At 55.1% G+C, this 109,879-nt stretch carries 127 protein-coding genes (1 of these 127 cut by a window edge); 80 read left to right on the forward strand and 47 right to left on the reverse strand.

What is annotated here, in order from left to right; all coding sequences use genetic code 11:
* The 29 genes from CJD38_RS15825 to rplQ form a co-directional block, all read left to right on the forward strand.
* A partial coding sequence (locus CJD38_RS15825) for an EF-Tu C-terminal domain-related protein (protein ID WP_206363053.1) occupies positions 1-113 on the forward strand: 113 nt, incomplete at its 5' end.
* Between the two features lie 78 nt (positions 114-191).
* Entirely contained in the window at positions 192-509 is a 318-nt protein-coding gene (gene rpsJ / locus CJD38_RS15830; protein ID WP_107941357.1) for a 30S ribosomal protein S10, read from the forward strand.
* A 12-nt stretch (positions 510-521) separates the two neighbouring features.
* Positions 522-1,157: a 50S ribosomal protein L3 gene (gene rplC / locus CJD38_RS15835; RefSeq protein WP_107941358.1), complete on the forward strand. Its 636-nt coding sequence runs from the start codon at positions 522-524 to the stop codon at positions 1,155-1,157.
* Positions 1,158-1,173: 16 nt separating this feature from the next.
* A complete protein-coding gene (rplD, locus tag CJD38_RS15840; RefSeq protein WP_107941359.1) occupies positions 1,174-1,779 on the forward strand; it encodes a 50S ribosomal protein L4 in 606 nt (201 codons plus the stop codon).
* Complete coding sequence (rplW, locus tag CJD38_RS15845; RefSeq protein WP_107941360.1) at positions 1,776-2,078, forward strand: 50S ribosomal protein L23; 303 nt, start codon at positions 1,776-1,778, stop codon at positions 2,076-2,078. The genes rplD and rplW overlap by 4 nt, the downstream gene beginning before the upstream one ends.
* An 11-nt stretch (positions 2,079-2,089) precedes the next feature.
* A complete protein-coding gene (gene rplB / locus CJD38_RS15850) occupies positions 2,090-2,920 on the forward strand; it encodes a 50S ribosomal protein L2 (protein ID WP_107941361.1) in 831 nt (276 codons plus the stop codon).
* A 12-nt stretch (positions 2,921-2,932) separates the two neighbouring features.
* Positions 2,933-3,229, forward strand: coding sequence for a 30S ribosomal protein S19 (gene rpsS, locus CJD38_RS15855; RefSeq protein WP_107941362.1), 297 nt, complete (start codon positions 2,933-2,935; stop codon positions 3,227-3,229).
* Between the two features lie 10 nt (positions 3,230-3,239).
* Positions 3,240-3,569 carry a 50S ribosomal protein L22 gene (gene rplV / locus CJD38_RS15860; protein ID WP_107941363.1) on the forward strand — a complete coding sequence of 110 codons (330 nt, stop codon included), beginning with the start codon at positions 3,240-3,242 and terminating at the stop codon, positions 3,567-3,569.
* A gap of 12 nt (positions 3,570-3,581) precedes the next feature.
* Positions 3,582-4,274: a 30S ribosomal protein S3 gene (gene rpsC / locus CJD38_RS15865; protein WP_107941364.1), complete on the forward strand. Its 693-nt coding sequence runs from the start codon at positions 3,582-3,584 to the stop codon at positions 4,272-4,274.
* Between the two features lie 16 nt (positions 4,275-4,290).
* On the forward strand, positions 4,291-4,704 hold the full coding sequence (gene rplP / locus CJD38_RS15870; RefSeq protein ID WP_107941365.1) for a 50S ribosomal protein L16: 414 nt from the start codon (positions 4,291-4,293) through the stop codon (positions 4,702-4,704).
* Positions 4,704-4,913, forward strand: a complete 210-nt coding sequence (gene rpmC, locus CJD38_RS15875) for a 50S ribosomal protein L29 (protein ID WP_107941366.1) — start codon at positions 4,704-4,706, stop codon at positions 4,911-4,913. The genes rplP and rpmC overlap by 1 nt, the downstream gene beginning before the upstream one ends.
* Positions 4,910-5,191: a 30S ribosomal protein S17 gene (gene rpsQ, locus CJD38_RS15880; protein ID WP_107941367.1), complete on the forward strand. Its 282-nt coding sequence runs from the start codon at positions 4,910-4,912 to the stop codon at positions 5,189-5,191. The genes rpmC and rpsQ overlap by 4 nt, the downstream gene beginning before the upstream one ends.
* A 15-nt stretch (positions 5,192-5,206) precedes the next feature.
* Positions 5,207-5,572, forward strand: coding sequence for a 50S ribosomal protein L14 (gene rplN / locus CJD38_RS15885; RefSeq protein WP_107941368.1), 366 nt, complete (start codon positions 5,207-5,209; stop codon positions 5,570-5,572).
* Between the two features lie 16 nt (positions 5,573-5,588).
* Positions 5,589-5,915, forward strand: a complete 327-nt coding sequence (gene rplX / locus CJD38_RS15890; protein WP_107941369.1) for a 50S ribosomal protein L24 — start codon at positions 5,589-5,591, stop codon at positions 5,913-5,915.
* An 11-nt stretch (positions 5,916-5,926) separates the two neighbouring features.
* A complete protein-coding gene (gene rplE, locus CJD38_RS15895) occupies positions 5,927-6,463 on the forward strand; it encodes a 50S ribosomal protein L5 (RefSeq protein ID WP_107941370.1) in 537 nt (178 codons plus the stop codon).
* A 12-nt stretch (positions 6,464-6,475) separates the two neighbouring features.
* Positions 6,476-6,781 carry a 30S ribosomal protein S14 gene (gene rpsN, locus CJD38_RS15900; protein WP_107941371.1) on the forward strand — a complete coding sequence of 102 codons (306 nt, stop codon included), beginning with the start codon at positions 6,476-6,478 and terminating at the stop codon, positions 6,779-6,781.
* A gap of 12 nt (positions 6,782-6,793) precedes the next feature.
* Positions 6,794-7,189: a 30S ribosomal protein S8 gene (gene rpsH / locus CJD38_RS15905; protein WP_107941372.1), complete on the forward strand. Its 396-nt coding sequence runs from the start codon at positions 6,794-6,796 to the stop codon at positions 7,187-7,189.
* Between the two features lie 18 nt (positions 7,190-7,207).
* Positions 7,208-7,741 (forward strand): 50S ribosomal protein L6, encoded by a 534-nt coding sequence (gene rplF, locus CJD38_RS15910; RefSeq protein ID WP_107941373.1) that lies wholly within the window; start codon positions 7,208-7,210, stop codon positions 7,739-7,741.
* An 80-nt stretch (positions 7,742-7,821) separates the two neighbouring features.
* Positions 7,822-8,172 (forward strand): 50S ribosomal protein L18, encoded by a 351-nt coding sequence (gene rplR, locus CJD38_RS15915; RefSeq protein ID WP_107941374.1) that lies wholly within the window; start codon positions 7,822-7,824, stop codon positions 8,170-8,172.
* Positions 8,173-8,174: 2 nt separating this feature from the next.
* Positions 8,175-8,690 carry a 30S ribosomal protein S5 gene (gene rpsE, locus CJD38_RS15920; protein WP_107941375.1) on the forward strand — a complete coding sequence of 172 codons (516 nt, stop codon included), beginning with the start codon at positions 8,175-8,177 and terminating at the stop codon, positions 8,688-8,690.
* Positions 8,687-8,872 (forward strand): 50S ribosomal protein L30, encoded by a 186-nt coding sequence (rpmD, locus tag CJD38_RS15925; RefSeq protein WP_107941376.1) that lies wholly within the window; start codon positions 8,687-8,689, stop codon positions 8,870-8,872. Before rpsE ends, rpmD begins: the two co-directional genes overlap by 4 nt.
* A 1-nt stretch (position 8,873) precedes the next feature.
* Positions 8,874-9,308 carry a 50S ribosomal protein L15 gene (gene rplO / locus CJD38_RS15930; protein ID WP_107941377.1) on the forward strand — a complete coding sequence of 145 codons (435 nt, stop codon included), beginning with the start codon at positions 8,874-8,876 and terminating at the stop codon, positions 9,306-9,308.
* The gene (secY, locus tag CJD38_RS15935; RefSeq protein WP_436296048.1) at positions 9,308-10,651 is read left to right on the forward strand and encodes a preprotein translocase subunit SecY; all 1,344 of its coding nucleotides are present in this window, start codon (positions 9,308-9,310) and stop codon (positions 10,649-10,651) included. Before rplO ends, secY begins: the two co-directional genes overlap by 1 nt.
* A 35-nt stretch (positions 10,652-10,686) precedes the next feature.
* On the forward strand, positions 10,687-10,800 hold the full coding sequence (gene rpmJ, locus CJD38_RS15940) for a 50S ribosomal protein L36 (RefSeq protein ID WP_107941379.1): 114 nt from the start codon (positions 10,687-10,689) through the stop codon (positions 10,798-10,800).
* 81 nt (positions 10,801-10,881) lie between these two features.
* A complete protein-coding gene (gene rpsM / locus CJD38_RS15945) occupies positions 10,882-11,244 on the forward strand; it encodes a 30S ribosomal protein S13 (RefSeq protein WP_107941380.1) in 363 nt (120 codons plus the stop codon).
* 6 nt (positions 11,245-11,250) lie between these two features.
* Positions 11,251-11,655, forward strand: coding sequence for a 30S ribosomal protein S11 (rpsK, locus tag CJD38_RS15950; protein WP_107941381.1), 405 nt, complete (start codon positions 11,251-11,253; stop codon positions 11,653-11,655).
* A 14-nt stretch (positions 11,656-11,669) separates the two neighbouring features.
* Positions 11,670-12,290 (forward strand): 30S ribosomal protein S4, encoded by a 621-nt coding sequence (gene rpsD / locus CJD38_RS15955; protein WP_107941382.1) that lies wholly within the window; start codon positions 11,670-11,672, stop codon positions 12,288-12,290.
* 43 nt (positions 12,291-12,333) lie between these two features.
* Complete coding sequence (locus CJD38_RS15960) at positions 12,334-13,314, forward strand: DNA-directed RNA polymerase subunit alpha (RefSeq protein ID WP_107941383.1); 981 nt, start codon at positions 12,334-12,336, stop codon at positions 13,312-13,314.
* 19 nt (positions 13,315-13,333) lie between these two features.
* On the forward strand, positions 13,334-13,723 hold the full coding sequence (gene rplQ / locus CJD38_RS15965; RefSeq protein ID WP_107941384.1) for a 50S ribosomal protein L17: 390 nt from the start codon (positions 13,334-13,336) through the stop codon (positions 13,721-13,723).
* A gap of 138 nt (positions 13,724-13,861) precedes the next feature.
* On the opposite strand, the gene CJD38_RS15970 is transcribed toward rplQ, so the two are convergent.
* Positions 13,862-14,818: an MBL fold metallo-hydrolase gene (locus CJD38_RS15970; protein ID WP_107941385.1), complete on the reverse strand. Its 957-nt coding sequence runs from the start codon at positions 14,816-14,818 to the stop codon at positions 13,862-13,864.
* 15 nt (positions 14,819-14,833) lie between these two features.
* The gene (locus CJD38_RS15975; RefSeq protein WP_107941386.1) at positions 14,834-15,616 is read right to left on the reverse strand and encodes a crotonase/enoyl-CoA hydratase family protein; all 783 of its coding nucleotides are present in this window, start codon (positions 15,614-15,616) and stop codon (positions 14,834-14,836) included.
* Positions 15,617-15,681: 65 nt separating this feature from the next.
* Here CJD38_RS15975 and pmbA point away from each other — a divergent pair, with 65 nt between their 5' ends.
* On the forward strand, positions 15,682-17,028 hold the full coding sequence (pmbA, locus tag CJD38_RS15980; protein ID WP_206363037.1) for a metalloprotease PmbA: 1,347 nt from the start codon (positions 15,682-15,684) through the stop codon (positions 17,026-17,028).
* A gap of 15 nt (positions 17,029-17,043) precedes the next feature.
* Positions 17,044-17,859, forward strand: a complete 816-nt coding sequence (locus CJD38_RS15985; RefSeq protein ID WP_107941387.1) for a PhzF family phenazine biosynthesis protein — start codon at positions 17,044-17,046, stop codon at positions 17,857-17,859.
* Positions 17,860-18,455: 596 nt separating this feature from the next.
* Here the strand turns inward: CJD38_RS15985 and ptsP are convergent.
* From ptsP to CJD38_RS16030, 8 genes are all read right to left on the reverse strand, one after another.
* A complete protein-coding gene (gene ptsP, locus CJD38_RS15995; protein WP_107941389.1) occupies positions 18,456-20,186 on the reverse strand; it encodes a phosphoenolpyruvate--protein phosphotransferase in 1,731 nt (576 codons plus the stop codon).
* Positions 20,187-20,217: 31 nt separating this feature from the next.
* Positions 20,218-20,484 (reverse strand): HPr family phosphocarrier protein, encoded by a 267-nt coding sequence (locus CJD38_RS16000; protein ID WP_107941390.1) that lies wholly within the window; start codon positions 20,482-20,484, stop codon positions 20,218-20,220.
* Between the two features lie 13 nt (positions 20,485-20,497).
* Positions 20,498-20,902 (reverse strand): PTS sugar transporter subunit IIA, encoded by a 405-nt coding sequence (locus CJD38_RS16005; protein WP_107941391.1) that lies wholly within the window; start codon positions 20,900-20,902, stop codon positions 20,498-20,500.
* Entirely contained in the window at positions 20,899-21,792 is an 894-nt protein-coding gene (rapZ, locus tag CJD38_RS16010; RefSeq protein WP_107941392.1) for an RNase adapter RapZ, read from the reverse strand. The genes CJD38_RS16005 and rapZ overlap by 4 nt, the downstream gene beginning before the upstream one ends.
* Before the next feature lie 3 nt (positions 21,793-21,795).
* Positions 21,796-22,368 carry a hypothetical protein gene (locus CJD38_RS16015; protein WP_240783683.1) on the reverse strand — a complete coding sequence of 191 codons (573 nt, stop codon included), beginning with the start codon at positions 22,366-22,368 and terminating at the stop codon, positions 21,796-21,798.
* Positions 22,369-22,534: 166 nt separating this feature from the next.
* Positions 22,535-22,996 carry a PTS sugar transporter subunit IIA gene (locus CJD38_RS16020; RefSeq protein WP_107941393.1) on the reverse strand — a complete coding sequence of 154 codons (462 nt, stop codon included), beginning with the start codon at positions 22,994-22,996 and terminating at the stop codon, positions 22,535-22,537.
* Between the two features lie 90 nt (positions 22,997-23,086).
* Entirely contained in the window at positions 23,087-23,410 is a 324-nt protein-coding gene (gene hpf, locus CJD38_RS16025; RefSeq protein WP_107941394.1) for a ribosome hibernation-promoting factor, HPF/YfiA family, read from the reverse strand.
* A gap of 28 nt (positions 23,411-23,438) precedes the next feature.
* The gene (locus CJD38_RS16030; protein ID WP_107941395.1) at positions 23,439-24,899 is read right to left on the reverse strand and encodes an RNA polymerase factor sigma-54; all 1,461 of its coding nucleotides are present in this window, start codon (positions 24,897-24,899) and stop codon (positions 23,439-23,441) included.
* Between the two features lie 319 nt (positions 24,900-25,218).
* On the opposite strand from CJD38_RS16030, the gene CJD38_RS16035 reads away from it, so the two are divergent.
* Positions 25,219-26,199 (forward strand): hydrolase, encoded by a 981-nt coding sequence (locus CJD38_RS16035; RefSeq protein WP_107941396.1) that lies wholly within the window; start codon positions 25,219-25,221, stop codon positions 26,197-26,199.
* Here the strand turns inward: CJD38_RS16035 and gloA are convergent.
* Together gloA and CJD38_RS16045 are read right to left on the reverse strand one after the other, a co-directional pair.
* On the reverse strand, positions 26,196-26,582 hold the full coding sequence (gloA, locus tag CJD38_RS16040) for a lactoylglutathione lyase (protein WP_107941397.1): 387 nt from the start codon (positions 26,580-26,582) through the stop codon (positions 26,196-26,198). The genes CJD38_RS16035 and gloA overlap by 4 nt on opposite strands.
* Positions 26,583-26,594: 12 nt before the next feature.
* Positions 26,595-27,644 carry a saccharopine dehydrogenase family protein gene (locus CJD38_RS16045; protein ID WP_107941398.1) on the reverse strand — a complete coding sequence of 350 codons (1,050 nt, stop codon included), beginning with the start codon at positions 27,642-27,644 and terminating at the stop codon, positions 26,595-26,597.
* Positions 27,645-27,902: 258 nt separating this feature from the next.
* Here CJD38_RS16045 and CJD38_RS16050 point away from each other — a divergent pair, with 258 nt between their 5' ends.
* The gene (locus tag CJD38_RS16050) at positions 27,903-28,115 is read left to right on the forward strand and encodes a cold-shock protein (protein WP_107941399.1); all 213 of its coding nucleotides are present in this window, start codon (positions 27,903-27,905) and stop codon (positions 28,113-28,115) included.
* Positions 28,116-28,183: 68 nt separating this feature from the next.
* Here the strand turns inward: CJD38_RS16050 and CJD38_RS16055 are convergent, their stop codons facing one another.
* Complete coding sequence (locus tag CJD38_RS16055; RefSeq protein ID WP_107941400.1) at positions 28,184-28,951, reverse strand: SDR family NAD(P)-dependent oxidoreductase; 768 nt, start codon at positions 28,949-28,951, stop codon at positions 28,184-28,186.
* A 110-nt stretch (positions 28,952-29,061) separates the two neighbouring features.
* Between CJD38_RS16055 and CJD38_RS16060 the strand changes: the two genes are divergently transcribed.
* Positions 29,062-29,478 carry a hypothetical protein gene (locus CJD38_RS16060; protein WP_107941401.1) on the forward strand — a complete coding sequence of 139 codons (417 nt, stop codon included), beginning with the start codon at positions 29,062-29,064 and terminating at the stop codon, positions 29,476-29,478.
* 44 nt (positions 29,479-29,522) lie between these two features.
* Here CJD38_RS16060 and CJD38_RS16065 read toward each other — a convergent pair whose 3' ends face one another.
* Complete coding sequence (locus CJD38_RS16065; RefSeq protein ID WP_107941402.1) at positions 29,523-30,002, reverse strand: SET domain-containing protein; 480 nt, start codon at positions 30,000-30,002, stop codon at positions 29,523-29,525.
* 135 nt (positions 30,003-30,137) lie between these two features.
* Here CJD38_RS16065 and CJD38_RS16070 point away from each other — a divergent pair, with 135 nt between their 5' ends.
* On the forward strand, positions 30,138-31,025 hold the full coding sequence (locus CJD38_RS16070; RefSeq protein ID WP_107941403.1) for an alpha/beta fold hydrolase: 888 nt from the start codon (positions 30,138-30,140) through the stop codon (positions 31,023-31,025).
* Positions 31,026-31,121: 96 nt separating this feature from the next.
* Positions 31,122-31,991, forward strand: a complete 870-nt coding sequence (locus CJD38_RS16075) for a DUF4382 domain-containing protein (protein ID WP_107941404.1) — start codon at positions 31,122-31,124, stop codon at positions 31,989-31,991.
* Here the strand turns inward: CJD38_RS16075 and CJD38_RS16080 are convergent.
* Both CJD38_RS16080 and CJD38_RS16085 read right to left on the reverse strand, forming a co-directional pair.
* On the reverse strand, positions 31,988-34,375 hold the full coding sequence (locus CJD38_RS16080) for a DUF1631 family protein (RefSeq protein ID WP_161554267.1): 2,388 nt from the start codon (positions 34,373-34,375) through the stop codon (positions 31,988-31,990). The two genes, CJD38_RS16075 and CJD38_RS16080, sit on opposite strands and share 4 nt — an antisense overlap.
* A gap of 480 nt (positions 34,376-34,855) precedes the next feature.
* Complete coding sequence (locus CJD38_RS16085) at positions 34,856-35,314, reverse strand: flavodoxin family protein (RefSeq protein ID WP_107941406.1); 459 nt, start codon at positions 35,312-35,314, stop codon at positions 34,856-34,858.
* Between the two features lie 173 nt (positions 35,315-35,487).
* On the opposite strand from CJD38_RS16085, the gene CJD38_RS16090 reads away from it, so the two are divergent.
* On the forward strand, positions 35,488-36,024 hold the full coding sequence (locus CJD38_RS16090) for a hypothetical protein (protein WP_107941407.1): 537 nt from the start codon (positions 35,488-35,490) through the stop codon (positions 36,022-36,024).
* 94 nt (positions 36,025-36,118) lie between these two features.
* Positions 36,119-37,312: an MFS transporter gene (locus tag CJD38_RS16095; RefSeq protein WP_107941408.1), complete on the forward strand. Its 1,194-nt coding sequence runs from the start codon at positions 36,119-36,121 to the stop codon at positions 37,310-37,312.
* A 24-nt stretch (positions 37,313-37,336) separates the two neighbouring features.
* Here the strand turns inward: CJD38_RS16095 and CJD38_RS18590 are convergent, their stop codons facing one another.
* The 3 genes from CJD38_RS18590 to CJD38_RS18725 all read right to left on the reverse strand — a co-directional run bounded on the left by CJD38_RS18590 (position 37,337) and on the right by CJD38_RS18725 (position 38,017).
* Entirely contained in the window at positions 37,337-37,687 is a 351-nt protein-coding gene (locus tag CJD38_RS18590) for a hypothetical protein (protein WP_206363038.1), read from the reverse strand.
* Between the two features lie 76 nt (positions 37,688-37,763).
* A complete protein-coding gene (locus CJD38_RS18955) occupies positions 37,764-37,919 on the reverse strand; it encodes a DUF4404 family protein (RefSeq protein WP_366511350.1) in 156 nt (51 codons plus the stop codon).
* Complete coding sequence (locus tag CJD38_RS18725) at positions 37,847-38,017, reverse strand: hypothetical protein (protein WP_240783687.1); 171 nt, start codon at positions 38,015-38,017, stop codon at positions 37,847-37,849. The genes CJD38_RS18955 and CJD38_RS18725 overlap by 73 nt, the downstream gene beginning before the upstream one ends.
* A gap of 126 nt (positions 38,018-38,143) precedes the next feature.
* Here CJD38_RS18725 and CJD38_RS16110 point away from each other — a divergent pair, with 126 nt between their 5' ends.
* Both CJD38_RS16110 and CJD38_RS16115 read left to right on the forward strand, forming a co-directional pair.
* Positions 38,144-39,040, forward strand: a complete 897-nt coding sequence (locus CJD38_RS16110; RefSeq protein WP_206363039.1) for an alpha/beta hydrolase family protein — start codon at positions 38,144-38,146, stop codon at positions 39,038-39,040.
* 102 nt (positions 39,041-39,142) lie between these two features.
* Entirely contained in the window at positions 39,143-40,171 is a 1,029-nt protein-coding gene (locus CJD38_RS16115; protein ID WP_107941411.1) for a hypothetical protein, read from the forward strand.
* A gap of 6 nt (positions 40,172-40,177) precedes the next feature.
* On the opposite strand, the gene CJD38_RS16120 is transcribed toward CJD38_RS16115, so the two are convergent.
* Entirely contained in the window at positions 40,178-40,984 is an 807-nt protein-coding gene (locus tag CJD38_RS16120) for an acyl-CoA thioesterase (protein WP_107941412.1), read from the reverse strand.
* A gap of 182 nt (positions 40,985-41,166) precedes the next feature.
* Complete coding sequence (gene arfB / locus CJD38_RS16125; RefSeq protein ID WP_107941413.1) at positions 41,167-41,580, reverse strand: alternative ribosome rescue aminoacyl-tRNA hydrolase ArfB; 414 nt, start codon at positions 41,578-41,580, stop codon at positions 41,167-41,169.
* 75 nt (positions 41,581-41,655) lie between these two features.
* On the opposite strand from arfB, the gene CJD38_RS16130 reads away from it, so the two are divergent.
* From CJD38_RS16130 to msrA, 3 genes are all read left to right on the forward strand, one after another.
* The gene (locus tag CJD38_RS16130; RefSeq protein ID WP_107941414.1) at positions 41,656-41,865 is read left to right on the forward strand and encodes a SlyX family protein; all 210 of its coding nucleotides are present in this window, start codon (positions 41,656-41,658) and stop codon (positions 41,863-41,865) included.
* Positions 41,866-41,934: 69 nt separating this feature from the next.
* Entirely contained in the window at positions 41,935-42,894 is a 960-nt protein-coding gene (locus CJD38_RS16135; RefSeq protein ID WP_107941415.1) for a beta-ketoacyl-ACP synthase III, read from the forward strand.
* Positions 42,895-42,916: 22 nt separating this feature from the next.
* On the forward strand, positions 42,917-43,543 hold the full coding sequence (gene msrA / locus CJD38_RS16140; RefSeq protein WP_107941416.1) for a peptide-methionine (S)-S-oxide reductase MsrA: 627 nt from the start codon (positions 42,917-42,919) through the stop codon (positions 43,541-43,543).
* On the opposite strand, the gene CJD38_RS16145 is transcribed toward msrA, so the two are convergent.
* The 4 genes from CJD38_RS16145 to CJD38_RS16160 all read right to left on the reverse strand — a co-directional run bounded on the left by CJD38_RS16145 (position 43,540) and on the right by CJD38_RS16160 (position 48,104).
* Complete coding sequence (locus CJD38_RS16145) at positions 43,540-43,821, reverse strand: hypothetical protein (RefSeq protein ID WP_107941417.1); 282 nt, start codon at positions 43,819-43,821, stop codon at positions 43,540-43,542. The genes msrA and CJD38_RS16145 overlap by 4 nt on opposite strands.
* An 81-nt stretch (positions 43,822-43,902) precedes the next feature.
* Positions 43,903-45,267 (reverse strand): DUF1329 domain-containing protein, encoded by a 1,365-nt coding sequence (locus CJD38_RS16150; protein ID WP_107941418.1) that lies wholly within the window; start codon positions 45,265-45,267, stop codon positions 43,903-43,905.
* Between the two features lie 78 nt (positions 45,268-45,345).
* A complete protein-coding gene (locus tag CJD38_RS16155; protein ID WP_107941419.1) occupies positions 45,346-47,193 on the reverse strand; it encodes a DUF1302 domain-containing protein in 1,848 nt (615 codons plus the stop codon).
* 119 nt (positions 47,194-47,312) lie between these two features.
* Entirely contained in the window at positions 47,313-48,104 is a 792-nt protein-coding gene (locus tag CJD38_RS16160; RefSeq protein ID WP_107941420.1) for a TetR/AcrR family transcriptional regulator, read from the reverse strand.
* A 115-nt stretch (positions 48,105-48,219) separates the two neighbouring features.
* Here CJD38_RS16160 and CJD38_RS16165 point away from each other — a divergent pair, with 115 nt between their 5' ends.
* From CJD38_RS16165 to CJD38_RS16200, 8 genes are read left to right on the forward strand one after another with little or no spacing between them, the layout of a single operon-like run.
* Entirely contained in the window at positions 48,220-49,827 is a 1,608-nt protein-coding gene (locus CJD38_RS16165) for a GMC family oxidoreductase (RefSeq protein ID WP_146166006.1), read from the forward strand.
* Entirely contained in the window at positions 49,824-51,410 is a 1,587-nt protein-coding gene (locus CJD38_RS16170) for an aldehyde dehydrogenase family protein (RefSeq protein ID WP_107941422.1), read from the forward strand. Before CJD38_RS16165 ends, CJD38_RS16170 begins: the two co-directional genes overlap by 4 nt.
* Before the next feature lie 4 nt (positions 51,411-51,414).
* Positions 51,415-52,077: a sterol desaturase family protein gene (locus tag CJD38_RS16175; protein ID WP_107941423.1), complete on the forward strand. Its 663-nt coding sequence runs from the start codon at positions 51,415-51,417 to the stop codon at positions 52,075-52,077.
* Positions 52,078-52,103: 26 nt separating this feature from the next.
* A complete protein-coding gene (locus CJD38_RS16180; protein ID WP_107941424.1) occupies positions 52,104-53,129 on the forward strand; it encodes an NAD-dependent epimerase/dehydratase family protein in 1,026 nt (341 codons plus the stop codon).
* Positions 53,130-53,137: 8 nt separating this feature from the next.
* A complete protein-coding gene (locus CJD38_RS16185; RefSeq protein WP_107941425.1) occupies positions 53,138-54,832 on the forward strand; it encodes a cytochrome P450 in 1,695 nt (564 codons plus the stop codon).
* Positions 54,833-54,839: 7 nt separating this feature from the next.
* Positions 54,840-55,868 carry an NAD-dependent epimerase/dehydratase family protein gene (locus CJD38_RS16190; protein WP_107941426.1) on the forward strand — a complete coding sequence of 343 codons (1,029 nt, stop codon included), beginning with the start codon at positions 54,840-54,842 and terminating at the stop codon, positions 55,866-55,868.
* A gap of 34 nt (positions 55,869-55,902) precedes the next feature.
* Positions 55,903-56,541, forward strand: a complete 639-nt coding sequence (locus tag CJD38_RS16195) for a hypothetical protein (RefSeq protein ID WP_107941427.1) — start codon at positions 55,903-55,905, stop codon at positions 56,539-56,541.
* 10 nt (positions 56,542-56,551) lie between these two features.
* On the forward strand, positions 56,552-57,340 hold the full coding sequence (locus CJD38_RS16200; RefSeq protein ID WP_107941428.1) for a hypothetical protein: 789 nt from the start codon (positions 56,552-56,554) through the stop codon (positions 57,338-57,340).
* On the opposite strand, the gene CJD38_RS16205 is transcribed toward CJD38_RS16200, so the two are convergent.
* From CJD38_RS16205 to CJD38_RS16235, 7 genes are all read right to left on the reverse strand, one after another.
* Entirely contained in the window at positions 57,341-57,763 is a 423-nt protein-coding gene (locus tag CJD38_RS16205) for a hypothetical protein (RefSeq protein WP_107941429.1), read from the reverse strand.
* Positions 57,764-57,780: 17 nt separating this feature from the next.
* A complete protein-coding gene (locus CJD38_RS16210; RefSeq protein WP_107941430.1) occupies positions 57,781-58,155 on the reverse strand; it encodes a DUF4345 family protein in 375 nt (124 codons plus the stop codon).
* An 89-nt stretch (positions 58,156-58,244) separates the two neighbouring features.
* Positions 58,245-58,877, reverse strand: coding sequence for a PqiC family protein (locus CJD38_RS16215; RefSeq protein WP_107941431.1), 633 nt, complete (start codon positions 58,875-58,877; stop codon positions 58,245-58,247).
* On the reverse strand, positions 58,874-60,526 hold the full coding sequence (locus CJD38_RS16220) for a PqiB family protein (protein WP_107941432.1): 1,653 nt from the start codon (positions 60,524-60,526) through the stop codon (positions 58,874-58,876). The genes CJD38_RS16215 and CJD38_RS16220 overlap by 4 nt, the downstream gene beginning before the upstream one ends.
* Positions 60,527-60,530: 4 nt before the next feature.
* Positions 60,531-61,190 (reverse strand): paraquat-inducible protein A, encoded by a 660-nt coding sequence (locus CJD38_RS16225; RefSeq protein WP_107941433.1) that lies wholly within the window; start codon positions 61,188-61,190, stop codon positions 60,531-60,533.
* Positions 61,187-61,807 carry a paraquat-inducible protein A gene (locus CJD38_RS16230; RefSeq protein ID WP_240783689.1) on the reverse strand — a complete coding sequence of 207 codons (621 nt, stop codon included), beginning with the start codon at positions 61,805-61,807 and terminating at the stop codon, positions 61,187-61,189. Before CJD38_RS16230 ends, CJD38_RS16225 begins: the two co-directional genes overlap by 4 nt.
* Positions 61,808-61,944: 137 nt before the next feature.
* On the reverse strand, positions 61,945-63,234 hold the full coding sequence (locus CJD38_RS16235; RefSeq protein ID WP_107941435.1) for a cellulase family glycosylhydrolase: 1,290 nt from the start codon (positions 63,232-63,234) through the stop codon (positions 61,945-61,947).
* A gap of 362 nt (positions 63,235-63,596) precedes the next feature.
* Here CJD38_RS16235 and CJD38_RS16240 point away from each other — a divergent pair, with 362 nt between their 5' ends.
* Positions 63,597-63,890, forward strand: coding sequence for a hypothetical protein (locus tag CJD38_RS16240; protein WP_146166007.1), 294 nt, complete (start codon positions 63,597-63,599; stop codon positions 63,888-63,890).
* A gap of 299 nt (positions 63,891-64,189) precedes the next feature.
* Here the strand turns inward: CJD38_RS16240 and CJD38_RS16250 are convergent, their stop codons facing one another.
* Both CJD38_RS16250 and CJD38_RS16255 read right to left on the reverse strand, forming a co-directional pair.
* The gene (locus CJD38_RS16250) at positions 64,190-65,557 is read right to left on the reverse strand and encodes a cytochrome P450 (RefSeq protein WP_107941438.1); all 1,368 of its coding nucleotides are present in this window, start codon (positions 65,555-65,557) and stop codon (positions 64,190-64,192) included.
* Positions 65,558-65,728: 171 nt separating this feature from the next.
* Positions 65,729-67,114 (reverse strand): WS/DGAT/MGAT family O-acyltransferase, encoded by a 1,386-nt coding sequence (locus tag CJD38_RS16255; protein WP_107941439.1) that lies wholly within the window; start codon positions 67,112-67,114, stop codon positions 65,729-65,731.
* Between the two features lie 214 nt (positions 67,115-67,328).
* Between CJD38_RS16255 and CJD38_RS16260 the strand changes: the two genes are divergently transcribed.
* The 6 genes from CJD38_RS16260 to CJD38_RS16285 all read left to right on the forward strand — a co-directional run bounded on the left by CJD38_RS16260 (position 67,329) and on the right by CJD38_RS16285 (position 72,770).
* Positions 67,329-67,826, forward strand: coding sequence for a rhodanese-like domain-containing protein (locus tag CJD38_RS16260; RefSeq protein WP_107941440.1), 498 nt, complete (start codon positions 67,329-67,331; stop codon positions 67,824-67,826).
* A gap of 23 nt (positions 67,827-67,849) precedes the next feature.
* Positions 67,850-68,791, forward strand: coding sequence for a serine O-acetyltransferase EpsC (gene epsC / locus CJD38_RS16265; protein WP_436296049.1), 942 nt, complete (start codon positions 67,850-67,852; stop codon positions 68,789-68,791).
* Complete coding sequence (locus CJD38_RS16270) at positions 68,788-69,015, forward strand: helix-turn-helix domain-containing protein (protein ID WP_206363041.1); 228 nt, start codon at positions 68,788-68,790, stop codon at positions 69,013-69,015. The genes epsC and CJD38_RS16270 overlap by 4 nt, the downstream gene beginning before the upstream one ends.
* A gap of 131 nt (positions 69,016-69,146) precedes the next feature.
* A complete protein-coding gene (locus tag CJD38_RS16275; RefSeq protein WP_107941442.1) occupies positions 69,147-70,073 on the forward strand; it encodes a family 2A encapsulin nanocompartment shell protein in 927 nt (308 codons plus the stop codon).
* Positions 70,048-72,126 (forward strand): family 2A encapsulin nanocompartment cargo protein cysteine desulfurase, encoded by a 2,079-nt coding sequence (locus CJD38_RS16280; RefSeq protein WP_107941443.1) that lies wholly within the window; start codon positions 70,048-70,050, stop codon positions 72,124-72,126. Before CJD38_RS16275 ends, CJD38_RS16280 begins: the two co-directional genes overlap by 26 nt.
* Positions 72,127-72,308: 182 nt before the next feature.
* Positions 72,309-72,770 carry an HIT family protein gene (locus CJD38_RS16285; RefSeq protein ID WP_107941444.1) on the forward strand — a complete coding sequence of 154 codons (462 nt, stop codon included), beginning with the start codon at positions 72,309-72,311 and terminating at the stop codon, positions 72,768-72,770.
* Here the strand turns inward: CJD38_RS16285 and CJD38_RS16290 are convergent.
* Both CJD38_RS16290 and CJD38_RS16295 read right to left on the reverse strand, forming a co-directional pair.
* Positions 72,764-73,096 carry a hypothetical protein gene (locus CJD38_RS16290; protein ID WP_146166008.1) on the reverse strand — a complete coding sequence of 111 codons (333 nt, stop codon included), beginning with the start codon at positions 73,094-73,096 and terminating at the stop codon, positions 72,764-72,766. The genes CJD38_RS16285 and CJD38_RS16290 overlap by 7 nt on opposite strands.
* A 77-nt stretch (positions 73,097-73,173) precedes the next feature.
* On the reverse strand, positions 73,174-73,362 hold the full coding sequence (locus tag CJD38_RS16295) for a DUF4169 family protein (RefSeq protein ID WP_107941446.1): 189 nt from the start codon (positions 73,360-73,362) through the stop codon (positions 73,174-73,176).
* Positions 73,363-73,622: 260 nt separating this feature from the next.
* On the opposite strand from CJD38_RS16295, the gene CJD38_RS16300 reads away from it, so the two are divergent.
* Together CJD38_RS16300 and CJD38_RS16305 are read left to right on the forward strand one after the other, a co-directional pair.
* Positions 73,623-73,838: a cold-shock protein gene (locus CJD38_RS16300; RefSeq protein WP_107941447.1), complete on the forward strand. Its 216-nt coding sequence runs from the start codon at positions 73,623-73,625 to the stop codon at positions 73,836-73,838.
* A gap of 410 nt (positions 73,839-74,248) precedes the next feature.
* A complete protein-coding gene (locus tag CJD38_RS16305; RefSeq protein WP_107941448.1) occupies positions 74,249-74,692 on the forward strand; it encodes a hypothetical protein in 444 nt (147 codons plus the stop codon).
* Positions 74,693-74,750: 58 nt separating this feature from the next.
* Here the strand turns inward: CJD38_RS16305 and CJD38_RS16310 are convergent, their stop codons facing one another.
* Positions 74,751-75,278: a nuclear transport factor 2 family protein gene (locus CJD38_RS16310; RefSeq protein WP_107941449.1), complete on the reverse strand. Its 528-nt coding sequence runs from the start codon at positions 75,276-75,278 to the stop codon at positions 74,751-74,753.
* A 196-nt stretch (positions 75,279-75,474) separates the two neighbouring features.
* Between CJD38_RS16310 and CJD38_RS16315 the strand changes: the two genes are divergently transcribed.
* Positions 75,475-77,400, forward strand: coding sequence for an alkaline phosphatase D family protein (locus tag CJD38_RS16315; protein WP_107941450.1), 1,926 nt, complete (start codon positions 75,475-75,477; stop codon positions 77,398-77,400).
* A 516-nt stretch (positions 77,401-77,916) separates the two neighbouring features.
* Here the strand turns inward: CJD38_RS16315 and CJD38_RS16320 are convergent.
* The 6 genes from CJD38_RS16320 to CJD38_RS16345 all read right to left on the reverse strand — a co-directional run bounded on the left by CJD38_RS16320 (position 77,917) and on the right by CJD38_RS16345 (position 82,132).
* Positions 77,917-78,483: a DUF2946 family protein gene (locus tag CJD38_RS16320; protein ID WP_107941451.1), complete on the reverse strand. Its 567-nt coding sequence runs from the start codon at positions 78,481-78,483 to the stop codon at positions 77,917-77,919.
* A 15-nt stretch (positions 78,484-78,498) separates the two neighbouring features.
* Positions 78,499-79,704: an alpha/beta hydrolase family protein gene (locus CJD38_RS16325; RefSeq protein WP_107941452.1), complete on the reverse strand. Its 1,206-nt coding sequence runs from the start codon at positions 79,702-79,704 to the stop codon at positions 78,499-78,501.
* A 128-nt stretch (positions 79,705-79,832) separates the two neighbouring features.
* The gene (locus CJD38_RS16330) at positions 79,833-80,111 is read right to left on the reverse strand and encodes a peptidylprolyl isomerase (protein WP_107941453.1); all 279 of its coding nucleotides are present in this window, start codon (positions 80,109-80,111) and stop codon (positions 79,833-79,835) included.
* Positions 80,112-80,180: 69 nt separating this feature from the next.
* Positions 80,181-80,495, reverse strand: a complete 315-nt coding sequence (locus tag CJD38_RS16335; protein WP_206363042.1) for a GIY-YIG nuclease family protein — start codon at positions 80,493-80,495, stop codon at positions 80,181-80,183.
* Positions 80,467-81,150 (reverse strand): nitroreductase, encoded by a 684-nt coding sequence (locus CJD38_RS16340; protein WP_107941454.1) that lies wholly within the window; start codon positions 81,148-81,150, stop codon positions 80,467-80,469. Before CJD38_RS16340 ends, CJD38_RS16335 begins: the two co-directional genes overlap by 29 nt.
* A 31-nt stretch (positions 81,151-81,181) precedes the next feature.
* Positions 81,182-82,132: a LysR substrate-binding domain-containing protein gene (locus CJD38_RS16345; RefSeq protein WP_107941455.1), complete on the reverse strand. Its 951-nt coding sequence runs from the start codon at positions 82,130-82,132 to the stop codon at positions 81,182-81,184.
* Between the two features lie 119 nt (positions 82,133-82,251).
* Here CJD38_RS16345 and CJD38_RS16350 point away from each other — a divergent pair, with 119 nt between their 5' ends.
* From CJD38_RS16350 to CJD38_RS16415, 14 genes are all read left to right on the forward strand, one after another.
* Positions 82,252-82,464, forward strand: a complete 213-nt coding sequence (locus CJD38_RS16350; RefSeq protein WP_107941456.1) for a hypothetical protein — start codon at positions 82,252-82,254, stop codon at positions 82,462-82,464.
* A 598-nt stretch (positions 82,465-83,062) separates the two neighbouring features.
* Positions 83,063-84,898: a hydantoinase B/oxoprolinase family protein gene (locus CJD38_RS16355; protein WP_107941457.1), complete on the forward strand. Its 1,836-nt coding sequence runs from the start codon at positions 83,063-83,065 to the stop codon at positions 84,896-84,898.
* Positions 84,895-86,973, forward strand: a complete 2,079-nt coding sequence (locus CJD38_RS16360; RefSeq protein WP_107941458.1) for a hydantoinase/oxoprolinase family protein — start codon at positions 84,895-84,897, stop codon at positions 86,971-86,973. Before CJD38_RS16355 ends, CJD38_RS16360 begins: the two co-directional genes overlap by 4 nt.
* A gap of 169 nt (positions 86,974-87,142) precedes the next feature.
* Entirely contained in the window at positions 87,143-88,309 is a 1,167-nt protein-coding gene (locus CJD38_RS16365) for a CaiB/BaiF CoA transferase family protein (protein ID WP_107941459.1), read from the forward strand.
* Positions 88,306-89,502 carry a CaiB/BaiF CoA transferase family protein gene (locus CJD38_RS16370; RefSeq protein WP_206363043.1) on the forward strand — a complete coding sequence of 399 codons (1,197 nt, stop codon included), beginning with the start codon at positions 88,306-88,308 and terminating at the stop codon, positions 89,500-89,502. The genes CJD38_RS16365 and CJD38_RS16370 overlap by 4 nt, the downstream gene beginning before the upstream one ends.
* A gap of 292 nt (positions 89,503-89,794) precedes the next feature.
* Positions 89,795-90,820 (forward strand): helix-turn-helix domain-containing protein, encoded by a 1,026-nt coding sequence (locus tag CJD38_RS16375; RefSeq protein WP_206363044.1) that lies wholly within the window; start codon positions 89,795-89,797, stop codon positions 90,818-90,820.
* Positions 90,821-90,839: 19 nt separating this feature from the next.
* Positions 90,840-92,159 (forward strand): cytochrome P450, encoded by a 1,320-nt coding sequence (locus CJD38_RS16380; protein WP_206363045.1) that lies wholly within the window; start codon positions 90,840-90,842, stop codon positions 92,157-92,159.
* A gap of 1 nt (position 92,160) precedes the next feature.
* Entirely contained in the window at positions 92,161-93,000 is an 840-nt protein-coding gene (locus CJD38_RS16385) for an SDR family NAD(P)-dependent oxidoreductase (RefSeq protein WP_107941460.1), read from the forward strand.
* A gap of 154 nt (positions 93,001-93,154) precedes the next feature.
* Positions 93,155-93,481 (forward strand): 2Fe-2S iron-sulfur cluster-binding protein, encoded by a 327-nt coding sequence (locus CJD38_RS16390; protein WP_107941461.1) that lies wholly within the window; start codon positions 93,155-93,157, stop codon positions 93,479-93,481.
* A 111-nt stretch (positions 93,482-93,592) separates the two neighbouring features.
* Positions 93,593-95,296, forward strand: coding sequence for an FAD-dependent oxidoreductase (locus CJD38_RS16395; protein WP_107941462.1), 1,704 nt, complete (start codon positions 93,593-93,595; stop codon positions 95,294-95,296).
* Positions 95,297-95,370: 74 nt separating this feature from the next.
* Positions 95,371-95,910 (forward strand): cupin domain-containing protein, encoded by a 540-nt coding sequence (locus CJD38_RS16400; RefSeq protein WP_146166009.1) that lies wholly within the window; start codon positions 95,371-95,373, stop codon positions 95,908-95,910.
* A gap of 2 nt (positions 95,911-95,912) precedes the next feature.
* Positions 95,913-96,716: an enoyl-CoA hydratase/isomerase family protein gene (locus tag CJD38_RS16405; RefSeq protein ID WP_107941464.1), complete on the forward strand. Its 804-nt coding sequence runs from the start codon at positions 95,913-95,915 to the stop codon at positions 96,714-96,716.
* Positions 96,717-96,753: 37 nt separating this feature from the next.
* Complete coding sequence (locus tag CJD38_RS16410; RefSeq protein WP_206363046.1) at positions 96,754-97,074, forward strand: hypothetical protein; 321 nt, start codon at positions 96,754-96,756, stop codon at positions 97,072-97,074.
* Positions 97,074-97,754 (forward strand): START domain-containing protein, encoded by a 681-nt coding sequence (locus CJD38_RS16415; RefSeq protein ID WP_107941465.1) that lies wholly within the window; start codon positions 97,074-97,076, stop codon positions 97,752-97,754. The genes CJD38_RS16410 and CJD38_RS16415 overlap by 1 nt, the downstream gene beginning before the upstream one ends.
* Positions 97,755-97,862: 108 nt before the next feature.
* On the opposite strand, the gene CJD38_RS16420 is transcribed toward CJD38_RS16415, so the two are convergent.
* The 4 genes from CJD38_RS16420 to CJD38_RS16435 form a co-directional block, all read right to left on the reverse strand.
* A complete protein-coding gene (locus CJD38_RS16420) occupies positions 97,863-98,840 on the reverse strand; it encodes an NAD(P)H-dependent flavin oxidoreductase (protein WP_107941466.1) in 978 nt (325 codons plus the stop codon).
* Between the two features lie 143 nt (positions 98,841-98,983).
* Positions 98,984-100,111, reverse strand: a complete 1,128-nt coding sequence (locus CJD38_RS16425) for an acyl-CoA dehydrogenase family protein (RefSeq protein ID WP_107941467.1) — start codon at positions 100,109-100,111, stop codon at positions 98,984-98,986.
* Between the two features lie 12 nt (positions 100,112-100,123).
* Positions 100,124-103,603, reverse strand: a complete 3,480-nt coding sequence (locus CJD38_RS16430; protein WP_107941468.1) for an indolepyruvate ferredoxin oxidoreductase family protein — start codon at positions 103,601-103,603, stop codon at positions 100,124-100,126.
* Positions 103,604-103,748: 145 nt separating this feature from the next.
* Positions 103,749-104,231 (reverse strand): VOC family protein, encoded by a 483-nt coding sequence (locus tag CJD38_RS16435; protein ID WP_107941469.1) that lies wholly within the window; start codon positions 104,229-104,231, stop codon positions 103,749-103,751.
* Positions 104,232-104,421: 190 nt separating this feature from the next.
* Here CJD38_RS16435 and CJD38_RS16440 point away from each other — a divergent pair, with 190 nt between their 5' ends.
* From CJD38_RS16440 to CJD38_RS16460, 5 genes are all read left to right on the forward strand, one after another.
* Positions 104,422-105,702 carry an amidohydrolase family protein gene (locus tag CJD38_RS16440; protein ID WP_107941470.1) on the forward strand — a complete coding sequence of 427 codons (1,281 nt, stop codon included), beginning with the start codon at positions 104,422-104,424 and terminating at the stop codon, positions 105,700-105,702.
* A gap of 124 nt (positions 105,703-105,826) precedes the next feature.
* Positions 105,827-107,233, forward strand: coding sequence for an aromatic ring-hydroxylating oxygenase subunit alpha (locus CJD38_RS16445; RefSeq protein WP_107941471.1), 1,407 nt, complete (start codon positions 105,827-105,829; stop codon positions 107,231-107,233).
* A gap of 6 nt (positions 107,234-107,239) precedes the next feature.
* Positions 107,240-107,572 carry a Rieske (2Fe-2S) protein gene (locus CJD38_RS16450; protein ID WP_206363047.1) on the forward strand — a complete coding sequence of 111 codons (333 nt, stop codon included), beginning with the start codon at positions 107,240-107,242 and terminating at the stop codon, positions 107,570-107,572.
* Positions 107,573-107,778: 206 nt separating this feature from the next.
* A complete protein-coding gene (locus CJD38_RS16455; RefSeq protein WP_107941472.1) occupies positions 107,779-108,972 on the forward strand; it encodes an acyl-CoA dehydrogenase family protein in 1,194 nt (397 codons plus the stop codon).
* On the forward strand, positions 108,969-109,879 hold the 5' portion of the coding sequence (locus CJD38_RS16460; protein ID WP_107941473.1) for an acyl-CoA dehydrogenase family protein. Its footprint extends 145 nt past the window's final position; 911 of the gene's 1,056 nt are visible here — the first part of the coding sequence; it begins with the start codon at positions 108,969-108,971; the stop codon falls past the right edge of the window. The genes CJD38_RS16455 and CJD38_RS16460 overlap by 4 nt, the downstream gene beginning before the upstream one ends.

The following is a 109,879-nucleotide window of genomic DNA, read 5'->3' on the forward strand; positions in this document are numbered from 1 at the left end:
CGGTGGTGGTTGAGCTGATCAACCCTATTGCTATGGAAGAAGGCGTCCGCTTTGCAATCCGCGAAGGTGGCCGCACTGTCGGCGCCGGCGTGGTTACAAAGATTCTCGCCTAAGCCACTTCCCTTACACCACGGGGGCGCGTATAATTCGCGCCCCTTTGTTCCTCCGCTCTTTAAGACCTGAGTAATAGCATGGCCGCGACTAGCCAATCGATTCGCATCCGGCTTAAGGCCTTCGATCACCGCCTGATTGATAAATCAGCGCGTGAGATCGTAGAGACCGCTAAGCGTACTGGTGCCGTTGTCCGTGGACCGATTCCTTTGCCTACCCGCAAGGAACGATTCACGATCCTCGTATCGCCACATGGCGATAAGGATGCTCGTGACCAGTACGAAATTCGTACACACAAGCGTTTGATGCAGATTGTAGACCCTACCGAGAAGACCGTGGACGCTCTGTCCAAGCTCGATCTTCCGGCTGGCGTCGAAGTCCAAATCAAAGTGAACTAAGGGAGATCGCAAATGACCTTAGCAATTATTGGCCGCAAGGCTGGCATGACCCGCGTATTCACCGATGCTGGTGAAGCGATTCCGGTCACTGTCATCGAGTGCACGCCTAACCGCGTAACTCAGGTTAAAACTGTAGAAACCGACGGATACAATGCCGTTCAGGTGGCTGTTGGCGAACAAAAGCCAGGCCGCGTGAACAAGGCTCTGACCGGTCACTACAAGAAGGCTGGCGTTGCCGCTGGCCGTGGTCTCTGGGAAATTCGCCTCAACGGCGAAGAGGGCGGCGATCTGCAGCTCGGCTCAGAAATCAAAGTTGACTCGTTCGATGGCGTCAAAGCAGTTGACGTTACCGGCACGAGCATCGGTAAGGGTTTCGCGGGTGTCATGAAGCGTCACAATTTCCGTGGCGGTCGTGCAACTCACGGTAACTCACTGTCCCACCGTGTACCTGGTTCTATCGGTCAACGTCAGAGCCCGGGCAAGGTTTGGAAAAACAAAAAGATGGCGGGCCACATGGGTAATGAGCGCGTTACTACGCTCAACCTCGTGCTCGTTAAAGTGGACGCGGAACGCAACCTGCTCTTGATCAAGGGTGCTGTCCCTGGCGCGCCTAATGGCGACGTCATCGTCCGCCCTACGGTTAAGTGACCGGGGAAGAACGGCAATGGATATTCAATTACAACTTAGCAGCGCCAAGCTCGCCGTCTCAGACAGCGTCTTCGGTGCCGATTACAACGAAGCCCTGATTCATCAGGTCGTCACGGCATACATGAATGCCGGACGCGCTGGTACCAAGGCTCAGAAAAGCAAAGCCATGGTTCGCGGCGGCGGTAAGAAGCCGTGGAAACAGAAAGGCACGGGTAATGCACGTGCTGGCTCGATCCGCTCGCCTCTGTGGCGTGGTGGTGGTAAGACCTTTGCTGCTGTTCCTCGTGATTTCAGCCAGAAGGTCAACAAGAAAATGTATCGCGGCGCTATCCGCTCGATCGTTTCCGAACTGACCCGTCAGGGCCATCTCTTGATCGCAGAAACCTTCACGGTTGATGCAGTTAAGACGAAGAGCCTGATCGAGAAACTCGGCCAGATCGGTGCGAACGACATTCTGTTGGTAACTGGTGAAGTCGATAAGAACCTGTTCTTGTCAGCTCGCAACATTCCGCACGTCGCCATTTGCGATGTCGAAGCGTTGAACCCAGTTGCTCTGCTCCGTCACAAGAAAGTTTTGATGACCGCTGATGCGGTGAAGAAGTTGGAGGCTTGGCTGTCATGAACTTCGAGCGTTTACATCAGATCATTCTCGCTCCGGTGATTTCGGAGAAAGCGACCCGCGTTGCTGAAAAGCGCAACCAGGCCGTTTTCAAGGTTCTGCCAGATGCACGCAAGCCTGAAATCAAAGAGGCAGTTGAGAAGCTCTTCAACGTAAAAGTGAAGAACGTCGCAACCCTCAACGTGAAGGGCAAAACCAAGCGATTCGGCCAGACCGTGGGCAAACGCTCCGACTGGAAGAAGGCCTACGTCACCCTGGCTGAAGGTCAAGAAATTGACTTCGCCGGCGGCGCCGCCAACTAAGGATCAAGGTCATGGCACTTATTCAGATGAAGCCCACCTCGCCGGGCCGTCGCCACCAAGTTAAGGTGACGACTCCAGGCTTGCACAAGGGCGACCCGTATTTCCCGCTGGTCGAAAGCCAGCACGCAAGCGGTGGCCGTAACAACAACGGCCACATGACCACCCGCCACAAAGGCGGCGGTCATAAGCACAACTATCGTTTGGTTGATTTCAAGCGCAACAAGGACGGCGTGCCGGCCAAAGTTGAACGCATTGAATATGATCCTAACCGTAGCGCGCACATCGCTCTCGTGCTGTTTGCAGACGGCGAACGCCGTTATGTCATCGCAGCTCGCGGCGTTGCAGTAGGCGACACCATCCAGAACGGCGCTGACGCGGCGATCAAGGCTGGTAACTGTCTGCCACTGCGTAACATTCCGGTCGGCTCGACGATTCACTGTCTCGAAATGCGTCCTGGCAAGGGTGCGCAGATTGCACGCTCGGCTGGTGCAGGCGTTCAGCTGGTGGCTCGCGATGGCGATTATGTAACGGTGCGTTTGCGCTCCGGCGAAATGCGCAAGCTGCTCGCTGACTGCCGCGCTACCGTTGGCGAAGTAAGCAACGCAGACCACAACTTGCGTCAATACGGTAAAGCCGGTGCCAAGCGTTGGAAGGGTATTCGCCCAACCACCCGCGGCGTCGTGATGAACCCAGTTGATCACCCGCATGGTGGTGGTGAAGGCCGTTCTGGTCAAGGTAACCCTCACCCGGTTACGCCTTGGGGCCAGCAGACGAAGGGTCTCAAGACTCGTAACAACAAGCGCACGCAGAGCATGATCGTGCGTAGCCGTCACAAGAAATAACGAGGTCTAGCCGTGCCACGTTCAGTCAAGAAAGGCCCTTTCGTTGATCACCACCTTGCAAAGAAGGTTGGCGACATGTCAGGTGCCCGCGTTAAGAAGCCGATCAAAACCTGGTCGCGCCGTTCCATGATCGTGCCCGATATGGTGGGTCTCACCATTCAGGTACATAACGGTCGCCAGCATGTTCCGGTGTTTGTCACCGAGCACATGGTTGGACACAAGCTTGGTGAATTTGCGCCTACGCGCACGTTCAAAGGTCATTCTGCTGATAAGAAGACCGACGCCAAGCCTGCTGCTAAGGCTGCGTAAGGAGCTCATCATGCTAACGCAAGCAGTTCTAAAGTTTGTACGTCTTTCCCCGCAGAAGGCCCGCCTCGTGGCAGACCTAGTGCGCGGCCAGAAAGTCGGTGACGCTGTCAACACGCTGAAGTTTTCGAATCAGCGCGCTGCCGGCATCATCAAAAAAGTGCTCGAGTCCGCCATCGCTAACGCCGAAAATAATAACGGCGCTGACGTTGACGAACTCAAGGTCGCAGAGATCTTCGTTGATGAAGGTCCAGTGATGAAGCGTATCAGCCCACGTGCCAAAGGCCGTGCAGATCGCATCAGCAAGCGCACCAGCCACATCACCATCCGTGTTGGCGAGTAAGAGTAAGAGACTATGGGTCACAAAGTTAATCCAAACGGTTTCCGCCTCGGCATCACGACCACGTGGACGTCGAACTGGTACGCAGAACGTAGCGCCTACGGCGATAACCTGAATAAGGACATCGCAGTTCGCAAGTTCCTGCGTGAGAAGCTGGCTCAGGCCAACGTTTCTCGCATCCAGATCGACCGCCCTGCAAAGAGCGCTCGCGTGACGATCCATTCGGCTCGTCCTGGCATCGTCATCGGTAAGAAAGGCGAAGACATCGAGAAGCTGAAGCAGGATGTTGCCAAGATCATGGGCCTCAAGCCTGATGTTGTGCACGTCTCGGTTGAAGAAATCCGCAAGCCGGAACTCGACGCCAAGCTGATCGCTGAAAGCGTTGCTCAGCAGCTCGAGCGCCGCATCATGTTCCGTCGCGCGATGAAGCGTGCGGTGCAGAACGCGATGCGCGTCGGTGCAGGCGGCATCAAGATTCAAGTTGGCGGCCGTTTGAATGGCGCTGAAATTGCTCGCGTTGAGTGGTATCGCGAAGGTCGCGTTCCACTTCACACCCTTCGTGCACTGGTGGACTACAACACCGCCGAAGCCAAGACCCAATACGGAATTATCGGTATTAAGGTCTGGGTATTCACCGGCGAACAGTTTGAAGCCGCCAAGGGCGCCGATAAGAAAGAAGAAGTAGCTGCTGAGGCCCACGCGGCCTAAGCCTGGAGTTGTCACCATGATGCAACCTAAGCGAACCAAATTTCGCAAGCAGATGAAGGGGACCAATAAAGGTCTCGCCTTCAACGGCAACAAAGTCAGCTTCGGCGAATTTGGCCTGAAGTCGACCGAGCACGGCCGTATCACTGCTCGCCAGATCGAAGCGGCCCGCCGCGTGATCACCCGTTACGTAAAGCGTGGCGGCAAACTGTGGATCCGTATTTTCCCCGACGTTCCTGTTACCAAGAAGCCACTCGAAGTTCGAATGGGTTCGGGTAAGGGCAACGTTGAATACTGGGTTGCCAAAGTGCAGCCTGGAAAGATGCTTTATGAAATGGAAGGCGTAACCGAAGAAGAAGCGCGCAAGGCATTCCGCCTCGCTGCCGCCAAGCTTTCGGTGAAGACTTCATTTGCAAACCGGACGATTCTGTAATGAAGACCACCGACTATGTGAAAGCACTGCGCGGCAAGAACGCTCAGGAGCTGAACGCTGAACTTGAAGCCCTGCGTAAAGAGCAGTTCAACCTGCGTATGCAGAAGGCCATTGGCCAGCAGAACAAGGGCAGTCTGACGCGCGATGCGCGCAAAAAGATTGCACGCACGAAGACAGTACAGCGTCAGCAGCAGGTGAAGGCGTCATGACCGAAGCAAGCGTACCTAGCGTTAAAAAGAACCCCGGCAACCATGTGGTTGGCGTGGTCGTAAGCAACAAGGCAGACAAGACCATCACGGTTCTGGTCGAGCGCAAAGAGCGTCACCCGCTTTACGGCAAATTTGTCCGTAAATCGACCAAGCTCTATGCCCACGACGAAGCGAACCAGTGCAAAGAAGGCGACACCGTTTCGATTGTTGAAACGCGTCCGCTCTCCAAGCAAAAGCGCTTCCGCTTGGTGGAAGTGATCAAGTCAGCCCACGCATAAGTCGGAGAAGCAGACATGATCCAACAAGAATCTTTCCTGGTTGCCGCTGATAACAGCGGCGCCAAGCTGGTCCAAGTGATTCAGGTTAAGGGCAGCACCCAGCGTCGTTACGCTGGCGTGGGCGACTTGATCAAAGTCACCGTTAAAGACGCGATCCCTCGCGGCAAGGTCAAGAAGGGCGAAGTGCACGATGCAGTTGTCGTTCGCACGCGCTTCCCGATCCGCCGTCCTGATGGCTCAGCTATTCGCTTTGACACCAACGCCGCTGTACTCCTGACCAACAAGCAGGAACCACTGGGCACCCGTATCTTTGGGCCAGTGACCCGCGAGCTGCGTGAGCGCTTCATGCGCATCATCTCGCTTGCTCCCGAAGTTCTGTAAGAAGTCGAGCTAGGACATGAACAAAATTAAGAAAGGCGACGAAGTCGTCGTCATCACCGGCAAAGATAAGGGCCGTCGTGGCAAGGTCACCCAGGTGATCGCTACCGGACATCTGGTCGTTGAAGGCGTGAATGTTGCTAAGAAGCACCAGAAGGGCAACCCGAATGCGGGTGTCGCTGGCGGCATCGTTGAGCAAGAAATGCCGATTCAATTTTCGAACGTGCTGGTGTGGAACCCGAAGGCTAACAAGGGTGACCGCGTCGGCTTCAAATTTGAAGGCGAAGGCGAAAAGCGCCAGAAAGTTCGTTACTTCAAGTCCAATCAAGAAGCAGTGGACGGCTAAGAGAAGCAGTCATGGCGAATTTACAAAAAGTTTATCGCGAAACCTTGGCTGCACAGCTCCAGCAGAAGCTGGCTGTTGGCGCCATGGAAGTTCCGCGCATCACTAAAATCACCCTCAACATGGGCGTTGGCGAAACCACGACCGACAAGAAGGTCATCGAGCACGCCGTTGCTGACATGACCGCGATTGCTGGCCAGAAGCCAGTTGTCACCAAGTCACGTCTGTCCATCGCCGGTTTCAAGGTTCGCGAGAACTTCCCGGTCGGTGTGAAGGTGACGCTGCGTTCTGAGCGTATGTATGAATTCTTGGAGCGCTTGATCGTTATCTCGTTGCCACGTATCCGCGACTTCCGCGGAATCAGTGCACGCGGTTTTGACGGTCGTGGCAACTTCAACTTCGGTATTACGGAACAGATCATCTTTCCAGAAATCGAATACGACAAAATCGACGCGCTGCGTGGTATGAACATCACCATCACCACGACCGCGAAAGACGACGAACAGGGCAAGGCTCTGCTCGACGCGTTCAATTTCCCGTTCCGCAAGTAAGGGTTTAAGAGCATGGCTAAGAGAAACATGATCGAGCGCGAGAAAAAACGCGCTGCATTGGTCGCCAAGCTGGGCAAGAAGCGCGAAGCGCTGAAGGCAACCATTGCTGACCCGAACGCTGATTTTGATGCAAAGCAGGTTGCTGTTACCGCGCTGCAGAAAATGCCGCGTGACTCAAGCTACACGCGTAAGCGTAACCGCTGCGCAATCACGGGTCGTACCCGTGGCGTTTACAAGAAATTTGGCCTCGCGCGTCACAAGTTGCGCGAAGCTGCGATGAAGGGCGAAGTGCCCGGATTGAAGAAGGCGAGCTGGTAAGAGGATACAGATATGAGCATGCACGATCCTATTTCAGATTTCCTGACCCGCATCCGCAACGGCCAGATGGCTGCCAAGAAGCAGATCACCTCGCCTTCGTCGAAGGTTAAAGAAGCAATCGCCGCCGTTCTTAAAGACGAAGGCTACATCACCGATTTCTCCGTTGTTGCCGAAGGCAGCAAGAAGACCATCGCTCTGACCCTGAAGTATTTCCAGGGCAAGCCGGTCATCGAGCGCATTGAACGCATCAGCAAGCCGAGCCTGCGCGTTTTCAAGCCGCAGGATGAACTGCCGAAAGTACTTGGCGGCCTCGGTATCGCGATCATTTCCACCTCCTCTGGCTTGGTGAGCGACCGCAAGGCGCGCGCTGCTGGCCACGGTGGTGAAGTCATCTGCATCGTCGCATAAGTCAGACAGAGCACAGTCATGTCACGAGTCGCAAAAATGCCGGTGAAAATCCCGGCCGGTGTTACGGTCGCCATCGAAGGCGGCAATCTCATCGTTAAAGGCCCTAAAGCCAGCTTGTCGCTGCCATTGCCAGCTAACGTCGGTATCGACGTTAAAGATGGTGTGGCTACGATCAACGAACAGACGCTGAAAACCAACACCACCATCGGCGGCACGATTCGCGCCCTGATGAACAATATGGTTGACGGCGTGACCAAAGGCTTCGAGCGCAAGCTTCAGCTGGTCGGCGTCGGTTACCGCGCTTCGGTTGTTGGTGGTAAGCACGTCAACCTTCAGGTTGGCCTGTCGCACCCAGTTGAGCATCCGATTCCAGCCGGCGTGAGCGTTGAATGCCCTACGCAGACGGACATCGTGATCAAAGGCGCAGACAAGCACATGGTCGGCCAGCTCGCTGCACAGCTGCGTTCGTATCGTCCACCAGAGCCTTACAAAGGCAAGGGCGTACGTTATTCCGATGAGAAGGTTGTTCTCAAGGAAGCTAAGAAGAAGTAAACCGGGTTTCGCACGGCTCGTAGCGTCCGCAAGGATTCGAGACCGTCGAGATGGGTTCAAGCAATCGAGATTGAAGGCATATGAAAAGTAAAAATGAGACCCGGGTACGCCGCGCACGCCGCACGCGCGCTCACATCCGCGTACTGGGCGTGCCACGCCTTTCCGTGCATCGCACGGGCCAGCACATTTATGTTCAGCTGTTTGCAGCTGAAGCAGGCAAGACCATTGCCGCTGCGTCCACCGTCGAGAAAATCGATGGTCTGACGGGCACCAGCAATGTTGATGCTGCCAAGCGCGTAGGCGCCTTGATCGCTGAGCGCGCTAAAGCCGCCGGCGTGACCAAGGTTGCATTTGATCGTTCTGGCTTTAAGTACCATGGCCGCGTCAAAGCGCTGGCTGACGCAGCACGCGAAGCGGGTCTGGAGTTTTAATCATGGCGAATCAGTACAACATTGAAGACAACCAGTCCGGCAGCGACCTTAAGGAAAAGCTGGTTGCAGTTAACCGCGTTTCCAAGACTGTTAAGGGCGGTAAGCAGTTCACGTTCACGGCGCTGACGGTTGTTGGCGACGGCGCTGGTCGCGTTGGCTTCGGCTACGGCAAGGCTCGCGAAGTTCCAGCCGCTATCGCTAAGGCGATGGAACAGGCTAAGCGCAGCATGATCACCGTGCCTCTCAAGGCCGGCACGCTGCAGCATGAAATTTGGGGTGTACACGGCGCTACTCGCGTGTTCATGCGCCCAGCTTCGGAAGGTACCGGCGTTATTGCTGGCGGCGCTATGCGCGCTGTGTTCGAAGTTGCTGGTGTACAGAACGTGCTGGCTAAATCGCTGGGTTCACGTAACTCGATCAACATGGTTCGCGCCACGCTGAACGCTCTGTCGAAGATGAATCTTCCTTCAGACGTTGCTGCTAAGCGCGGCAAGACTCTCGCTGAGATCCTGGCATGAGCAACAAGCAAGTTAAATTGACGCTGATTCGTAGCTTGGCCAAGCGCCTGCCGAATCACCAAGCCTGCGTTCGCGGCCTCGGCCTCAAGCGTATGCACCAGACGGTAACCGTTGCCGCCACGCCCGAGAACATGGGTATGGTGAACAAGGTTTCGTTCATGCTCAAGATTGAAGAGGTTTGAGATGAAACTGAACACCATCAAGCCTGCTAAAGGCGCCAAGACGGCCCGCTTCCGCGTTGCTCGCGGTATCGGTTCCGGCATGGGCAAGACCGCAGGTCGCGGTCACAAAGGTCAGCGCGCTCGTAAGGGCGGCCGCGGCAAGGTTGGTTTTGAAGGCGGCCAGATGCCGATTCAACGCCGTCTGCCTAAGCGCGGCTTTAACTCAGCAATTGCTCGCGCAACTGCCGAGATCAACTTGTCAGATCTGAACAAGATGAAAGCAACGGAAATCGATCTCGTCGCCTTGAAGGCAGAGAACGTAATCCGTCACGACATGCTGTCAGTGAAGCTCGTTAAGAGCGGCAAGCTGGAACGTGCAGTCACGCTGAAAGGTATCGGCGCAACCAAGGGTGCGCGCGAAGCAGTCGCTGCAGCCGGCGGCACCATCTCCGAGTAATAGCAGACATGGCAAAGACTCCAGCAGCAGCGGGCGGTATGGTTCCTGACGTCTCCAAACTTGGAGAGGTCCGCGGCCGTCTGTTCTTCTTGCTCGCTGCAATCGTTGTCTTCCGTATTGGCAGCTATATCCCGGTTCCGGGTATTGACTCTGCTCAGTTGGCTGCGTTGTTTGATCAGCAGAAGGGCACCATCCTGGACATGTTCAACATGTTCTCTGGTGGCGCACTTCACCGCTTCTCACTCTTTGCACTGGGCGTTATGCCCTACATTTCAGCATCGATCATCATTCAGCTGCTCACCGCAGTTGTGCCGTCGCTGAAAGAACTACGTAAAGAAGGCGAAGCAGGCCGTCGCACGATCACCAAGTACACGCGTTACAGCACGTTAGCATTGGCTACGTTCCAGTCAGTTGCAGCTGCTTATGCATTGCAGCAGAGCGGCGTGGCTTACAGCCCGGGCTTCGCATTTATCTTTACTGCCGCTGTGAGCTTGGTTACTGGCACGATGTTCCTGATGTGGTTGGGTGAGCAGATCACCGAACGCGGCATCGGTAACGGTATGTCGATGATCATCTTCGCCGGTATCGTTGCAGACATGCCGCGCGCTTTGGCTTCAACCGCGCAGTTGGTCAGCGAAGGTTCGATGAACGGCTTGCAGGTGCTGATCATCTTCGCACTTGCAGTGCTCGTGACTTGGGGTGTTGTGTTTGTTGAGCGCGCTCAGCGCCGCATTCCAGTGCACCACGCTCGTCGTCAGCAGGGTCGTAAATTGTTTGCTGCTCAGACTCAGCATTTGCCGCTGAAGCTGAACATGGCTGGTGTTATCCCGCCAATCTTTGCTTCAAGCATTATTTTGTTCCCAGCGTCGATGGTTCGTTTCTTCGGCGAAGGTCAGAGCGGTTTCCTGCAGCAGATTGCTAACGCACTGTCGCCGGGTCAGGTGCTGTACACCGTTCTGTACGCATTCATGATTATTTTCTTCTGCTTCTTCTACACCGCGTTGGTGTTTGATTCTCGCGAAACCGCTGAGAATCTGAAGAAGTCTGGCGCATTTATCCCGGGCGTTCGTCCAGGTGCAATGACTGCCAAGTACATTGATCAAGTATTGACTCGTTTGACGGTTATCGGCGCTCTGTACATCACGGTGGTGTGCTTGGTTCCTGAGTTCCTGACAACGACTTGGAATGTTCCGTTCTACTTCGGCGGCACCTCGCTGCTGATTACGGTTGTGGTGGTGATGGACTTTATGGCGCAGCTGCAAGCGCACTTGATGTCACACCAGTACGAGGGCCTGATGAAAAAGGCCAATCTGAAATCGCTGGGCCCGAACGCTGCGAATTAATCGCGGCATAGATATACGAAAGTAGAGGTTTCCCCATGAAAGTCCGCACTTCGGTCAAGAAAATCTGCCGGAATTGCAAAGTGATCCGCCGTAGTGGCGTGGTCCGTGTTATTTGCACCGACCTGCGTCACAAGCAGCGTCAGGGTTAATGCTGGCTGAGCCTTAGCTTGTATAGGGCTTGGTAGTTCAGTTAAACTGCGCGGCTTCGCGCGAGAATTTGAGGTTTTACCATGGCACGTATCGCGGGCGTTAACATCCCGGATAAGAAACACACCGTCATTGCACTCCGTGCAATCTACGGCGTTGGCGCTACCCGCGCCAAGAAGATCTGTGCAGGCTCGGGCATTGCTCCGACGGCGCAAATTCGTACTTTGACTGAAGCGGAGCTGGATAAGCTGCGTGCAGAAGTCGCTAAGTTCATCGTGGAAGGCGATTTGCGTCGCGAAGTTTCCATGAGCATCAAGCGCCTGATGGATTTGGGCTGCTATCGCGGCACGCGTCATCGCCGTGGTCTCCCAGTGCGCGGTCAGCGCACGCGTACCAACGCACGCACCCGCAAGGGCCCGCGCCGCGCCGTTAAGAAGACTGGTTAATAGAACATGGCAAACGCACCTAGTGCCGCCGCTGCAGCTGCAAAGCGCAAGCGCGTCAAAAAGAATGTTACCGACGCCGTGGCTCATATCCACGCTTCGTTTAACAACACGATCATTCTGATCACCGACCGTCAGGGCAACACCCTGTCGTGGTCGACTGCTGGCGCTGCCGGTTTCAAAGGCTCGCGCAAAAGCACGCCGTTCGCTGCACAGGTTGCTGCTGAAAAAGCTGCTAACGCTGCTGCTGAGCATGGCGTGAAGAACCTCGAAGTTCGCGTCAAGGGCCCTGGCCCAGGTCGTGAATCAGCTGTTCGTTCGTTGAACGCAGCTGGCTTCAAAGTCATCAACATCACTGACGTTACCCCGATCCCGCACAACGGCTGCCGTCCGCCTAAGCGCCGTCGCGTCTAAGGGAGAGAGAAAACATGGCACGTTATATTGGCCCCAAGTGCAAACTGTCGCGTCGCGTCGGTACCGATCTTCTTCTGAAGAGCCGTGCTCGTTCGCTTGATAGCAAGTGCAAACTCGATACACCTCCTGGTCAGCACGGCGCTCGTAAGCCGCGTCTGTCGGACTACGCTGGTCAGCTCCGCGAAAAGCAGAAGCTGAAGCAGATGTACGGTGTGCTGGAACGTCAGTTCCACAACTACTACGTGAAGGCGACCACCCAGAAGGGTGCAACCGGCTTCAACCTGCTCCTGATGCTGGAACAGCGTCTGGACAACGTGATCTATCGCATGGGCTTCGGCCGCACGCGTTCAGAAGCACGTCAGATGGTCAGCCACGGCGCCATCGAAGTGAACGGCAAGCGCGTCAACATCGCGTCCTACCAGGTTAAGGTTGGTGACGTTGTTTCGGTTCGCGAAAAATCGCGTAACCAGACCCGTATTGCTGAATCGTTCTCGATCGCCACGCAGGCTGGCATGCCGGATTGGATCGACGTTGATGAAAAGGGCCTGAAGGGCACTTTCAAAGCGTTGCCGACCCGCGACCAGATTCTGCCGGACATCAACGAAAGCTTGGTAGTCGAGTTGTACTCCAAGTAATTAGCTGGCTTCGGGTTTTTATACGCTTTAGAGGTAATTGTTCATGCAGAATTTTGTCGCCGATTTGCTGAAGCCCCGTTTGGTAGAAGTAGAAGCTGTTTCCGAGCACCGCTCACGCGTTGTGTTGGAACCAATGGAGCGCGGCTTTGGCCACACGCTGGGCAACGCTCTGCGCCGTATCCTGCTGTCCTCGATCCCTGGCGCGGCTATTACCGAAGTTCAGATCGACGGCGTTGTGCATGAATACAGCGCAATCGAAGGCGTACAGGAAGATGTCATCGACATCCTGCTGAACATCAAGAACATCGCTATCCGTATGCACTCGCGTGAAGAAGCTACCCTGCGTTTGGAGAAATCCGGCAAGGGCGTAGTTAAAGCTAGCGACATCAAGCTCGATCACGACGTTGAAATTGTTAACCCTGATCTGGTGCTCGCGCATCTGACTGGCGGCAAAATCAACATGACCCTCAAGGTCACCCGTGGCCGTGGTTACGTGCCGGCTGCAAGCCTGGCTCGTGAAGACGAAAGCCATGCTGTTGGCGCGCTCCGTTTGGACGCTTCTTACAGCCCGGTCCGTCGCGTTAGCTACGCCGTTGAACGCGCTCGCGTTGAACAGCGCACCGACCTCGACAAACTCGTTCTCGACGTTGACACCAACGGCGGCATCGATTCAGCTGAAGCAGTTCGTTTGGCCGCACGCATTTTGCGCGACCAGCTCGCTGTGTTCGTTGATCTGGAAGCTGAAGCCGCAACCACCGTTGCAGCTTCTGGCAAGAAGGAACTGGCTCAAATCCTGTTCCGTCCAATCGACGATCTGGAACTCACCGTTCGTTCGGCTAACTGCCTCAAAGCAGAAAACGTTTATTACATCGGCGACCTCGTGCAGCGCACAGAGATGGAACTGATGAAGACGCCAAACCTGGGCAAAAAATCGCTCAACGAAATCAAAGAAGCACTCAAGGCGCACGATCTTGAGCTGGGTATGAAGCTAGAAAACTGGTCTTCACCCAAAGCTGCCGCCTAAAGACTGAAGGAATAAAATCATGCGTCACGGAATGTCAGGCCGCGCTTTCGGCCGTAGCCCTAGCCACCGCAAAGCCACCATGCAGGCAGTCACCGTTGCGTTGTTCACGCACGAACTGATCCGCACCACGGTGCCTAAAGCGAAAGAATTGCGTCGTATTGCTGAGCCGCTTATCACGCGCGCTAAGAACGATACGCTCGCTAACCGCCGCCTCGTTTTCGCACGTCTGCGCGATCGCGATGCAGTGACCAAACTGTTCAACGATATCGGCCCTCGCTTCAACGCACGTCCGGGTGGTTACACCCGCATTCTGCGCTGCGGCTTCCGCCCTGGCGACAACGCACCGATGGCATACGTCGAGTTGGTTGATCGTTCTGGCGCGGCTCCGGCTGATGCTAAAGCTGAGTAATCTCGCTTTATAAGATGTAAAAAAAGGGCGCTTCTGGCGCCCTTTTTTATTTCCGAAAGATTTGTGTTTGGTAGGAGCGACTCTCTGGCGCGATTGCGTCTACACAATCGCGTCAGAGAAGCGCTCCTACATACGGCATCAAGCAGCTTTGAGTTGCTTATCCAGCCAAATGCCAAGCCCCTGCGCATTGAGCTCCATGTCCGCTTCCAACAACATGCGGCAGCGCAGCTCGGGCAAATCACAATCGCGAGCAGCCAACTCATGCAGTGCCTGCTTCATCAGCGTTTCTTTGATCATCAAATGACGATGTGGCGAGCGCGCTAGTTTCTCAGCGATATGCACATATTGGCGGATGCCTTTGCGAAGGCCTTCGGCTAATTGCGCGACGTTGTCGACCACGCCGTAGTGCGTGAGATACATGCGCTGTGGCGCGAACGATAAGTAGCGGTCGATCGTTTTATCCCAAGCCTGCGGATCAAACTGGACGGGTGTCGTTGTAGGGAACAACCACGGGCCATCCGGACCATCAAACTCGCGATACGACAGGCCAAAGGTGTCGCCGGTGAAGAAGCCGCGGCTCAACGAATCCCAAATGCTGTAGTGATGTCCCGCATGACCTGGCGTGTGAATGAACTCCAACTCGCGACCATTCAGATCGAGTTTGAAACCATCTTCCGCCACAATCACGCGCGACTCAGGCACCGGCACCATATCGCCATACATTTTCTGCACAGCGGCAGCGCCGTAAACAGCAGTCGCACCTGCGAGTAGCTTGGTGGGATCAATCATGTGTGGCGCGCCGCGTGGATGCATCACCAGCTTCGCATTCGGCAGTGCTTGCATCAGCGCGCCAGCACCACCCGCGTGATCAAGATGCACATGTGTGGGCATCACATAAGCCACTTGATCGCGAGGAATGCTTTTCTTGTCCAGCAGCGCCAGCAGAGAGGGAACGCTGTGCGCGGTGCCGCATTCAATAATCGCCGCTATGCCTTCATGGCGAATCAGGTAACAGGCGGCCATGCCTTGGCGTTGCTGCTCGGTGTCGATGCAGGTAATGCCATGCGGCAGGTTTTTGTAGGCCGGCAGTTTCATCTCAACTCCTAGTGTTCAGTCCTTGAACGTTCCGTGGCGGCCCGTGCCGCTAGTGAATCGGGTTGCGCCCTGAACCGTTTCACCGGACTGCAGGGTTTGTCGGCCCAGGCCAAATTCATGGCGCAGGGCTGCGTTTTCATCCAGACCCCACTGGTCAAAAGCCGAGCGGCGGTCGTTGCGCATACATAATTGGGGGAAGGTCGCGATTTCCAAGGCCAACTTTTCTGCTGAGGCCAATAAAGACCCGGAATCGGTCAGGCGGTTCACCAAGCCGAAGGATAGCGCCTCAGGCGCAGCCACGGCTCGGCCCGTCAGAATCATATCCATCGCCCGACTCATACCGATAGCGCGCGGTAGACGCACCGTGCCGCCATCAATCAGCGGCACGCCAAAGCGGCGACAGAACACGCCGAACTGCGCCGTTTCATCCGCTACACGCAGATCGCACCACAAAGCCAATTCCAGTCCGCCCGCGACACAGAAGCCTGACACCGCCGCAATCACCGGCTTGGACAATTGCATGCGCGACGGCCCCATCGGTCCATCACCTTCAGCGTCGATGCGATTGCCGCGTGCTGGATCGCCAGAGGCCACGGCCTTGAGATCTGCGCCCGCGCAAAAGTGTTCGCCGGCGCCATGAAGAATGGCGACCTTGAGGCTGTCGTCCGCATCAAAAGTGCGGAAGGCTTCAGCCAATGCCTCGGCCGTCGGACGATCAACCGCATTGCGTGCTTCGGGACGATTGATCGTCACGAAGAACACCGGGCCAGCCTTGCGAGTGAGAACGTTGAGAGCCATGAGAGATCAGCCAAGGAGCGTTAAATTCGATGGTAAGCTGCACGCCCACTTTTTGTCTGCACACCATGCAAAACTCGCCCGATCAGAGCCTGCCAAAACCCGCCGAACTGTCGCCGCAATTAATGCAGGCGCTGGAGTCGGCCAAACGCGCAGGCGCTACCCAAGCTGAAGCCAGCATCTCCATCAGCCGCGGCCTTACGGTCGGCGTGCGTAAAGGCGAAGTCGAGAGTGTTGAGTTTCAACACGACCGCGACATGGGCATCACTGTCTATTTCGGTCAGCGCAAAGGCAACGCCAGCACCGGCGATCTTTCTGCTGACGGCATCGCGCAAGCTGTAGCTGCCGCGTGCGCTATCGCAAAGGTAACGGGCGAAGATCCATGCAACGGACTCGCAGATGCTTCCTTGATGGCGACCCTCTTTCCGGATCTGGATCTTGATCACCCATGGGACATCAACGCCGAAAGCGCAGTTGATCTCGCACGCGAATGTGAAGCTGCAGCGCTAGCGGTCGATGCGCGCATCACGCAGAGCGAAGGCGCGAGCGTCAACACGCATCGCGGCGTTTCGATGATGGCCAACACGCACGGATTCTTCGGCGGCCGCAGCGGCACACAACACAGCTTGAGCTGTGCGGTGATTGCAACGCAGGCTGAAGAAATGCAGCGCGACTACTGGTACTCCAATGCACGTCGCGCGAGCGATCTGATGAGTGCGCAGGAGATTGGGCGCAAAGCTGGCGAGCGTACTGTCGCGCGCCTCGGCGCACGCAAAATTGAAACACAGCAAGCGCCGGTGTTGTTTGTGCCAGAGCTCGCACGTGGATTGTTTGGACATTTCGCCGGAGCAATTTCTGGCGGCTCGCTGTATCGCAAAGCTACTTTCTTGCTGGATAAACTGGGCCAGCCAGTATTCTCGCCACTCGTCACGCTCACGCAGCAGCCACTAATTCTGCGTGGCGCAGGCAGCAGCGCTTACGACAACGAAGGCGTCGCAACGAGCGAACGCGTGCTGGTCGATCAAGGTGTGTTGCAAGGCTGGCTGCTCGGAAGCTACTCCGCACGCAAGCTGGGTTTACAGACCACCGGCAACGCCGGAGGCATCTTCAATCTCATTGCGAAAACCGGCGATAAAGATTTCAAGCAACTCGTCAGCGATATGGGCACAGGCCTGATCGTGACGGAGTTGATGGGGCAGGGCGTCAATGGCGTCACCGGCGATTACTCGCGTGGCGCTGCAGGTTTCTGGGTAGAGAACGGCGAGATCGCATATCCCGTGCAAGAGCTCACCATCGCAGGAAACCTGCTCGAAATCTTTATGGGCATTCAAGCGATTGGTAACGACATCGATCCCTTCAGCAATACTCGCACGGGTTCAATCCTGATTGATCGCATGACCATTGCAGGCAGCTAAAGCGAGCGTTCAAGCATGACGAAAACATTGCCGTTGTTCATCGTTGATGTTTTTGCTGAGCAGAAGTTTGCAGGCAACCCTGCAGGCGTGTGTCCCTTGAACGAGTGGCTTCCTGACTCTGTCATGCAGTCAATTGCTGCTGAAAATAATCAGCCGGAGACTGCGTTTTTCGTGCGCGATGAAACTGGCGCGGCGGATTATCTGTTGCGTTGGTTCACGCCGACGCAAGAGATCGAACTCTGCGGTCACGCGACGCTGGCGAGTGGCTACGTGCTGTTCAATGAACTGGCGCATCAATCAAACACCATTCGTTTTCGCACAATGCGAGCAGGCATTCTTCCCTTAGAGCGACGAGGTGATGCGCTGTGGTTGGCGTTGCCGACGCGCATGCCAGAGCCTTTAGAAAATGTGCCGAATGCCTTGTTAAAAGGACTGGGCCTGTTGCCAGATGATTTGCAGATCGTCGGCAATAAATATTTTGCCATCTACGAAAGCGCCGAAGTCATTGCGGAGCTTTCGCCTGATATGCGTGAGTTGCGAAAGCTCACTGAGATGGGCGTGGTGGTGACTGCGCCTGGGCGTGATGCCGATGAAGATTTTGTTTCGCGATTCTTTGCGCCGGGCATGGGCATCGATGAAGATCCTGCCACGGGTTCGGCGCACTGTTTGTTGGTGCCTTACTGGGCCAAACGCCTAGGCAAAACGCAGTTCAATGCCATGCAGCTGTCTGCACGTGGCGCGCGCTTTACGTGTGAGCTCGACGGTGAGCGTGTGTGGATGTCTGGCAAGGTGCAGCCTTATCTCAAGGGCGAGATCACGGTCGCTTTGTAGGGTGCGCCGTGCGCACGCGCTCTATTTCGTCGAGATGAATGTAGGGTGGGTAGAGCGTAGCGAAACCCACCGCTGTTTACGCGCTTCGCGAGGCTACTGCCTGTTCTGATTGAGATGGCGTGTTCCGCACTGTGGTGCGGGTTACTTTCTTTGCTGGTGCAAAGAAAGTAACCAAAGAAAGCACCTCAATCCACTTGTGCTGTGATGCGGAATAGGCCTGATACGTTCGCTAGTTGAGTTCTCGATGATATAAAAAGTGTCGACGTCAGCTTTTGTGCAGCAGATTACTGCGTGCGGCACATTCGCCCCCAAGCTAACGTGAGTGTTTATCGTGATTTCGTTGGGAGATTCAGGAGCCGATTCCGGCGATCCTTAATGAAGACTTCCCACATCGCAAGACCCCAGATAAGCCCACCAGCTGGAGCGACGACGAGCCAAAGAAAGAAAGCCGCGAGGTCGTGCCCGAAGAAAAAATAAAATCCTAAGGGCATGCCAATACCAAAGACAAAAGCCGAGAAGACTAGAACATGAGTCTTAGACCGGATAAGGAGAGGCAGCTCGCTTTCGGTCATTTGTGGTGTCGTATAGAACTTGAGCTAAGCATCCAATCCATCAATCAAATCCCGCATCTCAACCGGATCAAGCGAAGTCAGCAGCTGCTTCACCTTGCGCTTTAGCTCGCCAATATTCGATTCGATGATGATGCGCTTGATCTCCAGCACGTTGGCTGGGTGCATCGAGAATTCCGTGAGCCCTAAGCCCAGTAGCAATCGCGTGTAGCGTGGGTCGCCTGCCATTTCGCCGCACATGGCGACGGGGATTCCAGCTTGGATTCCGGCTTCAATGGTCATGTGAATCAGACGCAGTACAGCCGGATGCAGCGGGTCGTAGAGGTAGTTGACCTCGTCGTCCACGCGATCGATGGCTAGCGTGTACTGAATCAAATCGTTGGTGCCGATCGAGAAGAAGCGCGAATGGCGGGCGAGCATGGGCGCTGCGATCGCTGCGGCGGGCACTTCGATCATCGTGCCGATAGGCACTTCGTCGGCGACTTTGTAGCCTTCGTTACGCAACTCTTCGCGTGAGCTTTCGATGATTTGCTGCGATTGGCGGAGTTCCTGCAGATTCGAAATCATCGGCAACATGATTTGGACTTTGCCGTGTGCGGAGGCGCGCAGCAGTGCGCGGACTTGTACGCGGAACAGTTCGGGTTCTTTCAGGCAGAGGCGAATTGCGCGCAAGCCCAATGCTGGATTGTTCGGCGTGGGGCCGTTGCTGCGACCGCTGTCGACTTGTTTGTCGGCGCCGAGGTCGAGCGTACGAATTGTGATGGGGCCTTGCACCGCAGCGACGATGCGTGAGTAAGCCTCGTACTGTTCCTCTTCGCTCGGCAAGCCTTTGCGATTCATGTAGAGGAATTCGGTGCGGTACAGGCCGATACCTTCAGCGCCATTGGCGACGGCTTCGGCAGCGTCTTCTAGCAACTCGATGTTGGCGAGTAGATGAATCTTGATGCCGTCTTGCGAAATCGCAGCCTTGCCTTTGAGCTTGACCAGATCGCGACGATATTGAGCTTGGTGTTCTTGCTTGCGCAGATAGAAATCGAGCGCCTTCGCATCAGGATCGGCAAGTACATGACCGGCTTCGCCATCGACGATAACGGTTTCGTTTTCACGCAACAGTTTTCGCGCGTCACGCAAACCAACAATTGCGGGAATGCCAAGGCTGCGCGCAAGAATAGCGGTGTGCGAAAGCGGGCCGCCGTATTCAGTGATGAACGCGGCGACGTTTTGCTGCGACAGCAAAATGATGTCGGCGGGCGTGATGTCATCCGAGACCATGATGAAGGGCTCGGCGCCTTCGGTTTTCGGCGCAATCTGGCGTTCGCTCTTGAGCAGAATGCGCTGAATACGCGCGACCACATGATCGACGTCGTCTTTGCGTGTGCGCAGATACGGATCATCCATCTGCTCAAACACGGCAACCAGTGCATCGCGTTGACGGCGCAGCGCGGCTTCGGCGTTGATGCTGTGTTCGCGAATCAGTGCAACGACCGCTTCAGTCAGTGAGCGGTCTTCCATCATCAACAAGTGCGTGTCGATGAATGCGGCAATTTCACCCGGCGTGCCGCCCGGAATTTGCTGCCGTACTGCACGCAACTGATCGCGTGCTTTGCGCTGTGCGCCGTAGAAGCGCGAGACTTCTTGTTCTATTTCGACTTCAGGCAGCGTGTACTCGGGCACTTCGAGATCGCCGCCGTGCATTTTTTGCACGCGGGCAATCGCGATGCCGCGAGAGACGCCAATGCCGGAGAGCCAGAGACTCATGCCTGCAAGCTCCGTGCGGGCAGTGACAGCATTAGCCTTCTTCGCCGAAACGATCAGCGATCAACGCTTCCAATTCATCTAGCGCTTGTTGTGCATCGTCGCCTTCAGCAATCAGTGTGATCGTGCTGCCTTTGGCGGCAGCGAGCATCATCACGCCCATGATGCTTTTGCCGCTGACTTCACGGCTCTCTTTGCGTACACGAATGTCGGCGGAGAATTTGCTGGCCAGCGTGACGAGCTTGGCCGCAGCGCGAGCATGCAAGCCAAGTTTGTTAATAATTTCGACGGATTTTTCCACGTTCTTATCCCTTTTATTGTTCGTTATGACGCGGGCACATCACGATGCCGCGTTGTCCACCTTCGACGGCGATTTTCGCCAGTTCGTCGAGGCTGAGTTTTGGGTAATTGAAGATGCGCACCAGCATCGGTAGATTCACGCCAGCAACCACGCGCGCATTAATGTCTGCGGCCAATATGTTGGCGATGTTGCTTGGCGTGGAGCCAAATGCGTCGGTGAGAATCAAAACGCCAGCGCCGCCATTCAGGCGCTCGATGGTTTTGCTGCCTTGGGCAATCATCGCTTCAGGCGATTGCACGCGGCGTACTTCTAGTGTGTCGTGCAGCAAAGGCAGCGTGCCGCTCATCATCTCGGTCATGGTGTCGAGTAGATGGCGGCCCAGCTTGCCGTGCGTGACTAGCAACAGCCCTACGGTCATTTCTTTTCCTCAGCATCGCGCAGGCCTTGGTTTTCCCAGCTTTCACGATGTTTGATGATGATGTGATCAAAGCGTTTGCCGAAATGTTTAGCTAGTTTTTCGACGAGATAGACGCTGCGATGTTTGCCGCCGGTGCAACCGATGGCGATGGTGAGATAGGCGCGATCCTGCTTCTGGTATTCCGGCATCCAGCTCTCAAGGAAGCTGCGGATATCGCTGGTCATCTTTTGTACTTGTGGATGCTGCTCCAGCCATTTGGCGACCGCTTCATCGCGGCCCGTCATGCTGCGTAGCGTGGGCTCCCAATGTGGATTGGGCAGGCAACGCACATCAAACACAAAGTCAGCTTCAGCAGGTGCGCCGTGTTTGAAGCCGAAAGACATCAGCTGTACAGACAACTTTCCAGCGCCGCCGCCATGCGATTGCTCCAATACTTTTTCGCGCAACTCGTGCAGATTGAGTCGCGAAGTGTCGATGATGGAATCGGCCGCATTGGAGATAGGTTCTAGCAGCTTCACTTCTTTGCGAATTGCTTCGAGTAGCGATGTTTTGTCGTCAGACAGCGGATGCTTGCGACGCGTATCGGAGTAACGGTGCAGCAGCACCTGTTCATCTGCATTGAGAAACACAACGCGAATGTCCACGTCGCGTTCACGCAAGCTGTCGAGATATTTGGGGAACAGCGCAATCTCGCCTGGGCTCTCTCGCGCATCAATGCCCACTGCGAGAAGCTCGTAGCGCTTCTCCATGGTGTGCAGTGTGCGCTCGGTCATATTTGCGACCAGCGCCAGCGGAAGATTATCGATGCAGTAATAACCGAGATCTTCGTATTGTTTCAGCGCCACCGTTTTACCGGCGCCTGAGAGGCCGCTGATGATGACGAGTTGCATGGCTTAGGTCGTGTTGCCCTGGCTATCTGATTCGTGAATGGCTTGTAGCTGGCGCGCCGAAAAATCTTCGTCGGCGCGATAACCCGTTTGTCTCAATTTAAGATCGCGACAAGCGGCTTCGACCAGCACCGCTAGATTATGCCCGAGGCGAATCGGAATGGAGATTTCCGGTACGTCGATGTCGAATAAACGCACAGTGCCACGGCGACCTTCAAGACGTTCTAGCGGCGCCAACATTTCGTGGTGAAATTCCAAACGAATCACCAGATCCAATCGATGTTTATTGAGCACGCTTGCCGCGCCAAACATTTTTTCGACGTTCAGAATGCCGAGGCTGCGGGCTTCCAGAAAGCCGCTGAGTAGCGGTGGGCAATGGCCTTGCAGCGCACCCTTGTCATCGCGATTGAAATCGGTGGCATCGTCGGCGACCAAGCGATGACCGCGCGTCAACAGCTCAAGTGCCAGTTCGCTTTTGCCAACGCCGCTGGGGCCCGACAGCAAAACGCCGAGTCCATACATCTCCATGAACACGCCATGCAGCGTGGTGGAGCTTGTGGTGGTGGCGATGGTGCTCAAGGTTGCGCGTCGCTCGGTAGATGGGAGACGGCGGCCCCAAGCGGGCAGCCCGCTATGGCCGTTTGTATTTCAAGATTGTTATTAAATATCGATTAATAATTTATTAATCGTATTTTTATAACGAACTTCGAACCTTGATTGCGGGCAGTCGCGCTTGCGCGCCGACTTAGTTGCCCGGCTTAAAGCTGTTCAGTAGCGCGAACAGCGAGGCATCGTCGCCTGCTTCGCGGAGTTTCTTGCAGAACACTTCGTCGGAGAACATTTCGGCGATCGCTGCGAGGTGCTTCAAATGCGCTTCGGTCGCGTTCTGTGGAACGAGCAGGCCGAATACGAGATCAACGCCGAGGCCGTCGTGTGCTTCGTAGTCGAGTGGATGCTTGAGGCGCATGAACGCGCCAACGCTGCCTTCTACGCCGCCCATGCGGCCGTGAGGAATTGCGACGCCATGACCGAGACCGGTGCTGCCGAGTTTTTCACGTGAGGAGAGGCTGGTGAGAATATCGTTAGCGTCAACGCCAGATGCGCCTTTGTTGAGCAGGCGCGCGAGGTCTTCGAGGACCTTCTTTTTGCTGGTGTAGGTGCCGCCGGAAACAACACGGTCGGCGCCCAGAATTTCGTTGAGCTTCATCTAAAAACACTCCTCACAAACTTTGATTTTGGTGAAGCAAATTAAATAAAAAAGGCCCGGCCTTGCGACCGGGCCCTTGAGACCTACATCTTACTGTACAGCCATGCGCTTGTGCGCCTCATGATTGTGGTGATCACGCAGCTTTTCCTTGTGCTTGCGTGTTTGTTGATCGAGCTTGTCGCTGAGCATGTCGATGGCCGCGTACATGTCTTCTGCCACTGCTGCTGCATGAAGATTGGCGCCACTGGCGTGGATTGTGGCTTCCGCCTTTTGCTGCAGCTTCTCGACCGTCAGAATGATTTCTGCACTGATCAGGTGATCGAAGTGTCGCTCTACGCGCTTGAGTTTTTCTTTGACGTACTCGCGCAGTGGCGGGGTTAAGTCGAGATGATGGCCGGAGATGTTGAGATTCATCGATGCCTCCTTCTGTGATTCGCCGGCCTTATGCCAGCGAGGGTTTACGCTCGTGTGAGGGTGGGATGTGTAGGCCCTCCCTGTATTTAGCGACCGTGCGACGCGCAACTTGAATGCCTTCTTTCAAAAGCATGTCTGCGATGGTCGAGTCGGAAAGGGGGCTGGTGACATCTTCCCCCGCGATCAGGCGTTTGATCATGGCCTGAATCGCTGTAGCTGAGCACACGCCACCTTGAGTGGTTTGGACGTGGCTGGAAAAGAAATACTTGAGTTCGTACAGCCCACGTGGCGTGAGCATGAACTTATTGGCGGTAGCTCTTGAAACAGTGGACTCATGAATCCCCAACTGCTCGGACACGTCTCGCAACACCAGCGGACGCATTGCCTCGTCTCCATAATCTAGGAAAGCGCGCTGTTCTTCAACTATGCACTGTGCAACGCGTAAAAGCGTTTCGTTGCGCGCTTCTAAGCTATTGATAAAGTAGCGAGCTTCTTGCAAATGTTGCTTCAGCATAAGCTGGTCACGAGAGGTATCTGCCCTCTTAATGAAGCCTTGGTAGTAACTATTGACCCGCAGTTTTGGCGAATGTTCCGGGTTTAACGAAACCCGCCAGCGGCCGTTGTGCTTGCTGACATGTACATCTGGCGCAATGTAGTTGCTCTCATGCGGCTGAAACGGGCGGCCAGGATGTGGTTGCAACGTGCGGATCAGTGCCAGTGCTTCAATGATGATGTCGTGCTTCAGGCCAGTGGCTTTCGCAATCACTTGCACATCGCGCCGACCCAAAACCGCGAGATGTTTGGTGATCAATTGCAGCGCGGCTTCGAGCCCCGGTGTGTCGGGCGCCAACTGTTGCAACTGCAAGTGCAAACACTCGCCGAGATCACGTGCAGCAATGCCGGGCGGATCAAAGTTTTGTACCAGCGCCAACACCGCTTCAATGTGCGCGCGTTTGACCTTGAGCTCTGCGCAAAGGCGCTCGCTGATATCAGTCCAATCCTCTAGGTAACCGTCGTCATTGACGGCGTCTACGAGATTGGCAGCGATTTGTAGATCGACATCATTCAGCGGAGCCAGATCCAACTGCTCCATCAAGTGTTCGCGCAGGCTCGTCGCGTTGTGTTGATTGGCGCGCTGATAGTCCTGCAGATCATCGTCGTCGCTATTGCTTTTGCTGCTCGGCGAAAAGTCGTCGTAGACCTCGCTCCAGTCGGCATCGACCGGCATCTCTTCAGAGATTTCAGCGGCACCATCCACTTCCTTAAGCATTGGCTCATCAGAGGAAGATTCGCCGACAGGTTCGCCAAGGGCTTGTTCGTCTGAGGGAAGATCGTCCTCGTCGCGCTCCAGCATCACGTTAGCGTCCAGTGCCTGCTGGATCTCCTGCTGGAGATCGAGACTCGACAGCTGCAACAGGCGAATGGCCTGCTGCAAGGCTGGTGTCATCGCGAGGCTTTGGCCAATCCGTAGGCCGAGGGACTGCTTCATTGGGCTGCTAATAGGGGGTGGGTGAAGAACGCCTCGATTCTATGCTGGCACGAATTTTGATAACAACTCTAAAGAACGTAGGACAAAAGCTCTTTATCGATCAATCTGCTTTCAATATTTTGTAAACGCTGAATTTTTTGTTTGAGAAAATTTTGAAAAATTAAATTCAAAATATCTTCATTGTTATGTTGCGGTGCGATAAAGGCTGTTGTTTACACAGCTTGCGGGCGACTATGGGTAAACAATAGTTGCAGTGAATCTCAATGGCTCTTAGGTTTCGCGACCAGCCATTTCAAATTCCAACCAAACCTTCGCCTGAATGACTAAGAAAGCTACTTTCAAGGCCCACGCGCTTTTGCAGAATTCGCATCTGCAGACGTTGTGGCCGGCATTGCTGCGTCCCTTGCCGATATTAGAAATTCGCCGCGAACGCTTAGAGCTGCCAGACGGGGATTTTGTTGATCTGGGTTGGAGCGGTGCTGTTGCGACAGGTGCGCCGCTTGCCGTATTGGTGCATGGCTTGACCGGCAGCTTCGATTCCAAATACCTGCGCGGCACAGCACAGAAGTTGGTCGCGCTAGGTTGGCGCACGGTGATGCTGCAATTGCGCGGTGCAGGGCCTGAGCCTAATCGTCTGCGCAAGTCGTATCACCAAGGTGATACGGCGGATCTGCGATATTTGCTGCAACTGTTGCGTGCACGCGAGCCGGATACTTTTTTGGCTGTGGTCGGCTGGTCGTTAGGCGGCAACATCACGCTCAAAGCGATGGGTGAAGAAGGTGATCGAGCGCCGGTGAATTGTGCGGCGGCATCGAGTGTGCCGTTTCGTTTGCGGCCTTGCGTTGATGTTTTGCGCCAAGGCTTTGCACGCAACTATCAAAACAAAATGTTGCGCGAACTCAAGGTGCAAATGTGGCGCAAGCACGCAGTAGTTGCGGCGCCAGCAGAAATTAATTTACAGCTTGCGGATGCTGCGCAAGATTTTATCGAGTGGGACAACGCCTACACCGCGCCACTGAATGGTTTTGCCGATGCGGAGGATTACTACGCACGCAGCGAGTGCGCGCCGTTCATTCCGGAGATTCGGCGCCCAACGCTGATCGTGCATTCGGTTGATGATCCGTTCATGGATCCCACCATCACTCCAAACGCTGAAGCACTTGCGCCGCAAGTTGCATTGGAACTAACGCCACGTGGCGGACACGTTGGGTTTGTTGCAAGTGGACGCTGGGGCCAGCCGGTGTATTGGCTGGAACATCGCCTCGTCGATTTTTTGCAGAGCGAACTACAAAAGCGTTAGTGCTTTTTCTGGATGAACTCGATTTTGTAACCGTCGGGATCTTCCACAAACGCAATCACCGTGCTGCCGTGTTTCATCGGGCCAGCTTCACGCGTGACTTTGCCGCCACGTTGTTTGACGCGCTCACACGCGGCATAGGCGTCATCCACTTCAATCGCGATGTGGCCATAGCCAGTGCCGATTTCGTAGTGATCAACGCCCCAGTTGTGTGTGAGTTCCAGCACGGCGCCGTCGTCTTCGCTTTGATGGCCGAGGAAGGCAAGCGTGAATTTTCCTTCTGGATAATCTTTGCGGCGCAGCAACTTCATGTCGAGCACGTTGTTATAAAACCCGATCGCGCGATCCATATCGCCGACGCGCAGCATCGTGTGCATGATTCTCATGGTGACTCCGTATTAGTTGATTGTTACAGCGCTGGAGCCGGGCAGCTGCGTAATCAAATCTGCGCCGAGTAATTTAGACGGCGTGTAAGCGCCGCCGGGCACATTGTTCTTGAGCAAATATTCGGTGATAGCCAGCGAGCCGGTGATGGTCAGGCTGTAGCCATTCGCGGTTTTGATCCGCGCGGTTTTCTTCTCGCCTTTAGCGTTGCTGACTTCGCCCCAGACATATGTCGTGAGTTTGTCGCGTGTTGCGCTGTCGGGACCTTTCACAGTTTTGCCAATGCGGTTCTTGAGGAAAGCTTGCACAGGCGCAAAGCCGAGCAGCCAGCGAATATGGTTGGCGCGCTTGGCGTTGGCGATCAGTTTTGGTGAGCCCGGAATAAAGACTTCGACATTCGGAATGCCGGTGCTGTGATACGCCGTGGAGACGTCGCCCCATGGAATCGTCATCGCCAGTTTTTCGCCATTACCAAAATCAATTTTGCGAACTTCGTAGGCGAGTGGCACCGAAACAATTTTGCCGTTGCGACGAATCTTGCCGCCTTGTGCCAGACCTTCAACGGAAGTTTTAGCGGTGCCTGGCGAAAAGCCAGAGCGAGAGTCAAAACCCAGCGTCAGCTTGGTCGCGTCAGGCAGCGCGTGCTTGAGCATGGCGGCGATGCAATCGGTCGGGATCACGTCAAAGCCGACGCCCGGGCAAATCACCACGCCAGCTTGGCGCGCCGGCACGTTTTGCGCCTGCGCGTGTTCAAACACACTGATCTCGCCAGCGATATCGAGGTAATGCGCCTTGGCCTGAATGCAGGCTGCGATCATTGGTGCGCTGGTCGCCGAGAAGGGGCCTGCGCAGTGCAGAACCAACCCAACGCCGCCCAGATGGCTGCTGATTTCGGTGGGGGTGCCGAGGTCGAACACGCGATGTTCCAGGCCAAGCTCTTTGCCTAGGGCCGCGATTTTGGCGGCATTACGACCCGCAAGAATAGGTGTCAGGCCGCGGGACTTGGCCTCGCGGGCGATAAGTTCGCCGGTGTAGCCGTTGGCGCCATAGATCAGCCAATTCATGGAATTCTCGAGGTCTTTAAAGTGGAGGGCGCCAAAGGTAGGGGCGGGCACCATTTGGGTCAAGATTGGCCGCGCTAAATTCGACGGCAACGTCGCTCAGTGTTACTATCGCCCGGCAATTGTTTCAAGCAGTTCTTTCACCGCGGTTTATCTGTGCCCGTCCTCGTGACGGTGCTGTTTTCAGTCCCGGCTAACTTTCTTGATCGCTTGCATCCCAGCGGGTGCTTTGCCCGTAACTTTTTGAAAGGATGTCGTTATATGTCAGCAGTAGCAACCGGTACGGTTAAGTGGTTCAACGAAGCTAAAGGCTTCGGTTTCATCACTCCAGAAGCAGGCGGTGAAGATCTTTTCGCGCATTTCCGCGAAATCCAGTCTTCCGGCTTCAAGACCTTGAAAGAAGGTCAGCGCGTTGAGTTCGTCGCCGCGCGCGGCCCTAAGGGCATGCAGGCCAGCCAGATTCGCCCTCTCTAAGATTTAGTTCTTAGTTGGTGAGTCAAACAAGAAACCCAGCTTCGGCTGGGTTTCTTGTTTGTAGCGCCTTACTTCTTGGCGCCCCGATGTACCGCCATCGGCCCTGGTGCCTGACAGACCGGCATCAACGTAATTTCATTGATGTTGACGTGAGCCGGACGCGTTGCCGCCCAATGCACAGAGTCAGCAATGTCATCGGCGGAGAGTGGCTGCGTGTCTTGATACACCGACGCCGCTTTAGCCTCATCGCCTTTCAAGCGCACCTGCGAAAACTCAGTGCCGCCTGATAAGCCGGGCGCGACATACGTCACACGCACTGGCGTGCCGATCAGATCAGCGCGCAGATTTTTGCTGAACTGACGCACAAAAGCTTTGCTGCCGCCGTAAGCGTTACCGCCGGGATAAGCGAATTCTCCTGCGACGGAGCCCATGTTCACGATATGCCCACGGCCGCGCGCGATCATGCCGGGCAGAATCGTGTGCGTGCAGTACATCAAGCCTTTGATGTTGGTATCGACCATCACATCCCAGTCATCGACCTCGGCATGTGCTGCGCTCAAGGTGCCTAGCGCGAGGCCCGCGTTGTTCACGAGGATGTCGATATCTGAAAACGCGGGTGGTAGCGAGGCGATAGCGCCTTCAACGTCTTCGCGATCGCGCACATCCAATGGAATTGCATGCACTAAATCGCCCAGCTCTTTTTGCAGAGCATCGAGACGATCCACGCGACGTCCGCAGATCACGATGCGGCAGCCGTCAGCAAGAAAGCGACGCGTAATGGCCAGACCAAATCCGGCGGTGGCGCCAGTCACAAAAACCACAGGTGGTGTTTGCATAGAAAACTCCGCAGAACAATTCGACGTTGTAATGGTCACATCAATACAGACAGTTTAGCGCCGCATGGGCACATGCGGCTAAACTCGGGCATCAAGAATCGGAGAGCGTAATGACGTCGGCAAAAATGCAGGGTTGGGTGCGTGTTGTGGCATTTGTGGATCTGCTGGCGACAGCGCCGCTGGCGATTCCTGAAATCTCAAACGCATACGCTGCTTTGCTGCTGTCTGGGTTCGGCTTGTTGGGTGATGCTTCGGCTTATGTGCCTTTGCCACTCACGACTTCGGTGTTCTGCGTGCTCACCGGCATTCTTGGCATCCTGTGGAACGGCTGCCGTTTGATGCGTCCGGATTCTTTCTTGGTGCGCGCCGATATCTGGGGCCGACTGGGTGTGGCCTCAGCGCTGATTTATTTCTTGGTCGTACACCAAGCACCTGTAGTGCTTTGGGTGTTTGTCGCCACCGAACTGATTGGCGCGGTGGTTGAAAAGCGTGCCTTGTCTAGCCTGCGTGCTGGCGGCTGGGCTTAAGATTAAAAACTATAGGGTGCGCGTCGCGCGCACCCTAGTACTGATTATTTAGCGGCGCCGCGTTTAGGCTTCAGCATCGTGCCGCTGCATTTAGGTTTGCCGCAACGGCATTCCCAGATTTTCTTCAAACGCGGCGTGTGGCGTTCTTCCAGCTTGATGCCGTAGTCATAAGTCAGTTCTTCACCGGCTTTGATTGGGCGAAGCGATTCAATGACAACGCGATCTTTGACCAGATTGCCACCTTCATCTTCGATCATGAAAGGCTGGCAGTTGGGCGTGCAGCTGTGATTGATCCAGCGTGCGTCATTCCCTTCGTTATCGCCGTCGATTACGTATTTATCATTCAGCGTAAACAGAAACGTGTGGCCGCTTTCTGGGCTGCCAGCGCCGTGCTTGTCTGCCTGCTTGTGAGTGATTCTGCGACCGCGGTACTCGATGAGTTCTTCACCTTTAGGCAGGTTGCGAGCGGCGAATACGCCGTTGCCGTGAATGGCGGAGCGGCGGACGATAATGGACTTGGGCATAGGCTTACGACTCTTGGGGGCGCACATTGTCGCTAAGTAGCGCTGGGAAGCAATGGTTTATTCAGCTAATCGTGTTTGTTCATCTTCCTAATCGGTCATGCAACAATCACGCCCAGTTCAATTGGGGGTTTTACGATGCCGCGAATCAGTGCCAACGGGCTTGAGTTTGAATACGAAACTTTTGGTAATGCCAAAGATCCTGTGCTGTTGTTGATCATGGGTTTGGGTGGCCAGTTAACGCAGTGGCCCGACGACTTTTGCACTGCGTTGGCGCAGGGCGGCTACTACGTTATTCGCTACGACAATCGCGATGTCGGCCTTTCAACGCGCTTGGGTCATCTTGGCAAAGCCAAGTTGATGAGTGCGGGCATTTTGTCGACGTTGAGGCTGCCGGTGAAAGCGCCATACAAGCTCGACGACATGGCGGCAGATGCCGTCGGCTTGCTCGATGCCTTGTCGATTCCGTCTGCACATATCGTTGGCATTTCGATGGGCGGCATGATTGGACAGATTGTTGCGGCCAAGCACGCAGCGCGCGTGCGCAGTTTTGTTTCGATCATGTCGAGCAGCGGTCATAAGAACCTGCCGGGCCCGAGCCTGCGCATTCAGAAGCGCTTGGTGAAACGCCCCAAGACCTTGGATCGTGAATCTTTGATTGCCCATGGCATGGAGACTTGGCGCTTGATTGGCAGCCCGGCTTATCCAACGTCGACCGAAGCGCTGCGCGCGAAAGTAGAAGGCGCATTTAATCGCGCGAGCTATCCGCAGGGCTTGGGGCGGCAGACGCTGGCGATCCTCGCATCAGGTAGTCGCATGCCGCTGTTGCCGAAGATCACGGCGCCGACCTTGGTGATTCACGGCGACAAGGATCCGCTGGTGCCCGTGGCGGCGGCGTATAACCTCGCGCGATTCATCCCTGGCGCTAAGTTGGAAATCATTCAAGGCATGGGTCACGACTTGCCGCCGCAGTTATTGCCAAAGTTGCAGGGCATGATTTTGTCGCATGTAAAAAGTGCCGCCTAAGCCCGACACGCTAGGGCAACACAAAATCTGTGGCTAAGGGAACGGGCAGCAGATTGAGATGTCATTCATAACTCGTTTCATGTTGGGGCTGACCTGATGAACCCATCCACCGTGCTGATCAAACTAACTGCGCTTGCCGCACTGACGCTCAGCGCCGCGGCCTGTACCGGCAGCGTTAATCTGGATGTCACCGACGCGCCAGTCGATGGCGCCAGCAAGGTGGTAGTGGAAGTCAGTGGCGTCACTTTTCAGCCGACCGGCGCGGATGCGTTTACCGTCGACTTTGATACGCCGCTCAGCATTGATCTGTTAGCGCTCCGAGATGGAGATACAGAGCCCCTGATCAGCGGCAAGAAAATGCGTGACGGCAGCTACGATTCAATAAAGCTGTTGGTGAATGCGAGCGGCGATGGATCAGATTCATACATCACGTTAACGAGCGATCCAACGACCAAAATTCCTTTGGTCTTGGCGTCTGAAGATGAAGATGGCTTAACGATTACGGGTGGCTTCTCGGTAGAAAAAGACGAGACGCAGAACTACGTGATTGATTTTGATCTGCGTAAATCCGTGCGTGATCCGGCAACTGGCGAAACCGACTATCAGCTCAAGCCTGCTTTGCGCTTAGTGAATGCCGATAAGAGCGGCAGCATTGTCGGAACGGTGACAGGAGCAGGCGCTAGCGGCTGTGCGCCAGCGGTGTATGTCTATAAGGGCAGTAATGCCACGGCGGGCGATGAAGGCAGCGCCAATCCACCATATGCCAGTACGCGGATTTATCTCGACAGCGCCGATAGCAAGTACAAGTACTTTGTATCGTTCTTGCCGCCTGGCAATTACACCGTTGCTGCGACCTGTTCAGCAGATGAGGATAGCGCTGATGACAGCGGAGATATCACGCTGACGGGTGCGGTGAACAAGAGCGTGCAGACCGGTGTGCAGGCAGAAATCGACTTCACGCTTTAAACAGCGCGCGGAGCTTCTTCAGTCTGAGACTCGATTTTGTCTTTAGCCGCCTGAATCGCATCGGTCGCTACATCAGTAATCTTGCGACGATGTGCGTTCAGTGCCGTCTCGAAAGCGGGCGGCGGATCCAATGGCTCTGAGCGGCCATTGATCAAATCTTCTTCGAATTCCAAAGGTGGAATCAGCAGTTTGTTGTCGGCATCAAAGCCGCCGAAGACGATGAAGTCGACGTCGCGCTCATGCTCAAGCAGGCGCATCCAATGCGTTTCATCGTTCTTGCGGTTATAGATGCGGAACCACGCACCCAGCGTTAAGTAATCACGCAGGGGCTTATTGCGCGCAGTTTCGCGCTGCGGATTCGGAGCAACTTTTTGCGGTGCCGGTGCTTTCTGTTCGAGATAAGCTTCGATCTCATCATGCAGCGCACGCAAGCTGGAAACGGCTTCTTCATTGCGTTCGCGCGGCATGCGCTCAAGCACCAGCGCGTCTTCCAGATCGTCACGCACTTGCGATCGATCGGTGTTGGAAAGCTCTGCTGCGCGAATCAAATCAACGCTGCGAATCACGCGCTCAGCAAGATTCAGTGACTGTGCCCACAGCGGGCTGGCGATGCTATGACGTAGCAGCGTTAAGCCGAGGAACGGGCGCAGCGCACGGTCAATCAACAACTCAGCCGTCGCGAGCAACTCACGTGCTTCCGTGACGCGCTGTAGTTCTTCATCAACGCGCTGCATGCCGCGCTGAACAATGGTTTTGCGACGCGTAGCTGCCTCTTCGTCCATGTGTCCGAGGAAGGCTTGAACATCGTCTTCGGATACAGGCGTAGGCTTTTCGATGTTTGCACGAACGACAGGCGCATCTGGCGTCAACAGTGGCGCCATGGCTTCCGAGAGCGCATTCAAGCTCGCGGTTGGATCATGCGGCGAAGTGCGTGCACTGCTGGCGGTTGTGGCCAAATCGTGCAGCAAGGTGCGCAGCGGATGATGCGTGTTGCTAATAAAGCTTGGATCAGACAATGCTGCTTTCAGTACAGGAAAGCGCAGCGTCTCCAGCGTCGGCTTGATCGAATCAGGCAGCGCGGCATCATTCTGGAAACCATCAAACATGCGGCCAATCAAATCGGCGCGCTGTGCAATCGGTTCTTGGAGTTGGTTGGCTTGTGGCTTCTGCACCCAAGCAGACAGACGCTCAGACAGTTCAGACGCCAAGCTCGCATCGGTGTAACCCGCATACGAGGCATAGCCAGCGGGGAGCGGTAGACCATAGGCGCCAATTGGCGCACGCATTGGCATTGGGCCGCCGGGGTACGCGCCCGGTGGAACGCTGCCGTAATGATCTGGGCCCATGCCGGCATTCATGCCTATGTTGCCGCCGTATGCAGCGCCGACGTTACCACCGAAACCTGCACCGGGTGCGCCAAAGCCTGCGCCCGGAGGTGCAAAGCCGGCACCAGGAGGCGCGAAGCCAGCGCCCTGAGGCGGCGCAAAACCTGCGTGATTGCCAGCGCCCATTGCGCCACCGACGCCATTGGCCCCATTAGCGCCAGCATGGCCATTCGGCGTTGCGAAATAACCACTTGATGCATTGCCGTTTGCGCCGCTGACGCCCGAGAAGGGTGATCCCTGCGGATGCGCAACCGCGCCGAGCGCACTGAGCATGCTGCTCATCTGCGATGACTGAAAAGCGTTTTCTTTCGTTGGCTCTTCGCCAGCGGCCGGCCCCTGCATGGTCGACGCAGCTTGGATGCCGTTTTCGTCTAGCGCGCTGAGCAGGCGGTTGTAGAGTTCGCCGAGTTGAATCATCACGGTGCGCTCAAACAGCTTGAGCACAACAAGGCGAGATTCAATTTCCATTTCAATGGTGCGCGAGGCCTCAAGGAAGGCTTCGCTAATCGCCAGTGGTTCCATCACAAAACAAGGAACGTGCTCGTGGCGGTGGTCAGAGGCCCATTCGAGGCGGCGGCTCAGTTCAAACAACTGATCGCGGAACAGGCCTTCGGCGCGTGCCGTCATATTGGTCAGCGCGATGGACTCTTCCAGCTCTTCCGTCGGCTGCATCGACAGCTCGCCGTCGAATTTGTATTTGCTGGGTTTTTTGCGCTTGCTGGGCTGATCAAACTGCGCAGCAAACGCTTTGAAGAAGTGCTCGACAACATCGGGTTTGCGTACGCGCAAAACGCGCATCAGGCTCATGCAGCGATGCTGTTCCTCGCCAATGGCGCGACGTGCCCAGTCAAACAGGGTGTCGTCGGCGCAGTCGAACATGGCCTTGATCTGCACATGGAGGACGTCGGTGGTCTGTTGCTTCAAAAGCTTGGCTAGCGGGCCCGGCGCAGACTGCGCTTGGGCCGCAGCTGCCGGCTGCTTCTGAAATAACGAGGTCACACTACCTAACATTGGCGTCCCTGCTCCATCTACCGTTTTTCCGCATGCGCATTGCTGCGTTTGAAGCTGCCTGAGCTGCTTCCATTCCCAAGTCGTCTGGTCCGTGCAGCTTGTGCCGCCGGCCGGGTGTTTTTTGGCCTTCTAAAAGTGTGAGGTAAGTCACAGAAGTCATTGATAGGAAAGATAGCGATCTGATAGGTCCTTGGCAATGTAAATGATCAACTCGTCATTTATTAGACAAAAACGATCTACGGGCGATACAGCCAGCTATGTGGCAGAGCCTTATAACTACAGGCTTTGAAGCCAATTCCTACATTTTATTTACAGCTGATTGGTAGCATCAGAACAACAGGTATTTCCGACCTTTTGGGGCGATCTGCGCAAAGCAGCGCACATTAAGTTCGATAATTAAAAACAAGCATGGAGAGCCAGCGCGATTGCGTTAGCCGACTTCAGCGATTTTTTGTGCCCGTGATGAATTCAAAACACGCCGCACGCTAGTCCCGCCGCCAGTGTTTGTCCTAGCTCAATGCAACGCTTGCGAGTTGCATCATCCAGTGCGCCTTTAACAATGATGGCGTCAGCGACTTTGCTCCAGCCGTAACCAATGGCAATGCGCTCAATCGCACTCACGGCACCCGTGCCGTCGTTTTCAGCGTTGACGAATACGGCGTAGGGCAGGCCGGTAACTTTGCCTTGGGCAGGGTAATAAGTGCGATCCAAAAAATCTTTGACGGCACCAGACATGTAACCAAAATTTTCTGGTGTGCCGATCAATAAGCCTTGTGCCCACAACAAATCATCAAGGCCCGCGTCGAGTGCGCGTAAGCAGCGCAATTCAATGTCTTCAGAAAATTCTGCAACGCCATCGCGCACCGCTTGCATCATCGCTTCGGTGTGCCCTGTTTGGCTGCTGTAAATCAGCAAGAGATTTTTCATGCGCAAAGTGTAGTGCAGACGCGTTGTTCAGTTGAGGTTCAGTTCTAGACGTGCAAAGTCTGCTCACGTTGAGGCATGCCGGATCCGATTTGGTCCTGCCGCGATGCATCACTTAGGTGGCGGTTCATGCAAATGGCCCGTTGCAAGATTTATCTTATTAAAGAGGATTCAAAATGAAACCCAAGCATCTCCGTGTCGCCCTGGTCGCTGCTGCAGCAATGTCTTTCATGCCGTTTGTTGCTTCGGCTTTTGATTACAACTATGTCGAGGGTGGTTACTTGCATCGCGACAATGATTTGTCCGATGAAGGCGGTTTCCGTCTCGCAGGTGCATTTGATATCGCACCGAACATTGGTGTGTTCGGCGAATATGACAACGTAAGTTCATATGACCAGTTCACTGCTGGCTTGCAGTATCACGCCCCAATCAACAACGACTTGGACTTCACCGCTGGCGCATCCGTTGAGCACTTCACCGGTGCCGGCGACAGCAACACGGGCTTAGGCCTGCGCGCTGGCGTGCGTTGGGACATCGTGCCTGGCCAATGGGAATTGAATCCTGAACTGCGTTACATCCGCATCGATGGCGAGAACCTGACCTCGGCACGCGTCGGCGGTCTGTATCACATCAACAAGAACTTCGCGGTTAACGCTGCGCTGCAGGGTGGTGATGACGATCGCGTTGAAGCGGGTCTGCGTTACAGCTTCTAACGTTTCTGTTGTTTGATTCGGGCCAGTCGCGTTATGCGGCTGGCCCTTTCCATTGGGTCCAGCATATCGCTGTGCTACATGCGAAAATCTGCGCATGACCTCTTCCAACAATCCTGCCCCTCAGCCTTCGCGTGCTCGCGTGGTGACGGCGGTCGGTTTTGGACAGATGTTGGCTTGGGGCTCCAGCTATTACTTGCTGGCAATTATTGCTCGGCCGATGGCGGCGGGACTTGGTCTTAACCCTGTTTGGATTTACGCCGCATTTTCAGCGGCACTACTCGTTGCTGCACTACTCGGCCCTTGGGTCGGCGCACGCATCGATCGTCATGGCGGCGGCAAAGTATTGCTGTTCTCCAACGCGGTGTTCGCCGCAGGTTTAACCACCTTGGCGGTATCGCAAGGGCCGGTGAGCATGATCGCTGGTTGGTTATTGATCGGCGCTGCGATGCCGATGGGTTTATATGATGCGGCGTTCTCAACGCTGGTCAGTCTTTATCGTTTGGAAGCGCGCCGTTCCATTGTCGGCGTTACCTTGATCGGCGGTTTTGCGAGCTCTGTGAGTTGGCCGCTGACTGCCGCACTCGACGCGCATTTTGGCTGGCGTGTGGCTTGTGCTGTTTGGGCTGTATTGCATCTCACGGTCGGCATGGGCATCCATGCTTTTCTGGTGCCTCGCGTTAAGCCGGTGGCGATACATCCTGATGCGACCGAAACAGTTCAGCCTGTCGCTGCGCCCTCAAACACAACGCTGTGGATTCTCGCGGCGACGTTCACCTGCAACGGTTTTATCTTCGCAGCGATGGCCGCGCATCTGCCACGGGTGTTGCAAGCTGCTGGCTGCACGCCGACCGCGGCGGTGGCTGCTGCTGCATTGCTAGGCGTCTCACAGGTGGTGGCGCGATTGGCTGACGCGGGATTTTTGCATCGTGTACATCCGCTGATTGCAGGACGCATTGCAGTGTCGCTCCATCCCCTTGGCGCTTTTTTACTGTTTGTATTTGGTGCGCCAGTTGCCGTTGTCTTTACTGCGCTGCATGGCGCCAGTGTTGGGCTGATGACGATTGTGAAAGGAACATTGCCGCTGGCTTTGTTCGGATCAGCAGGCTTTGGCCGTCGTGCAGGTTTGTTGGAAGCACCGTCACGCGTCGTTCAAGCGCTCGCGCCGATTGCCTTCGGACTCATGCTCGATTCCTGGGGCGCGCACGTGTTGTGGATATCGGGCGCGATTGGTTGCGTGGGTTTCTGCGGCCTGATGATCCTGCGCACTAAAAACGCGCGCCCGGTATAAGCCGGGCGCGATCATGCGGGTGTTTTAGCGGCGACGCGCAGTCTTTTTGACCGCTTTCTTCACGGCTTTTTTAGCGGCAACTTTTTTCTTCGGCGCGGCCTTTTTCTTGGCGGCCGGTTTGCGACGTGCAGCGGGTTTTGAGCTGTTTTTCTTCAGCACATCAATCAGCGCGTCGAGCGCTTTGGCAACCGGTGTGCCTTTGACGGATGAGCGGAATGCATCGATGCGATCTTCATGCGAGATCACCCAATTCAAAGCAGCGTCAGCAGCTTTTGCGCGCAGCAAAGCGACTTGTTTCTTGCTTTTGTTGGTCTGGGCGGTGAGGCGTTTGCGGACATTCTTGATCTGCGATTCAAGCTTGGTGCGAGTGCTCATGCGTGACTCCACGTGGCAAATGAGATTTGAGAATAGCACTAACGCTGTACGGCGCTAGTGCCTAGCAGCAGTCGATTTAAATACCCATGCTACTGAGGCTTGTTGCGATTTGCCCCAAAGTGCTGGCGAGTGTTGGATGTTCACTCTCAAATTGAGTGATCACACCTGAGATCTCGTTGCGCACTGAGGCGTTGCCATCAGCGTCGTCGGCGTTTTCGATCTGGCGCTCAATCGCTGCACGCGGTCGCGAGATTGCGGCTCGTGGAACTTCAAGCTGTCGAGGTCGCTGCGCAGACTCTCCAGTGTTTCACGTAGCTCTACCTTGTTCATGATTAATCTCCGGTGGGCTGACCTCATGCTAGCTCACGCAGACATTCTGTGCAGCAGCCCGTAGCAGTCACATCCAAGTTCGCAACTACGGCGTATGGTTGAAAGTGAATTGATCAGAAGGTCAGCATGCGCTTGCGAATTTTTCTCCTTGTAACGCTATTGAGTGCTGCGCTCTGTCATGTCCCGGCTGGAGCATCGGTACTGTCATGGAGCGATGTCGAGCAGATGCCACTGCCATCTGCTGGAGAGCAAATGGCCTATGGATCACTGCCACTGCAGTTCGGTGAATTGCGGATGCCAAGTGGACAGGGGCCATTTCCAGTCGCTGTATTGATTCATGGTGGATGCTGGCTGTCGGACTTTGATCGCGGCTATATGACGCATATGGCGGCTGCTCTGACAAAGATGGGTATCGCGACTTGGACCATCGAATATCGGCGTGTGGACGACGAAGGCGGCGGCTGGCCCGGCACCTTTCAGGACGTCGCAAAAGCGTTGGACTATTTGCCAGTGCTGGCCAAAACGAAATCTCTCGATCTCAAACGTGTGATTGCAGTGGGCCACTCTTCCGGAGGGCAACTCGCGCTTTGGCTGGCCGCGCGACATAAATTGCCCCGCAGCAGCACGCTCTATACGCCGCATCCATTCGCGCTATCCGGTGTGATTGGGCTTTCCCCGATCACTGATCTGGAGACTTATCGGATCGGCATGCCTGGTAGTTGTAATGCTGCCGTGGACGATTTGTTGAACGGGTCGGCCAAAGAGGTTCCGCTGCGGTATGCGCAAACCTCACCGCGGGCATTGCTACCTTTGGGTGTGCCGCAGCGATTGATTCAAGGTGAGCAGGATTCAGTGGTATCCATTGGTTCGACTTCCATCTATGCGGCAGCGGCAAAAGCGGCAGGTGATTCTGTCGTTTTAACGGAGCTTCCCGGCGTCGGTCATTTTGAGCCGGCGTTGCCGTTGAAGCCTGTGTGGCCAAAAGTACAGACGGCGGTACGCGGGTTGCTGAATATTCGATAGCCACCGTACTTTGGCTGAGCCGCCAATTGATGTTGAATTACGGTCAATGCGTTGCGCGTACATTCGCGTAATGTGGAGACATAACTGACGCAGGATTAAACCGTGACCGCATCCAAGACTTCCGTTGCCGACGCATTACTCGATGCGCATGTTCATTTCATTCTTGACCAAATCAGTGGCGAGGCTTTACAGCCGCTGATTGAAGGTGAGCTCGATGCTTTGCTGGTCAATGCTAAAAAGTTGAAGCTCAATGATTGCGTGACGCGCAAGATGATCAAGGATGTTGCGCTGGCTTATGCAGCAGACCTTGAGCTGGGTGCTGGTATTCCTGAATTGGTTGGTGATGTTGCACGCGCTTTGTATGCGCACGATGCGCATGAGAAAACCAGTTTTGGTGATTTGTTGAGCGACGAGCATTTCAGCGACATCGCCGACAAGGTGCTGGAGCTCAAATCTCTGCGCGAAAAAATTGTGCACGAGGCAGTCGCAAGCCCGCTCTACGTCAGCTTCGCGTCAGATCTTCTGTACAACGGCATCAAGGGCTATCTCGCGCAGAACGCCGTCACCCGCAATATTCCCGGCGCTGGCTCGATGATGAAGCTGGGCAAGGCCGTGATGAGCAAGGCCACGCCAAATCTCGAAGCGTCAATCGAAGATGGTCTCAAGAAATATATTGGTCAGAGCGTTAAAGCGACTTCAAAAGGCAGCGCTGGCTTGCTGCTCAAATATGCCGACGACGAAACGCTGCGCGATTTGGCCCATGAATTCTGGTTGCGCATCAAACCGCTGAAAATCGCATCGCTACGCGAAGACATCAGCAGTCTTGATGTCGAAGAAGGCTTTGTCACCGCCTACGAGTTCTGGCGCACGTTGCGTGGCACCAGCTTCTATCGCGTGATGATTGGCGCAGGCATTGATGCGTTCTTTGACAAGTATGGCGACGCCAGCTTGTCTGAGCTGCTGGATGATCTTGGCATTGATCGCAGCATGATGATGCGTGAAGCGATGCGCTTTGCGCCGCCGGTGATCAAGGCACTCAACAAGAAGAAAATGATTGAGCCGGTGATTCGCCGCAATCTGGCGCGCTTCTATCAGTCGGATGCAGCGCGCGCCGTTTTAGACGCGCGCTGATCTCGATTAAGCGAAAACCGTCACGGTCTGACGACTGAGCGCGACAGGGCGTCGCTGTGCATCCCACAGCAGCGCGGTCTGGCTCAAGTAGCCGCCTTCGCCGCGCGTAACTTCCGCATCCATCAGCCACCAGCCCGGTTCGGCGCTGGTCTCGTTGTAATCGTTGCGCAGCAATTCCAGCGTCCACGTCAGTGAGCTGGCCGGTGCTGGTCTCTTCAGCATCGACAGTGCAGGCGTAGGGATGATGTCGCACAGCGCGACCATATGCGCTTCGCTGCTTACCGGTTCATCCAATCGAATGTAGATGCCGGTATGTGCTTCGCTGGCGCCGCTGAAGGGCGGTGTGCCGCGAGCCCAACGCAGTGCGCAATGTTCAAGAAAGCGCGGCGTGATGCCAGGAAATAAAGGCATGTTCTTCAGGCTTTCTGCGGACGGCAGTTCTGGATAGACGGTGTTGTCGACTTTAAGACTCGACTCACGTTCGCTGCCGAAAACACCAACGACGAGGCAACCGGTTTCGCCGCCAGAAATCAGGCGCGCTTCTGCATGCGTCACCGACTTGCCGGTGCGCAGCACGCGAGCTTGCACGGTGACATCGCCGACGAGAACGGGACCAATAAACGTGACCTGCAAAACGCGCAGCGGAATATGTGCAGGCACGAGTTTGCGCATCGCCGTCAGCGCCATTGCAGCCTGCAATCCGCCAAAAGCGGTGCGGCCCTGTGTCCAGTCTTCGCTAACGTTAAAAACGAGTGAATCGCCATCGACGCGCGACTGCGTTAGCAGTGGCGTAAATCCAGTGGTGTTGCTCATGGGGAGGGACATCCAAGTAGTAAGAACTATGCGGCACTCAAAGCCGACGATACTGAATCGTCGACAAAGTGAGCACTGCAAGGCAAATGTACGGCGTATGGGGTGACGGTTTTGTGTTGTTATTAAACATTTACATATAAATCTAAGTTTGTTTATTAAAAACAATCTTTGTAGTGTGTGGATCAATCCCCAAGATCACGTCGACTTGCTTTAAGTGCGCCGCGTTTGGTCTTGCCATCAAGCCGCTTCATCTTGGAAGCGCGTGTCGGTTTGGTCACTTTGCGTTTGCGTGGCACAACCGCTGCGCGTGCAATCAATTCTTGCAGACGCTCTAGTGCATCATTGCGGTTCTGTTCAAGGCTGCGCGAGGCCTGCGCTTTGATCACGATCACGCCATCGTTGTTGATGCGCTGATCGCGCTGAGTCAGCAGCCGCTCTTTGCAATCGTCCGGCAGCGACGACGCGCGGATATCGAAGCGCAAATGCGCAGCCGTCGAGGTCTTGTTGACGTTTTGGCCGCCTGCGCCTTGTGAGCGCACGGCAGTGAACTCAACTTCGTCCAAGGAAATGCTGAGGCGGGGTGTGATGACCAACATGGAAACACGATGCGAGAAGTGATTTTGCGGAATACTACGCCCCTAGCCGGTTGAGGCTGAAATGGAAGAGCCCCGATGATTGAATCCCGACTAATGGAATGCGAAACCAAAATCGCATATCAAGAAGAAACACTGCGCGTGCTGAATGAAGTGGTGACGCGACAGCAGAATGAAATTGACCAGCTCAAGATGGCTTGCCGCCAGCTCGCCGAACGCATCGCGCGTGGCAGTGCTGAAGGCGCTGTCAAAGGCTCGTTCGCAGATGAAGTGCCGCCACATTATTAAGCGCGCGGCTTGTGTCTAACGCATACGGCTGATTCAGCGTCAGGACGACGGGAATAAGCTGGAGGGACTATGAAATATTCAAAAATTATTGGCACCGGCAGTTATCTGCCAGATCGAGTAGTTACCAACCAAGAGTTGCAGACTCGCATCGAAACCACCGACGAGTGGATCGTGTCGCGTACGGGTATCGAAGCACGTCATGTGGCGGCTGACGATGAACTGACCAGCGATCTCGCGTTGCAGGCGGGACGTCGCGCGATGGAGTCAGCGGGCGTCACTGCCGATGACATCGATCTGATTGTTGTCGCAACCACTACGCCAGACATGGTGTTCCCGTCGACCGCTTGCTTGCTGCAAGCCAAGCTCGGCGTGAAGAAAGGCGCAGCGTTTGATGTGCAGGCCGTTTGCACCGGCTTCATCTACGCGCTCGCCACTGCCGATAAATTCATCGCCAGCGGCGCACACAAATGCGCGCTGGTGGTTGGTGCCGAAGTGTTCTCGCGCTTGCTCGATTGGAATGATCGTCGCACCTGCGTGTTGTTTGGTGATGGTGCGGGCGCGGTGGTGATCAAGGCATCTGACGAGCCCGGAATTTATTCCAGCCATCTGCACTCCGATGGCAGTCACGGTCATATCCTGCGCGTTGCAGGCGGAATCGCCGAAGGCAAAGTGCGCGGCAATCCATTTTTGGAAATGGATGGTGCCGCAGTGTTCAAGCTGGCGGTGCGCGTGCTTGATGAGTGCGCGCGCGAAGCGCTCACACACAACAACGTTGAGGCCTCGCAACTGGATTGGTACATCCCACACCAAGCTAATCTGCGCATCATCAATTCCATCGCCAATAAGCTGGGCTTGCCGCCGGAGCGCGTGGTGACGACGGTTGCGCGCCATGGCAATACCTCAGCGGCATCAGTGCCACTTGCGCTCGACACGGCCGTTCGCGACGGGCGTATCAAAGATGGCCAATTAGTCATGCTGCAAGGTGTGGGTGGCGGTATGACTTGGGGTTCTGTGTTGTTGCGTTGGTAAGAATTGGTTACAGGAGTAAGACATGGTCGGCTCACTGTTTGGCGGTAGCTTAAAAATTAGCCCGCGGGATTTTCCTGATGCAGTGAATGATGCTGCGCTCGCTCCCGCATCTGGCAAGGCTTTGGCTGTGCTTGCAGGCGGTTGCTTCTGGTGTGTGGAAGTCGTCTACCGCGAATTGGAAGGCGTGCTGGAAGTGGTCTCCGGCTATTCCGGTGGCACCGCAGCGACCGCAGATTACGAGATGGTTTGCACGGGCCGCACCGAGCACGCTGAAGTGATTCAGATTGCTTACGACCCGTCTAAAATTACTTTCGGTCGTTTGCTGAAAATATTCTTCTCAGTTGCGCATGATCCGACACAACTCAATCGTCAGGGCAACGATATCGGCCCACAATATCGTTCTGCGATTTTCTATTCCGATGACGAGCAGAAGCGTGTGGCGGAAGCTTATATCCAGCAGCTTGATGCAGCAGGTGTTTTCAAATCACCCATCGTCACGCGCTTGGAGTCTTTGAGCGAATTTTTTGAGGCTGAGGCTTATCACCAAAATTATGCAGCCTTGCATCCGCAGCAGGGTTACATCGCAGCGGTTGCGATGCCCAAATTGGAAAAGCTGCGCGCGTATTTTGGTGAGCAACTCAAACGCTAGATGCGGTAGAGTTTGACCAGAACAAACAGTACGAGCTGAATCAGCGGAAGCACAGCTGAAACCAAAAACATTCGCAGGCGATAAGGCCGCTCTGGATGCTTGCGATTCTCGTACATGAAAATAAAATTCAGGAATGCCGTTGTGGGGATTCCCATGATGGCGAATAGCATTGCGCCCAAGCCAACAAATGATCCGTTGCCTGTACCGGCCAGCATGGTGCCGTAGGAAACGAGAGCTTGAAAGAGCGCTACACCGCCGACGCCAATAAGGTAGTTCAATTGCTATTCCCGAAGCGCGAGTACTGCCTGAGTGTTCTGCTCAGACAGTACTCGACTCGGTATGCGGTCTACAACTTTGGATCAATGACCTGCTTGTTGTGCGGCGGCTGGCGAGAACTGCGCCGGATTCATTGGCGTGTTGAGGCGCCACCAGCTTGTACTCTCGTTGACCAGATAGCCTGCTTCATACGCGCCTGAAGTCAGATCGTGATAAACCGATGCGCCACGATTCCAGCTCTTTGATTCCTGCGAGTAGAAATAAGTGATCAGCGAGATGCGCCACAGCTTGCCGCGGCCATCGTAGTTGTCGGCCATTAGAGCAAGCCAGCTATCTTCATCCGCGTACATCACGCGCTTGGCGTAGATGTGACGAACGCCGGATTTCAGCGTGCCTTCCAGAACCCATACGCGGCGCAGTTCATAGCGCACGTAATCGGGGTTGATGGTGCCGGGCTTGATCAAATCCTTGTACTTCACAGCTGGATCGTTGGTGCGGAAGTTGTTGTACGGCAGATAAAGTTCTTTCTTGCCGACGAGTTTCCAGGTGTAGCGCTCTGGAGAGCCGTTGAAGCCGTAGTCATCATCCACCGTGCGCAAGCCTGCAGGTGGCACCGGATAATCAAAGCCTACTTCTGGTGCTTGGCGCACGCGACGAGTGCCCGGCAAATATTGCCAAGACATCGTGCCTTCTTTGGCAAAGTTGTTCGGCTGATAACCGACAGCGATAAAACCTTTGTCACGTTCTGGCAGCAGATAGCCTGAGTAGAAGTGCGAGTTGATGCGATCGGTGTACTGCGCGGGCTTCTTCAAATCATTCGTGGCTGTGAGCACTTGGAATTTGTTGCGACCCCAAGCGATGGTGCCGTTGCCGTAGACATCGGCAATGTCGCAGATTGCAGATTGCGTCCACGTACGACCAGCGTTGGCTACGTTCCAGATTGCTTCAAGGCCGCTCTGCGGAAACGGAAAAGGAATGCCGCCGCCGGTGCCGGTGACGCCACGACCATCGTCAATGACTTCGGAAGTCACCGCGTTTTTCTTGGTGCGATCGCAGATGACGTCGTAATCCTTGAAGTCGCGATGCGATGGATAGACATCCATGCGATAGCCTTTCGGATATTTGATGAAAAGCGCTTTCTGTCCGTCCGTGAGTTTGCTCGCGTACTTCGACATGTTCTCTGCGGTGATCGAGAACAGTGGCTTTTCAGCAGCGTAAGGACCGGGGTCATAGCCGTAAGGGTTCTTCACGCCCGGCCAAGTGCCAACATATTTTCCGGTGTATTCCGGAATGCCGGTGGCTGAGCCTGCGCGTTCGGCGCCGATGCAGGTGTACTTGGGGCCATCAAGTTCTGCGGCTTTTTCAGCCGAGACTTTGGCGCTGGCCTGATGGCTGACAAGTAAGACGGCAAGTGCTGCAGTGCCGGTGAGTAGCGAGCTGAATTTCATTACTTCATTCTCCTCATTCGCGCTGCGTCAGAAAACGCAGCGGCTGGTGTTCCAGATGTTGTTCGCAGTTCTTGCGGCTTAGATCGAATACTTGATGTTGATCGCAATGTTGTCGCGATCTGCATAAGGATTTTGTTTCAGGAAACTATCGCCAATATTCTTTCCGGGGTCGCCGAAGAATTTGTTATAGCCAACGCCGATCTGCAGATTCTGCAGATACTGGAAGTTGGCCATCACGCTCAGACGCATATCACCTTCGCCATAGAGCGCACCAAAGGCGCCCGGGATTGAAGGATTGCCTTTGACCAGCCAGCCGAATGTGATCGGCGTGGACATGTCCCAGCCACCGACGATGTTGCGCTTGGTGGGAATGGCGAGCAGTTGAAATGCGTAGGCGGTGCGGTCGTAGAACAAGGTGTTGCCTTCGCCAACCGGAACGATGCCCGGCTGCGCGCCAAACTTTTCTGCGCTGAGTACACGCAGATAACCTGCTTCGCCGACCAGTGCCAGATCATCAAACCAGAGATGTGGGTTGGCGGCGTAGATCGCCGATGTCTGCGCGGATATCGTATTGCCGCGCGAGAACACCGGATTGACCGTGCCCAGTTCCAGCGCCTGCACGGCAATCGCTGCGCCATTGCGATAGCTGACTTCACCCGCGACGTTGAACGGACCCAAGACGGTGGAGAAGCTTGTCGACAACATCCTGATGCCGTCGAAGTGTTTCACCTGATAGTAGTCCGGTGTCGGTTCATTGAAGACTTGCGTCGTCAGCGGAACGCCGGCCAGATCACCAATCACTGGGAAACCGGAGTGCTGTTTAACCGATGGATTTGGGTCGTGATAACGCAAGGCGTAGAAGCCCAGCGTTGTCGATGGTGTGACTTGATACTTGAGGCCGAGGCCGTATTGGCCGAAGCGGCTGGTCGGCAGCTTGCCTTTGTATGGAATGTTGATGGTGCGTGGCGCGTTGAAGATCGGTCCGCCAAGGCCAAAGCCTAGCTGACATAGATCAACAGGGCCGAGTAGTCCCGGGCAGCTTTTTAACTCCAGTGGATTGAGTGAGCCGTAGGAGAATTCTGCGCCCGGGCCAACGCTGTCGGTAGGCGAAAGAAAATCGCCGACTGGAAAGATTTCATTGGGCTTGAACGCAAACTTGTAATAGCCCATCACGCTCCAATCTGTGCCGATGGCCAGATTGAACGAGACCTGCGGTGTTGGCAGCAAAATCTGTTTGATCTCGACGCCGGGCGTGAATGCCTTGGTGGCATCGGCCGTTGACTGTGCGCTGGACACGCCGGGGAAGAACAGACTTTCACCCCAAGCCACCATCTGATTGCCGGCACGCACATCTAGCAGTAGATCATCGTTAATGGTCCAGTTGCCGTAGAGATAAGCGTCGAGCAAGCGTGCGCGACCGCCGTCGTAACGACGCGCGCCAGCGCTGAACTCGTTGTGTGGGCCGGTCTTGTTGACGGTGTCCGGTGAGTCGTTGGCATTTCCGCGGTGATAGACAAAGTCGTAGAAGCCATCGCCAGCAATCACGGCACCATAGTTTTCATAGCTGAAGTGCAATTCAGCCAGCGTGCTTAGGCGATTATTGGTGAGATCGTATTTTCTGAAGTTGCGATTGCCGTCGTCTTGATTGACGGTGGTGGAGAGGCCGGTGTGCGTGAAACCAGCACCAGCTGCAGCCTGTTCCAGATGCAATTCAAAAGGATCGAGCGGGCCATTGATCAGACGTTCGTCTGGATCTTTCAATCGCATGCCAAGACCGTAGTTCAAGGTTAGCTTGAATTCAGTCTTGAGATCACCGAGCTCCATCGAGCCGGCGTGTGCTGCGCAAGGTAGTACAACTGCCCCGATTGCCATTGCACACCCAAGAATCTGATGCGCAAAATCCCTTCTGCGAATACGCGTTCTCATCTTCTCTCTCCTTTGCTGCATGTGCACTTTGTCGTGCTTATATAGCCCTCTTTTCGAGGTGCCCTTTTACTTCACAGCAGCAGCTTTCGCTGCTCCCCACATATTTTGTTTGGTAAAGATCAGCTTGGTTTCTTATCCAGTGCTCTGATGCGTTTAATTGTTTTATCGCTCAAGCCAGCGCCATCAGGCGACAGCAACTTCGCAGCCATTTCTGGTTTGCAGAACAGGCGAATGAAATCAGCTTGTATGCCGAGGACGACGGATTCGTGTGTGGCCTTCATGCCGTCCATCACCCAGTTGGCGAGTCGTGTTTGTTGCAGTGCGAGCAACATGCGGCCTTGATGCTCTACAGGCGCGGGACTGAAAAAGCCTTGGCTGATGCCCCAGGTAAACAATGTTTTGAGCACGAGCAAACCGCGGTCCCACATCACCTGCTCTTCGCGCGTGGGTTGCGCGGCTTGGTGATACCAAGCATGGCCTTCCTGCAGTTGCATACGCAGATAGTTGGGATGTTGTAATAAGAAGTGTAAGTGCGTTTCATTGAAGAAAAGTACTTCTTCTATAGTAGACGGCGCCTGCAGCGAATCCTGCCCTTTGGCGAGGACGGCATTGAGCATCTGGCTGTCGCGTGCGATCAAAAGGCTGCGATGTAAATCAGACTTACCTGGATAGGAAAGGTACAGGCGGCCCAGCGAAATTCCGGCTTCCGACGCGATGTCCTGCATCTTGGCGTTGTTGAAGCCCTGCTCAGCAAAAATGCGTTCAGCCACTTCCATGATGTGCTCTTTATAGAGCGCGTCTTTTGCGTCTTGAAGCGTCTTGGCGCGTGGGGCGCGGCCGCGTCCCAGCTTGACCGCTGAGAGCGGTTTGCTGTCGATGATGCCGCGCTTCTTTGTTACTGCTTTATTCATTGCGTCGTCTTAAGTGAGGCCTGTTTGCTGCCCATTGACAATAACGTAATTCGTAGTTCTAATAAAGTAATTCTAATTTCTAATTAATGCAAGCGAGGCCGTGAGGGCGGCCAACGTGACCAGCCAACAGAATCAATACGATTACATCGTGGTCGGCGGCGGCTCTGCGGGCAGCATCGTGGCTGCGCGCCTGGCAGAGGAAGGCGCGGGTTCTGTATTGCTGCTGGAGTGTGGCGATGCTGGGGACAAGCATCCTGAAACGCTGACCGAAGATGGCTTCAAGTACGCCTTTGCCAACGATGATCTGATGTTCCATCGCATGAGCGCGCCGCAGGAAGGCTGCGGTGGCCGCAAACTGTTTCTCGGAACTGGCCGTGGCATGGGCGGTAGTGGCGCAGTCAATGGCATGGTCTACACACGCGGTGATAAGCGTGATTTTGAGCGCTGGCCAAAGGGCTGGCACTACGACGATCTGGTTCCACACTTCGAAGCAGTGGAGAAGCGCATCGGCATCCGCCCACGCGTGCCGACGCCTTTCGCGCAGCGTTTTATTGATGCATCGGTGTCCGCCGGCTTTACGCGCAAGGACGGCATGAACGATGGCGAGCTCGGCGGTGTTGTCGGCTGTAATGACATGAACTATGACGAGAGTGGTCGTCGTAGTTCTTATCGTGCATGGCTGCATGAACGTCAGGTGCCGAATCTGCAGATTGTCACCAACGCATCGGTGCGTCGTTTAGTTTTTGGCGATAGCCAGCGCGCCGTGGGTGTTGAATGCGAGATTGAAGGACAGATCAAAACGTTCGACGTCAGCAAGGAAGTTGTGCTGTGCGCAGGCGCGCTGGAAACACCAAAGATCTTGATGCTCTCCGGCGTAGGGCCGCGTCAGGAAATCGAGGCACAGCGCATTCGTCTGATCAAAGATATTCCTGGCGTTGGCCAACATCTGCATGATCATCCCAATGTCTGCGTGTTCTATCGCGCAGAGCAGCCAGTGGATTTCAAATATCCGCAACTCTATGGCTTTGATGCAGCGCGTCGCCCAGCGCATGCGCAAACCAATGAGGCCCCGGATACCTGTTTTGTCTGCTTCGCAGCGCCGGGAACCTTGCATCAGTCGATGCATCGCATGGTGCCGCTGATTGCGTTGCCGGGGCCGTTGTACAAGCTCGGATTCTTGCGCAGCTTCTATCGCGTGTTGATTGATCTGGCGTTCAAACTGCCGTGGCTGCAACGCTACGTCTCAACGGTGTTTGGCATCGTCGTGATTCTTGGCAAACCGGATTCACGCGGCAGCATCGGTCTTAACTCGGCAGACCCAGCTGCGCCCGCACGCATCGACCCGGCTTATTTCAAATCGCCGCGTGATCGCGAGACGCTGCTTGCTGGTATTGCCAAGGCGAGACAGATCGCCGAGCAGCCAGCGCTGGCACAGGCGGGAGCCAAACCACTATCGCTGGGTGGCACGAACGCGTCAGAAGAAAAAATCTGGAAGTGGGCAACAGCAGCAACGATGACCACGTTCCACTTCTGCGGCAGCTGCCGCATGGGTGATGACGTGGACAGCCCAGTCGATACAAAACTCAGAGTCAAAGGTCTGCGCAATGTGCGTGTGGCGGATGCGTCAGTGATGCCGGAGATTCCGGTGTCTGCGCTTAACGCTCCCAGCATGATGATTGGTTATCGCGCGGCAAACTTTATATTGGAAGGAAAATCTTCATGAGCGCATCACTACATATCCACACGCCGCAGCCAACCGAAATCGAATGTCTAAATCCTGCAACGGGCGCGCGCCTTGGTAGCGTGCACGCATCAAGTCCGGATGAAGTGAAAGCGATTGTCGAACGCGCGCGCATCGCACAGAAAAAGTGGGGGCAGAGCACGTTCGCGCAGCGTCGTGCAGTGCTGCAGAACATCATTGATCTTACGCTCGCAAACATCGATGAGATTTGCGAAGCCGTCGTGCAAGACAGTGGCAAGACTTACGAGAACGCCATCCTTGGCGAAGTCATGCCGGTCTGCAACAAGACCAAATGGGTGATCAAGAACGGCGAGAAGTTTCTCAAGCCTGAGAAGGTTCCGTCAGGCTTGTTGATGCACAAGGCAGGTCGCATTGAATATCGTCCGCTTGGCGTCGTCGCTTGCATCGTGCCTTGGAACTATCCATTCCAGAACGTCTTCGGTTCAATTGCTGCGCCCTTGATGGCAGGCAACGCGGTGCTGGTCAAAGCTTCGGAAGCTGTGGCTTGGTCAACGCAGCTGTTCCAGAACATTATTGATAAGGCGCTGGCTAAAGAAGGTTTCTCTGCTGATACCGTTCAGATCATCAATGGCTACGGCGACACGGGCGCTGCGCTTGTGCGTAGCGGCGTGCAGAAGATTCTGTTTATTGGTTCGGTCGGAAATGGTCGTCGCATCATCGAAGGTAGCGCGCAACATCTGACTCCTGTGATCATGGAGCTGGGTGGTAAAGACCCGATGATTGTTTGTGAAGACGCCGATTTGCAGCAGGCCGTGCACTCAGCTTTGGGTGGCTGCTTCATCAATCTCGGACAGAACTGCATTGCCTCCGAGCGCATCATTGTTCTTGATGCGGTCTACGACAAATTTGTCGCTGAAATTTCAAAACTTACCGGCAATCTGCGTCAAGGCGCTCCGACCAAGCCCGGTGATTTTGATGTTGGCGCTGTTTGCTCGCCATTGCAGATCAAGGTGATCGACACGCTGGTATCGGATGCGCTGGCGAACGGTGCGAAGGCACTCGTCGGTGGCGTGCTGCCAAAAGGTCCGGGCAACTTTTATCCACCGACGATTCTCGTCAACGTAACGCCAGATATGCGCATTGCGCGTGAAGAAGTATTTGGCCCAGTGATGTTAATCATGCGCGTGCCGAATGATGCGGCTGCGATTGCTCTGGCGAATAACAGTGAATTCGGTTTGCAGTCATCCGTGATGACTAAGGATCGCGCACGTGGCGAGCGCATTGCAGATGCGCTGGAAGCGGGTGGTACCTGCATCAACGACTTCGGTATGTGCTATCTGAATCAGGATCTGCCTTTTGGCGGTGTGAAGTATTCCGGCTTCGGCCGCATGAATGGCCGCGATGGCTTGCGTGCATACACCAACGCGAAGGCCGTGTTGACTGATCGTTTCGGATTCAGCGTTCCACCGAAACTTTATCCAGTCGGCCCGAGTGTCTACGCCAATGCGCACGCCAGTATTCGCATGCTCTACGCCAGCAGTTGGACTGACAGGCTCGCCAGTCTGTGGACGCTGATCCGACTCTCAATGAAATCCAAAGGATAGTTTTATGGACGCCACATTTTTTATTTGCTGGGGTGCAATCCTCGCGTTTGACGGCTTGTTAATGCAGGCATTGGATTGGCCGGCATTTGCACGCTACCGCATTCGTACCTCGCCCACGCCGCAAATTCCGCTGATGCGTCGTCGCGTCAATACAGGACTTAATAACGTTCTGTCGCTGCTGATCTTCGCCTCGTTCTTTTACTTCCTTGGCGAAACGTCAATGGTCGCCGGTTGGCCAGGCTTCACCACCTTCTTTGGCGAAGTGCTGTGCGTGTTGTTGCTGTACGACTTCATGTATTACTTCTTCCATCGCTTTATGCACATTCGCAAAGTAATGCGTTTTTGCCACGCGGTGCATCATCGCGTGCGTTTCCCAACGGCCAGCGAGAGCATCTTCTTGCACCCGCTTGAGAACATTGGTGGACTCGGCTTGTTGATTCTGGCTATCGTCATTATTGGGCCGATCAGCACCTTCTCGTTCTTGGCGATCTTTGCGATTCATTCGTCGATCAACTTGATCGTGCATTCCAATCTGATCATTCCGCACCCGTCGTTCCGTCTGTTCAACTTCTGGGTTGAGAAGCACGACGTGCATCATCACAAAGCTAGAAATAACTATGCCTCGATCTTCCCGTTCTGGGATCAGGCCTTCGGCACTGCCGAATAAAACGAATAAAGAGAGGAGAGCACACAATGAAAAGAAAAATTCTGGTCACTGGCGGATTGGGTTTTGTCGGTCGCGCATTAGTTGATCGCTTTGCTGATGACGGCCATGACGTCACCTGCATGGACATGGGCAAGGGCGGTTATCGCAGCGATGTAAAATTTGTACAGATCGACATTCGCAATGCTAAGGCTGTGTATGAAGCGCTCAAGGGCTTCGACAGCGTTATTCACAACGCCTCGCTCGTTCACACCAAGCAGAACCGTATTGAAGATGTGTGGGCCGTGAATCTGACCGGCACCGAGAACATCATGAAGGCCTGCGGTGATCTGGGCGTTCAGCGTCTCGTCTACATCAGTTCCGGCAGTGCGGTTTACGAAGGAAAAGATATTGAGAACGGCGATGAAACTTTGCCCTACTGCAGTGTCTCACAAGCGCCTTATGCGGATAGCAAAATCGCCGCCGAGAAAGCTGTTCTCGCTTTCAATGGCAAAACCAAAACACTCACCTGTGCGATTCGTCCTCATGTGATCTTTGGCGCAGGTGACAATCGCTTTATTCCGTCGATCATGCAGAAGGCCAAGGCGGGCAAGTTGACTCGCGCAGTGGGTGATCGTGACAAGTTGTCTGACTTCACATACATCACCAACTTGATTGATGCTGTGGTTGCTGCAGAAGATCGTCTGGTGCCGGGATCAGCGGTCAATGGTCAGGCTTACTTCGTAACCAATGGAGAACCGATCGCCTTCTTCGACTTCATCGAAGATTTCATTGTCGAGATGGGCTATCCAAAGATCACCGGTAAGGTGCCGTATTGGCTTGCATACTCTGTCGCCGCGATTGCTGAAGGCATCGACACACTGAAGGGCGGAACGCTGAATGCAGAAGACGGCATGACGCGCTTCGCGATCAAGTACATGGTCACGCATCATTACTTCAATATTGCCAAAGCCAAACGTGATCTGGATTGGACGCCGAAGGTTTCGCTGAAGGAAGGCATCAAGCTGACGCTTGCTGAACTCGCCAAGCAATCCAACACTGCAAAAGCGGCGTAGGAGAAGACATGAACGCACCAACTACCATCAAGCCGCAGCAAGGAAGCGCACCGCCGAAGGCGAAGGGCGGCTTGCCGTGGATTGGGCAGATGTTCAATTTCGCGGCCAACCCCTACAAGTTTATGGAGAAGGTCGCCACGACGACCGGTGAAATTGCTTCCTTCACCATGCTCGGACAGAACATTGTTCTGTTGACGGGCGATGAAGCCAGCGAAGTGTTCTATCGTTCTACTGATGATCAACTCGACCAGTCAGCGGCATACAAGCTGATGACGCCGATTTTCGGGCCAGGCATCATTTTTGATGCGCCAAACGATCGCAAGAACGAACAGCTCAAAATGCTGATGCCGGCGCTGCGCATGGAAGCCATGCGCGACCACTCGCACAAGATCGTGCAAGAAGTCGAAGACATCATCGCGAATTGGGGTGACAGCGGCGAAATTGAACTGGTCGAGTTCATGAAGCAGCTCACCATCAACACCGCTAGTCACTGCTTGCTTGGCCGTGAGTTTCGTTACGAGCTAAGCGAAGAGTTCGCGCACATTTATCACGACCTTGAGCAGGGCGTGAATCCACTGGCGTATAACTTTCCTAATCTTCCGATTCCTAAGTTCAAACGCCGCGATCGCGCACGCGTTCGTTTGCAGGAACTAGTCGGCGCTATCGTCAAAAAGCGTACCGCGCAGACCGAGAAGCCCAGCGATCTTTTCCAGTCGCTGATCGATATGCGTTATGCGGACGGCACCAAGCTCGACGATAACGAAATCACCGGCATGCTGATCGGGGCGATTTTTGCCGGACACCACACGAGCTCCGGTACGGCAGCGTGGGTGTTGCTGGAGCTGTTGAAGGACCGTTCCTTACTGCGCAAGACGCAGGCTGAATTGGACGCGATCCTTGGCGAGAACGGCGAAGTCAGCTTCAACAGCGTACGCGAGATGAATATTCTCGAGAACGTGCTGAAGGAAGTGCTGCGCTTACACCCGCCGCTGATCGTGCTGATGCGCAAGGTTTCGCAAGATCTACAGTTCAAGAATTACACGATCAAGGCTGGCGATATGGTCTGGGCGAGTCCGCCGGTCACCCATCGCCTGTCGCGTCTGTTCACGAATCCCTTGAAGTTTGATCCGGATCGTTTCTCGCCAGAGCGCAAGGAAGACAAGAACCTGATGGCCTACCAGCCTTTTGGTGGCGGTCGTCATAAGTGCTCAGGCAATGCCTTCGCGATGTTCCAGATCAAGGCAATTTTCGCCGTGTTGCTGCGTCGCTACGACTTTGAGTTGATGGCGCCGCCAGAAACTTACGTCGACGACTACACGCAGATGATCGTGCAGCCGAAGTCGCCTTCCAAGATTCGTTATCGCATGCGTAAAGACCATGCGCATCCGATGCGTGGCGCAGGCGCCACCGATGCTGCGTCAGTGGCGGAAGCTATTGCAGGTGGTTGTCCTTTTCATGCGGCCGCGGCTAAGGCAGCAGCGCCAGCGGAAGCGCCGAAACCAAAAGTTTTCAAGGTGGTGGTGGATCGCGGTCTTTGTCAGGGGCATGCGATGTGCATGGGTGAAGCGCCTGAGACTTTCCATGTGGATAGCAATAACAATCTGGAAATCCGCAAGCCGGAAATCAAAGCAGAAGAAATGGAGAAGGTTGAACAGGCTGTGAAGTTCTGCCCCAACTCTGCATTGAAGATCGTGCACGAGTAAGGCGCGCATGAAAGTTTTTATTACCGGGGCAACAGGATTCGTTGGCGCGCATACCGCGCTGACCTTGCTGAAGGCGGGCCATCAAGTGCGTTTGCTGGTGCGTAACGAAGATGCCGCGCGCAAGTACTTTGCGGAACATGGGTTTGTCGTCGATGATTTTTTGGTGGCGGATATCCGTGACGAAGAAAAGATTCGTCCTGCGATGAAAGGCTGCGATGCCGTGCTGCACGCCGCCGCCATCGTTGCGCTCGATCCTGCGCGCGCGCAGGAAACATACGACAACAATGTTCAGGGCATGAAGGCCGTGATCGGCAGTGCTTGCGATCTGGGTATTCGCAATATCATTTATGTCTCTAGCCTCAGCGCCTTGTTCTGGCCTGATCTGCTCACAACCAATGAAGACACTCCGCTAGCGCCCTGCAAGGAGCCTTATTCACGTTCCAAGCGTGATAGCGATGAATATGTGCGCACGCTGCAAGCTAAAGGCCATCCGGTTCAGATCACTTACCCGAGTGCAGTCGTCGGACCGAATGATCCCAAGCTCAGCGAAGCCAATCACGGCCTGATCGCCTTTATTACGAAAGGCTTTCCGATGACGACCAGCGGATTCCAAGCGATTGATGTGCGTGATCTGGCAGAGGCGCATCGTTATCTGTTGGAGCATCCGCCGCAGTCTGATTTTGAAAAGAGCCGTTACATCATCGGCGGCCACTACTACCCGTGGAAAATCTTCCGCGAGAAATTGGAAACCGGCCTTGGCCGTCGCGTCCTCGCATTCCATTCGCCAGCCGCAGCGCTGCGTGGTATGGGCGCGGCAGTCGACGCGCTACAGAAAGTGATCAAGTTCAAGACGCAGGTTTCTGCAGAGGCGATGTCGTTTGTCACGCAATGGTCGCCTGCGGATTCCAGCAAGTACCTTAACCATTCCGGCCTCAAATTCCGTGATGGCGCAGAAACATTTGCCGATGCTTTCAAGTGGATGGCCAAGGCGGGCCATCTGCCGAGTCGCGATAACAAGCGACTCAACAACACATAACCATTTCACAACAATCATAAAAGGGAGAACTCACATGCCTGCACGTCGCGCACCTTCGATTGCACCACCGAATCAGTCTTATCCACGCGCTGAGTTGGAAGCGATGGTTGAAAAATGGCTGGAAGCCAATATCGCTTCTGAGCGTGAAGGCGATTGGAGTAAGCATCTCAGTGAGATGTATACCGAAGACGCGATTTACTCTTGGAACATTGGGCCTGAACAAGAATTTGTCGCCAACGGTCGCAAAGAGATTCACGACGTTGCGATTGGCTATCAGATGAAAGGTTTTGAAGGTTGGGAATATCCCTACCACGACATCATCATCGACGAGAAGCGTGGCACGGTGATTGGCTTCTGGCGTCAGGTGTCACCGGTCAAACGCAAAGATGGTTCATTCATCGCAATTGAAGGCATTGGTGGTTCCTGGTTTGAATACGGCGGCAACTATCAGTGGAAATGGCAGCGCGATTTCTTTGATATGGGTAATGCCAAAGACACCTTCTTCCAGCTTGCCGGTGCTGGCGCGTTGTCGCCAATCGTTAAAGAAAAAATTCATCGCATGGCCAAGGGCGAGATGTTGCCGGGCCACCGCAAGCTGCATCCTGATCTGACGCTCTGGGAAAAAACACGCAACGCCTTCGCGATTGTGAAAATCGCGATTGCTGGCAAGTAAGGCCGCACGCATGAGCAGCAGCCTGTTTTCGAGTAACCCGGATAAAGCCTGGGTCGAGAAATTCTTCCTGATCTACTCGCCGATCTGGATGGCGTCGATGGGGTTTCAGGTCTTCGTCGATGCGAGCAATCGCTGGAGCGATAGCGCGTTGCTGGCCTACAGTTTCACCGTAGCGATTCTGCCGCTCTTGATCCCAATGCTGCTCGCACCGCGCTTCACGACCAAATCTTGGTACGACAGCTACTGGTTCAAAGCCTATCTGTATCTGGCGGTGTTCCAGTTTTTCGGCAGCTATTTCGGCAGCGAGTATTTCTTCGATGTGCTGGGCATGGTCTATAGCTATCCGACTGTCACGACTACGCTTGATTCGGCGTTGGTGGGCAGCGGTAAGCAAACCGTGCCGCTGATCATGTACCCGTGGGCGCAGGTGTTCTTCTTGACCTATCACGCGACTGCGAACATTGCATTGCGCGCGCTGCGACGTCTCGGTGGCGGCTATGTGGTTTTTGCGATCAGCGTTTTCGTGATCGGCTATTTCTGGGCGTGGATGGAAACCAAGTCGATGGCCAATCCAATGTTGGCGACGACGTTCTATTACCAGAAGCTCGAGATCATGTTGAAGTATGGCTCGGCAATTTACGCAACGTATTTCATTGCTAGTTTCCCGATCTATTACTTCATCGACGAGACGCGTGAAAAGACGTGGACTTGGTGGCAAGTCGTCGCTGGTGGCTTAAGTGCCAGCATGTTGACGCTTTATATGCTCGACATTGCGGCGAAGTGGGTGGGATCGCTGTAACTATTGAGTTCGCTTGTATTCGGAAACCAACTCATCAAGGGATGGGTTGGCTTTTCCCATGCCATTGACGAGCGCGATGGGAATTTCTCCTGTCATCACGACATTCAAACGTTTAAAGCTTGCGAGTTTTTCTTCAGTCGGTTGGAAGGCGACCGAGGGATAGTGCGATGTTTGAATGTTCTGTATGCCCAGCTCAGTCAGTTTCTTCGCCAGTTCGCGAGCACGCTGTGCGTGTTCACGCGGGCAGTTGAGCGGGGCGAAAATCAGAACGGTGTTTTGCGGTGTGTCTGCTGGCATCGGTACTGGCAAGAAGCCATTGGGACTTGTCACTGCCGCTAGCGCGCGCTCTTCGCGGTATTCGGTCCACCAGCGCGCGCCCAAGCCGATGAGCCCCAAAACCAGCAGGACGCGAGCGATCGACATCACGCGTGGCGTTCTCCTTAGCTCAGATAAAACTGCAGCCAATACGCGCCGCTGAGAAATCCTAGTAATTCAAAGAAGCCTGAGATCCAAGGCGTGATGCCCGGATTGCCATCGAGCAGCAGGCTGACGACGCGGCCGAAGACCAAGCCGCCGAGAATTGTCATTGAGATCAGTACGCCAGCGAGTGTGAGGCTGGGAATAAATGCGCTGGCAACCATCACGGCACCAGCAGCGATGGCGACGCCACCCGCGCCGGAGCGCAGGTAGTTTTTAGCGTCGATGCTTTTGGCGCTTAGAGAGTAGGGAACGGCGATGGCTTCGACTGGCCGAAACAGTGCGCGCAAGCCGACGATTAAGAACAGTGCCCCAGTAATCACGAGGTAGAAAAACATCGCTCACTCTCCTTATGTGCGTTGTGTTCAAAGATATCTGGGTCTTGCGCCCGATACAACGAACAACGGCTTAGGAGCTTCTCAATATTTTACTGGGCGCTCGTAACGCAACTAGGCGCACGACCGGTACTGCGTGCGGTGCGAATGCTTGCTGCAATCTCTTCCGAGATCTGCGCAATGGCTTTTTGGTGTCCTTGCGCGAGCGAGGCGTAGCCTGCGCCAACGGAGATGTTGGCGCTGCTGCTGCAAACGGCAGGTGCGGCGTCGTTGTTGCTCAGGCGGACAGACCAGAGCGCGTCAATGCGAGCGTAAGCACCGGGCGCGGAGTCAAAGCGTTGTATGCGCAGATTGACGCGATAAATCGGCGTGCTGTTGTTTCTGCCAAAGCCTGCTACATCACGTACACCTAAGGTACGTGTGAGATTCCACGACAAAGCGCCATGCAGCTCATTGCTGAGCGGGGCGATCCAGCGACGTGAGTCAACGGGGACCAATTCACCTGCGCCTGTGCGCACCACGATTTGTGGCACGTCGACTTGCATCGGCACATCAACTTTCATCACTTCAATTTGATAGCTGCTATCTGTTGCCGTTGCTGCGGCACTGTTGTCAGGCATCAGCGTGTAATAGCTGGTGACGCTTTGTGGCGTTGCGCAGGCGCTTGCCGATAGTGCGAGCAGTGTTACAAGCGAACGGAGTCGACGAGAGGTGCGGATGATCATGGTGCAGCTTCCTTAGGAGCGGCGGGTTCTGCGACGACTGGCTTGCCGCGTAGCAACGACTCCGGATGTTTCTCAAGATAATCCGCCAGTGCGCGCAGCGAGCGCGAAGCAGCGTCGATTTGTTCCAGCGTGCGGCCTGCGTTCTGCTGCAGCGGCGCATCCGGTGAGACCAGATTCTGATCCAGCGATTGCAGTGTGCGCTGTGCTTCTTCCAGCATCTTCTTGGCTTGCGGCGCGAGATCCTTATCCAATTGCTTGAACACGCTGTCAGCGCTGCGCAGTGTGTCGTTCAAGTTGTTACCGATCTTGTCGAACGGTACGGCGTCGAGTTTGCGCGCGATGTTTTGAATCTGTGCTTGCACTTCTTCGAGATTGCCTGGCGTGGTCGGAATGATCAGCGGTCTGGTGTCGGGATCAAACTTCACAGGTTTGGCTCTGGCGATGACGTCCAGCGAAACGTAAGACTGTCCGGTGAGCAGATTGCCTGTACGCATTTGTCCGCGCATGCCCTGTCCAACCAACAGCGCAACCATATCCGTCGGCGCAAGGCCCAATGATTGTTCGGCTTTCAGCAGTGTGTGATAGACCGGGCCCATGCGTTCTGGATAGACCACAGCGTCAACATTGGTGAAGAAGACACGCGTGTTGGGATCGTAGTCAATCTGAATCGACTTAACGACGCCAAGCGTAATGCCGCGGAAATCAACCGGCGAGCCAACCGTGAGGCCGCGCGTCGATTGACCAAACACCATGCGAATGTCGATGCCAATGCCATCGGGTGGCGCGAGCGCAGTCATCTGATCGCTGAACAGTGTGAATTCGGCGTTCTCTTTCGCAGGCTCGCCGGGTTTATCTTCGCTATACGCTTGGAAAGCGATGCCGCCGGCAAGCACTGTCGCAACTGATTGAGTGCTGACCTTAAGGCCTGCCGCATTCAAGGTGAGATCGACGCCGCTGGCATTCCAGAATCGTGTGTTGGTACCAACAAATTTATCGTAAGGCGCATTGATGAAAACTTGTATGGTCACGCCCTTGCCGTTGGCGTCGAGCTCAGCCGCAGTAATGCGGCCCACCGGCATCTTGCGGAAGTAGGCTGGAGAACCGACCGTGAGTGAGCTGGCGTCAGTGGTGTGAAGCATGAAGCGACGGCCCTTCAAATCATGTGCAATTGCAGGCGGTTTTTCCAAGCCTACAAATTCGGTTTGTTCGTTGGTTGAATTTCCGATGTCGACGCCCAAATACGCGCCAGACAATAAGGTGCTGATACCGGAGATGCCGCCCAAGCCCACGCGCGGACGCTCAACCCAGAAGCGCGTGTCGTCGACAGCGATGCTGGACGCGTTTTTGCTGAGGTCAACCGTTACGACAACATGCGAGCGATCACTGCTAAGCGCGAGGTTACGAACTTTTCCAATCACCACATCTTTGTATTTAACTTCGGTCTTATCTGCTTCCAGACCTTCGGCGCTATCAAAGGTGATGGTGATCGTGGGGCCAGATTGCAAAACGCCGCGCACAACGAGCACCAAGCCGGCGAGGGCCGCGACCAGTGGCACTAACCAGATTAACGACAGGCTTCCACGGCGCGGGGGTTTTACTTCCGGCGTCGGTAGCTTTCTTGCGTAGTCTGGAGATTCTGGAGTCGACATCCTGTTAACCGTTTGTTTGGCCGTTATCTGGAGGTGTGCTTGATTTGGGTTCGTCCGTATCCCAAATCAGTCGTGGATCAAAGCTCATTGACGAGAGCATCGTCAGTACAACAACGGCTGCAAATGCGACGATGCCAGGGCCAGCTTGGACCAGTGCAAGTTTATTGAAGTGTACCAGCGTTATGAGCAGGGCCACGACGAAAACATCCAGCATCGACCAATGACCGATGTGCTCAATGATGCGGTAAAGCTTCGTACGCTCGCGCTGACGCCAAGTCGATTTACGTTGCGTGCTGATTAATAAAAAAGTCATCAGGCCAAGTTTCAAAATAGGCACCACTACACTGGCGGTAAAAACGATGATGGCCAAGTCCCATGCACCGTCTTGCCAAAGGTCGATTACACCAGAGACGATGGTGGACGACAGTGTGTTGTACATCTTAGTGGTCAACATAATCGGCAGCAGATTGGCCGGTATGTACAGAATTGTCGCCGCAATCAAATAGGCCCAACTACGGGACAGACTGTTGGGTTTGCGCGTATAGACGTGCTCATCGCAGCGCGTACACCGCGAATGTCGCAGTTCTTCTTGATTGTCCAGAACCAGTCCGCAGGCATGGCAGCTGATCAGTTTGAGGTCACGCGCTCGCGATGAGTTGTTCATGCGTCAAGCGCCTCGGATTGATCCCAAAGGTCTTGTAGGTCAAACGAGCTGAGGACGGTCAGCAGCAGCGTGAGCGTGGCGAAACCCCACAAGCCAATTTGCGCCGCGACTGCGGCGACTGCGGTCAGTTTGATCACGGAGACAACGGCGCCGAGCATGAACACTTCCACCATGCTCCACGGCTGCATTTCGCGCAGCGCGTGCATCGCTCCAATAAATGCACGCGGCTTTCGGCCCGCGCGCAGTGGAATCAGCACGTAGGCGAATAACAAAATCTGAATCAGGGGGAAAAAGAATGCAGACGCCGCTGCAAATACCGCGATCACGCCGACATTTGAATCAAGCGTGAACAGCAGGGTGTCCCACAGCGTTGCACGATTGCTCAGGCCCGACATATTGAGTTCAACAATCGGGTAGCAGTTGGCAATCACAAACATGATGGCGCTGGCCAGAGTCAGCGCCAACATCACATCGATATCGACACGCGCATTTCTATACAGCTCGCTGCCGCATTGCAGACAGTGAGCTTTTTCTCTGCGCTTTAATGGCGTGCGGCTATACACCGCATCGCAGTATTCGCAGATCACCAGACTGGCGGGGTTCAACCGGGATTGCATGGTGCGCCTGAATTTTTCTGGGAGTCAGGTCCGTATTGACCTGATGTGAGCCTAACAAAATTTGAGTGGACGCGATTGCTATTTGGGTTCGACGTATTTCCTCTGAGCTAATGCATGGCCTGATGATATTTTTGCAGTTAGGGCAGCAAGCTCAAATCAATGTATTGCGGCGTAAAGCTGAGCGTGATCGGCAATCCGGCAGCGCCAATTTGAGCAACGCTGCTTGTGCCTAGCATGCTGACTACAGTGGCTCGGACATTGTTGCTTGTCATGTCTGGAAGAATGGACGTCGTGTAGTTGGCGCCTGTTGTCCAAGCCACGGCTTTTTTCTTTCCTGCTGCGTTGGCGAAGATCAGGATGTAGTCCTGACTGTTCGCAGTCGCTACTCGATTCACCAATTTGTAACTGCCCAATTGTTGGCTGAGGGTTTTTAAGGCGTAGTACGCAGGCTTTAGGCCCAGTGTTGCCGTGACAATGCCAAAGTTATGTTCTTTATTGGACGCATCCGTGCCGTTATTTTTCCAGTCATACCAGATGGAAATGGGGACGTTGTTGAGCAGATTGTTGAGTTGCATGCGCACCGCATAAGCGGCCTGTAAATCCAGCGGATATGCGTTGGTAAATGTTGGATATCCCCATTCGCCACTGATCAGTGGAATTGGAGTGCTACGTGATGCTGGCGTTAATTGGCCAATCACCCACTGCAGATATTGAAATTCCGCGTCTACTGTTTCAGGTACATCCCAGCGGTAAGCGTGAACGCTGACGGCATCAATGCAGTCCAGTACACCAGCGCCTAAATAAGCGTAGAGATAGTTCCAATCCAAGCCGGCTATGGCACCGCCGACAACGACAGCGTTTGGTGCCACGCTGTGAATTGCATTACATGTTGCGGTAGTCAAAGTGGTGTAGTCCACAACATTGGGTGTGGGTTTCCAGAATGCGGCCATATTGGGTTCGTTCCAGATTTCCCAGATCACATTTTTGGATTTGTAACGCAGTGCTGCCGCTTTTGCCCAAGCTGAAAATCCGGCGACGCTACTTGGTGAGTTTGGGGCGTCAATGTATGCGGCATAGGGCACGCCGTTTTGCGTAAGAATTCGGACTTCTTCGTATAGCGCGTTGGAGTAATCCAAAATGAAGTACGGGCGCATGCCGCGCGCAGTGAGATTGTTGACCAACTCGTCGTAGGGCGCCCAGTTGTAAACGCCTTTCTGAGATTCGATAGCGTCCCACTTGAAGTCGGCGCGAACAACCTTCACGCCGGCAGCTGCCATCAAGTCGAGGTCTTTGGTATTGCCTTTGACGAAATGGATGCTCTGACCCGGGCTATTCGCAAGCGCTGGTGCGGGTAGGGTCGCTGCTTGCGCGATCAGTGGCGCAAGCAAGAAAAGTGCAGCGGCTACTTTTTGTGCTTTCGAAAACATGCGGATTCTTCCTTGATTCCAAGCCGTAAATTTCTACGGCATTGCTCTGTATTTACAATATCGGACGCGCACACTTCTTTTTAAAGTGCCAACGTGAGCGTTTATCTATCGTTAGTGCGCCGCTTGTCGGCAGGCATGTTCAGAAGGATGATCTGGCAGTTCGCCGCTAAGTGTTGTCCGCATTTCACCCGTCGCGTGTGGCAGATTTCCTCAAGCGTGAGAGCTTTTGCCTCGGGATAAGTCAGATATTGCTTTCGTGCAGCATCACGGATCTGCAGCGCTATTTTTTTGGGCCATCCCTACCATCGATTGTGGCTGCAAGCGCGCATTCGAAGCGTTTGCCATGTACAGGGAATGGCACCATGAGATTTTTGTACTTTGTGCGAGTCGCTGTTGTGGGTATGGGGATTTATGGGCTTGCTGCTTCGGCGGCTGAGCCTGGGATTAATCTCAATACGCAGATCGCAAGCCAGAAGATTGCCGTGCGTGTATCGACAGGGAGCCCCACAGCGGTTGTCGTGAAGGCGAAAGGGCCGGTGCTCAATGCGAATATCAATCTGCAAGGGCAGGGTAGTGATTGCTCGCAGTTGGTGAGCAGGATTGCGTTGGGACTTTGTGTGCCGGGTGGGCCGGATGGGCCGGTTAGTCCGAATTAAAGGTTGTTGTTTCATCTGGTCCCGCCGCTTTTTGCTAACTCTGCGCGCTCGATTTCAGACGGTATCTAGTTTGCCGACCGCGTCGCTCCTGCGCATCCTTGATGTAAGGGCCCTTCGGCACGAACACCTCCGCTCTTTCGCGTTCGCCAAGCGATAGCATCTCTGCACAAACAGCCCCATTCCTGCGCATCCATGCGCCCATGGGGTACAGGGCATCCTGCCCATAAAAAAAGCCGACTCCTGCGAGTCGGCTTTGAGTTGTGTCGGAGTGAACCGACCAGCGCATCCTTGCGCCGTTATTAGTGTCTGTAGCCTTTCACGCGAATCTTGAAGTCCATGGCTGGGCCAGGCGTCGGTGCGGTCTTGGTCTTAAGAACATAGTTAGGTGTTTCGAGTTCCATGTCCACTTTGTAGAACAGGCGCGCCATCGACAGTGCCATCTGCACTTCAGCCAAGCTCTTGCCCAAGCAGGTGTGCGGGCCGCGGCCGTAGGGTGAGTACACGCCCGGCTGCAGATGCTCAGCGCGTGGCTTCTGGTAGCGGTCGATGTCGAAGGTTTTGTGGTCGGGGAAATATTCGTCCATGAAATGCGGCACGCTGGTGCCGATGAAGATCATTTCACCTTCATGAATCTGATGGCCTTCAAACACGAAGTCTTTGTTGGCGGTGCGCATCTGTGCCACGGCAATCGGATACAGACGCATCGATTCCATGATCGCGCCGTTGAGTGACGGCAGCTTCTTCAGCAAGCCGTCTTCGTCAACTTCACCGGCAGCAAATAGTTCATCAACTTCCTTCAGCACGCGAGCCTTTACTTCTGGGTGCTTGAGCACAGAGTAAATAACGGCTGCGGTGGTGTTGGCGACGGTGTCGAGGCCAGCAACATAAGGACCGGTGAGAGAAACGATCAGATCGCTCTCCGGCATGATTTCTGGCGTTTCGATATGCGCAGCCATGATGTCGTCGATCAGGTTGCGATCTTCCGGCTTCGTCGTGGCGTAGCGTGCCTTGGCGTCCTTGATCATCTTGTAGCCAAGTTCCATCACTTTGCCCTTGGCCTTTTTGTATTCAGGGCGCTGGAGCAGGATTTTGGGACGCTGACGCGTGACCAATACATTGAGGATATAAATGATCGCGGTACGGATGTCCTTCACGTATTCCAACGGCGCTGCGCCGGTGAGAATCGTGCCGAGCTGATCGACAACCATGTACTGCATGCCTTCGACGACGGGGACTTCTTTGCCGACTTGCCAATCGCGTTTGATCGAGCCGTCAGTGATCGACACCAGTTCGTTGTAACGACCTTTGATTGATTCTTTGGAGTAGCCGTTGCGCATGATGTCGCGCAGTTGCTTGTGGCTTTCACCGTCTTCGCCGGTGAGCATGCGGTTGGCGCCGTACTCGCCGCAGAGGCCTTGCCAGAATTCTTTCGAACGCAGCGACTCTTTACCAGCGCGTGTGCCCATGAAGTTGGCGGCTTCAACGCCGGAGATCAACACATATTTCACGCCGAGGATGCTGAGGCGGCAAACCGGACCGTAAGTGCGATAGCAGTGCACAAAGAATTCGGCTGGGCCTTTGGCCATGTCGAGAACATTACCCAACAGGGGCAGGCCGGGTACTTTTGGCGTCTTTTTCAGCGCAACGGTTTCTGCAGTAGCACTCACGTGATCCCCCTAATAATCAATATCTTGGCCGACCATACTGCAAGCCAAGAGGCTAGAGTAGCTACAAACGGATGAGTTTTAAGAATCGATTCTAGAAACTCTGTGTAAAGACGTGAAACCCCTACGAATAAGGCTGAATTGCCGGGCGGCAAAAACCGCCCGCCAGGCCCTTTAAAGCAGCGCCTCTTCCAGCTCTTCCAGCGCTTCGCGGCTGTAGACGGCCAGGCGCTGCAAATGCGGCAGGGTGTCGCGGCAGCCGATAAAGCCAAAGTTCAGCGTGTCGACGTAGCTGACTACAGTGATGTTGAGGCCGTAACCAGCAATCGGAATCGACAGTGGGTAATAGCCTTCCATTTTGTAGCCGCGGAAATAGAGATGCTTTTTCGGCCCCGGCACATTCGAGATCACCACATTAAATGCCGGGCGCACACGGCCGACGGCACCGGGAATCTGCGACAGCATCATCGGCGCCATCAATAGCGCGCTGTATTCCATGATGCCCATCTTGGTCATGCCAGAAAGCTGCGCTTTGGCTTCGCGTGTCGACGCGATGATGGCGCGGAAGCGTTCGACCGGATCTTCAATATCTGTTGCGAGCGACGCCAAGATCGAGCCGACCGCATTGCCGCCACCCGGATCATCTTTAGGACGAATGTTGACGGGTAGCATCGCCGTCAGTGGTTTGTCGGGCAGTGCATTCAATTCCAGCATCAACTTGCGCAGGCCTGCGGAAGACAGCGCCAACACTATGTCATTGAGTGTGCCGTCATAAGCCTTGGCCACAGCCTTGAGGCGATCGACCGGAAACTGCTGCGTAGCAAAGCGGCGATTGCGACTGATCTTTTGATTGATGATCGACTTGGGCGCAGACATCGGTGCCACCAGCGTGTTCTTCTCTTTGCCGGGCGCCAGCGTTTTGAATAATGCCTTGGTGATATTGCGAGAAGCGCCTGCCTGTTCTTTGGCAAGGCTCATCAGTGCTTCAAGCGTTGGCACTTTTTCTTCTGCGGCACGCGCAACGCGTTCAGCAGGTTCACGCGAGTAGAACATCGGCGTATCGCGTTCTTTAGGATTGCTCGAAAGACCCGCTTCCATCAGCTTGGCGCCGGTGTACCCGTCGACGAGTGCGTGATGCACTTTGAAGTAGATCGCGAAGCGGCCGCCTTCGAGTCCTTCAATAAAGTGGACTTCCCATGGCGGGCGATGAAAGTCGATGCTGTTGCTGTGTAGGCGTGAAACCAGAATGCCGAGCTCGCGTTCGTCGCCGGGCGATGGGAGTGCTGAGCGACGCACGTGATATTCCACATCAAAATTGTCGTCCTCAACCCAACCTTGCAAAGGGCTGGCGATGATCGACGGCGTTTTGAGTTTGAGATTCCACGGCGAGTAAACCTGTGCGTCCTGCCGAATCTCATCCATCAGCTTGCGCAAAAAATCGGGTGGGGCATCGGCTGGCGGCGTAAACGGCGACAGCGAGCCCACATGCATCATCGTTTCGCGGGTTTCACCGGCGAGAAAGGTCCAGTCCAAAGGGTTGAGACGTTTGACGGTTCCCATGCATTTCTCCTTTCTTATTGTGGAGCGATGTTATCGCTTTCATTAAGATTCGCCATATATAACTAAATAGAATATATAACTCATTTAATATTATTTTTAAGTTTCATGGCCAGTCCCTAGTATCCCTGCATCGCCGTCTATTGCCACCACGTTCAGCGCCGCTAGAGCGCAGCTGATGTGAGGCGCAGGCGCCACAGAAAAGGAGAAAGCTCAGATGTCAGTCACAGCTCAAGAAGTGTTTGCTTCAGCTAGCGCGCCCGGCGCAGCTGCAAGCCATCGCGTGTTGGATGACGCGCGTGCAAAAGCAGTGGCCGCTTCGCTGAATTATGCCGGTGGCGTTTCTCCGAAAGATGCATGGGATTTGGTCGGCAGCGGCGTGGCTGTTTTGGTTGATGTGCGAACTGCTGAAGAGCGCGCCTTTGTCGGTCAGGTGCCCAACACCTTGCATGTGCCGTGGGCTAGCGGCACGGCGCTCACACGCAATCCACGTTTTGTTCGCGAGTTTGAACAGAAGGTCAGCAAAGAACAGGTTGTTCTTTTGCTGTGCCGCAGCGGTAAGCGCTCGGTGTTAGCTGCAGAAGCGGCGACTAAAGCGGGCTTCAATAACGTTTTTAATATTCTCGAAGGTTTCGAAGGTGAAATCGACGCACAACTGCATCGCGGCAATAGCGATGGTTGGCGTTATCACGGTCTGCCTTGGGTACAGGACTGAGTCTGTCAAAGATTCAAGGAGGAATCGGCGTGAGTAAATCTGTACCGCAAGCGGCACATTGGGATTTGGTTGGCATCGTCACCGAGCTGCGTGAAACACGCGAGCGTTGGCGACTGAAGCGCAACCGTGATCTCGGTGCGCATGAGTTTCCTTCGCGCGACATTATTCGAGACATCGTTACGCAATTGCGTGGCGCCTTATTTCCATTGCGTTTGGGTCCTGCCGATCTGAAACGTGATGGTGAAGATTTTTACGTCGGCAATGTATTGGATGCCGCACTGAATGCGCTGGTTGCTCAGGTCAAGCTGGAACTGACTTCGCGTCAGCGCAACGAAGACAAACCGATTGAGGCTGATGTACTGACTTGGAAGGCGGGCGAAATTGTCACCTCGTTCGCAAAAGCACTGTCGGATTTACGCGCGGTTCTTGATACGGATGTCGAAGCGGCTTATCGCGGTGATCCTGCTGCGCGCAGCGTAGATGAAGTGTTGCTGTGCTATCCCGGTGTTCTCGCGCTCATCAATCACCGCCTCGCACATGAACTGTATTGGCTCGGCGTGCCATTGATCGCACGCATCATCGCGGAGTTGGCGCACTCGGAAACCGGTATCGACATTCATCCGGGCGCAACAATTGGCGGGCATTTTTTCATTGATCACGGCACCGGTGTGGTGATTGGTGAAACCGCGCAAATCGGTGAGAACGTCCGTGTGTATCAAGCCGTAACGCTAGGTGCAAAACGTTTCGAAGCGACAGAAGATGGCGCGCTGCTGAAAGGGCAAGCACGTCATCCGATTGTTGAAGACGAAGTTGTTATTTACGCAGGCGCAACCATTCTTGGGCGCGTCACCATCGGTAAAGGATCAACGATTGGAGGCAATGTATGGCTTACACGCAGCGTGCCACCGGGCAGCCAGATTACACAGGCTCGTTCGCAGCAAGAAGGAACGGAGGCAGCAAAGTGAGCCTTCTTGAAAAAAGATTTGGACAGGTTGTGCGCGAAGAGCGAGAGAAAAAAGGTTGGTCGCAAGAGTTGCTGGCTGAAGCGGCGAATTTGAATCGCAGCTATCTCGGCGAGATTGAGCGCGGCTTGGTGACGCCATCACTAGTGACGATCAGCAAGTTGGCTGCGGGCTTAGATGTTGCGCCGTCGACGCTGATTACGCGCTGGGAAAACGACGCGGCATAAATCCTGCTGTAGAAAAGGAACAGAATTTTTACTGGCATAGATATTGATGGCGATAGCCTGTGGCTAGCGTTGTCGTAAGAAGTAAATATGCTTTGCTTATTCATTTTTGTAATTAACACCCGGAGTACGTTATGGCGGACGAAGTAGCCCCACAAACCTTGGGCGACCAAGCAGCACGGCAATTAGCGAATGCAACCAAAACGGTTGCGCAATATTCAGTTATTACGCCGCGTTGGCTCGTACATCTGCTGCAATGGTTACCGGTTGAAGCGGGCATTTACCGCGTCAACAAAGTTAAAAATCCTGCGGATGTGAAAACCGCTTGCACGGTGCGCGAGAACGGTCAGTTGCCGGACTCATTTGTTAACTACGAAGAAAGACCACGCGAATATTTCCTCAACGCGGTTTCGACCAAGCTCAACATCCACACGCGGGTTTCGGATCTTTATTCGAGCCCGCATGATCAGATCAAAGAACAGCTGCGTCTGACGATCGAAACGATCAAAGAGCATCAGGAAAGCGAACTGATCAACAACCCGGACTACGGTTTGCTGGCCAGCGTTGCCGACAGCCAGCGCATTCTGCCCTTGACTGGTGCGCCGACGCCGGATGATCTCGATGAACTGCTGACCAAAGTTTGGAAAGAACCTGCGTTCTTCCTCACGCATCCTTTGGCGATTGCTGCTTTCGGTCGCGAATGCACACGTCGTGGCGTGCCGCCTCCAACGGTGAGCTTGTTTGGTGCGCAGTTCCTCACCTGGCGCGGTATTCCGCTGATTCCTAGCGACAAGATTCCGGTTGCCGATGGCAAATCGAAAATCTTGCTGATCCGCGTTGGTGAAAAGCGTCAGGGTGTTGTTGGCTTGTTCCAGCCTGGTTTGCCGGGCGAACAGAATCCAGGTTTGTCTGTGCGTTTGATGGGCATTGATCAGCACGCCATCGCGTCGTATCTGATCTCGCTGTATTGCTCGCTCGCCGTCCTCACCGACGACGCCATCGCTCTGCTGGATGATGTGGAAGTCAACAAGTTCCATGACTACCCAGATACCTACAAGTAGCCCCAGCGCCGCGAGCGGTCTCGCAGGCGTTCCGGATTTGGATTCACTCACCGCACTCGCCAACCAGTTTTTTACTGCGTTGCCGGGTGCGGGGATTCCCAATACGAATCTAGATTCGCAATTCCCTGCGTCGCCATCGCGTCCTGTGAGCATTGCACTGCCGGGCTTGCCCGGCGTTCCAACGTTGCCGCAGGCGAATCAATTGCCGCTAGCAACGTCGCTGCCGTATTCGCCGCCTGTTGCGGTGTCGCAACCAGCAGCGGCATCGCTGGCAACGCCACCTTCAGTGATTACGCCGCGCGTGTTGCCAACGCAGGCGCAATCGCTGGATGCGCATGCAGTCACAACAACGACTTCACCAGCCATCACACGTGGCGGCCCAGCCTTGGGCGTGCCTGAGGCTTACGCTGCGGGTGTGCCCGTTGTGGCGCCAGTACCAGCGGTGAGTGATGCAGCGATTCCTTCAGGCAATGCTGCTGCGCCGACGTCATTGGCTCCAGCAAGTCCGTTCTATTTTTTGAACGAAGGTAATGGTGCGCCGCAGGCGCGTGGGCAGTCGCAAGACATCGACGTGCCTCGTTCGAATCTGCCTTTTGATTTGTCAGCGTTGTCGTCGCCTATCGCGCCGGCTGCTCCAATTGCTCCGTCTGTATCGGCAGCGCCGTCTGTGCCATCAGCTCCGTCGACTCCGACGGTTGCTGGAGCACCAACGCCACCGAATTCACCCGCGCCTTCTTCGCCGTATTACTTTGTTGGTGAATCAAGTTCGTATCCGTCAGTTGCGACTCCGATCAAGGAAGAGCCTGCGGCAACGCCTTCGTTCTCATCGAATGGCATCTTCGATGTGCACGCGATTCGTCGTGATTTCCCGATTCTGCAAGAACGCGTCAACGGTCGTCAGTTGGTTTGGTTTGACAACGCTGCAACGACGCAGAAACCGCAGGCGGTGATTGATCGCATTGCACACTTCTACGCACACGAGAATTCAAACATTCATCGTGCTGCGCATGAGTTGGCTGCACGTGCGACGGATGCTTATGAAGGTGCGCGCAACAAGGTCGCGCGTTTCATCGGCGCGAGTTCTCCAGAAGAAATTATTTTTGTACGCGGCGCGACCGAGGCCATCAACCTTGTAGCGCAAAGCTGGGGCTGGCAGAACATTGGTGAAGGCGACGAGATCATCGTTTCCAATCTCGAGCATCACGCCAATATTGTTCCTTGGCAGATGCTGGCAGCAGAGAAGGGCGCCAAGCTGCGCGTGATTCCGGTGGATGATACTGGGCAAGTGCGGCTCGACGAGTATCAAAAGCTGCTGAACGATCGCACCAAGATTGTTGCTGTCACTCAGGTCTCCAACGCGCTAGGCACTGTCGTGCCAGTGAAAGAAATTATTGAACTCGGCCATCGTGCCGGCGCAAAAGTTTTGATCGATGGCGCGCAATCGGTTTCGCATCTGCGCGTTAACGTGCAGGCGCTGGATGCTGACTTCTTCGTGTTCTCCGGCCACAAGATTTTTGGGCCGACGGGCATTGGCGTTGTCTACGGTAAGCGCGAGATTCTTGAAGACATGCCGCCGTATCAAGGCGGCGGCAACATGATCGAAGACGTGACCTTCGACAAGACCATCTATCACGGTCCTCCTGCGCGCTTTGAAGCAGGCACTGGCAACATTGCCGATGCTGTTGGCCTTGGCGCTGCGCTGGATTATCTGGATCGCATTGGCTTGGAGAATGTGGCGCGTTACGAGCACGAGTTGCTGGAATACGGCATGCATCATCTGCGTGGCGTTCCCGGGCTGCGCTTGATTGGCACGGCCAAAGAGAAAACTAGTGTGATGTCGTTTGTACTTGATGGCTTCAAGACTGAAGAAGTCGGCAAGGCGCTTAATCAAGAAGGCATTGCTGTCCGTTCTGGACATCACTGCGCGCAGCCAATTCTGCGTCGCTTTGGTGTTGAGGCGACGGTGCGGCCATCCATCGCGTTCTACAACACGCATGAAGAGATTGATCGACTGATTACTACTTTGCATCGCTTGGTGGGTCAGCGGCGTTAAATGTGGCTGGAGTTTGAATGGCGGTGTTGGCTCAGCTAACACCGCTATTTTTTTGCCCGCCGCATTTGTTTTAAAAAGTTGATAAATGTTTATTATCAAACAATAAAAAACATCCTTGATCGCTACGGCTTCTCGCTTTAGGGTGGCGGCCACTTTCTCCCGCATTCACAGCTAACGCTCGTATGACAATTTTTGACCGCATCATTGCCGGACAACTTCCAGCCAGCTTTGTGTATCAGGACGATATTTGCATCGCATTCCTAGATATCAGCCCGATGACGCGTGGACACACACTGGTGGTGCCGCGCCGCTCTGTGCCAACGCTGGATCTCCTCGACGCTGCAACGCGCGCGCACTTGCTGGAAGTGGTGCAGAAGGTCGGGGCGGCACAGCGGAAGGGCTTAGGCAGCCTCGCACAGCACTTGCTGGTGAATGACGGCAAGGACGCGAGCCAGAGCGTGCCGCACGTGCATATCCACGTGATTCCGCGTTACAGCGGCGACATGCTGCACACGATCACGCGAATGATCTGGCACGTGACCACGCTAGCGATTCCGCGCCGCGAGACTGTGGCACGCCGCGCAGAGCTTGATCGCGTCGCAGAGAAGATCCGCGGCGCGATCGGTGCTCAAACACGCTACTGAGGCGCTGCGTTTGGATCTGGCTGTGGTTTCGGTGCTGGAGTGGCAGAAGCAGCGGTGATCAGGTCCTGTGCACGGCCGCAGGCCTGTGCCCAAGCAAGGCGCATCGCAGGTAACTGGGCATCATCGGCGTTGGCATTCTCGACTGCGCGCACTTTCTGCTTATGCATGGCGCATTCAGCGCGGGCTTTGGTGATTTCCGTGGCGGTGGGCTTTGCGTCGTCTGCATAAAGGGGCATCGCGAGTGGCGATAGCATGCAGACCAGCAACGCAGTAGTGCTACCTAGTTTGCGCAAAATTTGCGCAGAGGGGCGTGAAATCCTGTTCATAGCGACGATCTCCATGATTTATAGCGCGAGTAACGATTGCGCTGCTGGAGGGTACACCCAACTGTCGTAAGCAGGGCTTAATCCTGCGTTGGTGTTTCACGCTTTAAGTGATCCAATTTAATCTTCGCAGCAGCAGTTTCTGCAGCGTCTAACTGCTTCTTTGCCTTGGTACGGCCGAACTTTATGCGATTTTCAGCCGCTTGCTGATCAGCATCTTTTCGAGCTTTAAGTTTGCGTACTTTATTGAGATTTACGACCTTACTCATGACCGTTGCGCTGTCGTGGAAAGACCCATCCTAAGCCTTTGTATTGATCATTTGGGGCGAAATGCCGTGCTGCACAATCAGAAAAACTCGACAAACGGTTGTAATAAGGCGCAAAGTGCGAAGCGCATCCGTTTGAGTACGTTTTTGTAGTTTCGTTAAACCGGCTGTTTTTCCGGTGTTACGTGTTTCAGACTACCTTCTTGATCGCTTGCAGTACGCGGGGAAACCCGTATTTATGTTTTATTTCGTAGGAGAGTTTCATGTCTGACGTATCGACCGGCACAGTAAAGTGGTTCAACGACGCTAAAGGCTTCGGCTTCATCACCCCTTCAGAAGGCGGCGAAGATCTTTTTGCGCATTTCAAAGAAATTCAGGGCGGCACGGGCTTCAAGACCCTCGCCGAAGGCCAGCGCGTTGAGTACAAAGCAGCTCGCGGCCCTAAGGGCATGCAGGCGACTCAGATTCGCCCTCTGTAAGCCTTAGCTGTAAACGTTTCAAAACTAAACCCCAGCTTAGGCTGGGGTTTTTTTATGCACACGATGTGCTGTATCCCGTGGGCGCATGGATGCGCAGGAACGGGATCGGTGGGAGCCTTGATGCCATCATTTAATGGTCAGCGCACGAGCGACGCGGTGGGAGTCTAGATGCCATCGCTTATGGGAACGCGAAAGAGCGGAGGCCCCCGAGCAGAGATGTCATCTCTTGTAGGAGCGCGCAGGAACGGGATTCTCTCCCCAAATGCAGGGTCACTAATAGGCCGCGCAGGAGTAGTGCTTCCAGCCCCCTTTACCCTTCGCAACCCTCAAAACCCCCACATTCATTTCCAATTCAGCAGCCCAGCGTAGCTTGGTCACCAGCGCCGAATATCGGTGTAGGAGATAGGATCATGAAACGCACGCTGATTTGCACTGCCCTCACACTCACCTTGGCAACACTGCCGCTGGTTTCAGAAGCTCGCGATGATGATCGCGGCAACGGAAATGGGCGCGGTGGTTATTCCCACGATAACGGACGTGGCCACGGTAATTCCTACCGCGGTCAGCGAAACGACTATCGCGGCGACAATCGTGGTCATGGCAATTATGGTCATGGAAATTACTACGGCGGCCACAGCGGTGGACGCGTAGATGTACTTCCATGGCTCTTAGGCGCGGCCGCGATCGGCGCAGTGGTCTCGATCGGGAGTAGCCCGACGTATTACGAAAGCACCACGTACTACGACGCGCCTCCGCCACCGCCGTCGCGGGTGTACTACGGTACGCCGAGCTACGGTTACGCAACGCCGCAGACTTGCACGTACTACCCTGACGGCTCGAGCTACTGCCGTTAATGCAGTAATGCATTAAAGACATGCCCGATCAGCAAATCCGCTGATCGGGCATTTTTATTTAGGCAGCAGGTAGATTTTCGCTGAGCTGAGCAATCAGCTTGCGCTTCATCGGAATCACCCAGCTTTGCTTCAGCTGTGCAGAGAGCAGGCCAGCGCCTTCGAGTTCATCGCACAAACGCATCTGATGCGCGAGATCGAAGAGATCGAGCTGATAAGTGAATAAACCATCGTCACCGACGGTGATAAACGACACGCCCGGCGTTTGGAAATAGCTGCCATCGGCACGCATGCCCGGGCCGCGGTTCCACCAATGCGTGATGATGCGATTGCCGTGCGTGGTGTATCGCTCAATTGGAAAGCTCCAGCCTTCCCAGCCCACCAGCATGTCGCGACCGTAATGCGTGGCGCGGATTTCATCACGGCTCTTTGCATGCACATGCATGGTGCCGGCGTATTCGCAAACATATTCGCAATTTTGCGCGTAGAACTTATCGGCAATCCATGCCCACTCGTTGCGGCGCGCAGCCTCAACAAAGGCGTCCTGCATTTCCGCTGCGCGTGCTTCCAGCTGATCTTTGCTGATCATGTTGTATCTCCCCTGAATGCTTAGTGGCCAGATTGTGCCACGCGATCTACGACACGCATCTACTCCCACTGGACCAGTAGAATGAATGCGAGAGTAGGGCACACAGCGTAAAAAGCGCGGCCGCCGGATTTCATTTCAATGACATCGAAATCCGGAACAATGATTGGCAACAAGCATGAGCTTTGGGAGAGGCGGGATGGCAACAAGACGTGATTTCATTCTCGGCGTTGGCGCAGTCGGCGTGACGCTGGCGGGTTGTGGCAGCGATCCTGTTGCGGTTGGCGATGGATCAGGCACGCCACCAGAAGTCCCAAAGGATTTTGATTTCCCCACGATTACGCCATTGCCGTTTGCGCATGGTGTGGCCAGCGGTGATCCACTGAAAGATCGCGTGATTATCTGGACGCGCGTGACCGAAGTCGTGCAGAGCGCCAGTGCAATTCCTGTGAGCTGGAAAGTTGCGACTGATCCGACGATGAAGACTGTTGTGAAATCCGGCTCGCAAAGCACGAATGCTGATCGTGACTGGACTGTGAAGGTCGATGTAGTCGGCCTATTGCCCGCGACAACTTATTACTACCAGTTCAAGGCGCTTGGCTTTCCTTCGATTGTTGGTCGCACACGTACGGCGCCCGCCACTGCGGTTGAATCAATTCGCTTCGCAGTGCTGTCGTGTTCCAGTTACTGGTCCAGCTATTGGAGTGGTCTGGCTCACATCGCTAAGCGCAATGATCTTGATCTGGTGGTGCATTGCGGCGATTACATTTATGACTTCGTTGATGAGGACGAAACTGTTCGCGCGCGTAACGATAAAAAAGATACAGCGCACCCGGATTATCGTGACTGGTTAAATCTCACTGAATTACGTCGTCGCTACGCGCTGTATCGCGCAGAGCCGAGCAATATGCGTGCGCATCAGCAACATCCTTGGTTCATCGTCTGGGATAACCACGATATCGATGAAGATTACGGCAATGAATTAACGACGCCCTTCGATGCAGAGAAGAGCACAACCACACTCGCGCAAACCACGCAGGCTTTCTGGGAGTGGACACCGTCGCGTCCCTTGAAGGCGGATGGCTCCGGTGAATTTATTCTGGTCAACGACGGCAGCTATCCCGCACCGCAAGACAGCAAGCTTGTTTGGCGTCATCTCCCTTACGGACCGATGTTGGATGTGATCGGTATCGATACGCAGATTGGTTTGCCCGGCCATGGATTGACGATGGACAGCTCGCATCTGTCTTCCGGAAATAGTTTGATGGGTCGGCCGCAATTCGAATGGCTGACCAAGACGATGCTTCAGTCGTCACAAGCTGGCGTGACGTGGCGCTTCGTCAACAATCAAACTTGGCTCGCGCCTGCGGATATTCCGGATGTTGTTGATGGCGTTGCAACACCGAAGCTCGGCCTCACGCGCTGGCCGGATTACACCGAAGAACGCGCTGCATGGTTCCAATATTTGCGCGGCAGTAATTCAGCTAGCACGCGTGTGCGAAATAACATCGTTGTGTCTGGCGATACCCACGGCAATTGGGGCTCAGACCTCATCGAAGATACGAATCTGATTGGCGAATACTTGCCGGGCGTACCCTTGCCGAATCTTCGTCAAGGCTCAACGCCTGCCAATTTCCCTGCAGGTTTTGGTCGTATTGGCACGGGCAATCTGGGGCCATTGAATCTGCGTGGAACTTCCGTCGGCGTTGAATTCGCGCCCACCTCAATGGGCCGCGGTGGCGCTGATGAAATAGTGGCGAATACGTTGAAGCTGCCGCCAGGTTCAGCACCGACAGTGATTGGTGCGCGTGCGATTGAATTGGCGTTGATTACCGCGAACAAGAATTGCCAGTTCATTGAATGGGTCGATCACGGCTACGGCATCGTCCACATCGCGGCTGATCGCGCGGTGTTTGAGTATTGGTGGCAAGACAAACTCACGCCCAACTCGCCCGATGTGTTGGGCCGTCAGATGATTGCCTGGGCACAAGAAGACAGCAGCGGTTTGGTCGGCAAATTCCAAGACCAATTGAACGAAGTCTCGATGTTTGGCCTGAGCGTAGAGCCTACCAGCGGCACGCGTACCGCTGTGCCTGCACCTGAGGGCGTTCTGAAGCCTGCGTAGCGCTATCTACGCAGGCGGGTGGCAATGCCGTTCGTCTGCGTGGAAAGACCGTTCGTGAGCGGTATCGGTCGAACTGATCCGTTCATCTGTCATGTGCCCACAAGCAATAAGTGCAGTGAGAGTATGGCTTCGCACCCCTAAGTGCTGCCTGTTTTCTCCCTGAGCTCAGGCATTCCGTTCCTGCTCCCCCATGTGCAGACGGATCCTATTGGGCGGCCTGACGGCCGCCCGTTTTTATGTACAGGATGTACTGTACCCCGCGGCGGCAGGATGCCGAGGAGCGGGGTTCTCGCCCCACGCGCTGGTCTCTATTACAGACCACGCAGGAACGGGATTCTCACCCCAAGAACAGACATAAATAAATGGCCGCGCAGGAGCGACGCGGTCAGCGAACTAGATGTCCTCTATTTCAGAGCGCGCAGGAGTGGAGTTCTCGCCACGCTCACTACCATCCCTAAATGGCCGCGCAGTGCAGCGATTCCCTCTCTCGTACGCCCCAGCTAATAAGCGTGAAAACTACGCCACCGGCTCACAAACAAACCCAAGCCTCCCAGCCAACTCCGCAGCATCCACGCGAGTAACACTCACCGCGCGCTCCCCAACAAACAAGCGCAACTCCGTACTCTCCCCAGAATCCAAATTCAGCGCCGCCTCAAGCTGCTCTTCATCAACAACCTCACCATCCACATGCAGCCGCTCCAACGCCCAATTCAAATCCTGATCATCGAGCACGCCAGGCCCATGTTCAGTAGAAAGCGTGAGCGCACCATGCTCATCTAGAAACGCTGCACTCGCTTGTAAAACGAGCAACTCAGTGTGAGTGATTAATTTTCCATCGCCATCAATGCGCAAAATCAGCGGCGCATATTCCAGCTTCACATAGCCGCGCTGCGGTCCGTTCTGAAAAAACCAACGGCCTTGTTCATCCGCCGCGTAGTTGCGATTGATGGTGTCGATGATTTGTGGTCGTGTGATGACTTCGCCGCGTATCGTCCAGCGGCCTCGACGATCGAGTCCCATCCAGCCGAACACGGCCGGCACATTGGGCCACTTGGCAAGCGCGCGATAAACCCAGTCTTCCATGTGCTTAGTCTAACGCTACTGCAGCGTAGGGCCAGCGCCGCGCATGATCGTCACTTGATCATCCACACGCACTTCGCTATCCCACAAATACGACAGATGCGGATGTGCTGTACGCAATGTGGTCAGTGCAACGGGATCGTGTTGGAGGTGGTAGTCCATCCACGCAACAGAATAAATTTTGGCGATGTCGAAACCCCACTGCGCCGTAGGCAGTAGCGGATAGTTGGTCCACTGCGCATGCGATGAAGCTTCAGCGACGACGAAAGCGCGATCACCAGAAAGCTTCTCGTAAACGGGACGCACGATTGCAGGATTCACGAAGGGGATCGGCGCAACAGGGCCATCGTGATCGCCGGTCTGAATCATCGTTGGAATCGGATTTTTGTCGAAAGGCGCAGAGTCTTCACTGATTGGCGCAGCAGCGACGGCTGCGTGCAGTCGGGGCTCCACCGCTTGCAGACCTAACGTTGTGATGGCCCCAAGACTGTGGCCGATAACGCCAGTACGATTCTTGTCCAACACGCTGCGCACGGGAGAGTCATGCAGCAGATAAGTGAGTGCGTCTTGCGAGTCCGTGATGTTGGTGCCGGTGTCGTTGGCAACGCGATCACCCGAATGACCTTGCCCTGCAAAATCGAATGCAAAAACCAGATAGCCCGCATCCGCAAAAGCCTGATGCCACCAGCGATACATCGCCAGATTCGTCATCACGCCTTCCAAGGCAAGGATCGAAGCAAACGGTCCGGCAGTCGGCGGCACAGTGCCGCGCTTAGGCAACACGATTTCGCCATATAACGAAGTGCCGTAACGATTCTTGAAAGTCACCGGCACAATCGCAACGCCTTCGTTGTAGTAAGGGCTGCCGTACCAGTTGTAGACCTGATTGATGCGCGAACCATCTTGCAACTGCGCGAGTGTCGCGCGGACGGTGAAGGCGAGCAGCACAGGGTCGGTGATGTCGCGAATCGTTGTGCCAAGTGCGACGGGATCAAACAAGCGCGCGACTGCGTTCAGTGGCAGAACAGCGGCGAGTGCATCAACGTTCGTGATCACCGCTTCCACTTCAGCGGGAGCAGGCGGTGGGTTTTCACCGGTCCGGAAAGCGGGCCATTCGGTGAGCGCAGCATCAGGCGATGAACTGCTCGTGCAGGCGGCGAGCAGTGTCACCAAACTCAAAAATATTACTCGCAGTACAAAGTTGCGACTCTCGCCAATACGCATCTGGATTGCCTCTTCCTAAAGTGTCAGAGGTCTTAAGCCTCTGTTCTGATGGCCGTCAGGATATCAGCGAGGACGAAGGCGAGAGCTAGTAAATTCCCGTCTGCGAGCGCAGACGGGAAGGGTGCGTCTTAGTCGCGTTCCAGCACTTCGATGATGTGATAACCGAAGCGTGAGTGAACCGGGCCATGCACCGTGCGCAGTGGCGCAGTGAAAGCGACGCGATCAAACTCTGGCACCATCTTGCCCGGCTCAAAGCTGCCGAGATTGCCGCCGTTGCGAGCAGACGGGCAGGTGGAGTTCTGTGCGGCGAGCAAACCAAACTCCGCGCCGTTGCGCAGCTGGGTCATCAGTTTGCGGCACAGTTCGTCAGACGAAACGAGGATGTGGCGGGCAGTGGCTTGCGGCATAAAAAATCCTTAATACGAAAAATGCAGTGGGCAACACCATAGTCAGCCGCATCCCAAGTTTCAATACCCTTACGGCCCTACCCATGGCCATTCGGCTGCCCAGAGCAATTTAGCCGGACGCAGTAGCTTTTTAAGTTGCGCTTCGGCCTTGCTGGCTTCACTGCGATCGGCGCAAGGCATCACGGCCACAACGCGCACAGGTTTGTGCATGCGAGTAAACGCGGCACCTTGGCCGCTGCAGTGTTTTGCGTAACGCGCTTCGACATCCACAGTAATGCCGGTGTAGATGCGGCTGCCCTTGCACTCCAGCATGTAAACAAACCAACTGGACGCGGCTTTGCTCATCGTGTCGAGATCAATCGAAGTGAAACGTGGTGAACTCATCAACACTGGCGCGTTCAGTGCGCAGCGTATTCACCTTTGCAGATTCATCGGCATAACCCAAAGCCATGCCGCTGTAGATCAATTCGTTTTCACCCAAAGCAAAATGCGTTTTCAACGTCGTGCGCAGAGTGCCCCAGAACTCCTGAAAGCAAGTCGACAGACCGCGCTCCGTTGCAGCCAGAGCGAGCGACTGCATGAACATGCCGAGATGCGCCCACTGGCCATGACCCATGCGCGTATCAATGACAAAGAACATACCGACTGGCGCGCCAAAGAATTCAAAGTTGCGCGCGAGCTGCGTAAGACGCCCCACTTTGTTCTCACGCGGAACGCCGAGCAACTCGTACATATCTTCGCCAACCTTGAAGCGGCGGCTGCGGTAGGGCTCCCAAAGATTGGCGGGATACACCGGTTTGTCGGCATCTTCATTCGGAAACATGCCGGGATAATTTTTTGCTTTGCTGATCACTGCTTGCTGCGCAGCGCCAGAAACCACAATCACTTTCCATGGCTGTAGATTGCCACCGGATGGCGACCAGCGCGCAGCGTCAAGCACTTCACGCACCAGCGCTTCTGGCACCGGCTTGGACTGATACGCGCGAATAGAAGTACGTTGCTTGAGCGCTTGCGTCACGCTGAGAGTATTGGAGTTCACTGTTGGGTCCTTAAATAGAATTCGTTGCACGCTAGCCCATGTGAGTGCGCGCTTTTTCCAGAAGCCATGTATGAAAAGCTGAGACTTCGGGTCGTGATAAAGCAGTTTCAGAAGCGATCACGTAATAAGAATTTTCAAGCAGCAATGGATGCTGTATCGCGATGACCACTTTGCCTGCTGACATTTCTGCGGCTGCGAGCAATGGGGAGGCGAGAATCACGCCCAGTCCGTCGGCAGCTGCATCTAACGCTAGTGTTGAGTGCTCAAACTGTAAGCCGCGACGCGCATCAACATCGCTTGCGCCGACATCGCGCAACCAACGCGCCCAAGTCGAGTTTGTGCGATCAGCATTGAGACCATCGCCGTGTAGAAGCGTTTGATGACGTAAGTCTGATGGTGTTTGCAGTGGGTGCGGTCCGAGCAAAAGCTGCGGATTACACATGGGCAAAACTTCAACACGAAAAAGTCGGTGTGCTTGTGGGCCTGCCAACTCTTCACTGGTAAAGAGGATATCGATATCGGGCGCTGCATTGCGCGACGTGTTTTTTTTGCGCCGCGTTTTGCCTTCGCTAGGCTCGGACGAGCGACTGTTGGCTGACACGCGAACATCAATGCCTGGATGCGCGAGCAAAAACTCGCGAAGGCGCGGCATCAACCAGCGCGATGCAAAGGTTGGCGAAGTGCCGACGGTTAGTTGCGGCGTTTGCTTCTGCGTGTGCAACTCCGCGACGGCTTGTGCAAGCGTTGCAAAACCCTTCTGAAGCAATGGCAGTGCGGCTTCGGCTTCAGCAGTAAGGCTGATCCGCTGACTCGTGCGCTTGAACAACTGCATGCCCAAACGTTCTTCGAGTTGCTTGATTTGATGAGTGATTGCAGCCGGCGTGACGAACAATTCTTCCGCTGCACGCTTAAAGCTGCGATGCCTCGCCACTGCTTCCAGTGCGCGTAAGGAATTGAGTGGCGGCAAATCGACGGGGTTCATGCCTCATAGGATAACGTGTCCTATTTAGAAAATCTAAACTTACTTCTAAGTAAATATCAATTGCTGCATCGCAACAATAGGCGTAAAAAGTGCGCCCTAGATTCAAGTTGGAGTTTCACATGTCCTTAATCACTGCCTTTGAAATCATCACGTTGGCCGGCGTTAGCCTCAGCCTTCTGGCCGTCATTATGTTCGAAATGGGCGATTCCATCGTTGACCAGAAGCGCGTGGCATTAGGCCGCAAACCGCTGATCAAGCCTGCACGCCGCGTGACCGATGTTATGGCCGCTGCCGCCAACAACCAGCTGGTTGACCTGCCTAAGGCCGCTTAATCGCACAAGTTTATGTAGTACCTATCGGATTCCCCCAATCTCGATAGTCCCCCGCAGCAAGTTCTCCTCCAATTTCCCCTCACCTGGCAACAGCTGAGGGGATTTTTTATGGACAGGAAGTCCTGTACCCCACGGGCGCAGGATGCGCGGGAGTGGGGTTCTCGCCCCGCTCACTGAGCTCTCAAAAAGAAAAATGCGCAGGAGGGGAGGCGTCGGCGCCGTGATGTCACCTCCAAAAGAGAAAGCGCTGGAGCGGAGGCCTCTCCCCACGCACTGAACTCTCAAAAAGAAAAATGCGCAGGAGGGGAGGCGTCGGCGCCGTGATGTCACCTCCAAAAGAGAAAGCGTTGGAGCGGAGGCCTCTCCCCAGCCACTGAACTCTCAAAAAGATGGGGCTCTCTCCTCCTGAGCCAAATATCTAAACGGCCATGTAGCACCCTCAGCCACTGTCCAAACTCCTGCAGATTCTGCCGAGAACCCCCGTAGCGGTTCCTCGAATATCGCCTCTAGTTTCATAGGGAAAACAGTTCCCGGTGCGCTCGCGTATCCGAAAAACGGTTGGCCCTTCGTGATTTAAAGACGATAGAGATCTGCTGCCATGTCATTTGAACTGAATAAAAAGCTGGCCGCCAAACGCGCGCCGCTGGAAACCAAAGCGACTGTTGATCCGGTGACCGCGAGCATCATCCGCGGCGCCTTCGAAACGGTTTGTTTTGAAGCCGCGACCCATCTGGGCCGCGCCGCTTCCTCGCCCATCATCAATCAATCGAACGAGCGCAACGGCAGCATCATCGATGCGCATGGTCGTCTCGCTGGCGTATCCGTCGGCACGCCACATCTGGTGTTCATCTCCCAGCTTGCTGTGCGTTACGGCCTCGAATTTTTCAAAGATTACGATTGGGGTCCGGGCGACGTATTCGTGGGCAACGATCCGGATTACGGCGGCGGACATTTGCCTGACTACAACGTCTATGCGCCAGTGTTTGATAAAGACGGCAAGCTCGTTCTGATTCAAGCACTGCAGGCGCATCAAGGTGACACCGGTGGTAAAACGCCCGGCGGCTTTACGCTCGACGCGACGGACATCTTCACTGAAGGCTTGGCGATTCCATGTTTGAAACTTGTGCATCGCGGCCAGAAGCGCGCCGATGTCATCAAGCTACTCGAACGTAACAATCGCTTCCCATCATTCGCAGGCGATCTCGCCGCAATGATCGGCGCCGTGCAGCACTGCGTGAAGCTGCTCGAAGATGTCATCAACAAGTGGGGCGCTGATGTTGTTAAGGCAGCGGTCAACTACAACATCGATCACACCGAGAAGCGCTTCCGCGAAGAAATCTCCAAGTGGCCGGATGGTTCCTACGAAGCTGAAGTACTGATTGATCACGACACACTCGGCACTAAGGACGTCAAAGTCCATGTGACCTGCACGGTGAAGGGCGATCAACTCACCGTCGATCTCACCGGTTCTGATGACCGTCAGAATCTGGTCGGCGTATGGAACACCTTCGCCAACAGCCGTGGCTACGCGATGGTGCAGATCGCGTCGATGATTGATCCGGGCATCATTAAGAACGAAGGTTTGTTCCACGCGGTAGAACTCATCCTCCCTGAAAACACCATCGTGCATCCGGGCATCAACAAGCCCGCAGCACTCGGCTCGTTCCATCCAGCGGTAGAAATCATCGAAGCCATTTGCGTTGCGATGGCGAGCGCGGTGCCAGAACGTTCGACGCCACAGGTTTACAAAATCGGCATGCCGAACGCCGTTATTGGCTTCGATAAGAACGGCATGATGTGGATGGATCAAGGCGTCGATGCGCGCTCGATGGATTCGTCTGCGGTGAAGGACTTCGATGGTTGGGGTTCATCTTGCGTTGGTCTTGGCAATCTCCTGTTGTCAGAAGCAGAAGACGCCGAGAGCCGTTTCCCAATCATCAACATCAGTCGTGAGATGACGATTGATACCGGCGGCCCCGGCCAATGGCGCGGTCAGCCCGGCAGCTTGAACAGCAAACAGATTCTCGAACCGACGATGGCGATGGCGTGGATGGTTTCATCTGAACATCCGCTGCGCGGCATGTGCGGTGGCGATGACGCGGGCCCTTACTCCAATCACTTCGAAGTCGGCACCGAACGCGAACGAAAAATTGAACTGACCACGCAGGCGCAGCTGCCAGCGGGTGCTGTCATTGCGTATCAGCACGGCGGTGGTGGGGGTTTTGGTTCCGCAATTCTGCGCGATCCAGAAGCGGTGAAAGATGATGTGCTCGACGAAAAAGTCAGCCTCAAGGCCGCACGCGAAAGATACGGCGTTGTTTTGAAAGGAACGCTTGAAGAGTACGACCTTGAAGTCGACGTGGTGGCCACCGTCGCAGCCAGAACACAGATGAAAGCAGCGCAACAAGCTGCAGCAGCGGGGAGCAAGCAGTGAGCTATCGCGTAGGTATCGACATTGGCGGCACGTTCACCGACTTCGCATTGTTGAAGTCGTCGGAAGTGGTGCTGCATAAAAATCTGAGCACGCCGGAAGATCGCTCCATAGGAGTGATGACGGGCCTGAAGAAACTCGCAGACATTGAAGGCCTGTCGCTCGGTGATTTCCTAAATAAGTGCGATGCCATCGTGCATGGCACCACGGTTGCCGACAACACGCTGATCGAAATGAATGGCGCTGTCACTGGGCTGATTACGACCGAAGGCTTCCGCGACGAAATCGAATATCGTCGCGGTTACAAGGAAGATATCTGGGATGTTCGTCTGCCGCCGCCCAAGGAAATCACGCCGCGCCGCCGCCGCCTCACAGTGCCAGAGCGCATCCTGTTCAACGGCACAGTCCATAAAGAGCTAGACGAAGCTGCAGTACGTGAATGCTGCCGCCGCTTCAAGAAACAGAACGTCGAATCCGTTGCGATCTCTTTGATCTTCTCTTTTGTGAACACCGTTCACGAAAAACGCGTTGCAAAAATCGTGGCCGAAGAAATGCCTGGCGTACAGATCTCCTGCTCGCATGAAGTACTGCCGCGTGCGCCGGAATACGATCGCACCAGCACGACGGTTGTGAACGCCTACGTTGCGCCGCGCGTGAATTCGTATCTAGAGAAGCTCGTCGTTCGCCTCAAAGACGGTGGTTACAAACATCAGCTGATGGTGATGCAGGCCAGCGGTGGTGTGATGACAAAGGAATACATTGAAGGCGCACCGATTCGCGTGCTTGCCTCTGGCCCGGCTGGTGGTGTTATTGGTTCGGCACATGTTGGTGCAGCGAAGGGTTATCCGAATCTACTCTGCGTCGACATGGGCGGCACCTCATACGACATGTCGATGGTGATTGATGGCGCCGCACCGGCCGAAGTCGGTTGGAACATGCATCACCGCTATCTCGTCGGCGTGCCGATGGTGAAGGTTGAAACGCTGGGCGCGGGTGGCGGCTCCATCTGCCACGTTAACAATGGCGCACTCGAAGTGGGGCCAGCCTCTGCTGGTTCTGAGCCGGGGCCAATTTGCTATGGCCGTGGCGGTACACAGCCCACAATTACCGACGCGCTGTTGATGCTCGGCATTCTCTCTGCTGATGCGGGTTTTGCAGGTGGTAGCTTCTCGCTGAGCAAGACGGGCGTTGAGGAAGCCTTCAAGAAATTAGGCGATCAGATGGGATACAGCGCAGAAGCTGCTGCATTCGATTGCTGGCGTGTAGTGAATGCCAATATGAGTCAGGCCGTGCAAAGAACGGTCGCGGGCAAGGGAATTGATCCGAAAGATATGGTCATGCTCGCTTACGGCGGCAACGGCCCAGTCTTCGCCGCAGTCCAGGCTGAAGATCTGGGTATCGACAAAGTACTGGTGCCGAAAGCGTCGCCAACGTTCTCGGCGCTCGGCACCTTGGTCGCGAATCCCAGCATCGATGAAGAGCGTTCCTACATCGCACCCGCCAATGCACTCGATATCGCGAAACTGAATTCGCTATGGAGCGAACTCGAAGCACGTGCTGAAAAGTATTTCTCTGACGCCAAGTTCCCGGCGAACACGGTGACTTCGAAATATCAGATGAAGATGCGTTATCCAGGACAGAACTGGTCATTGGCTTTCGATGTGAAGGTTAATCCAGGTCTGCATGATCTCGCTTTCATCAACGAAGCCTTGAGTGCGCAAGCCATCGCTTCCTTCAACCAACGTCACACGGAAGAGTTTGGTCACGTGCGTGAGGGTGAGATGCCAGAGGTGACGGGTATTCGTCTCGTGACGACAGTCGAAACGCCGTCGCCAAAAATCATTAAGGGTACGACCGCGCCAGCTGTTGCAGGTAAGGCTGCAAAGACGCGTCGCGCCAATCTTGGTAAGGGTTACAGCGATACGCCGATTTTCTATGGCAAGGATCTTAAGCCCGGTTACGAAGTGACTGGCCCGGCCATCATCGAAGAGACTTTCACCACGATTGTTGTTTATCCGGGCTGGAAAGCGCACGTCGATGATGCGGGTGATTACGAGTTAACGCTGCTGAAGAAGTAAACCGAATACTTTCAAAAGAGACTCCCTCTCCCCGCATGCGGGGAGAGGGCCGGGGTGAGGGGCAGGCAAGTGGTGCGCCCTTTCGTGATAAGCCCCTCATCCCAGTCTTCTCCCCATCGTCATGGGGAGAAGGAGTCAACCGCAGTGCGTGAAGAATAGAGAACGCTGAATGTCTGCAATGCGCGGAATCAAAGTGCTGGAGTTGTCAGAGAACGTCAGCGGTGAATACTGCGGCAAGCTCCTGTCTGACTTTGGCGCTGAAGTGATCAAGCTAGAGAGGCCGGGCATAGGTAGCCCGACTCGGCAGCTTGGTCCATTTTCCGAAAAGGGTGACGACAACGAACGCAGTGGACTCTTCGCTTACCTCAACACCAACAAGCGTTCTGTTGCGCTTGATGTGACAACGGCTGCAGGCTCCGTCGCGTTGCAAAAATTACTAAGTCATGTCGATGTCGTGATTGATGATCATGCTTCGGGCTGGCTCAAGCGTATCGGCCTTGACCCCGAGACGCTGGATGAAAACTGGCCGAAGCTGGTGTTGTGCTCGATTACGTCATTCGGCCAATCACCACCAGAAGATCGTCTGCACGCTGAAGACCTCACTGTGTTTCAGGCCAGCGGTTTGGGCTATCACACGCCAAGCGGTTCACCTGACGACATGCCGCCGCTCAAAGGTGCAGGACGTTTTCTCACCAGTTACGAAGCAGGTTTGGATGCCGCACTGTGCATCAGCGCCTCGCTGTATGAGCGTGAAGTATCCCAGCGAGGCCGCTTCATCGACATCTCCAAGCAGCAAGTTCTCGCTTCGCGTCTCGACTATGTACTGGGGCAGATGGTCGCAGGCGATATGGATGTCAGCACCAATCGCACGCAATTTGATTTGTTTGGTCCCGCAGGCATCTTCCGTTGTCGCGATGGCTTTGCCTACATATGGATGTCCGCGCCTTCGCATTGGGATGGTCTGCGAAAATTGCTCGGCGATCCTGAATGGATGAACACATTTCCGGAGCGTTGGCTTGAACGTGAATGCACGCCTGAGCGTGTGAAGTTGTGCCGGCAGTACATTGCGGAATGGCTCGCGACGCAGGAGAAAGAGAAGGTTGCAGCAGAGGCGCAGAAACTTGGTTTGATTCTAGTTGCGGTGAATAACGCAGAAGATCTCAAAGCTTCGCCGCAATATGCTTTCCGTAAATTTTTTGCTGAAGTGAATCATCCAGTGCTGGGCGCAACGCTGCACCCAACCGTGCCTTACAAGTTGAGTGCGACACCAGCGCTGATCACGATGTCTGCGCCATTGTTGGGTCAGCACACTTCGCTCCTAGGAGAGCAGCCGTGACACAGCGCATGCGTGGTGGTCCGCTTGAAGGTGTGCGAGTCGTAGAGCTGACCAAGGTCTGGGCGGGCCCTTATGTTGGCAAGCTTCTCGCATTTCTTGGCGCAGAAGTGATTCGTATCGAAAGTCTTGATTCACTGGACGTCACTCGCACGTATGGCGTCAAAGACATCAACAAAGCGCCAGGCTTCCAAGCGGTGAATCCGCAGAAGCTCAGTGTGCAAGTGGATATGAAGAAACCGGAAGGCATCAAGTTGGTGCTCGACCTTCTTAGTAAATCCGATGTAGTCGTTGAAAATCTCCGCCCTGGTGCTGTGAAGCGTTTGGGTCTCGGTTACGACGTCGTCAAAGCCGCAAAGCCCGATATCGTTTTCGTCTCAATGGGCATGTATGGCAGCGAAGGTCCGCTGAGTTATCAGACCGGCTATGCGCCATGTTTTGCTGCGCTGGGCGGCTTGAGTTTGCTCGTGGGTCACGAAGGTAGTGCTCCGGGTGCGATGAATATTCGTTACGCCGATTCAACCTTTGGCGCTGCTGCAGCTTTTGCCACGGTTACGGCGCTGTTGCATCGTCGCCGAACGGGAGAAGGCCAGTTCATTGACGTCTCTGCTGTCGAGAGCATGACCAGCATGATCGGAGACACGATCATGGATTTCTCTCTCAATGGTGTCGTTCACGAATGCGACGGCAACCTGCACGCTGAGATGGCGCCGCACGGCGTTTATCGCTGCGCAAATAACGAATGGCTCAGCATCGCTGTTTCTTCGGAAGAGGCCTGGCGCAGCATGGCCAAAGTGATGGGGCAGTCCGACAACGCTTTGTTCAGCACGCATGCTCATCGCAAAGCCAACGAAGCCGCATTGAATCAGGCCGTTTCCGCATGGACTGCAGATCGCGATGTGCACGAATTGGTCGAGCTGTTGCAGCAGAATGGCGTGGCCGCAGCCAAGAGCCAAAGCTCGGTTGATTTGGTTGCTGATCCGCACCTGTGGAGTCGCGGGTTCTATCGCGAAGTGACGGATAAGACGGGCCAAACCAAGAACATCATCGGGCCGTCATGGAAGATGTCGCGAGATGCCGAGATCACCAACGCTGCACCGCAGTTGGGTGAGCACAATGCCTATGTGTTTGGGGAGCTTTTGGGGCTGTCTGTTGAGCAGCAGAAGCAGTTCGCGGATTCGGGCGTTACTCGGTAAGCAAATACGACGTCATTCCCGCGTAGGCGGGAATCCAGTTCTCGCTGTACTTGATTCAAAAGCAACACTGGATCCCCGCCTGCGCGGTGATGACACATAACAAAACCGCGTCAAATCGGTACACCCTCCGCCCTCTGTACACCCCTCTATTTTGCTGATGCGCCAAATGTCGACATGCCCGCGCTATCTGCGGGGACTGGGGGTAGGTAGGCCGATACGATCAACTCAGCTAGAGATCGAACTTGCCTTCGTGGCAAGGGACAGACAGCAAGATGATCCGGAGGGTGAGCTGATGGAAACGCTATTTACATTCGACAAGAGAAATTATCTCGACTGTCAGAATAGTTTTCGCGGGCCAAGAAATCGGGAGTACTACTCGGGTGATTATTCAATCGACCCGGGTTCAGTGATTGAAGTGCGCGCTGAGCGCAAAGCCGTGGGCTCTTGCTCCATCATTCGCCTGCGCTCAAAAACCACGCTGCACTTCAAACGCACTTGGGCCCACATTCGTGAAGATGCAACGGATGTCGCCGTGCTGTGGTTTGTTAAGCGAGGCCGTTTATCGGTGTCGCATCAAACCGGTCAGAGCGTTGCCAATCCCGGTGACTTTCTTGTCACCAAGTCGATGACGCCATTCTCCATCGATTGCCAGCCCGGCGATGACACTGTTCATGAAGTGTTGCATGTGATCGTGCCAATGCATGTGCTGCGCGGTTTGCTTTCACAAGATATTCAGACTGGATTTTGCGTATCAGCCGGTGGGCGAAAGTTCGCTATTGCAGAACGCATTCTCAGCGACATCTTCGAAGATGCTGGTGAGTTGAAAGATCACGTCATGCAGCTTTTGCTCGACAGTGCGTTGAGCGTTCTCAGTGACGCCATCAAAGATCACGAATCCTGCGCACCTCAGCGTCAAACACTTTCTGATAAGCGTCTTAGCGATGTGCTGCGCTTTATCGAGATTCACCTTTCAGATCCCAAGCTCAGCATCGCGACGGTCGCCAAAAGCTGCGGAATCTCATCGCGCTATTTGTCGTTGCTGCTCAAGCTCCATGGCACGCCATTCTCGACCTTGATCTGGGACAAGCGTTTGCAGGCTGCGCAGCAATGGCTTTCTTCATCGAAGGCGATCGAAGCATCAGTGAGCGAAATCGCATATCGCGTTGGCTTCAAAAGCGCAGCGCATTTCAGTCGCATGTTTAAACAAAAATTCAGAGTTAGTCCGCGCCAATATCGGACGCCTGAATTGCAATCACCACCTCAAGCGCTACGCGAACAGAAAGCCATCGTCGCGGATGGCGGTTTGTCACGGCATTAAATAATAAAGAGCAAGAAACATGGAAGCAGGCCAAGTCGAAGCAGCGCAGAAAACAGGCAAGTGCCCTATGGGGCATGGCAGTGCCTCACTCGCCGGTGTGTCGATGACCGACCCGCAGGTGATGGCGGCTCCCGGCCCGTTCTATCAGGCGTTGCGCAAAGACAGTCCGGTGCATTACGACGCCAAGCTCAATATGTGGTTGGTCTCGCGCTATGACGATATCGTCACCGTGCTGCGCGATCCGTTGACCTATTCCGACAAGCACGGCTACGCAGCGCAATACGCCAGCGGTTTCTTCGAAGAGTTCAAGCAAATTCTTGAGCGCGATGGCGGTGGGTTTTTCCCGGACGTCATCAAGGACGATCCCCCAGCGCACACGCGTGTACGTCGCTTGATGGACAAGGCGTTCACTGCGCATCGCGTTGCAACGCTGGAGCCGCAGATCACTGCGCTCGTGAACAAGTTGATCGATCAACTAGTCGCCAAGGCTGGCGATGGACAGGTTGTTGATGGCGTCAACGATTTCGCAATTCCGCTGACCATCGCAGTGATCTGCGAGCAGCTCGGCTTCGGCCAACTCAGTGCTGACAAGGTCAAGGCCTGGTCGCAGGCCGTCACCGCGCAAATCGGTCGCATGCAGAATCGTGAGCAGATGCTTGCTAACGCTGCACAGATTTGTGATCTGCAGAACTTCATCATCGCCGAGATGCGCGCTCGTGAAGCGCAGCCGCGCGAAGACATGGTTTCTGACTTGGTTCATGCGCAGACCGAAGACGGCAAGTTAGAGTTCGGCGAAGCGGTGTCGTTGGTGCGCGCCATGATCATCGCCGGTAACGACACAACAGCAAGCGCGATCGGCAATCTGATCTACGTGCTGGCAACCCAGCCTGAGGTCGCCAAGACCTTGCAGGAATCGGTCGACGATGATCGTCTGCTGAACCGATTCGTCGAAGAGCTACTGCGCATCGAGCCGCCGGTCCGCGCGCTAGCGAAGATGACGACGAAAGAAGTTGAACTCGGCGGCCAGAAGCTGCCGGAGCACGCGCACGTGATGGTGCTGTACGCCTCGGGCAACGACGACGAGACCCAGTTTGAGTGTCCGCGTAATTTCGATCTGAACCGTACGAATCTCGGCAAGCACGTTGCGTTCGGCGTCGGCGTACATCGCTGCATCGGCGCCTCGCTGTCGCGCATGGAAATCAAGGTCGTTGCACGCGAAGTCGTGCGTCGTCTCGGCGACATCAAGCTGGCGATCCCGGTTGACCAGATCACCTATGCGCCGACCGTCGCAGTCCGCACGATCGAGCGCTTGCCCATCACCTTCACGCGTCGAGGCTGATATGGCGCAGGAACTGGCAGGCAAGGTCGCCATCATCACCGGCGGTGCCAGCGGCATTGGCCGTGCGACCGTTGAACTGTTTGTGAAAGAAGGCGCCAAGGTTGTTCTGGCCGACATCGACGCAACGCAGGGTGAAGCGCTCGCTGCGCAGCTCGGTACTTCCGTGCGCTTCAAGCGTTGCGATGTTGGCGATGCAACGCAGATTCAAGAATTGGTTGAGTTTGCCATAAGCACTTTTGGCGGCCTGCACATCATGTTCAACAACGCCGGCATCTCCGGCGCGATGCACGCACGCTTTCTTGATGACGATCTCAAAGACTTCCAGAAAGTCATCGGCATCAATCTTTACGGTTCGATGATTGGTGCTCAGTGCGCAGCGCGCCATATGTCGAAGAACGGCGGTGGCGTCATCATCAACAACGCGTCCATCGCGGGAATTCTCGCAGGGCAGGCGTTGATTACTTATCGCACCAGCAAAGCGGCGCTGATTCATTTCAGCAAGTCGATTGCAATTGATCTGGCTGAGTACGGCATTCGCGTAATCTGTCTTGCGCCTGGACACATCCGCACGCCACTCACTTCGTTTGCACCGCCGGGCACCAGTCCAGAAGTTGCGGAACGAGTGAAGAAGGCCGTTGGTGATGTGTTCGATTCCAACCAACCGCTCAAGCGTCAGGGCAGTCCGGAAGACGTTGCCAACGCCGTGCTGTTTATCGCCAGCGACAAGGCCGCGCAGATCACCGGCATCGTCATGCCTATCGACGGCGGCATCACCACCGGCGATCCGGTGAATCATTTAAACGACATCATGGCCGCGCGCACAAAAGCGCTGGCTCAATAAAGAACACTAAATTGTTCCCTCTCCCCGCGTGCGGGGAGAGGGTTAGGGTGAGGGGCCGCTGGCAAGTGGCACGCCATTTTCAGAAACCCCTCATCCCAACCTTTTCCCCGCACGCGGGGAGAAGGAGTTTAAAGACAAGAAGGAGAAAAGCGGCATGGGAGTCAAGGTAACTTTTGTTCAGGCCGACGGCGTCGAGAAAACATTCGACGATGTTGCGACCGGACAATCGCTGATGGAAGTCGGCCGCTTCAACAACGTTGAAGGAATCATGGGTGATTGCGGTGGTAGCTGTGCTTGCGCCACTTGCCATGTCTACGTGACACCCGAGTGGCAAGCCGCGGTTGGTCCAGCGGACGACATCGAAGTTGCAACGCTCGACATGGTCTCGGATCTGTTCAAGAGCAATAGCCGTTTGTGTTGCCAGATTCAGCTTCGTGAAGAGTTGAATGGTATTCGTGTTGTTGTTGCGCCTAGTTTGTGATCGTCATGCCCGCGAAGGCGGGCATCCAGTTCTTGACACTTTCAGGTAGCGAGAAAAACTGGATTCCCGCCTTCGCGGGAATGACAAGAGAAAATCATTAAGGAAAATGCGATGAGCACCCCTGAAACCTATGACGTCGTTGTAATCGGATCCGGCGCAGCCGGTGCCACTGCTGCGTTACGTGCAGCAGAGCGTGGCCTGTCCGTACTCATCGTTGAGAAAGCACACAAGTTCGGCGGTACCTCGGCGGCATCGGGCGGTGTGATCTGGGTGCCCAATCATCAGTTCACGCCTAATGACGACAGCCGTGAGAAATCGCTGGCCTATCTCGACGCGCTGATCAAGAAGCCTGTAAAGCGTGATCGTCTTGAGGCTTATGTCGATCAAGCGCCAGAGATGCTGCGCTTCGTCAAGTCGATGGGCGTGCCGGTCTCGCCCGCACCTTATTACCCAGATTATTTCCCAACCGCACCGAATGCACGTGTCGATCGCTCGGTCATCTGCGAGACCTTCGACGGTCAACTACTCGGCCCGCGCTTCCCGCTGATGCGCGAGCAGTACGCGCGCTTCAAGATTCTCAATCGTTATGCGATGGACGTCATGCAGTTCTTCGCGATCTCGACGCGCGGTCCGGGCTGGATCAAAACATTCCTGAAGATGGCTTGGACCTACTGGTCCGATCTCTCGACGCGCCTGCTGACGAAACGTGACCGCCGCTTTACCCAAGGCGCTGCGCTGATGGGCCATCTGTATAAGCAAATCTTTGATCGCAAGGTCGAAGTGCGTTTAGCAACCAAGCTCGACGACTTGATCGTCACCGATGGCAAAGTCAGCGCCGTAACGGTGAACAGCTACGGTCGTCGCTACAACATCAACGCGCGTCATGGCGTCGTGCTTGCAGCCGGTGGTTTCGAATGGAATCAGGAACTGCGTGATCGTTATTTCACCGTGCCAGGCCTGACGCGTCACAGCTCGACGCCAGAGGACGCAAATCGTGGCGAAGCACTGATAGCGGGTTTGAAGGTTGGCGCAGATGTCGAACACACCGAAAGCGCTTGGTGGATTCCGACCATGCACATCCCGATGGAGAGTCGCTCGAACTTCGAAGACATCGTGCAGGCGGCGTTCGACGTGGGCCGCCCGCACAGCGTCTGCGTGAATCGCAATGGGCATCGCTTCGTCAACGAAGCAGGCAGCTACGATGAGTTCGGTGCAGCCATGGTTGCTGACCAGGTCAAGACCGGCGCCAACACGCCATGCTGGCTGGTGTTTGACGCAACGTTCCGTCAGAAATTCACCGCTGGCGGCATCATGCCGACGATTCTGATGCCAGATCGCAGCATTCCGCCAGATTGGTGGGATCAATATATTTTCCGCGCCGATACGCTGGATGCGCTCGCAGCGAAAATCCATGTGCCGACAGCAGCGTTGAAGAAAACCGTCGACGACATGAACCAGTACGCAGCAAGCGGCGTTGATCCACAGTTCAGCCGTGGCGCAAATCCTTACGACCAGATGTTTGGTGATGCCAACGTCAAACCGAATCCTTGCCTCGGCCCGATTGGCAACGCCCCTTATTACGCAGTCGCAATCAATCTCGGCGATCTCGGCACCAAGGGCGGCCTCAAGTGCGATGCGCAGGCACGCGTGCTTGATGCCAGCGACAAACCAATTCCGCATCTGTATGCCGCTGGCAACAACTCGGCGAGCCCGTTCGGCAATCTGTATCCGGGTGCTGGTGGGACTATTGGGCCGGGCATGACGTTTGGTTATGTTGCGGCGAATGACATCGCGGCGCGTGCTGGCAAGGTCTAATTGATTGTAGGAGCGCCTCTTAGGCGCGATTAGCGCCATCGCGCCTAAGAGGCGCTCCTACTGAGGACAATTCCGTGAGCAATTCTCCGACCAAAGCTCCCCGCAAACGCATGGCGTTCTTTTACGCCAAGGACGCGGTCACGCTCGGCCCGGAGACGATGTCACGCGAAGCCATGAGCGAGTCCGCGCTCGCAGGCCTCGCCAAAGTTACCGAAACCAAAACGCCGATAGGCCTTGGCGAAAAGAGCCTGCTGCTATTCAAGGAGCCGGGCGAGAAGGGCATGAGCCTGGTGTATCTCTGGCTCAAGAGCGGCTACGTTTTGCCGCCTCACAGTCATGACGGCGACTGCCTCTACTACGTCGTCGGTGGTGAGCTGCACATCGGCGCAAAAGTTCTGCGCAAGGGCGATGGCATGTTCATCCCTGCCGATGCCGCCTACACCTATCACGCTGGCGAGGAGGGCGTCGAAGTGCTCGAATTCCGCAATGCCACCCACTTCAATATTGCCCTCAAAGGCAATGAAGGTGGTCTCTGGGACCACTTAGCTACAGCGTTTCGTGAGCGGGCCGTAGTATGGGAAACTGAAACAGTGCCTCCCTCTGCAAGGAAGTAATCATGTCGTCTGAAAAGGTGCCCGCCTACAAAACCCTCTTGCTCACGCGCAAGAATCGTTTGCTGACGATCATGCTCAATCGTCCGGATGCGCTCAACTCCGTTAACCTCGCGATGCATGAAGAGCTGGCAGAAGTCTTCGTCTTCGCCGCTGCAGATCCGCACTCCGATGTCATCGTGCTCACTGGCGCAGGCCGTGCATTCTCCGCTGGCGGTGATCTCGATCATGTGAAGCACAACGCTGAAAACCCACATTTGTTTGACGAAGAAGTGCGAATCGCTAAGCGCATCGTCTTCGCGATTCTTGATCTTGATAAACCACTGATCTGCCGCCTCAACGGCCACGCTGTTGGCTTGGGCGCAACGCTTGCGCTGTTCTGCGATGTGATCTTCGCTGCAGACAGCGCCAAGATTGGCGACCCGCATGTCGCGATTGGTTTGGTTGCAGGTGATGGCGGTGCGGTGATCTGGCCGCAGCGCATTGGTCTATGCAAAGCCAAAGAATATTTGTTGACCGGTGAATTGATCCCTGCAAAGAAAGCCGAAGAGATTGGCTTGATCAATCACAGCTTGCCAATCGCAGAACTCGACGCAGCAGTGGATGCTTTCGCCGAGCGTCTGCTCGCAGGTTCAAGAAACGCCATCCGTTGGACCAAGGTTTTGCTCAATCTCGAACTCAAGCGCGTCGCCACCGCCGTTATTGATACAGGCATTGCGTATGAGGCCGTGAGCCAGCGTTCGCCAGATCACCGCGAAGGCGTTCAGGCGCTAATCGAAAAACGTAAGCCGGTTTTCGGGCGCGAGTAGGCTTCATCGTTCAGCGATGAGTCAGCGACATTACAAGATGATTGTCCTGAGTCGTCCCGCCGCAGGGCGTGAGGATGAGTACAACGACTGGTATCAGAACTTTCATTTGAGCCAGGTCGTCAATATCAGAGACATCAAGTCTGCGCAGCGCTTTCGTCTGGCTCGCAAGCTGGTAGAAGGCGAAGCGAGTCCTTACGCCGCTATTTACGAAATTGAAACAGATGATATCGATGCTGTTGTTGATGAGATTAAAGCTTTAGCAGGAACTGAGAGTCTCCAAATCTCTGATGCACTCGCAACTGATTTCACCAATGCAACCATCTACGAAGAATTTGGCGCTGTAGTGAGGAAACCTTGATGTCGCATTTAATGCTGTCCCGCAAAGGATCGAAGTGGTCGCGTCTTGTTCTGGCTTTGTCGCTGTGCGTTATGAGCAGCGTGAGCATTGCTGCAGACAAAGATTGGAAGGTACTCAAGTCTGCAAATGGCGTGGAAATTTCTTCCCGTCCCGCCGCAGGCTCGGCGATTGACCAGATTCGTTCCAGTACCAAGATCAAAGCCAGTCTCGATAGCGTCGTTGCACTGCTCCGAGATTATCCAGCGCGCCCACAGTGGGATTCCATGTGCGGTGAAATCAAAGTCATCAAACAAGGCTCAGCGAGCGAGACGGTCTACGTCCACAACAAACTGCCATGGCCAGTCACTGATCGTGATCTGGTGATGAGTGTTGAATGGAAGCAGGACCCGACCACGGGCGTTGTCACCATGAATGCGGTGGGTGTGCCAGATGCCGTTCCGCTTCGCGATGGTCGCGTTCGTATGTCCAAGTTCACCAACGTTTGGACGCTCACTCCTATGGAGGGTGGCATCATCGACGTTGAAAGCATTGCACATGCCGATCCAGGTGGTCCGATGCCAACGTGGATGATTAACAAGCTTTCAGCTGATGCGCCTTTGGAAGCGATGACAAAGATCAAAGCCATCGCGGCGAATGGGCACAACGCCAAGAGTGCTACGGCGTTCATGACCAAGCATTAATAAGCGATCCGTCATTCCCGCCTTCGCGGGAATGACGGCGGTGTAGCCCGGGTGCAACCCGGGGCTTTTGATTTGAATGCGCAACCCCGGGTTTCACCCGGGCTACAGTTACGCGGCAATACTCGGCAAGCGACGCTGAATAATCTCAGTCGCTTCGCGCGCGATACGGCCCATAAGTTCCGCAACCGTCGGCACATCACGAATCAAACCCTGCACCTGTCCGGCCCAAACCAGGCCTGCATCAACATTGCCGGTCTCGAGCGCCACGCGACCATCTGCGCCCTTCACCAGATGCGCCACATCTTCAAACTTCGCACCCGGCTGCTTGAGAATCTCAACGACCTTGTCCGAAACACTGTTCTTGCCAACGCGACCCGTGTTGCGCAGTGAACGGAAGATCAGATTCGTTGCACGCTCATCATTGTCGACCATCATCTGTTTCACATTCTGATGAATCGGCGCTTCAACCGTCGCGCAGAAGCGTGTGCCCATGTTGATGCCGTCGGCACCGAGAGCCAGCGCAGCGACCAGACCACGGCCATCGCCGAAGCCACCTGAAGCGAGCATCGGCACTTTTACTTTGTCGGCGGCAGCAGGGATCAAAACAAGTCCAGGAATATCGTCTTCACCGGGATGCCCCGCACACTCAAAGCCGTCAATCGAAATCGCATCAACGCCCATACGTTCAGAAGAAAGCGCATGACGAACCGCCGTGCACTTATGCACGACGATGATGCCGTGCTGTTTGAAGTGCGCGACATGTTCTTGCGGATTGTGGCCAGCGGTTTCAACAATCTTCACGCCGCTATCGATGATGGCCTGACGGTACTCAGCGTACGGCGGTGGTTTCACCGAAGGCAGAATCGTTAGATTCACGCCGAACGGTTTATTGGTCAGCGAACGGCAGCGTGCGATTTCTTCGCGCAACGCTTCAGGTGTTGGTTGTGTCAGCGCCGTGATGATGCCGAGGCCGCCGGCGTTGGAAACTGCAGCGGCAAGTTCAGCGCGACCCACCCACATCATGCCGCCTTGGACGATGGGGAGATCGATATCGAGTAGTTCGGTGATGCGGGTTTTGAGTTTCATGGTGAGAGTTCTTCTTTAACTCCCTCTCCCCACGAATGTGGGGAGAGGGTTGGGGTGAGGGGTGCTGGGAAAAGGGAGCGCCATTTGCTGGCGCCCCTCACCCTAGCCCTCTCCCCGCAGGCGGGGAGAGGGGACAAGTATTTCTAGAGAGACCGCGCAATAACCATCCGCTGAATATCCGAAGTGCCTTCATAAATCTGACTCACGCGCACATCGCGATAAATCTTGGCTAGACCAAACTCTTCGAGATAGCCGTAACCGCCGAGGGTCTGAATTGCGCCAGAGCAAACCGCCTCAGCCGTTTCAGAAGCAACCAGCTTGGCCATCGATGCTTCCTTCAAACAAGGCAGCCCTGCATCTTTCACGCTAGCCGCATGCAGCACCAACTGGCGCGCAGCTTCGAGTCTTGAAGCGAGATCAGCGAGGCGAAAGCCAACAGCCTGATGCTCGATGATCAGCTTGCCCATCGATCGACGTTCCTTCGCATAACCGGCTGCAATCTCCAGCGCGGCACGTGCCATGCCGATGGATTGTGCGGCGATACCAATGCGGCCTGCTTCGAGGTTGGATAGCGCCATGCTGTAACCACGGCCTTCGCCGCCGAGGAGCAGGGCATCTTCAATAAACAGATCTTCGAAACGCAGGCTGCAAGTGTCAGACGCCAATTGTCCGAGCTTGTGCTCCACCTTATCGACGAAATATCCCTTGCGATCGGTCGGTACGATAAATCCGGAAATACCTTTCTTGCCCGCAGCAGGATCAGTCACGGCATAAACCATCGTGATGCCTGCGATCTTGCCAGAGGTAATGAACTGCTTGGTGCCGTTGAGCAGATAACCGCCGTCGACTTTCGTTGCACGTGTGCGAATCGCTGAGGCGTCTGAGCCTGCGTCAGTTTCAGTCAATGCGAAGGCGCCAATCATGCGGCCAGCAATCAGCTCGGGTAGATAGCGCGCTTGCTGTTCGGGTGTGCCGTCTTTGAGCAAGCCAGAAACGATAAGACTGTTCTGAATCGACAAGATGGTTGAGAGCGCGCCGTCTGCCGCAGCAATCTCCATCAACGCTAGCGCATAAGAAACGTAATCTGCGCCTGTGCCGCCCTTGTCTTCCGGTGCGGTCATGCCCATCAAGCCGAGTTCTGCTAGCTCTTCAAAGAGCGAAGACGGATAGCAGCGATCGGCTTCAAACTTCTGAGCGTGCGGACGAATACGTTCTTGCGCGAACTCGCGCACGCTGTCGGTGATCGCCTGTTGGGTCGCGTTGAGTAGCATCTTTAAATTCCTTCAGGCTGCGCGAGCACGTGGTTGCGCAGCAATCTTTTCGAATGTGTCGAGAAGAGACTTCAGCTTGATTTCATACTTCTCGACGGCAGCGTCTTTGACCAGACCATAACCGCCGATTTCGCCCGCAGCGCGGGCAATCTCGATCCCAGTGCCGATCGTCGCCTCATCCAATTTCGGAACAAGGCTGGTCACCAGCGTACGGTAGTCAGAAATCAAGCGACGTTCCAGACGACGCTCTGGAAAGTACCCGAACGGATCAAACACAGTGCCGCGCAAGGCTTTTAGCTTGGCCAACATTCTGAACGCAGGGAGCATCCACGGGCCAAAGCTACGTTTCTTCGGGCGACCTGTTGAGTCCTTGCCCGGCAGCATTGGCGGGGCGAGGCTGAAGCGGAGTTTGAAATCACCGCTGAACTGTTCGCGCAAACGCTCCATGAACTTCGGGTCGGCATACAGGCGCGCAACTTCGTACTCGTCCTTGTAGGCCATCAGGCGCGCCAACGAGAGCGCCACTTCACGAACGAAAGCTTCGCCATCTTTTAATTTCAGTGCAGAAACTTGCGAGCGCAGATCACCAATGAAGCTGCGATAGCCTTCGGCATAGTCAGCGTTCTGATACGAGGTGAGCAGGCGAGTGCGGCTGGCGAGTACGTCATCGACAGTGACGAGTGGAGCGATCACCGTCTTCTCTTCAAGCTCGCGTGCCAGTTCTGCAGGCGCATGTGCAGCAAGACGACCGAGTGCAAAGGTGCGCAGATTGCCTTCAACAAAAGTACCGTTGAGACGGATCGCCTGCTCAATCGATGCAACCGAAATCGGGATCAAACCTTTCTGCACCGCATAACCCAGCATCAGAATATTGGTGCCGATGCTGTCGCCAGTGAGATCAGTTGCAAGCTTGCTGGCGTTCAGCTCATACAGCGGCGCGCCATCAATCGCGTTGAGAACCGCGCTGCGCATGCGGCCTTCGCCGAGATCAATGTTCTTGTTGCTTTGGAAATCGCCTGTGGGTGCGACGTCCGTGTTGAGAATCGCAACAGTGCGGCCAGGGCGTACAGTTTTCAGAACCGGCGCGCCAGAAGCCACAATCATGTCGCAACCAATCAACACATCGGTCATGCCTTCGCTGAGGCGTGAGGTGAAGATGCCTTCGGGTGTGCGACCAATGCGGATATGACTGGTGACCGCGCCACCTTTCTGCGCCATGCCGGTCAGATCAAGAATCGTGCAGCCCTTGGCATCAAGATGCGCCGCCATGCCGAGCAGTGCGCCAATCGTCAGCACGCCGGTGCCGCCGATGCCACCGACGAGAATATTGCAGCCTTGTTCGTCCAGTGTCGCAACGACAGGTACTGGCAGTGATGCGATCAGTTGTTGCAAGCGAGTCGGATCGCCGCTAGAACGCACCGCGATCTTTGCACCAGTCACCGTGACGAACGAAGGGCAGAAGCCTTTCACGCAGCTGTAATCCTTATTGCAAGACGACTGATCAATCTTGCGCTTGCGTCCGAACTCGGTTTCCACCGGCAGCACGCTCAAGCAATTCGATTGCACCGAGCAATCACCACAGCCTTCGCAAACTGCTGTGTTGATGAAGACGCGCGTGTTCGGATCTTCCAACAATCCACGTTTGCGGCGTCGACGTTTTTCAGCCGCACAGGTTTGTTCGTAAACAATGCCTGAAACGCCTTTGACCAATTGCAGTGCGCGCTGAACAGCATCGAGATCATCGCGGTGATGAACCGTGACGCCTTCAGGCACGCCTGCATTGATGTAGTGATCCGGATTGTCCGTCACCAGCTTCACCGGCTTCACGCCTTCGGCAAGCAACTGCTTGACCATGCCGATCGGCGACATCATCGATTCCACTGGCTGACCACCGGTCATCGCCACCGCATCGTTGTAGAGCAGCTTGTAAGTGAGATTGGCTTTAGATGCGACCGCAGCACGGATCGCGAGAACACCGGAGTGCGAGTACGTGCCATCGCCCATGTTTTGAAACACATGCGGTCTGTCGACATACTGACTCACCGATAACCACGGCGAGCCTTCATGTCCCATCGGCACGAACTGCATGGTGTTGCGATCCATCACTACCGCAGCAAGGCCATGGCAGCCGATGCCGCCGAGTGCGAGTGCGCCATCTGGAATCTTGGTGCTGGTGTTATGCGGGCAACCCGAGCAGAAGAATGCGGGGCGCGTGGTGCCACTGCCTGCGCTCAGCGCACGCGTTTCGAGTTCGCGATAGCCATTGATATGCGTCTGCACATGCTCGTCGTGAATGCCGAGCTGTTCGAGCAGCGTGCTAATTGCGAGGCGCACATGCGAGCCGGAGAGTTCGCCAGTGGAAGGCAACAGCGCGTCACCGTTCAGATCCTGCTTGCCCGCAAGAGCAGGGCGTTGATCCGAAGACACGGCGTAGAGATGACGCGCGATCTGGTCTTCCATCACCGGTCGCTTTTCTTCTACGACGAGCACCGCCTTGCTGCCCTGTGCAAATTCTGTGAGACGCACCTTGTCCATCGGCCATATCAAGCCCGGCTTGTAGACGCGGATGCCAAGGCGTCGGCAAGTTTCTTCATCAAGCGCGAGGTCAGCGAGTGCCTGACGCACATCGAGATACGCTTTGCCAGCGGTGACGATGGAAAGCGTGCGGCGCTCGCCATCAATCACAACGCGGTCAATTCCATTCGCGCGTGCAAAGGCGGTCGCTGCAGGCAGGCGCTTGTTGACGAGGGAATCTTCTTCAACCAGCGGTGGCTGGTTCTGTTTCAAACTGACGCCGCCTGCGGGCAACTGATAATCCGTAGGCGTTACGTATTCGCGATAGGGATCAGGCAATTCCGCCGAGGCGGAGAGATCCAGCGTATCGGTGATGCACTTTAGGCCGACATAGCAGCCGCTGTAGCGCGACATCGCAATGCCGAACAGGCCGTACTCCATGATCTCGCTGATCGTCGCTGGATACAGAATCGGCAACATCGCAGCGATCAGTGTGTGTTCGGATTGATGCGCGCTGTCAGAAGATTTGCCGCCGTGATCATCGCCGGCGATGGCGAGGAAACCGCCTTTCGCCGCGCTGCCTTCGAGATTGCCAAGCTTGAGTGATTCGCCAGCGCGATCAACGCCAATGCCTTTGCCATACCAAAGTCCGAAGATGCCTTCGAAATCCGACTTGCCATACCACGCGAGTTGCTGCGTGCCACGGATTGCGCTGACGGCCAGCTCTTCGTTGAGACCGGGCACAAAGCGGATGTCGTGCTCGTCGAGAAGTTTCTGCGCGCCCCACAGTGCGGAGTCGTAAACGCCAAGCGGTGAGCCGCGATAGCCGGAGATGTAGCCGGCTGTTTTCAAACCCGCTGCGCGGTCGCGTTTTGCTTGATCGAGAGGCAGGCGAACCAAAGCTTGATTCGACGAAATGAAAACGCGGCCGCTTTCTTGGCGGTACTTGTCGTCGAGCGTGGTGACAGACTTGGTCATTAGTACTCCTTCTCCCCGCGTGCGGGGAGAAGGTTGGGATGAGGGGTGTTTGGAAAGAGGCGCGCCATTTGCCAGAGCCCCTCACCCTGACCCTCTCCCCGTAAATGGGGAGAGGGAAATCTCGTTGCGAAGAGATTGCTCAAATTCATTTCCGCGTCGGCTCTCGATTCAAATTCGCCAACGGAAAATCACACTTCCCCTCAACCGTCTGCTGAATCTCAATCAAATTTCCCTCAGGGTCACGACCATAAATCGTTTTCACATGCCCCACATCAATTGGCCCCGGCTGCCCAAAGCTCATGCCCAGGCCCTTGAGCCGCTCGTACTCCTGCTCAATCTCGGTCACATCCACGCAAAAGTGCGTATAGCCCTTGTCGTAAGCATTGCGAGCTGTGGTCTCGCCCTTAGGGCGGATGTACTCGAACATTTCCAGATAGCAGGTGCCACAACGCAGCATCGCGCCGCGTGCTGCTGAATTTTGCACATCGACAATGCGGTCGATGAACTCGTTGCCGTCCCATTCAAAAGGCTCGCCGACCAGCTCAAAACCGAAGGCATCCTTGTAAAAACGGATCATTTTGTTGAGGTCGTGGACGTGTACCGCCACGTGGTGGATTCCCCTGATCATTCGAATTTATCTCCCCGCATGGATTAACCACCCGTAACAAAGGCTTAGGGCGAGTCTATCGACGCACAGAAGTGGCATGAAGACGTTGGCCTTAGCAGGCAAATGCGTCTGCGCTCGTAGTCATTCGGGGCCGGGAGGGGAAAGCCATAATCCAAGCAGGCAGCAACCATAGCTGCGTGGAGACGGGTGCATGAGCAAAACACTGTTTGTCGGTGCAAAAATCTGGGACGCCACCGGCGCCGCGCCTTACTTGGGCGACGTGCTCGTCGAGGGCAACCGCATCAGCGCCGTCGCCAAAGGCGCAGGCAAATTGCCGCAGGCCGACTGCCAGGTGATCGACGCCAAAGGCATGTTCCTGATGCCGGGCATGACCGAAGGCCACGCGCACCTATCGTTTGAAGCCGTTACCGCGACGGAAGATCTCATCACGCCGTCGCCAGAAGCGCACACGCTACTTACCGCACGCGTCGCCAAAGTGTTACTCGACTACGGCTTCACCAGCGCATGGGGCGCATCAGAAGCCAAGCTGCGACTCGGCGTTGCCGTGCGTGATGCCGTCAACGCAGGTCTGTTGCCGGGCCCACGCATCCGCGCTGGTTCACTCGAAATTTCCGTCACTGGCGCGATGGGCGATGAGAGCCGCCAACACAATCCCCGCGTCGGCCCGTCGATCATCGTCGACGGCCCAGAAGAAATGCGTAAAGCCGTACGCATGTGCTGCCGCGAAGGCTGCGACAACATCAAGCTCGATGTCTCCGGCGATCCGTTCTACCCAAGCACGCCGGCGCACACCACGCCGATGGCGTATGAAGAAATCCTGATGGCGGTTGAAACCGCGCACGCTTACGGCCGCAAGGTCAACGCACACACGCGCTCCATCGGCGGCACGCAAGCTTGCGTACGCGCTGGTGTCGATGTTCTTTTCCACGTCGAATACTCCGACGAAAAAACCCTCGACATGCTGGAAGAAGCCAAAGACCGCGTCTTCGTCGTGCCCACCGTCAGCCTGTTCCACACCATCAACAACAACGAAGCCAAGAGCATTGGCCTCACCGCAGAAATCGGCGGCTACATGGGCATCCCCGGCCTGCTCGAAGAATCGGTAAAGACGCATACCGAACTGCGCAAGCGCGGCATCAAGCATCTCATCGGTGGTGACTACGGTTTCGCATGGAGCCGACAAGGAACCAACGCGCGTGATCTCCAATTCTTCGTTGATTACTACGGCTACACACCAGCAGAAGCATTGCAGTGCGCCACGCGTAACGGCGGTTTGCTGATGACCTACGGCAGCAGCGAGCGACAGGGCGAAATCACGCAAGGCCATCTCGCCGACTTGTTGTTGGTCGATGGTGATCCGCTCAGCGATCTCTCCGTGATGCTCGATGCCAAGCGCCTCGTTGTCATCATGAAGGATGGGCAAATTCACAAGAACGAAAGCGCCGCGCTGCAGCAGCGCGTCGCAGCCTAACTGTCATCCCGAGCGTAGAGAGGGATCTCGCTGTAACTCTTAGCGAAGAGATTCAAAGCAAGATTCCTCAATGCGTTCGGAATGACATGAAATTAATTGAAATGTTTTTTCTTGGAGTATCAAGATGAGCGACACAATCAAACTGGCCGACCTCAAGAAAGGCGAAGCCCGTTGCCCCGGCGCACCGAGCACGCAGGACATCATTGCGGCCGATAAGGTTGCGGCGCCAGGCTGGGTGCGTTCGGAGTCTTACCAGTTCCTTGGTGACGAAGACATTTCCAAAGATCGTTACATCGATCCCGCCTACGCCAAAAAAGAAATCACCAGTCTGTGGGCCAAGACCTGGCAGTTCGCCTGCCGCGAAGAGCACATCCCTTCAGTTGGCGATTATCACGTCTACGATCTCGGCCCTTACTCCTTCATCATCACGCGCGTTGCCGAGAACGACATTCGCGCTTACTACAACGCGTGTTTGCATCGCGGCACCAAGCTGCGTGCATCGGGCACTGAAGGCAATGCAGAAGAGTTCAAGTGCAGCTTCCACGGCTGGACCTGGAACATCGACGGCACGCATAAAGAAACGTTGTGCCCTTGGGATTTCCCCCACGTTGAATTCAAGAAACTCACGCTGCCAGAAGCCAAAGTCGAACGCCTCGGTGGTTTCGTCTTCATCAACATGGACAAGGACGCGCCAACGCTCGCTGAATATCTTGGCCCCGCCGCCAAGTCACACATCGACGCGTGGAAGCTGGAGAATCGCTACATCTATCTGCACGTCTCCAAGCGCCTGCCTTGCAACTGGAAGCTCGCCATCGATGCGTTCCTTGAGGCGTATCACGTTATCGAAACGCATCCACAGGTTGCGCCTTCGAACGGCGACGCTAACACGCAGTACGACGTTTATGGCGAGCATGTGAATCGCTTCATCTCGCCGCTCGGCGTGGTCAGTCCGCATCTTTACGGCAAGATCAGCGAGCAGGATGTTCTCAACCAATTTACCTTGGGTGACAGCAGCGCGATGGGCGATACCAAGCTCAGCGTCAAAGATGGCGGCACTGCACGCGCTGTAATGGCAGAGATGTTCCGCGGCATGTTTGAAAAGGCAACGAATACCGATCTTTCGAAAGTATCGGACTCCGAACTGCTCGACTGCTTCTCCTACACCGTATTCCCCAACATCTTCCTGTTCCCCGGCATTTCACTGCCGATGATTTATCGCTTCCGCCCTGATCCACGCGATCATCGCAAGTGCATTTACGAAGTCTTGTTCATGCGCCCGTTGCCACTCGACGGCAATCGCCCGATGCCAGCAGAACCGATCCATCTCGAAGATCACCAGTCGTTCTGCGAAGCCGAAGGCATGGACCCAGGCTTTGGCGCCATCCTCGATCAAGACACTGACAACCTCATCCTTCAGCAAGAAGGTTTGGAAGCCAGCGCCAAACCGGGCCTCACACTCGGCAACTATCAGGAAATCCGCGTGCGCCACTTTGAGCGTGCCGTTGATAAATACGTCAAGCCCAACAGTTGAGTTCACGTGAGTACAGAAACTAGTGCAGCGTCAGCACAATTTGAACGCGTCCTGAAACTTGCTGACCTGCCTGCAGGTAGCAAGAAGGCGGTTGAGATCAACGGCAAGTGCGTGTTGGTGTGCAACGTCAACAGCAAGTTGTTCGCCATCTCCAACATCTGCTCGCACAACGAGAAGCCACTGGAGCGTGGTCGCCTAGGCAACGGCTGGATTGCGTGTCCGACCCATGGCGCGCGTTTTGATCTGGCGACCGGTGCCGCGCTCAATCTACCTGCGAAACTTCCTGTCGCCACTTTTGAAGTGCGCACAACAGACGAGTGGATTGAAGTTCTAGTCTAAGAACGCAGTCTTCAATCCCCTCTCCCCGCGTGCGGGGAGAGGGCTAGGGTGAGGGGCTATACGCAACTGGCGCACCATTTCCAAACAGCCCCTCACCCCAACCCTCTCCCCACATTCGTAGGGAGAGGGAGACCAGCCATGAAATACGAACCCTCTAGACGCGCACAACAGATGTGCGCATCAATTGATTGCGGTAAAGTCTACTGATGAACAGTACTGTTGATTCCAATAATCTGCGCGAAGAAGTCCGCGCCTGGCTAACGCAAAACGTCCCGCAGGATTGGCGCCAAGCCATGACCGGCACTGATCAGGACGCATTCGTTAAAGCGCAGCGCGACTGGTTCAATAAACTCGTTGCCGCTGGCTACGCCACGCCGCATTGGCCAGAAGGTTGGCCCGGTGGTGGCCGCTCACTCGCAGACCAGAAAATCATCTACGAAGAAACCGCACGCGCTGATGCGCCTCGTTTGATTCTGTTCTTCGTTGCGCTCTATCACTCCGCTTGCACGTTGATGGAGTGGGGCACGCAAGAGCAAAAAGAAAAATATCTACCCGGAATCCTCAAGGGCGAAATCTGGTGCCAAGGTTTCTCGGAACCCAACGCCGGTTCAGATCTCGCATCCGTCAAAACACGCGCAGAACTCAAAGGCGATCGCTACGTCATCAACGGCCAGAAAACCTGGTCGACCATGGCGCAGTACGCAGACAAATGTCTGCTACTCACGCGCACCGGAAAATCAGAACCGCCGCAGGGTGGCCTCACTTATCTATTGCTCGACATGAAAGCCAAGGGCGTCTCCGTGCGTCCCATCTCGCAGATCACCGGCGACGACGAATTCGCCGAGATTTTCTTCGACGATGTTGAAGTGCTCGTTGAAGATCGCGTAGGTAAAGACGGCGAAGGCTGGGCCGTGGCGCAATCAACACTCTCATCCGAGCGCGGCCTCACGCTCGTCGAGCTTACGCAGCGCATGCGTTACTCACTCGCCAAGGTTGCAGAAGTGATGCGTGAACGTGGTCGCGCAAGTGATCCAGCAATTCGCAAAGAGTTGGGTGCACTTATTGCCAAAGTAAATGCTTCATGTGCACTAGCGGATCAATATCTGCTCAAGCGCATCTCTGGCACTGAAGCTGCGGGCGATGCTTCCATCGTCAAGCTTAACTACGCCAGAACGCTGCGCGAGTTCACCAAGCTCGGCATGAGCATCAGCGGTCTTCAAGGTCAGTACTTTGAAGACTTCACGCGTGGCGGAAGTCAGGAGACTGGCAACTGGACCGTCGATTTCATGAACTCCTACAACTGGTCCATCGCCGGTGGCAGTGACGAAATCCAACGCAACATCATCGCCGAACGCATGCTGCTGATGCCGCGCGAGCCGAAGAACTGGCAGCTGTCATGAGCGCCTCAAATACTTATCAGCGCAGTGATGCTGAAAGCCAATTGATTGAACTGCGCGATTCCGCGCGCCAAGTGTTGAGTGGACTCGGCCTTGCCGTTAACGAAGAGAAAGTCTGGCCTATCGTTACTGACTTAGGTTGGTTGCTCGTTGGCGTTCCAGAAACACTCGGTGGACTAGAGCAGGGCGTCACAGGTTCTTGCGCGTTCCACGCGGAATTGGGCCGCAGCCTCGCAGCAGCGCCATATGCCGCCGCAACAATCGCTATCGATGCAATCTGCCATTCCACCCTCGCAAATCAGCAAAGCTTGATCGAACGATTTGCGACGGGTGAAATCGTCACGGCTTCGTTGGCAGAGTCTGCCGTTGCCATTGCAAGCAACAAAGTCACCGGCACGATGACTGCGGTTCCATCCGCAGATAAAGCGAGTCATGTTCTCGTCTGCGTTGAAAACAGCGAACTCGTCGCATTGTTGTCACTCAATCAACCCGGCGTAGAAATTACCGCACGCCAGACTTGGGACACAACACGTCGCTTGTTTGATGTGCGTTTCGCTGACGTGGCTCTAGATGAAACGCTGACGCTTGCGAGTGGAGCTGACGCCAAAACACTCAGCAGCCGAATCTCCACACTACGCGATTTCGCACTGGCAGCAGACGCAGTCGGCGGTGCGGAAGCGTTGCTCGAAATGACTGTGGAATATCTAAAAACGCGTAAACAGTTCGGCCGTCCTCTGGCACTGTTCCAGGCGCTGAAGCATCGCTGCGCCGATCTGAAGATGCTTATCTCCAGCGCCGAAGCCTTGTTGAACGACAGCCTGAGCCGAGTTGGTAATCAGCTTGATGGTGCACAAGCTGTAGCGATGGGAAAAGCGGCAAAATATCTGGCTTGCTCTGTGTATGCCCGTGT

Source organism: Stenotrophobium rhamnosiphilum, assembly GCF_003052265.1.
GTDB lineage: Bacteria > Pseudomonadota > Gammaproteobacteria > Nevskiales > Nevskiaceae > Stenotrophobium > Stenotrophobium rhamnosiphilum.

What these genes read in the sequence shown, in the direction of transcription:
- rpsJ (WP_107941357.1), top strand. Translation starts at nt 192, where the DNA reads ATGGCCGCGACTAGCCAATCGATTCGCATCCGGCTTAAGGCCTTCGAT.
- rplC (WP_107941358.1), top strand. Translation starts at nt 522, where the DNA reads ATGACCTTAGCAATTATTGGCCGCAAGGCTGGCATGACCCGCGTATTC.
- rplD (WP_107941359.1), top strand. Translation starts at nt 1,174, where the DNA reads ATGGATATTCAATTACAACTTAGCAGCGCCAAGCTCGCCGTCTCAGAC.
- rplW (WP_107941360.1), top strand. Translation starts at nt 1,776, where the DNA reads ATGAACTTCGAGCGTTTACATCAGATCATTCTCGCTCCGGTGATTTCG.
- rplB (WP_107941361.1), top strand. Translation starts at nt 2,090, where the DNA reads ATGGCACTTATTCAGATGAAGCCCACCTCGCCGGGCCGTCGCCACCAA.
- rplV (WP_107941363.1), top strand. Translation starts at nt 3,240, where the DNA reads ATGCTAACGCAAGCAGTTCTAAAGTTTGTACGTCTTTCCCCGCAGAAG.
- rpsC (WP_107941364.1), top strand. Translation starts at nt 3,582, where the DNA reads ATGGGTCACAAAGTTAATCCAAACGGTTTCCGCCTCGGCATCACGACC.
- rplP (WP_107941365.1), top strand. Translation starts at nt 4,291, where the DNA reads ATGATGCAACCTAAGCGAACCAAATTTCGCAAGCAGATGAAGGGGACC.
- rpmC (WP_107941366.1), top strand. Translation starts at nt 4,704, where the DNA reads ATGAAGACCACCGACTATGTGAAAGCACTGCGCGGCAAGAACGCTCAG.
- rpsQ (WP_107941367.1), top strand. Translation starts at nt 4,910, where the DNA reads ATGACCGAAGCAAGCGTACCTAGCGTTAAAAAGAACCCCGGCAACCAT.
- rplN (WP_107941368.1), top strand. Translation starts at nt 5,207, where the DNA reads ATGATCCAACAAGAATCTTTCCTGGTTGCCGCTGATAACAGCGGCGCC.
- rplX (WP_107941369.1), top strand. Translation starts at nt 5,589, where the DNA reads ATGAACAAAATTAAGAAAGGCGACGAAGTCGTCGTCATCACCGGCAAA.
- rplE (WP_107941370.1), top strand. Translation starts at nt 5,927, where the DNA reads ATGGCGAATTTACAAAAAGTTTATCGCGAAACCTTGGCTGCACAGCTC.
- rpsN (WP_107941371.1), top strand. Translation starts at nt 6,476, where the DNA reads ATGGCTAAGAGAAACATGATCGAGCGCGAGAAAAAACGCGCTGCATTG.
- rpsH (WP_107941372.1), top strand. Translation starts at nt 6,794, where the DNA reads ATGAGCATGCACGATCCTATTTCAGATTTCCTGACCCGCATCCGCAAC.
- rplF (WP_107941373.1), top strand. Translation starts at nt 7,208, where the DNA reads ATGTCACGAGTCGCAAAAATGCCGGTGAAAATCCCGGCCGGTGTTACG.
- rplR (WP_107941374.1), top strand. Translation starts at nt 7,822, where the DNA reads ATGAAAAGTAAAAATGAGACCCGGGTACGCCGCGCACGCCGCACGCGC.
- rpsE (WP_107941375.1), top strand. Translation starts at nt 8,175, where the DNA reads ATGGCGAATCAGTACAACATTGAAGACAACCAGTCCGGCAGCGACCTT.
- rpmD (WP_107941376.1), top strand. Translation starts at nt 8,687, where the DNA reads ATGAGCAACAAGCAAGTTAAATTGACGCTGATTCGTAGCTTGGCCAAG.
- rplO (WP_107941377.1), top strand. Translation starts at nt 8,874, where the DNA reads ATGAAACTGAACACCATCAAGCCTGCTAAAGGCGCCAAGACGGCCCGC.
- rpmJ (WP_107941379.1), top strand. Translation starts at nt 10,687, where the DNA reads ATGAAAGTCCGCACTTCGGTCAAGAAAATCTGCCGGAATTGCAAAGTG.
- rpsM (WP_107941380.1), top strand. Translation starts at nt 10,882, where the DNA reads ATGGCACGTATCGCGGGCGTTAACATCCCGGATAAGAAACACACCGTC.
- rpsK (WP_107941381.1), top strand. Translation starts at nt 11,251, where the DNA reads ATGGCAAACGCACCTAGTGCCGCCGCTGCAGCTGCAAAGCGCAAGCGC.
- rpsD (WP_107941382.1), top strand. Translation starts at nt 11,670, where the DNA reads ATGGCACGTTATATTGGCCCCAAGTGCAAACTGTCGCGTCGCGTCGGT.
- CJD38_RS15960 (WP_107941383.1), top strand. Translation starts at nt 12,334, where the DNA reads ATGCAGAATTTTGTCGCCGATTTGCTGAAGCCCCGTTTGGTAGAAGTA.
- rplQ (WP_107941384.1), top strand. Translation starts at nt 13,334, where the DNA reads ATGCGTCACGGAATGTCAGGCCGCGCTTTCGGCCGTAGCCCTAGCCAC.
- CJD38_RS15970 (WP_107941385.1), bottom strand. Translation starts at nt 14,818, where the DNA reads ATGAAACTGCCGGCCTACAAAAACCTGCCGCATGGCATTACCTGCATC.
- CJD38_RS15975 (WP_107941386.1), bottom strand. Translation starts at nt 15,616, where the DNA reads ATGGCTCTCAACGTTCTCACTCGCAAGGCTGGCCCGGTGTTCTTCGTG.
- pmbA (WP_206363037.1), top strand. Translation starts at nt 15,682, where the DNA reads ATGCAAAACTCGCCCGATCAGAGCCTGCCAAAACCCGCCGAACTGTCG.
- CJD38_RS15985 (WP_107941387.1), top strand. Translation starts at nt 17,044, where the DNA reads ATGACGAAAACATTGCCGTTGTTCATCGTTGATGTTTTTGCTGAGCAG.
- ptsP (WP_107941389.1), bottom strand. Translation starts at nt 20,186, where the DNA reads ATGAGTCTCTGGCTCTCCGGCATTGGCGTCTCTCGCGGCATCGCGATT.
- CJD38_RS16005 (WP_107941391.1), bottom strand. Translation starts at nt 20,902, where the DNA reads ATGACCGTAGGGCTGTTGCTAGTCACGCACGGCAAGCTGGGCCGCCAT.
- rapZ (WP_107941392.1), bottom strand. Translation starts at nt 21,792, where the DNA reads ATGCAACTCGTCATCATCAGCGGCCTCTCAGGCGCCGGTAAAACGGTG.
- CJD38_RS16020 (WP_107941393.1), bottom strand. Translation starts at nt 22,996, where the DNA reads ATGAAGCTCAACGAAATTCTGGGCGCCGACCGTGTTGTTTCCGGCGGC.
- hpf (WP_107941394.1), bottom strand. Translation starts at nt 23,410, where the DNA reads ATGAATCTCAACATCTCCGGCCATCATCTCGACTTAACCCCGCCACTG.
- CJD38_RS16030 (WP_107941395.1), bottom strand. Translation starts at nt 24,899, where the DNA reads ATGAAGCAGTCCCTCGGCCTACGGATTGGCCAAAGCCTCGCGATGACA.
- CJD38_RS16035 (WP_107941396.1), top strand. Translation starts at nt 25,219, where the DNA reads ATGACTAAGAAAGCTACTTTCAAGGCCCACGCGCTTTTGCAGAATTCG.
- gloA (WP_107941397.1), bottom strand. Translation starts at nt 26,582, where the DNA reads ATGAGAATCATGCACACGATGCTGCGCGTCGGCGATATGGATCGCGCG.
- CJD38_RS16045 (WP_107941398.1), bottom strand. Translation starts at nt 27,644, where the DNA reads ATGAATTGGCTGATCTATGGCGCCAACGGCTACACCGGCGAACTTATC.
- CJD38_RS16050 (WP_107941399.1), top strand. Translation starts at nt 27,903, where the DNA reads ATGTCAGCAGTAGCAACCGGTACGGTTAAGTGGTTCAACGAAGCTAAA.
- CJD38_RS16055 (WP_107941400.1), bottom strand. Translation starts at nt 28,951, where the DNA reads ATGCAAACACCACCTGTGGTTTTTGTGACTGGCGCCACCGCCGGATTT.
- CJD38_RS16060 (WP_107941401.1), top strand. Translation starts at nt 29,062, where the DNA reads ATGACGTCGGCAAAAATGCAGGGTTGGGTGCGTGTTGTGGCATTTGTG.
- CJD38_RS16065 (WP_107941402.1), bottom strand. Translation starts at nt 30,002, where the DNA reads ATGCCCAAGTCCATTATCGTCCGCCGCTCCGCCATTCACGGCAACGGC.
- CJD38_RS16070 (WP_107941403.1), top strand. Translation starts at nt 30,138, where the DNA reads ATGCCGCGAATCAGTGCCAACGGGCTTGAGTTTGAATACGAAACTTTT.
- CJD38_RS16075 (WP_107941404.1), top strand. Translation starts at nt 31,122, where the DNA reads ATGAACCCATCCACCGTGCTGATCAAACTAACTGCGCTTGCCGCACTG.
- CJD38_RS16085 (WP_107941406.1), bottom strand. Translation starts at nt 35,314, where the DNA reads ATGAAAAATCTCTTGCTGATTTACAGCAGCCAAACAGGGCACACCGAA.
- CJD38_RS16090 (WP_107941407.1), top strand. Translation starts at nt 35,488, where the DNA reads ATGAAACCCAAGCATCTCCGTGTCGCCCTGGTCGCTGCTGCAGCAATG.
- CJD38_RS16095 (WP_107941408.1), top strand. Translation starts at nt 36,119, where the DNA reads ATGACCTCTTCCAACAATCCTGCCCCTCAGCCTTCGCGTGCTCGCGTG.
- CJD38_RS18590 (WP_206363038.1), bottom strand. Translation starts at nt 37,687, where the DNA reads ATGAGCACTCGCACCAAGCTTGAATCGCAGATCAAGAATGTCCGCAAA.
- CJD38_RS18725 (WP_240783687.1), bottom strand. Translation starts at nt 38,017, where the DNA reads ATGAACAAGGTAGAGCTACGTGAAACACTGGAGAGTCTGCGCAGCGAC.
- CJD38_RS16110 (WP_206363039.1), top strand. Translation starts at nt 38,144, where the DNA reads ATGCGCTTGCGAATTTTTCTCCTTGTAACGCTATTGAGTGCTGCGCTC.
- CJD38_RS16120 (WP_107941412.1), bottom strand. Translation starts at nt 40,984, where the DNA reads ATGAGCAACACCACTGGATTTACGCCACTGCTAACGCAGTCGCGCGTC.
- arfB (WP_107941413.1), bottom strand. Translation starts at nt 41,580, where the DNA reads ATGTTGGTCATCACACCCCGCCTCAGCATTTCCTTGGACGAAGTTGAG.
- CJD38_RS16130 (WP_107941414.1), top strand. Translation starts at nt 41,656, where the DNA reads ATGATTGAATCCCGACTAATGGAATGCGAAACCAAAATCGCATATCAA.
- CJD38_RS16135 (WP_107941415.1), top strand. Translation starts at nt 41,935, where the DNA reads ATGAAATATTCAAAAATTATTGGCACCGGCAGTTATCTGCCAGATCGA.
- msrA (WP_107941416.1), top strand. Translation starts at nt 42,917, where the DNA reads ATGGTCGGCTCACTGTTTGGCGGTAGCTTAAAAATTAGCCCGCGGGAT.
- CJD38_RS16150 (WP_107941418.1), bottom strand. Translation starts at nt 45,267, where the DNA reads ATGAAATTCAGCTCGCTACTCACCGGCACTGCAGCACTTGCCGTCTTA.
- CJD38_RS16155 (WP_107941419.1), bottom strand. Translation starts at nt 47,193, where the DNA reads ATGAGAACGCGTATTCGCAGAAGGGATTTTGCGCATCAGATTCTTGGG.
- CJD38_RS16160 (WP_107941420.1), bottom strand. Translation starts at nt 48,104, where the DNA reads ATGAATAAAGCAGTAACAAAGAAGCGCGGCATCATCGACAGCAAACCG.
- CJD38_RS16170 (WP_107941422.1), top strand. Translation starts at nt 49,824, where the DNA reads ATGAGCGCATCACTACATATCCACACGCCGCAGCCAACCGAAATCGAA.
- CJD38_RS16175 (WP_107941423.1), top strand. Translation starts at nt 51,415, where the DNA reads ATGGACGCCACATTTTTTATTTGCTGGGGTGCAATCCTCGCGTTTGAC.
- CJD38_RS16180 (WP_107941424.1), top strand. Translation starts at nt 52,104, where the DNA reads ATGAAAAGAAAAATTCTGGTCACTGGCGGATTGGGTTTTGTCGGTCGC.
- CJD38_RS16185 (WP_107941425.1), top strand. Translation starts at nt 53,138, where the DNA reads ATGAACGCACCAACTACCATCAAGCCGCAGCAAGGAAGCGCACCGCCG.
- CJD38_RS16190 (WP_107941426.1), top strand. Translation starts at nt 54,840, where the DNA reads ATGAAAGTTTTTATTACCGGGGCAACAGGATTCGTTGGCGCGCATACC.
- CJD38_RS16195 (WP_107941427.1), top strand. Translation starts at nt 55,903, where the DNA reads ATGCCTGCACGTCGCGCACCTTCGATTGCACCACCGAATCAGTCTTAT.
- CJD38_RS16200 (WP_107941428.1), top strand. Translation starts at nt 56,552, where the DNA reads ATGAGCAGCAGCCTGTTTTCGAGTAACCCGGATAAAGCCTGGGTCGAG.
- CJD38_RS16205 (WP_107941429.1), bottom strand. Translation starts at nt 57,763, where the DNA reads ATGTCGATCGCTCGCGTCCTGCTGGTTTTGGGGCTCATCGGCTTGGGC.
- CJD38_RS16210 (WP_107941430.1), bottom strand. Translation starts at nt 58,155, where the DNA reads ATGTTTTTCTACCTCGTGATTACTGGGGCACTGTTCTTAATCGTCGGC.
- CJD38_RS16215 (WP_107941431.1), bottom strand. Translation starts at nt 58,877, where the DNA reads ATGATCATCCGCACCTCTCGTCGACTCCGTTCGCTTGTAACACTGCTC.
- CJD38_RS16220 (WP_107941432.1), bottom strand. Translation starts at nt 60,526, where the DNA reads ATGTCGACTCCAGAATCTCCAGACTACGCAAGAAAGCTACCGACGCCG.
- CJD38_RS16225 (WP_107941433.1), bottom strand. Translation starts at nt 61,190, where the DNA reads ATGAACAACTCATCGCGAGCGCGTGACCTCAAACTGATCAGCTGCCAT.
- CJD38_RS16230 (WP_240783689.1), bottom strand. Translation starts at nt 61,807, where the DNA reads ATGCAATCCCGGTTGAACCCCGCCAGTCTGGTGATCTGCGAATACTGC.
- CJD38_RS16235 (WP_107941435.1), bottom strand. Translation starts at nt 63,234, where the DNA reads ATGTTTTCGAAAGCACAAAAAGTAGCCGCTGCACTTTTCTTGCTTGCG.
- CJD38_RS16240 (WP_146166007.1), top strand. Translation starts at nt 63,597, where the DNA reads ATGAGATTTTTGTACTTTGTGCGAGTCGCTGTTGTGGGTATGGGGATT.
- CJD38_RS16255 (WP_107941439.1), bottom strand. Translation starts at nt 67,114, where the DNA reads ATGGGAACCGTCAAACGTCTCAACCCTTTGGACTGGACCTTTCTCGCC.
- CJD38_RS16260 (WP_107941440.1), top strand. Translation starts at nt 67,329, where the DNA reads ATGTCAGTCACAGCTCAAGAAGTGTTTGCTTCAGCTAGCGCGCCCGGC.
- CJD38_RS16275 (WP_107941442.1), top strand. Translation starts at nt 69,147, where the DNA reads ATGGCGGACGAAGTAGCCCCACAAACCTTGGGCGACCAAGCAGCACGG.
- CJD38_RS16280 (WP_107941443.1), top strand. Translation starts at nt 70,048, where the DNA reads ATGACTACCCAGATACCTACAAGTAGCCCCAGCGCCGCGAGCGGTCTC.
- CJD38_RS16285 (WP_107941444.1), top strand. Translation starts at nt 72,309, where the DNA reads ATGACAATTTTTGACCGCATCATTGCCGGACAACTTCCAGCCAGCTTT.
- CJD38_RS16290 (WP_146166008.1), bottom strand. Translation starts at nt 73,096, where the DNA reads ATGAACAGGATTTCACGCCCCTCTGCGCAAATTTTGCGCAAACTAGGT.
- CJD38_RS16295 (WP_107941446.1), bottom strand. Translation starts at nt 73,362, where the DNA reads ATGAGTAAGGTCGTAAATCTCAATAAAGTACGCAAACTTAAAGCTCGA.
- CJD38_RS16300 (WP_107941447.1), top strand. Translation starts at nt 73,623, where the DNA reads ATGTCTGACGTATCGACCGGCACAGTAAAGTGGTTCAACGACGCTAAA.
- CJD38_RS16305 (WP_107941448.1), top strand. Translation starts at nt 74,249, where the DNA reads ATGAAACGCACGCTGATTTGCACTGCCCTCACACTCACCTTGGCAACA.
- CJD38_RS16310 (WP_107941449.1), bottom strand. Translation starts at nt 75,278, where the DNA reads ATGATCAGCAAAGATCAGCTGGAAGCACGCGCAGCGGAAATGCAGGAC.
- CJD38_RS16315 (WP_107941450.1), top strand. Translation starts at nt 75,475, where the DNA reads ATGGCAACAAGACGTGATTTCATTCTCGGCGTTGGCGCAGTCGGCGTG.
- CJD38_RS16320 (WP_107941451.1), bottom strand. Translation starts at nt 78,483, where the DNA reads ATGGAAGACTGGGTTTATCGCGCGCTTGCCAAGTGGCCCAATGTGCCG.
- CJD38_RS16325 (WP_107941452.1), bottom strand. Translation starts at nt 79,704, where the DNA reads ATGCGTATTGGCGAGAGTCGCAACTTTGTACTGCGAGTAATATTTTTG.
- CJD38_RS16330 (WP_107941453.1), bottom strand. Translation starts at nt 80,111, where the DNA reads ATGCCGCAAGCCACTGCCCGCCACATCCTCGTTTCGTCTGACGAACTG.
- CJD38_RS16335 (WP_206363042.1), bottom strand. Translation starts at nt 80,495, where the DNA reads ATGAGTTCACCACGTTTCACTTCGATTGATCTCGACACGATGAGCAAA.
- CJD38_RS16345 (WP_107941455.1), bottom strand. Translation starts at nt 82,132, where the DNA reads ATGAACCCCGTCGATTTGCCGCCACTCAATTCCTTACGCGCACTGGAA.
- CJD38_RS16350 (WP_107941456.1), top strand. Translation starts at nt 82,252, where the DNA reads ATGTCCTTAATCACTGCCTTTGAAATCATCACGTTGGCCGGCGTTAGC.
- CJD38_RS16355 (WP_107941457.1), top strand. Translation starts at nt 83,063, where the DNA reads ATGTCATTTGAACTGAATAAAAAGCTGGCCGCCAAACGCGCGCCGCTG.
- CJD38_RS16365 (WP_107941459.1), top strand. Translation starts at nt 87,143, where the DNA reads ATGTCTGCAATGCGCGGAATCAAAGTGCTGGAGTTGTCAGAGAACGTC.
- CJD38_RS16375 (WP_206363044.1), top strand. Translation starts at nt 89,795, where the DNA reads ATGGAAACGCTATTTACATTCGACAAGAGAAATTATCTCGACTGTCAG.
- CJD38_RS16380 (WP_206363045.1), top strand. Translation starts at nt 90,840, where the DNA reads ATGGAAGCAGGCCAAGTCGAAGCAGCGCAGAAAACAGGCAAGTGCCCT.
- CJD38_RS16385 (WP_107941460.1), top strand. Translation starts at nt 92,161, where the DNA reads ATGGCGCAGGAACTGGCAGGCAAGGTCGCCATCATCACCGGCGGTGCC.
- CJD38_RS16390 (WP_107941461.1), top strand. Translation starts at nt 93,155, where the DNA reads ATGGGAGTCAAGGTAACTTTTGTTCAGGCCGACGGCGTCGAGAAAACA.
- CJD38_RS16395 (WP_107941462.1), top strand. Translation starts at nt 93,593, where the DNA reads ATGAGCACCCCTGAAACCTATGACGTCGTTGTAATCGGATCCGGCGCA.
- CJD38_RS16405 (WP_107941464.1), top strand. Translation starts at nt 95,913, where the DNA reads ATGTCGTCTGAAAAGGTGCCCGCCTACAAAACCCTCTTGCTCACGCGC.
- CJD38_RS16410 (WP_206363046.1), top strand. Translation starts at nt 96,754, where the DNA reads ATGATTGTCCTGAGTCGTCCCGCCGCAGGGCGTGAGGATGAGTACAAC.
- CJD38_RS16415 (WP_107941465.1), top strand. Translation starts at nt 97,074, where the DNA reads ATGTCGCATTTAATGCTGTCCCGCAAAGGATCGAAGTGGTCGCGTCTT.
- CJD38_RS16420 (WP_107941466.1), bottom strand. Translation starts at nt 98,840, where the DNA reads ATGAAACTCAAAACCCGCATCACCGAACTACTCGATATCGATCTCCCC.
- CJD38_RS16425 (WP_107941467.1), bottom strand. Translation starts at nt 100,111, where the DNA reads ATGCTACTCAACGCGACCCAACAGGCGATCACCGACAGCGTGCGCGAG.
- CJD38_RS16430 (WP_107941468.1), bottom strand. Translation starts at nt 103,603, where the DNA reads ATGACCAAGTCTGTCACCACGCTCGACGACAAGTACCGCCAAGAAAGC.
- CJD38_RS16435 (WP_107941469.1), bottom strand. Translation starts at nt 104,231, where the DNA reads ATGATCAGGGGAATCCACCACGTGGCGGTACACGTCCACGACCTCAAC.
- CJD38_RS16440 (WP_107941470.1), top strand. Translation starts at nt 104,422, where the DNA reads ATGAGCAAAACACTGTTTGTCGGTGCAAAAATCTGGGACGCCACCGGC.
- CJD38_RS16445 (WP_107941471.1), top strand. Translation starts at nt 105,827, where the DNA reads ATGAGCGACACAATCAAACTGGCCGACCTCAAGAAAGGCGAAGCCCGT.
- CJD38_RS16455 (WP_107941472.1), top strand. Translation starts at nt 107,779, where the DNA reads ATGAACAGTACTGTTGATTCCAATAATCTGCGCGAAGAAGTCCGCGCC.